The sequence below is a fragment of the Mesorhizobium sp. M6A.T.Cr.TU.016.01.1.1 genome (assembly GCF_003952585.1).
Classification (GTDB): domain Bacteria; phylum Pseudomonadota; class Alphaproteobacteria; order Rhizobiales; family Rhizobiaceae; genus Mesorhizobium; species Mesorhizobium mediterraneum.
In genome coordinates this window covers 6,133,316-6,243,550 of sequence record NZ_CP034452.1, presented here as the reverse complement: position 1 = coordinate 6,243,550, position 110,235 = coordinate 6,133,316, and the positions used below count along the sequence as shown (strand labels likewise).

Here is a 110,235-nt window from a genome sequence, read left to right as displayed (position 1 = left end):
GGCAGGACTTCCACGTCGCGCCATTCGTCGAGCGCTGGATGATGACCAATGGTGCGCGCCGTCTTCAGGGCCGTCCTGAAAACCGCCCGGTCGTGTTCGGTTTCGAGATAATGCGGGTCGATGATGGGTGCATCGGCCCGGCCCGGCCCGCTCGGTGCGATGCGCCCACGGCTGGTCGGATGGGTGACGCCGCATAGAATCGTGAAAGCCGAGCCATAGGGCGGGGCACTCAGGCCGTCTGCGGCTGATGGGGCAACGACGCAGGCGAGCACGATATCGGGGCTTCCCGTCGAACGAGTAATATCGCTGCCATGCAGGTACATCAGCGATTCCGAGTGCTGCAGGCGCGACGGCGGCAGCGGTTTTTTGGTGCTGTAGACATTTCCAAGAACCAGCAGATGGTCCTGCAAATTGCGGCCGACATCGCTTCGGTCGGCGAGGCAGCGTATCCCCGCTTGCGTCAGCGTATCCGCATCGCCAATGCCCGACCGCATGAGGATGAGCGGCGACGACACCGCGCCGGCGCAAAGAACGATCCTGTCGGCGGAGACCGTCGTGGTCTCTCCGTCACGCACGACAGCCACACCCGTGGCCCGCTGGCCCTCCAGCAGGAGGTGCTCGACCTCGTGGGCGGTGAGCAAGGCAAGGTTCGGTCGTGCCCTGACCTCCGGCGGCAGATAGGCATCGGCGACGCTCAGGCGCCGGCCGGCGCGGATGTTCAGCGAATTGGGGCTGGTGCCGGCCAGCTCGCCGCTGTTGTGATCGGTCAAGGCGGAGATTCCCATGGCCCGTCCGGCGGCCATATAGGCGCGGACGACGGGGCTGACCTCTGCATCCGGCAGGTAGACGTCCAACGGTCCGCTACGGCCGCGCGACGGCGCATCGAAGGCGGTGAAAGCTTCACTGCGGACAAAGCCCGGCAACAAGCCCGAAAAGGACCAGCGCTCGCCGCCGGCAGCCGCCCAGGGTTCGAAATCATCGGGATGACCACGCACATAGGCCATGGCATGCAGGCAGCTCGAACCGCCGACGATCTTTCCACGTGGCCATTCGTGCACGCGGTTTGCGGTAAAGGGTTGCGGCACTGTCCGATAGGCCCAGTCGTAGGCGCGGCCTTGCAGCATCGTCCATTTCAGCGGGTTGGCGATGTCGGGATCGGACGGCATCACCCCGGCCTCGATCAGGCCGACCTGGCATGATCGGTCCTCGCTCAGCCGGCTGGCCACCACCGAGCCGGCCGATCCCGCGCCGACGACCAGCACGTCGAAATGACGTTTCACTTTTGAAGTCCCCGCGCAGGCTGCCTGGCTAATAGGAAAACACGCTTATGCGGCAAAGGCGCCGGCATTCGATCGTTCGGTGATCTGTCTTTGCACGGACAGCAAATGCGCGCGCATCGCCGCCTCGGCCGCTTCCGGGTCGCGTTTCGAGATCGCTTCGGCAATCAGACGATGTTCGCCGTCGCGCTCGGCGATCCGCTTGGGGCAGGTGGGTGCCGCGGTGCGTGCGATCTTCACCCGCGCATCGACCCCGACCTGGCGCAGCATCTTGTAGAATTCAGCGGCAAGATGGTTGCGAGCGGCTGCAACGATGGCGAGATGAAACGCGAAATCGACTGCGCCCGACGAGGCATTCTCCGGCGTGGTTGCCGCATCGATGATCCGGGCCGTCTCGAATGACGAAGCGCGCAGCGATGCCAGCCGGGCGAGGCCCGGCTCCATCAGCAGGCGCAATTCCAAAACCTCGATTGGATTGGTTACCCTGACAAGCTCCTCGCCATATCGGGGCAGGGCGGTTGGCGCACGCCTGGCGCGCGCCGGTTTCAAATCGCCTGACTGACGCAGCAATTCGAGCGCCTTGCGAAGCTGGTGACGCTTCACATTCAGATGTTCGGCAAGGTCACGCTCGGAAGGCAACTTGCCGCCACCCTGTTGCAACCGGCGGACCGCTGCAATGATGTCGTCGAGATCCGATGATACGATCTGCGGCTCGAATGCGTTCAAAACCAAATCTCCTGTCTGATCGGCAGCCGCCGACTCAACGTCCTGACATCATCTTGTGACGCGGAATCGATGAACACGGCACTCAACCAACTCAACCAATCTACATCTGCGCCCAGTGGTTGACAACACCAGTTGCGCGATGGTTGAGTGCCGCAGTTGTTTCTTTGACGGCTCACATCTCGGTGGGGCCGTCCTTCTCCCGAGGACCGTGCATGCCGTTTGGGGAAACATTTGACTATGTCATTGTCGGAGCCGGGTCGGCCGGCTGCGTGCTTGCAAACCGCCTGAGCGAAGATCCGGATGTTTCCGTGCTGCTCTTGGAAGCCGGGGACTGGGATCGCGATCCGATGATCCATATCCCGCTTGGCTGGGGCAAGATTCTGACCGAGCGCCGTCACGACTGGATGTATTTCTGCGAGCCCGAGGCCAATGTCGGCGGACGCAAGGTCGAATGCGCACGCGGCAAGGTCATCGGCGGCTCCTCCTCCACCAACGCCATGGCCTATGTGCGCGGCAATCGTGGCGACTATGATCGCTGGGCGGCCAGCGGCCTGACCGATTGGTCGTTCGACAAGGTGCTGCCCTATTTCAAGAAGCAGGAGCGCTGGGAAAAGGGCGAGAGCGACTATCGCGGCGGCAGCGGTCCGCTGAACACCCAGTTCTGCCGCTACAAGGACGAGCTGATCGATGCTTTTGCCACCGCCAGCCGGGATGCCGGATATCCTCAGACCGACGACTATAATGGCGCCGTGCAGGAAGGTTTTGGTCGCCTGCAGATGACGATCGCAAACGGTCGCCGCTGCTCGACCGCGTCGGCCTATCTGCGTCCCGCCATGCGCCGCAGCAATGTCAAGGTGCTGACCGGCGCGATGGCGACGAGGATCCTGCTGAAGGATGTGCGCGCGACCGGCATCGCCTATACCAGAGGCGGCGCGAGCCACCAGGTTTTGGCACGGCGTGAGGTCCTGCTTGCCGGTGGTGTCATCAATACGCCTCAACTGCTGATGCTGTCGGGGATCGGCGATAGTGGCGAGCTCGCCGCGCATGGTATCGAGGCGAAAGTCGACCGTCCGGAGGTCGGCAAGAACCTGCAGGACCACGTTTCAGTCATTTTGATGTATCGGCGCAAGCAGCCGGGACCATTCCTCAAGATGATGCGGGCCGATCGTATCGGGCTGGATTTCGTCAAGACCTATCTCACCGGCAAGGGCTTTTCTGGCGATGTGCCTGGCGGGGTCGTGGCATTCCTGAAAAGCGATGCAAGTCGGCCATTGCCGGACGTCCAACTGCTTTTCACGGCTGCACCGCTTGCCGCATGGCCCTACATGGCACCATTCAAGGCGCCCTTCGCCGATGGTTTTGCGACGCGCATCGTCGCCGTCCAGCCGGAGAGCAGGGGGAGCGTGAAGCTGGCGTCGAGCGACCCGTTGGCCGCGCCGCTGATCCACCAGAATTTCCTGTCCTCACCGCGTGACTGGCAGTCGCTCCGCGCCGGCTTCCGCGTGGCGCGCAACCTCGCTGCGCAACCATCGATGACGCCGTTTATCGCCTCGGAATTCTTTCCGGGGCCGCAATGCCAGAGCGACGACGAGATCGATGAGCATATTCGCAAGACCTCGATCACCGTGCACCATCCCGGCGGCACCTGTCGCATGGGTGTCGACGCCGGGTCGGTGGTCGATCCCGAACTGCGGGTGCGCGGTGTTGCCGGTCTTCGCGCAGTGGATGCTTCCGTGATGCCGGACCTCATCTGCGGGAACATCAATGCGGCGGTCATCATGATCGCCGAAAAGGCCTCGGACCTGATCCGCAGCCGTGCTGAACAAGCCATGGCGGCCTGATTGGCGGCACCCGGTGTTCAACCAAAATCCTTTGGTTGAAAGAAAAATTCGAATTGGTTGGGCTGCCGAGCAGTTGCTGCGGTCGCGGTAGTTTGATCTGCATCTGCTCGATTATCCGTTTTCTCGCGCATTTCCGAGTTTTTCTGCCGCTTTTCGTGGCATTTGCCTTTCAGAAAAGCACTCAACCAAAAACTTAAAAGATTCTCAGTTTTGGGATTGTCGAGCAAAACCAATCCGAATACGGTTGAGTTGGTTAAATGCATTTTCTTCGCGAAGAGAGGTGTCAGACATGTCCATGGCGCAACCAGCAGACCTTGCCGTCACCAACAAGAAGGCCGCGCTGAAGGGCCTGTATGACGCCCTCTACGAAAAGAACATGTTTCCGTTCTGGGCGACATCGGAAGGCGTCGATCACGACGAGATTAAGCAGCTCATGGCGACGTCGAAGGCGATACCCTTCGTCTGGTCCTATGCCGACATCGAGCCGCTGCTGCAGCGCGCCGCCGAACTGGTCACCATGGACGATAGCGAGCGCCGCTCGCTGATCCTGGTCAATCCCGGTCTTGCGCCCAAGCGCGCATCGGTCAGCACGATGTACACCGCCTATCGCCTGAATGATCCAGACGAGATCATGCCGCCGCACAAGCACTCGCCGAGCGCCATACGTTTTGGCCTGACCGGCAAGGGCAACTTTACCGGCGTCGAAGGCGAGGATGTGGTTTTCGGCCCCGGCGACATGGTGCTGACACCCAATGATGCCTGGCACAATCACGGCACTGTCGGCGGCGAGCAGGCGGTCAACCTTTCGGTTCTCGACCTGCCGCTGGTCGAGACACTGCACGCCGTGCATTTCGACCACAAATACACCGAGATGGTCGACGGCAAGGAAGTCGAGAAGAAGGTGCAGACCGCCCGTTTCCCGAGCGATTATTCGCAACGCATCTATGGGGAGGGCGGCCTGATGCCGCGCTTCGTCGACCACAAACGCGGCGGCGGCCTGTCGTCGCCGATGTATGTCTATCGCTGGGAGAAGATGGAAGCGATCCTAGATGCCCACAAGGATTGGGACGGCGATCCGCACGAAGGTATCGTCATCGACTATGTCGACCCCACCACCGGCGGCCCGGTCTTCCACACGATCAACTTCTACGTCCAGATGTTGCGGCCGGGCGAAAAGACGCTGCCGCAGCGCGAGACCGCCAGCCTGCTGTTGGCGCCGTTCCGCGGCAATGGCCATTCAATCATCGACGGCAAGCGCTACGACTGGAACCAGTTCGACACGATCGCCATACCGGGTGGTTCCTGGGTCGAGCACGTCAATGGCTCCTCGTCCGAGCCGGTCATCTTCTTCGGCGCGACCGATGCGCCGACCCAGAAGGCGCTGCTCCTCTACAAGCGCTGGGGCCGCAACCAGGCCGGCGATCTACTCCGCATCGTCTAGCTTTTGCAGCGGAAACCTGTCCGCGCCGCCATAGTGGCGCGGACACCGAAAAAGACGTTTTCAGCAGCAAGGGCGTATGCATTTGGTTTCGGCGTTCAACACAAAGCTGATCGGCCATATCGACTGTCCGGGCGGTGGTCAGGTCTGGGTCGACCGCAACGTTCTCTATATCGGCCACATGCGTCCGCCGAGCGGCACGACGCTGGTCGATATTTCCGATCCGCGCAATCCGAAGAAGATCGCGACGATCGATGTTCCGCCGGGTTGGCATTCACACAAGGTGCGCGCCCAGGACGGTCTGATGATCATCAACCACGAGCGCTTCGGCGATGCGGGCCCTGCCGATTTCGGCGGTGGCCTGGCGCTTTACGACACGAGCCGGCCGGCAGAGCCGAAGCTCATCTCGAAGTGGATAACCGGCGGCCATGGCGTGCATCGCTACGACTATGACGGCCGCTACGCCTATATCTCGCCAACCGCCGACGGCTATGTCGGCAACATCGTGATGATCCTCGACCTGATCGATCCGGCGAGCCCGGTCGAGGTCGGGCGCTGGTGGATACCAGGCCAGTGGACCGGCGGCGGTGAAGAGTATCCGTGGCATGACTACGTCACGCCACGCTGCCACCATCCGCTGCGCATGGGCGACCGGCTCTATGTCAGCTACTGGCATCACGGCCTGTTCATCCTCGACATTTCCGACATTTCGAAGCCGAAGCTTGTTTCGCATATCAATTCGAGCCCGAGTTTTCCGCATCCCACGCATACATGCCTGCCGATCCCGCAGCCGCTCAAGGGCCGCAACATCATGGTGGTGGCGGACGAGGATGTCGCCAAGCTCCGGCCTTCGCCGCCGGCCTTCACCTGGATCTATGACATCACCGACGAGACGAACCCGCTGCCGATCTCGACCTTCCAGGTGCCCGGCCTCGACCCGGACGGCGCACCGCAACCGCCGATGACCGGCTGCCATCAGCCTTCCGAACGGTTCAAGGGCACCATCATTCCGTTTGCATGGTTCGCGCAGGGGCTGCGGCTGGTCGACATCGCCGACCCGTTCGCACCCAAGGAGGTCGGCCATTTCATGCCCGATGCGCCTGAAGGCGCCGAGCGCTCATCTTCCAACGACGTCACCATCGACGACCGCGGCATCGTCTACCTGATCGACCGTATCCGTGGTGTCGACATCATCGAAACCAGCGTTCTCTAGGGGGACAGGTTGAGCGACAGCACGCGAAAATCCGCCAGTCACTACGCAATCGGCAAGAAGAATCCGAACCTGCCGTTTCATCCGGCGGTGCGTGCCGGTGATTTCATTTTCGTCTCCGGCCAGGTGCCGAAGGACGAGAACAACAACATGATCAGCGGCACGATCGAGGAAGAGACGCTGGCGACGCTGAAGACTATCGCGCGCGTCATTGCCGACGAGGGTGCAACGCTTTCCGATGTCGTGCGGATAACGACGTATCTCGAGGATACGCGCGACTTCGGCCGCTACAACAAGGCGTTCCTCGAAGGGATCGGCGACGCGGTGCTGGCACGCACGACCGTCGAGGCAAAGGCCGTCATCAACACCAAGATCGAAATGGACGCCATCGTCTACAAGCCGCTGCCGGCCGGCAAGTAGGCCACGACACAATCGAGGAGACGACATGTACAAGCTTTTGGGACGCCAGACATCGGGCAACGTTCAAAAGGTGCTCTTCATGCTCGAAGAGCTTGGTACGCCATATAAGCGCGAGGATTACGGCCGCCAATTCGAAAACACCCAGACGGCCGAATACAAGGCACTCAACCCGACGTCGAAGGTCCCAACGCTGGTCGACGGCGACACCGTGATCTGGGAGTCCAACACCATCCTGCGCTATCTCGCGGCATCCGGCGGCGAGCAGCTGAATGGCGCCACCCCTGCCGAAAAGACCGAGGTCGAGCGCTGGATGGATTTTCTGCTGGCGGCGGTCAATCCCGGCTATATGGCCGCCTTCAAGGGTGTCAAGCTGACGCCCGAAGAGCAGACCGCCGAATACAAGGAACAGGTGAAGGACCTTGTGGCGCAACTCAAGATCATTGACGGGCATCTGGCCGGCAAGGATTTCCTGGCGCTGGGCAAGCTGACGATCGCCGATATCGCCTGCGCGCCGATCCTGAAACGCTGTATCGACTTCAAGATCGACCGGCCGTCGCTGCCTAATCTCGAGCGCTGGGTGGCCGCGATCGCCGCTCGTCCGGCCTTCAAGGCGGCGACCGCCGCGGCTCCCGCAAAGGCCGCATGATGATCAAGCGCGCCGCCCTCATCGGACTGGGAACGATGGGTCCGGGCATCGCCGCGCGGCTTTCGCGGGGCGGGCTCGACGTGGCGGCGTATGATGTTTCCGAAGTTGCGGTCGAACGCGCCCGCGGCATGCTCGATTTGGCCGGCGGGGTTCTGGACCGGCTCGACATCAAGGGGCCGACTGCGGGCGCGGGCACGGTGCGGTTCGTCCGCACCCTCGCCGAGGCTGTCGATGGTGCGGAGCTGGTCATCGAGAACGTGCCTGAGAATATCGACATCAAGGCCGAGACCTATCGTGCCATCGACCCGCTGATCGGTTCTTCGGTGATCGTCGCCTCGGATACCTCAGGCATTCCGATCACCAAGCTGCAGGCCCATATCTCCCATCCCCAACGGATGGTCGGCATGCACTGGTCGAACCCGCCGCACATCATTCCGATGATCGAGGTGATCGGCGGCGAGAAGACCGCGCCTGAAACCGTGGCGACCATACGCGAGCTGATCCGCTCGATCGGCCTGTTGCCGGTGGTCGTGAAGAAAGACGTTCCCGGCTTCGTCGAAAATCGCGTGCTTTACGCGCTGCTGCGCGAGGCTGTCGATCTGGTTGAGCGCGGCGTCATCGAGCCGGAGGATCTCGATACCTGCGTCTCCTGGGGCATCGGCTACAAGATCGCCGTTATCGGGCCAATGGCGCTGCTCGATATGGCCGGCCTCGATATCTACAAATCCGTCTCGTCGTTCCTCAACGCCGATCTTTCCAATCGTGATGATGTCGCGCCGATGGTTCTGGAGAAGACCGGCGCATCAAAGTTCGGCATCAAATCGGGCGAGGGCATGTTCTCCTACACGCCCGAGCAGATTAAGGCGCTGCAAGGCGAACGGGCGCGCAAGCTGGTCGCCGTGCGCCGCATCCTCGAAGGCCGGGAGTAGGCGATGGCACAAGTTGCGCGCAGCCAGGTTGGGGAGTTCTGCCGGTTGGCCGCTTGTGCGCATGGGGCCGGGAACATCGCCGTCAAGGCGGGTGTGCAAGTAATGAACGCGTATGGGGCAGCCAGCCATGCAGGTTGAAACCATTCGACCCGCCGGTGGCAGACCGACCCACATCCGCCACGACGATCTCATTTCCACCAAGGGCGTTTCGGTGGTGATGGGCACGGATCAGAACCGGCAGCTGATCCTTAGGGATATTGATCTTTCGGTTCCGAAAGGGTCGTTCGTATCCCTGATCGGCCCTTCGGGTTGCGGCAAGAGCACATTGCTCAAAGTGCTGGCTGGGCTGGTCAGTCCGAGCAGCGGCAGCGTCTCGGTTGCCGGCGTTTCACCAGGCGAGGCGGCGCGCAAACGGATGATCGGTCTCGTCTTCCAGGACGCCAATCTGCTGCCGTGGAAAAACGCCGTCGACAATGCCTCGATGCTGCTCGGCATCGCCGACAAGTCGATGTCGCGCGCGGCGCTGCGAGCGCGTGGGCAGGAGATGCTGGAACTGGTGGGACTTGGCGACGCCGCCCACAAGCGCCCAAACGAACTGTCTGGCGGCATGCGGCAGCGGGTCGCCATCGCCCGGGCTCTGGCGCTCGATCCGGCGGTCTTGCTGATGGACGAGCCGTTTGGCGCGCTTGATGCGATCACCCGCGATTCGATGGGTCAGTCGCTGCTAGAGATCTGGCAGCGGACCGGCAAGACGATCGTCCTGGTGACGCATTCCATCGATGAAGCCATTCACTTGTCCCGACAGGTCCATGTGCTGGGGATCAACCCAGGACGCATTACCCAGAGCCTGGACATTCCGCTGCCTTATCCGCGCGACACTTCCGTGACCGAAGTCCCCGAATTCGTCAGGCTGGTGCTTCAGCTTCGGACCATGCTGCGATCCAGTCATGAGCCAGGAGGCGCGACGTGAGCGAGCAACCTCTCATGAAACTCTCCCAGCCACAGCCTGTTTCCGGCTGGAACGCGGCGACAAGCAGCTGGCTTCCGGCGGTCATCCTTTTGCTGGTGACGATCGTGTTGTGGGAAGCCGCGGTGCGGATATTCTCCATTTCCTCCTTTATCGTTCCTGCCCCATCCGAGATTGCGAAATCGCTCGTTGCGCAATGGGGCACTCTCATGCAGGCGACAGTGGTCACGGCGGGCGAAATCCTGTTTGGCTTTCTTGTCTCGGTCATAGTCGGCATTGCGCTTGCTCTCGTCATCGTGCGTTTCGACTGGCTGGGCCGCGCTCTGTACCCGCTCGTCGTGTTGTTCCAGAACGTGCCGAAAGTTGCGCTGGCGCCGATCTTCATCCTCTGGTTCGGCTACGGGCTCGCCCCCAAAATCGGACTTATTCTGGTCATTGCCTTCTTCCCGGTGACGCTGTCGATGCTGGCTGGCATGCAGTCGGTCGACCGTTCGCTTCTGTCGCTGATGAATTCGGTTGGTGCCAGCCCGACCCAGATCCTGTTCAGGATCCGTGTTCCCCACTCGCTTCCGAGCCTGATGGCTGGAACCAAAATTGCAGCGACCCTGAGTGTGATCGGCGCGATCGTCGGCGAATTTGCCGGAGCCTCGGACGGGCTCGGCTACGTCATCCAGTTCGCGTCGACCCAACTCGACACGCCCTTGGTCTTTGCGGCGCTGCTGCTCGTTTCCGTGCTCGGCATCGCCTTCTACTACGCAGCCGAAATTCTCGAACGCATCGTGGTGCCGTGGGCGCCGAAATTCAGCCAGGCCTAGGCTTCTCGAACAACCAAGATCAAAGAAGGGAACAAACATGCTGAGACGCTCTCTTATCAAGGCAGCCACCTTTGCGGCGTTTGTCGGCGCGCTTGGCTTCTCGAACGCGGCGCTGGCGGCGGATAAGGTCAACGTTCAGCTCGATTGGGTCGTGCGCGGCAATCACGCCATGTTCTTTGTCGGCAAGGACAAGGGCTTTTTCGCCAAGAACGACATCGATGTGAGCGAGGTCCGCAAGGGCTCCGGCTCGCCAGACGCCATGCGCCTGGTGGGTAACGGCAACGCTGAATTCGGCTTCGGCGATCTTCCCACGCTTGCCGTGGCAAGGTCGCAGAATGTTCCCGTCGTGGCGCTGGCGGCGGTCAACCAGCAGTCGCCGCTGGGCATCATCTCGCTCGCCAAGACGCTCAAGCTGACCAAGCCTTCCGACCTCAAGGGCCTGACCATCGGCATCCACCCGGCAGGATCCACCTACATCTTCTTCAGGGGCTTCCTGGCCGCCAACGGCATGAGCGAGAAGGACATGACGCTCAACAGCGTCTCGCCGCCTTACGAAAGCTACCTACTGCTCGGGCGTGTGCAGACAGTGGTCGGCTATCTCGACGCCGAAGTGCCCGAACTCGAAGCCAAGGCCGGCGGCCCGGGGTCGCTGAGCATCATGCTCGGCGCCGATCATGGCTGGAAAGCCTATGGCTCGGGGTTGTTCACCTCTGAAGCGATGATCAAGGACAAGCCTGATGTCGTGCGCCGTTTCGTGAAGGCCTACAGGGAAGCTTTCGACTATGTCGCGGCCCATCCGGAAGAAGCCGCCGAGATCACCGCCAAGGCCGTTCCGGGCTACGCGGAAAAGAAAGATGTCCTGCTGGCCCAGCTCAAGGCCGACATCGCCTCGACGTTCAACAGCCCGGCGACGAAGGAACACGGTCTCGGCTGGATGACGAAGGCCCAGTGGGAAGAGACCTTGAAGACGCTGACGGATCAGGGCGTGCTCAAAACGGCGCTGTCGGCAGACGACGTCTTTACCGACAAATTCCTGGCGGCAGAGTGAAGGTTCCGGCGGTGTCTGAAGTGGCAAACAGTCAGCGTCTACCGGCAGGCCAGCCTGCCGTCCGCGCTGCCGCATGTCACGGCCACTTGCCCCTTTGCGGCACTGGCCCGGTCGAGCGCGATCTGCACGCGGCTGGTGTAGGCGTGGCCGGCCAGGCCGCACCACAGCCGCTCGACAGGCAGGTTTTCGCGCTTGTCGTTGAGAATCGCAAACGTCCCGGTCTTTGGATCGAACCACAGCTCGACACGTGCGCTCTTGCCAGGCGCCGCGGTGGCGATCGTGGCCGAATACCAGTGGGCGAAGTCGGCGTTGCAGGAAAGCGCCTCGCGCCCCGCATTCGAGATCGTCAGCGGCACGGGATCGAGCCCGTCGGTGCCGGTCCGCACAGTGATGTGCCGCAATTCAACCGCGTTGGCGAACGAGGTGAACGCCAGCGTTATCGAAAGGACATATCGCACAACCACCTTGCTTGAACTCCTGATATAATTGTTCAGGCAGTCTACCTCGCTTTTGCGCAATAACAATAAGAATATCTTGGGTCAACCGAACAGAGAGGGTAACATGTCTAAGTTTTTGAAGAGCAGCGTAAGCGCTGTTATATTGAGCGGCCTCTTGCTCGGCAACGCACTTGCCGCCGAGGTCAAGTCCATTGCCATCCTGACGCCGGAAGAAGGCACCGATTATGGCTGGAACCAGCAAGGTATCGACGCTGCCAAGGCGGCGGCGAAAGCTGCCGGTGTCGAGATAGTCGTGGCGCAGGGGCTCGGCTATGGCGACGTGCGGCCGACACTGCGCGAATTGGCGGCTGACGGCGCCAGCCTGCTGATCGCTCATGCCAGCGGCTACAACACCTCGGCTCCCGAAATCGCCAAGGAAACCAAGGTGCCGGTGGCGATCGTCGACACACCGACCGGTCTGGAGAAGGGCCTCGTCGCCGACTACACGCTGAGCGGTCATGAGGGTTCGTATCTTGCCGGCCGTCTCGCCGCCAAGATGTCGCGCTCCAAGTCGGTCGGCATCGTCGTGTCCGGCGAGCCTCCGTCGTGGAACTCGCAGTCGGCAGCGTTTGCGCAGGGCGTGAAGGCCGAGAGCCCGGACGTCAAGGTTACCTATGCTGTGATCGGACCTGCCGCCTACAGCGATGCGGCCGGCGGCAAGCGCGTCACCGAAAGCGTGATCGCATCGGGCGCCGACATCATCTTCGGCCAGGGCAACGGCTCGAGCTTCGGCATGCTGCAGGCGGTCGAGACGACCAAGGCCGGGGATGGCGGCAAGGTCTATTTCATCGATGTCATCGGCGACAAGACGCCCATCGACAAAGGTTTCCTGCTGTCGTCGGTGGTCTGGAACATCGAGCCGGTCTATGCGGCGATGATCGCAGACCTGAAGGCCGACACGTTCGGCACGAAGAGCTACTCGATCGGCCTCAAGGACGATTCCGTCAAGCTTCTGAAGACCGCTGCGATCCCGGACAATATTTGGGCTGAGATCCAGGCGCTGCGCGAAGACGTCATTTCCGGCAAGACCAAGGTCGATCCGGTCTATGATGCAGCCGCCGTCAGGGCGCTGATGACCAGCGTCGCCCAGTAAGGCGATTAACAGCAGGCTGCCGGAGGGGCGATCCGTTCGCCCCTCCGGACCGATTTCATATTTTCAAGGCCTTGGCTTTTATGAGCAGTGCTTCCTCATTGTCGGTCGCTAAGCGCGATATCGTCGCGCTTGAAGGCGTCACCAAACGGTTCCCCGGCGTCGTCGCCAACGACAGCGTCGATCTGGAGATCCGTCCAGGTGAAGTGCATGTGCTTCTCGGCGAAAACGGCGCCGGAAAATCCACTCTGATAGGCATGCTGTCGGGTCTGCAGCAGCCGGACGAGGGGCGCATATTGGTCGACGGCGAGCCGACCGCGATCACTTCGCCCCGCCATGCACTGGCGCTTGGCATCGGAACCGTATTCCAGCACATGATGCTGGTGCCGACGCTGACAGTCGCGGAAAACCTGTTGCTCGGCGGACCGTGGTGGCAGCGCCCCAAGACCGAAGAATTGGAAGCGCGCGTCGCCGAGATCACCAGAACGCTCGGCATCACGGTAAAGCTGCATGCCAAGGTGTCCGAGCTTTCGCTCGGTGAGCAGCAGCAGGTCGAGATCCTGCGCGCCATGGTGCGCAACAGCCGGCTTCTGATCCTCGACGAGTCGACCTCGATGCTGACGCCGAAGGGTATCGATGAGCTGGGCGCACTGATGCGCCGCTTGGTCGAGCAGGGGTTGGCGATCGTCTTCATCACCCACAAGCTCAAGGAAGCGGCGGCCTTCGGCGATCGCATCTCGGTGCTGAAACTCGGCCGCAAGGTCGGCGAGATTCCTCCCGAGCGGTTTCGCGCGCTGGGCGAGCAGGCGATCATCTCCGAGATCGTGGAATTGATGTTCGGCAAGCAGAAGGACGACCCGGAAGCGGCCGAGCGTCCTATTCGCACCGTCCGCGCCGAAGCGGCTCCGCTGCTTCAGGTCCATGATCTCGGCGTTGCGCCGACAGACGATGCACCGGGCCTGTCGTCGATTTCGTTCGATATCCGTCCAGGCGAGCTGCTGGGCATCGCCGGTATCGACGGCAATGGCCAGAAGCAATTGGCGGAGGCGTTGGCCGGCCAGCGTGCGACGGTGGGCGGTTCGGTGCGGCTGCAGGGAGAGCCCATCGAGGCGCTGAGCGTCGGCGAACGCCGCCAGAGAGGCCTGCGTTACCTGACCGACGACCGGCTCGGCGAGGGCACGGTCGGGACCTTCCCGGTCTCGATCAATTTCTTCCTGAAGCAGGTTGGCGCGGCGCCCTTCTGGCGCAGAGGCGTCGAGCAGCGCGCCGAAATCGACAAGCGCGCGGCCCAACTGGTCCGCGAATATGACGTGCGCACGCCAAGCCTGAAGACGCCGGTCGCTCGGCTCTCTGGCGGCAATATCCAGAAGGTGCTGCTGGCGCGCGAACTCGCCGAAGGCGCAAAAGTGGTGATCTTCAACAAGCCAACCTATGGGCTCGATCTCGCCAACACATTGGCTTCGCGCCAGCGAATCCGCGATACGGCGGCTCGCGGCCTTGCCGTGCTCCTCATCTCCACCGATCTCGAAGAGTTGCTCAGCATGTGCGACCGCATCGCCGTCATCTCGAACGGGTCGCTCGTCGGCACCGTCGAGAATGCCGACGACGCTCGCACCAAGGTCGGTCGCTTGATGATCGGGCTTGCCGCATGAGCATCGACACCGCACCAGCTGCCGGCGCAACCGCCCTCGATGCCACGGCCGCGGTGGCGACGCGCCGCGACATCCAGCATCGGCTGCTGATGACCCTCGGCCCGATCCTGGCCGCGTTGATCATCGCCGGCTGCATCCTGCTTGCCGTCGGCGTCGACCCGCTTGCATATTATGGCTTTGTCCTCAAGAGAGGGCTTTTATCGCCGCTCGGCATCCAACAGACGCTGACGCGCATGGCGCCGCTGCTGTTTCTTGCCGCCGGCCTGATCGTGGCTTTTCGCGCCGGCATGTGGAATCTCGGCGGTGATGGCCAGTTCCTGCTCGGCGCGGTAACGGCGGCGGCCAGCGCTCCGGTTCTCGTGGAGGTCATGCCGGCCTGGCTGGCGCTGATCTGCTCGTTCGTCATCGCCATGTTGGTTGCAATGGTCTGGTCGCTGGTGCCGGCCCTTTTGCGGGCCTATCAAGGCGTCAACGAGATCATCACCACGCTGATGATGACGTTTCTGGGCACCTCGCTTGCCAACGTGCTGGTCAAGCTGATGTTTCGCGACCCGGGCACAACCGTGCCGCAGACCCGCACCTTGCCCGTCGAGGACCGGCTGCCGCGTCTGTTCGACACGACCATCACCAGCGGATTGCTTCTGGGACTGGTGGCAATCATCACCGTGCATCTGGTGATGACGCGCACGGCCTTCGGCCTGAAGTTGAGGATCGTCGGGGCTAACCCACGTGCAGCCATCCATGCGGGACTCGGCGTGCCGAAACTCACCATTGCCGTCTTCGCCATTTCGGCCGGGCTGGCCGGCCTTGCGGGCGCTGTCGATATCCTCGGCGTCCAGGGTAACGTCCGCGCCGACTGGAACCCCGCCTACGGGCTGGCTGTCATTCCGGTCGTGTTCCTCGCTCGCATGAACGGCTTTGCCGCGATCGGTTTCGTGTTCCTGCTTTCGGTGCTGTCGATCGGCGGCGAGAGCGCGGCCCGCCGGCTCGGCGTGCCCAATCATTTCACGCTGGTGCTCGTCTCCATCGTGCTGATCGTGCTCGCGCTCGCCGAATACATTGATCGCCGCTATAACCAGTCGCGAAAGGCCTGAAGCCATGACCGGGCTGTTCAGCGAAGTCTTTCTCAGCGCGCTTTTGTTTGGCGCGGTCACCGCGGCGATCCCTCTGCTGCTGGCCGGCCTCGGCGAACAGATGTCGGAAAAGGCCGGGGTGCTCAACATCGGCATCGAGGGCATGATGCTGGCCGGCGCCTATCTCGGTTTCGTCGGCGCCTTTTATTCCGGGTCGCTGTGGCTGGGCTTTCTCACTGGCGCCGGCGGCGGTGTCGCGGTGGCGCTGGTCATGGCGCTGCTTTGCGTGCGCATCGGGCTGAACCAGATCGTCATCGGCATCGCGCTGACCCTGGGGCTTGAGGGCCTGACGGCACTGCTCCACCATTTCCAGTTCTCGCGCAGCTATCCCCGCTTGCCGGCGGTGGACGTGACGGTCATTCCGTTGCTGTCGGACATTCCGGTCATCGGGCCGGCGCTGTTCAGGCAGCATCTCATCGTCTATCTGGCGGTCGCGCTGGTTTTCGCCATGGGCTACATCTACCGGCGCACGCAGCTCGGCCTCAACCTGCAGGCTGCCGGCGACAAGCCGGCAGCCCTTGACGTTGCCGGCATCGACGTCGTGCGAACCCGCACCGTCGCCGTGCTGACGACCGGAGCGCTGGCCGGGCTTGGCGGCGCCTATCTTGCCAATGTCGGGGCCGGCCTGTTCATTCCTTTCATCACCAATGGCGCGGGCTTTCTCGGCATAGTGCTGGCCATGCTGGCGCGCGGCCGGCCGGTCTGGGTGCTGTTCGGCGCCTTGCTGTTCGGCGTCTGCCTGTCGCTGACGACGGCCATGCAGGTGGCCGGCATCAACATACCGACCGACGTCATCCAGATGCTGCCGTTCCTTGCGGTGATGGTCATGCTGGTGCTGTTTGGCCGTCGGGCCAGCCTGCCGGCGGCGCTCGGCATTCCATACGAGCGCGGCGCGCGCTGATCACAGGTTCATGCGCGGACGGGACCCGCGCCAAAAGAGGAGACAAAAAATGTCGGATATCAAGGTCTACCTGCTCGACGGCGGCTCGCTTGTTCTCGACGGCTATCACGTGTTCTGGAATCGCGGCCCTGGTGGCGAAGTGCGCTTTCCCGTCTATTCGATCCTGATCGAGCATGCCGAGGGCCGGTTTCTCATCGACACCGGCTACGACTATGATCACGTGATGAAGGTGCTGCCTTTCGAAAAGCCGATCCAGGAAAAGCACCAGACCATTCCCGGCGCCCTGGCGCTGCTCGGCCTCGAGCCGAAGGATATCGACGTCGTCGTCAACTCGCATTTCCACTTCGACCATTGCGGCGGCAACAAGTATTTTCCGCATGCCAAGAAGATCTGCCACCGGACCGAGGTGCCGCAGGCCTGCAATCCCCAGCCTTTCGAGCATCTCGGCTATTCCGATCTGAGCTTTTCGGCGGAGGCCGCCGAAGCGCGTGGCGCGACTGCGCAATTGCTGGAGGGCACGACTCGGGCCAACTCGATCTTCGAAGGCATAGAGGGCGACGTCGAGCTTGCCAGGGGCGTCAAGCTGATCTCGACGCCGGGTCATTCGATCGGCCATTACAGCCTGCTGGTCGAGTTTCCCAAGCGCAAGCCGATCATGTTCACCATCGATGCGGCCTACACGCAGAAGAGCCTTGAAACGCTGTGCCAGGCGGCCTTCCACATCGACCCGGTGGCGGGTGTCAACTCGATGCGCAAGGTGAAGGAGCTGGCCGAGGATTATGGCGCCGAGCTGATGTATTCGCACGACATGGAGAACTTCAAAACCTATCGGACCGGCACGCAATTCTACGGCTGATCGCCACCGACCGGAGACAAGATCATGCGCTATTTCGAACACGCCGAACCTGTCATCACGCTCACAGCGGGGCCGGTGAACGCCTATCCCGACGTGCTGCGCGGCCTCGGCCGCACGGTGCTCTACGATTACGACCCGGCGTTCCAGCTCTTTTACGAGCGTGTGGTCGACAAGGCGCAGAAGGCGATGCGGCTGTCGAATAAGCCGGTCATTCTTCATGGCGAGCCGGTGCTTGGCCTGGAGGCGGCCGCAGCCTCCCTGATCACGCCGGACGACGTCGTGCTCAACCTTGCTTCCGGTGTCTACGGCAAGGGGTTTGGCTATTGGGCGAAGCGCTATTCGCCGCATCTCATCGAAATCGAGGTGCCCTACAACGAGGCGATCGACCCGCAGGCGGTTGCGGCAATGCTGGAAGCGCATCCGGAAATCACCGTCGTTTCCGTCTGCCACCACGACACGCCGTCCGGCACTATCAATCCGATCGACGCGATCGGCGCGCTGGTTTCGGCGCATGGCTCCTATCTAATCGTCGACGCCGTTTCGTCCTTCGGCGGCATGAAAACGCATCCGGAGGAGTGCAAGGCCGATATCTACGTCACCGGCCCGAACAAATGCTTGGGCGCACCTCCCGGCCTCACGATGATGGGTGTCAGCGAGCGGGCGTGGGCCAAGATGAAGGCAAACCCGCTGGCGCCGAGCGCGTCGATGCTCAGCATCGTCGACTGGGAGCATGCGTGGTCGAAGGACAAGCCGTTTCCGTTCACGCCGTCCGTCGCGGAGATGAACGGGCTCGACGTCGCGCTCGACCTCTACCTCAACGAGGGAGCGGAGGCGGTGTGGGCGCGTCACGCGCTCACCGCCAAGGCCATGCGGGCGGGTGTTGCTGCCATGGGCCTGTCGATCTGGGCCGCGAGCGACAATATCGCGTCGCCGACCACGACCGCCGTCCGGACGCCAGAAGGCATCGACGAGACGGCGCTTCGCCAGGCCGCGCGCGCTCGCTACGGCGTGGTGTTTTCATCTGGCCGCGGCGAAACATTGGGCAAGCTGACACGCATCGGCCATATGGGCCCGACCGCCCAGCCGATCTATGCGGTCGCGGCGCTGACGGCACTTGGCGGCGCGATGAATTCCTTGGGCCAGAAACTCGCGGTCGGCAAAGGCATCGACGCGGCGCTGGCCGTTATCGACGCCGACACATGAACCAGAAAATCACCAGATCACAAATTGAGGGAGCGTTGTCATGACTGAACGACTGGCGGGAAAGACGGCCCTAGTTACCGGGGCCGCGCAAGGCATCGGAAAGGCTATCGCCGCGCGCTTGGCCGCCGATGGCGCGACGGTCATTGTCAGCGACATCAACGCGAAAGGCGCCGAAACGGCGGCCGCGTCGATCGGCGGAAAAGCGAAGGCGATTGCCGCCGACATCTCCGACCCTGCATCCGTCAAGGCGCTCTTCGCCGAGATCCAGGCGCTGACCGGGGGCATCGATATTCTGGTCAACAATGCCAGCATCGTGCCGTTCGTCGCCTGGGACGATGTCGATCTCGACCATTGGCGCAAGATCATCGACGTCAATCTGACCGGCACCTTCATCGTCAGCCGCGCAGGAACGGACCAGATGCGTGCAGCGGGCAAGGCCGGCCGGGTGATAAGCATCGCCTCCAACACTTTCTTTGCTGGCACGCCGAACATGGCAGCCTATGTCGCGGCCAAGGGCGGCGTCATAGGCTTCACCAGGGCGATGGCCACAGAACTCGGCAAATACAACATCACCGCCAACGCGGTGACGCCGGGCCTGATCGAGAGCGATGGCGTCAAGGCCAGCCCGCACAACGAGGCGTTCGGCTTCGTCGAGATGCTGCAGGCGATGAAAGGCAAAGGGCAGCCGGAACATATCGCCGATGTTGTGTCGTTCCTGGCCTCCGATGACGCGCGCTGGATCACCGGCCAGACGTTGAATGTCGACGCCGGGATGGTGCGCCACTAAAAGCGCGTCGCGTCTGAAAGGGTTCATGCGAAGCTCGTTAATTATATTTGTTCGCGCGAAACCGGAGATCCGATATGAAACCTCGGCCCGCAATTGGCGCACTGGCCGTTGTCGTCGCCTTGGTTGCCGGCCCGAACGAGGCAAGATCGCAGGAACGCGCATGTCGCAGTTCCGCTCCCATCGACACCATAAACGAGATGTTCTCCGCGATCTTCGCCTGTTGGGAGCCACCGCCCGGAACCGCGGGCATGACCCTGACGCTGCAGTTCTCAATTCGCCGAAACGGCACACTTATCGGCAAGCCTCGCGCCACTTACTCCCGTCTCGGGAATGATGGCGCACTCAACCGGGCCTTCGTGGCTTCGGTCCTCGAGGCTCTCGACAAGGCTCTGCCACTGCCCGTTTCGGACAGCATGGGTGGAGCGATCGCAGGGCGCACGCTGTTCCCTCGCTTCACAGCGGCGAGTGGGCGTGCATCCTAAAGCGCGTCCGGCAATGTGCATTAGTGCACGGCGCAACGGCCCTTGGTAATTTCGTTTCTTGAGCCGAGGCAAAAGGGCGGGACGCCGCAATCCCAGGAGGACTATTGTGAATAGAGAGCTTGACCAACTTCGCCGGGGCATCGTACTTTGGATCCATGGATCCAAAGTCGATCTTTAGCGAACTCAAAGACGATATTGAGTCAGGTGAATTGGCACCGGGCTCCGTTCTCAAGCAGGAATCGATCGCGGAGCGTTTCGGGGTCAGCCGCCAGCCCGTCCGGCAGGCCTTGGACCGGTTACTTGGGAGTGGCTTGGCCGTGCGGCGTCCCGATCGAAGCCTGGCGGTAGCGATCCTCTCAGTACGGGAGGCGACTGAACTTTGCGAAGTTCGGTCTATTTTGGAGGTCGCTGCCTTGGAGCAGTCGGTGCCGGGGCTTCAGCCTTCCGCTTTGCGTAAGGCTGAGAGGCTCAATGACGAGCTGTTCGCGGAGTACGATCCGTCACGGATTCTGGAGCTCGACCAACAGTTTCACCTAGCCCTGTACAGCGGTTGCACGAATTCTCGATTGCTTAAGACCATCGGAGACCTTCGACGAGAATCCCGGCGGGCAACCCTTCACCAAGAGCGTGGCGCCCAGGAGCGAATTGATTTCTTCGAGGAACACGCGGCGATCGTTGCCGCTTGTGCGAGGCGCGATTTCGACGCTGCGGCGCAGCATCTTCGCTGCCATCTGACCCAGACGACTGCAAGACTTCTTTCCGTTCCGACAAAGGATCCATCATGAAAATGACCGTCGAAGTGCACTGGGAGCGAGAAGGAGCGGTATTCACCGACAAGCGCTACAGCCGCGCGCACATCTGGCGCTTCGACGGAGGCCAGGTGGTGCTGGCATCCGCTTCGCCGCATATCGTTCCGCTTCCTTATTCAGTGGAAGCCAACGTCGATCCAGAGGAGGCTTACATCGCGGCGATTTCCAGCTGCCACATGTTGACCTTTCTCTCGATCGCGGCGCCCCGGGGGATCGTCGTGGAGAGCTATACCGACAAGGCGGTCGGCATGATGGAGAAGGTGGACGGACGATTGGTAGTCAGCCGCGTTGACCTCAATCCGACTATTGTCTACGCCGGGGAAACGCCAACCGCCGCGACAGAAGCGAAACTGCACCACTCGGCGCATGAACAGTGCTTCATTGCCAATTCCGTGAAGACGGAAATCCAGGTAGCCACCTGAGATATCCATTTACCGGCGCGATTGACAACCACAATTGGGTTTCGAACCTAGACCGGCGGGTTCTGCGGCTGGAAGAATTTGCCGCGCTCCGCGATCAGCACCATCACCAATGCGCCAAGCGACACGCTGCAGAATCCGGCGGCCAAGGGCGTCACCGTGCCGTTGAAGGCTTGGCCGATCAGCGTGCCGAGCAGGCCGCCGAGGAAGGTCTGCATGAATCCCAGAATGGACGATGCCGTGCCGGCCAGTTGGCCGAGCGGCTCCATGGCGAGCGCGTTGAAATTCGCGCCCAGCGCGCCGAACGGGAGCATGGCGCCGGCAAAGAAGGTGATGAAGAGCCAGAGCGGCATCTTCATTTCCAGTGACACCACCAGCCACGCAAAGCTGATCACCAGGAAAAGCAGCAGCGCGCTCTGCGACAGGCGCCGCATGCCAATACGGCCGACGAGGCGCGAGTTCAGATAGTTGGAGAAGGCGAGCACCGCCGCGACCCCGGCAAAGATGACGGGAAACATCTCGCCGACTTTGAACACGTCGACGTAGATCTGCTGTGCCGAGGCGATGAAGCCGAACATGGCGGCGAAGATGAAGGTGCTGGCAAAGGCGTAGCAGAGCGCGATGCGATTGGTCAGCACGATGCGGAAACCGCCAAGGACGGATGATGCCGTCAGCGGCCGGCGATATTCGGGATGCAGCGTTTCCGGCAGCCGCAGCAGCGACCAGGCCGAGACGATCAGCGCGCCTGCCGCCATGGTGATGAAGATCCAGTGCCAGGAAGCAAACAGCATGATGAACTGACCGATGCCTGGCGCTACCACCGGAATGGCCATGAACACCATGAAGATCAGCGACATCACCTCAGCCATGCGTCGGCCTTCGAAAGTGTCGCGCACGATCGAGACGGCGATGACGCGTGTGGCGGCCGCACCAATGCCTTGCACCAGCCTGCACAGAAGAAGAATAGCGAATGACGGGGCGATAGCCGCGGCAGCCGCCGCTGCGACATAGATCACCAGTCCGACGACGAGTGGAGCACGGCGTCCAAAACGGTCCGAGATCGGTCCGAAGAAAAGCTGCCCGCCGCCAAAGCCCAGAATATAGGCGGCAATCACATATTGGCGGTGGTTTTCATTCTCCACGCCCAGCGAGGCGCCGATTTGCTGCAGCGCCGGCAGCATGATGTCGATGGCCAGCGAGTTGAGCGCCATCAATGCCGCGCACAGTGCGATGAATTCCCAGCGCGGAATAGGCAAGGTGCTTGCCTGTTGCGGCGCTTGTGCATGCTGATCCACGGCAAAGTCCGATCTTCAAACGAAAAAGCGCCGGCGCGCCGGCGCATTCATTCGTCTTGTGCCCCGATAGCGGGGAGGTAGTCAGTTTACCGAGGTGGGGGCTGGCCCGGCGTTTAGCGCATGACCCCGAAAATCGGAATCGATTTTCGGAAAGGATCATGCGCAAACAGAATTCAGGCGGCGCCTTTGACGCTCACGCCCTTTTCGACGAGGAACGTCTGCAGCTCGCCCGCCTGGAACATCTCGCGGATGATGTCGCAGCCGCCAACGAACTCACCCTTGACGTAGAGCTGAGGGATGGTCGGCCAGTTGGAGTATTCCTTGATACCTTGCCGCAGCTCGGCCGAGGTCAGCACGTCCACGCCCTTGTAGTCGGCCCCGATGTAGTCGAGGATCTGCACGACTTGACCAGAAAACCCGCATTGCGGGAAACCGGGCGTGCCCTTCATGAAAAGGACGACGTCGTTGCCCTTCACTTCGCTGTCGATGTAGTCGTTGATACCGCTCATAGAGAATCCTTTCATGCCCGCGGGAGTCGGGCTCGAAACATACCCTTTCAAATAAACCCATAGGTTGCCTGAAACAAGACGTTTGCCGCCTCGTCACGCAAATGGCGCAAAGGATGGCCTGATATTGGGCCAAGAGCATCGGCCAGCTATTTCCCCGGGAAGCGATGAAAAGGCGACATAGCGCGGCGATCCTGATTGGTGTTCTGCTTGTCGCACTGGCCTTGACCTGGTGGTTCAGGCCGTCGGAGCACCCGTCTGTCACCGTCGGCGGCGAACTGCCCGGACCATGCCGGGATTTCAGCTTCGAGGCGGTTCCCTACATCGTCTGCGAGATCGATCTTCGCAGCTACGACGTCGCTGTCTTCCACGCCGGCGACGACGGCAAGGCCTTCGGCTCGCTGGAGAAATTCGACAAGGCGATGTCGGGCGAGGGCAGGCCGGTGCTGCTCGCCATGAACGCGGGCATGTACCATGAGGATCTGGCGCCCGTCGGCCTTCTCGTCGAAAATGGTCGCGAGATGACGCCGCTCAACCTCGCTGATGGCGAAGGCAATTTCTTCCTGAAGCCAAACGGCGTGTTCCTGATCCGCAAGGACGGCAAGGCGGCGATCATGGAAACGAACGCCTATGCCGCCGCAAAGCCGGACGTGGCGTTCGCCACGCAGTCCGGCCCGATGCTGGTGATCGACAGCCGGCTCCATCCCCGCTTCGAGGCGAACGGCACGTCGCGTTACATCCGCAACGGCGTCGGCGTGCATGACGAAAACACGGTGGTGCTGGCGATCTCACGCTCGCAAGTCAGTCTCGGCAGCTTTGCACGCCTGTTCCGCGACGAGCTAGATTGCCCCAACGCGCTTTTCTTCGACGGCGTAGTCTCGGCGCTGTCGAATGGCGAGAGGATGATCGTCGGCGGAAGCTATCCGGCAGGGCCGATCATTGCCGTCTCAGCGAAAAGGTGACGGCACATTTATTTGTATGCGCGTACGCATATGAATGCCGGCGCCATACTCAGTTCGGCAAAATGCCTGGGATCGACCGCTTCCATCTCCGGCACCGGAAGCGGCTCGACGAAACGGTCGAGCGTCCAGCCTGCGCCGGCAAGGCCATTGAGGATATCACTGAGCGGTCTGCGATAGGACTCGACATAGGGGTTGGGCTCACCAAAGCCGCCCCAATGCATACCCCAGCGGTTGGTTTCAAAATAGGTTTTCGCTCCGTGCGTGCGCTCGTCCTGCCAGTCGCGCATCGGGTGGCCCATCGAGAAAACCAATTTGCCTCCAGGCCTGGCAACGCGATGAAACTCGGCGAATACCGGCGTCAGCCGTTCGACATAATCGAGCGCCAGCGAGCAAATTATACGGTCGAAACTGCCGTCTGCGAGCCAGTCGAGAGGCTTTTCGAGATCGCCGAGCCGGATATCGACATCCAGTCCCGCGCAGCGCTCGCGCGCCAAGGCCAGCATTTCCGGCGTGATGTCGAAGGCACTTACCCGCGCACCTGAGCGAGCCAGTTTTTCCGAGCAGATGCCAGAGCCGCAACCCGCGTCCAATATGTCCAGTCCGGTAACCTCGCCCAGCAATTCGAACGAGGCCGGACGTTCATAAAGGGCGTTGTGCGGCTTGCTCGGTGCGAGCGCATCGTAGCGCTTCGCGAAGGAGGCATAGGCATCGACCGCAACCGGCTTGCTGTCGCTTGCTTTGACCATGAGAAAAAGGCTTCTTGCCGCGCGCTTGGTTCAGTCCGGCACGCTGGTCTGCAGGGCGAGCGCATGCAGCACGCCGCCCATATTGCCCTTCAGTGCGTCATAGACCATCTGATGCTGCTGGACGCGGCTTTTTCCGCGAAAGCTCTCGGCCACCACCTCGGCCGCATAGTGGTCGCCGTCGCCAGCCAGGTCGCGAATCGTCACCTTGGCGTCCGGAATGCCTTCCTTGATCAGCCGTTCGATGTCGTGCGCGTCCATTGCCATGCGAGGATTCCTTGTTCAGGTCGTGATCTCATAGATATGATCGAAATGGCGGATGAACCACACCGAAACGGCCCCACTCGATCATATCACGGGTCCACGACCTCATTTGCCATGAAGCGAGGAAACCAGGATTCGTGGGCAGCGGTCAATTCACCGACAGGGATCGCCCGTGCCTCGCCGAGTTTCAGGTCACTACCGCCGGTCGAGCCGATCCACGGCGCGAAGATACCGAGCTTGCTCTGCTCTTCGCGAATAGCGTCCCATTCCTTGCTCTGCGGATCGATCGACAGCGTCAAGAGGTAGCGGCCTTGATCCTCGCCGAACCAGACCGGGATCGGATCGGTCCCGACCAGGCCGGGGACGGTCGCGCCGATACCGGACGCCATCGCCATCTCAGCCAGCGCGACCGCAATGCCGCCGTCGGAGACATCGTGTGCTGCGGTAACGACGCCGGAGGCGATCAGGGCGCGTACATGGTCGCCGACGCGCTTTTCATGGTCGAGGTCGACCGGCGGCGGCGGGCCGTCGGTGCGGCCATGGATGTCGCGCATATAGGCCGATTGGGCGAGATGCGTTCCCCACATGGACGGCGCGCCGACCAGTAGGATCATCTGGCCCTCGGCGGCAAAGCCGATCCGCGTCATTTTGGACCAGTCGGCGATCAGCCCAACGCCGCCGATGGTCGGCGTCGGCAAGATGCCTTGCCCGTTGGTTTCGTTGTAGAGCGAGACATTGCCGGAGACGATCGGAAAGCCGAGCGCGCGGCAGGCGTCGCCGATGCCTTTCACGGCGCCGACCAATTGGCCCATGATCTCGGGCCGTTCCGGATTGCCGAAATTCAGGTTGTCGGTCGCGGCAAGCGGCAGGGCGCCGGTGGCGGTAAGGTTGCGCCAGCATTCGGCCACCGCCTGCTTGCCGCCCTCGTAAGGGTCGGCCTCGCAATAGCGCGGCGTCACGTCGGAGGAGAAGGCGAGCGCCTTGGTCGGATGACCGTCGACACGCACCACGCCGGCATCGCCGCCCGGAAGCTGCAGCGAATTGCCCTGGATCAGCGTGTCGTATTGTTCCCATACCCAGCGGCGCGAGGACAGGTCGGGTCCGCTGAGCAGTTTCAGCAAAGCCTCGGCGACATCCGCTTGTGGTGCATCGCTGGCTGCCAGGGGCGCCGGCTTCTTCGGCTCGGTCCAGGGACGGTCATATTCCGGCGCCTGGTCGCCAAGGTCCTTGATCGGCAGATTGGCGACCTCATCGCCCTGGTGCAGCACGCGAAAGCGCAGATCGTCGGTGGTCTTGCCGACAATGGCGAAGTCGAGGCCCCATTTGTGGAAGATCGCCTCGGCTTCCTTTTCCTTTTCGGGGCGCAGCACCATCAGCATGCGCTCCTGGCTCTCCGACAGCATCATCTCATAGGCGCTCATGCGCTCCTCGCGCACCGGCACCTTGTCGAGGTCGAGCTCGATGCCGAGGTCGCCCTTGGCGCCCATTTCGACCGCCGAGCAGGTGAGGCCGGCGGCCCCCATGTCCTGGATGGCGATGACGGCGCCGGACGCCATCAGCTCGAGGCAGGCTTCGAGCAGGCATTTTTCAGTGAAGGGGTCACCGACCTGAACGGTGGGCCGCTTCTCGTCGATCTTGTCGTCGAACTCGGCCGAGGCCATGGTCGCGCCGCCGACACCATCGCGGCCGGTCTTGGCGCCGAGATAGACGACCGGGAGGCCGACGCCCTTGGCTTCCGACAGGAAGATGGCATCGGTCTTGGCGAGCCCCGCCGCGAAGGCGTTGACCAGGATATTGCCATTGTAGCGCGCGTCGAAATTGACCTCGCCGCCGACTGTCGGCACGCCGAAGGAATTGCCGTAACCGCCGACACCGGAAACGACACCGGCAACCAGATGTTTGGTCTTGGGATGGTCCGGCGCACCGAAGCGCAGCGCGTTCATCGCTGCGATCGGCCGCGCGCCCATGGTGAAGACATCGCGCAGGATGCCGCCGACGCCGGTCGCCGCCCCCTGATAGGGTTCAATATAGGAGGGGTGGTTGTGGCTCTCCATCTTGAAGACGACGCAGTCGCCGTCGCCGATATCGACCACACCGGCATTTTCGCCCGGACCCTGGATGACCCGCGGCCCGGTGGTGGGCAGCGTGCGCAGCCACTTCTTCGAGGATTTGTAGGAGCAGTGCTCGTTCCACATCGCCGAGAAGATGCCAAGCTCGGTGAAGCTCGGTTCGCGACCGACCAGGTCGAGGATGCGCTGATATTCGTCGAGCTTCAGCCCGTGCGCGGCAATAAGTTCCGGAGTGATCGGGGCGGAATTGGAAATGGTCATGGGCGGAAATTTATATCCTTGGGATCGAGTCCCGTCTTATCGCAAGCTTTGCAGCCGATACACCCCATCAAGCGACGAAAACGATGAATAGCCACAGGGGCAGCAAGTAGCGAAAGATCGCCACTCGACCCGCCTGTTTCAAGCCGGTTCAGGAGAAACTGTCGTAGCCGGCACGGCCTTCGTCCAGAAGCCGCCTGATCACCGCGAGACCATGCGCTAAGTCCTCTCGCCGTTCGGGCTGCGACACGCCAAAGCGGACGCCATGGAAAACCTGTTCGGAGCGCCCCGCCTTGAACTCGTCCTCATCGTCGATCAGCACGCCATGCTCGAGGCAGGCTTGCTTGAAGGTGCCGGAAAGCCATGGATCGGGCAAAGTGAGCCAAACGAACGGCACGTTATCCAACGCCTTGAAGTCGAAGCCGTCGAGTGTCTCGCGAACGATCCCTATGCGCGCGCTGATTTCGGCAATGCTGCGTTTGCGCATCTCGCTGGCCTGGCCGGACAGCACCAGCCGGCTGCCCACCTCTGCCAGCAGGAAGGCGAGGCCGCCGGTCATCATCTTGTGGGCGACCCTGATGCGGTGGCGATAGGCCGGCGGGCAGGCTAGCCAGCCGCTACGAACACCCGCCGCGACCGATTTCGACAGGCCGCCGGCAACGATTGTCCGTTCCGGCGCATATTCGGCGAGCAATGGTGTTGGGTCGTCTGTCATGCCGCCATAGAGATCATCCTCAATCAGGACGACATTGTATTGACGGGCGACGCGCGCGATGGCCTCGCGGCGCGTTGCCGACAGCGTCACCAATGTCGGGTTCTTGGCCGTCGGCATCAGGAACATTATTTTCGGATGTTTTTGCGCACAGACGCGCTCGAAATCATCGGGATCGATGCCTTCGTCGTCCGCCGCCACCAGTGCGGTCCGGCGCCCGATCAGGCCGGCGCTGCGGGAAATCTGCGAGTAGGTGAGGTGCTCGAAGACAACATAGTCGCCGGGAGTGGTGAGCCCCGCAATTGCTGCCATCACCGCGGCATGGGTGCCGAGCGTCGGAACGATGGTATCCGCGGTCGGGCGAAAGGAATTGCGCGACAGCCAGCTTCTGCCTGCCTCAAACCAGCGGTCCGGGAAATCGCGCGTGTAGCTTGAAATCTCGTGCGGATAGTCCTGCGTTGTGCGCGAAAGCACATCGGCGACAATGGCGCCCTGGCCAGTGTCGGGCGCGGCCGTGCTGTCGAGGCGCAGTTTGTCGCGAGGCGCATCGAAGTAGTAGCGCGTGCCTTGCTCGACAGGTTCCAGGAAATCCGGCTTCGCGACATCCAGGCGCTGCGTCAGGACATAGGTTCCGCGCCCAACTTCGCCGCTGACCAATCCGCGCTCCCGCAGCAGCTGATAGGCCCTGCCGACGGTGCCGACGGTCGTGCCGATATCGTATGCCAGATCCCGTTGCGGCGGCAGTTTTGTCCCTGCATCGATCACGCCCCGATCAATGTCCGTTTCAATGGAATCCGCCAACCGCTGATAGAGCGGGCCGGTGCCTGTGGTGAGATCTGGAAGCCAACTTGTCATGGTAACAATTTTCTATATTGCGCCGAAATATGGGTCAATACATATGAAGCGTCTGGCAAAAAGGGTACAATCGCAGATATTGGCGGAAAAGCAATGGATACAATCGGCACAATTCGCTATGCGGAAGCTGAGTTACGGACTGCGCGGCCATCAGGTCGGAGGACCTATGTCAATCGTCTCGTCCGCGTGGTCAGGTCGCTCTTCAAGTGGATCGACACCATGGTCGATCGCCGGCGCAGCCGGCTGATATTGCTGGAGATGACCGACGATCAGCTCAAGGATATCGGCGTCTCGCGCTGCGATGCCCACCGTGAGGGTCTGCGGCCGTTCTGGGACTGAAAAGAAGGTCTCAGGAAGCCGTTTTCGTACCTTGATGGACGCCAGGGCTCCTCATCCGCGAGATGCCGTGATCGGCAAGCACGGCGACTACGCACAGCGCGAGAAAAAGCCCGGTGATGCCGAGCGCCGAGACGGCGACGCTGGCCGCGCCGTTCTTGGCGACATCGAGGAACGGGTAGGGCACTTCGCCCGATATCGGCGCCCGCGCCAGTGCATAGGCCAAATAGGCGACCGGATAGATCATCCACCAGGAGATGTCGCGCCACCGCGTCGAGCCATCGGCGCCTGCCACAAGCCACCACAGCACGAACAGCACCGGCGTCACATAGTGCAGCAGGACATCGCAGAGCAGGAACAGGCCCTGCGGCTGCCAAAGCTGCGCCAGGACCGTGGCATAGACGATGAAGACCAGCGTTATGGCAACCGCTACGCCGGCCCGTGTCCGCGGCCCGGCAAAGGCTGGGAACCAGGCGTAGCCACCGGGTGACAGCAGCGAAACATGCACGAGCACGGCGCCGATATTGGTCAGGATGGTGAAGAAGCTGAAATAGAAGACCAGCGAGCCAACAAAACTGCGGCCGGCTTCCATCGACGCCGGAACGGTTATGCAGATTTGCAGGACAAGCCCGGCCAGACCTATGACCAGACCCGCTATCTGCAGCAAGCGGGCCATGACGCTACGCCGCCGTACCGCAGGCCGGGTTGCCTGTCTGCCAGCGCGCGATGTCCGAGCCGATGCGTGCACCGAGCGGCTCGTCCATCAGCGGACCGTAGACGTCGATGCGGCGTGAATTGCCTTGCGCCTGCACGACCAGCAACGGCTTTCCGCCATAGTGTTTGACCGGGACTAGCAGGAAGCGCGGCGTGCCGGTGAACGAATTCAGCTCGTTGGCCATCTGATAGGGCTTGAAGGCAGGATCCTTGTTGGCGATCCAGCATTTGTGGGCGGCGATCGCCACCTGTTCCATGGCAAGCAGCGACGCGCTCTTGCCCGAAGGTGCCGGCGCGTTCTTCGGCTTCGATTGGCAGGAGGCGAGCACAAGGCCGGCGGTGGCGACGAGAGCGAGGCGGGCGATCGTCTGTCTCAGGCTCATGCGGCGCCCTATTTCGAGTTCGGGAAAAGGATGAATGCTGGAGATATCAAGCGGCGATGCCGAGGGCACTTTCGAATAGTGCCCGGCCGTCGCTGCCGCCATGTGCCGCTTCGATCAGGTTCTCGGGATGCGGCATCAGGCCGAGCACATTGCCCTGGCCGTTGATGATGCCGGCAATGTCGTTGATCGAGCCGTTGGGATTGGTGCCTTCGGCATAGCGAAAAACGACCTGGCCTTCGCCTTCGAGCCTGCGAAGCGTCTCGTCGTCGGCAAAATAATTGCCGTCGTGATGCGCCACCGGCGAGCGGATGATCTGGCCCGGCTGATAGCGGCGGGTGAACATGGTGTTGGCGTTGGCGATCTGCAGCTTGACTTGCCGGCAGACGAATTTCAGCGACGTGTTGCGCATCAAGGCGCCCGGCAAAAGGCCGGCCTCGACCAGGATCTGGAAGCCGTTGCAGACGCCGATGACCATGACGCCCTTGGCTGCTTTTTCAGCCACCGCCCGCATCACAGGCATGCGCGCGGCGATGGCACCGCAGCGCAGATAATCGCCGAAGGAAAAGCCGCCGGGGATGGTGATCAGGTCGACATCGGGGATTTCGGTGTCGGTCTGCCAAACCGTGACCGGTGGCGTTCCCGAAATCTTGGTCAGCGCCGCAATCATGTCGCGGTCGCGGTTGAGGCCAGGCAGGAGGACGACGGCTGATTTCATTTTGGTTCGTAAGGCCTCTGGGCTTCGGCAAGTTCGCGCAGGTCTAGGCGACGTTCAATATGTTCCAGGCGCTCGTCCTGGCGAGCCAGCACGCCATAGATGTTCTTCACGTCACCCTCGGTGGCGATGAGGTGGCCGCGGATAGAGCCGAGCTCGGACTTTACCTCCCCGAGCGTCAAATCCATCCTGTCCAGCCGCGACTGAATGGACTTGAGGACTTCAAATATCAAGCTTCCATCAATCTCGGTCATCTGCCCTCCGGCACAACCTCAGGTAATGGCCACACTATAGTTCTCAATCACCGTATTCGCCAGAAGCTTGTCGCACATCGCCTTGAGATCGGCCTCGGCCTTGGCCTTGTCGCTCTCCGAAAGCTCGACGTCGAAGACCTTGCCCTGCCGCACCTGGCCGACGCCGTCAAAGCCCATCCCGGACAGCGCATGTTCGATCGCCTTGCCTTGCGGGTCGAGCACGCCGTTCTTGAGAGTGACGGTAATGCGGGCCTTGATCACGCTGGACATGCTCCTGTTCAAAGTGTTGAGCGGCAAAAATCTCAGTGGGGCTTGCCTTTGACGCCATCGGTCGAGGCGACGAGCACTGGTCCGGCGGGACGCGGCGGCTCGTTCTCGTTCATGATGCCGAGGCGGCGGGCGACTTCCTGATAGGCTTCGACCAATCCGCCCATGTCGCGGCGGAAACGATCCTTGTCGAGCTTGTCCTGCGTCGCCACGTCCCACAGACGGCACGAGTCCGGCGAGATCTCGTCAGCAACGACGATGCGCATCATGTCGCCTTCGAACAGGCGGCCGCACTCGATCTTGAAGTCGACGAGTTGGATGCCGACGCCCATGAACAAGCCGGAGAGGAAGTCGTTGACGCGGATGGCCAGCGCCATGACGTCGTCGATCTCCTGAGGGCTCGCCCAACCGAAAGCGGTGATGTGCTCTTCAGACACCATCGGATCGTCGAGCGCGTCGGCCTTGTAATAGAATTCGATGATCGAGCGCGGCAGCACCGTGCCTTCCTCGATGCCGAGACGCTTGGCCAGCGAACCGGCGGCGACGTTGCGGACGACCACCTCGAGCGGAATGATCTCGACTTCCTTGATCAGCTGCTCGCGCATGTTGAGCCGGCGGATGAAGTGGGTCGGAATGCCCATCCGGTTGAGATGGTTGAAGATATGCTCGGAAATGCGGTTGTTGAGCACGCCCTTGCCATCGACGATTTCGTGCTTCTTCTTGTTGAAAGCGGTCGCGTCATCCTTGAAGAACTGGATCAGCGTTCCCGGCTCAGGTCCCTCATAGAGGATCTTGGCCTTGCCTTCATAAATGCGGCGGCGATTTTTCATCTGATTTTTCTCTGGATTTCCGGGCAGGCGGCAAACGACCAGTTCCTGTCCGTCTGCCTAAATTAGTGCGGCAACGGTAGGGGTTCAATGCCGGTGTCTATCCCAATCGCACTGTTTGCTCAATCGGCAAATCCTTTCAATCAACCGCTTTCCGGAATGAAATGCCGCAGCGCAGCAAGTGATGTAGCATATTGACCGGCCCGCGGCCTTTTGGTTTGTGCTTCGGCAACACATATTCAACCGCCAGCGAATCGGATTTGACCGGAGGGATGCCATGATCGATATGAAAGACCGCGAAGAGGGTTTCGAGCGCAAATTCGCATTCGACGAGGAGCTTCGGTTCAAGGCTTCGGCGCGCCGCAACAAGGCGCTCGGCCTGTGGGCCGCCGAAAAGTTGGGCAAGTCCGGACCCGATGCCGAAGCCTATGCCAAGCAGGTCGTGGTCGCCGACATCGAGGAGGCTGGCGATCACGACGTTTTCCGCAAGATCCGCAAGGATTTCGACGAAGCCGGGGTCGACCAGTCGGACCACCAGATTCGCCGCACCATGGACGATCTGATGGCGCAGGCGATTGAACAGATCAAGAACACCTGATCTCTCTCTGAGCCAAATCGACCTGCTGGACCAATCGACCGCCCGGGTGGACCGGGCGGTTTTTCTTTGCCTTTGCAGCCATTTCCGGCTGAATTGCTGCAACCAAAGAGGAAACCGCCTATGTCCCTGAAGTCACGCCTTGCGGCCGATGAAACGTTGTGCACCGCATGGTCCGGCGTGCCTGATGCCCTTACGGTCGAGATTCTTGCCCGACAGGGTTTCGATGCCGTCACGCTCGACATGCAGCATGGCGGGCATCACGAGGACAGTGTGCTGCGCGGCCTTGGGCCGGTGCTGGCCGCCAACAAACCGGCGCTGGTGCGCATTCCGGTCGGCCGCTTCGACATGGCCAGCCGCGCACTCGATTTCGGCGCTGAGGCGGTAATTGCGCCGATGGTGAATTCTGTGGCGGACGCCAAGCTGTTTGCCGCCGCTATGAAATACCCGCCGCTCGGCGAGCGCTCCTGGGGTCCAACCTATGCCTTTCCGCGTCACGGCAAGGGGGACTACGCCGACTGGCTGCGCGAAAGCAACGAGCGCACCATGGCTTTCGCGATGGTCGAGACGCGCGCCGCCCTCGATGCGCTCGACGGCATCCTCGACACGCCGGGTATCGACGGCATCTTCCTCGGCCCATCGGATTTCTCGATTGCCTGGTCGAACGGCGCCACCGTCAACTCGACGCTCGAAAGCATGATGGAGACCGTCGCCTCGATCGCCGAGCGGACACGCAAAGCCGGCAAGCATGCCGCGATCTACGTCGTCGAGCCGGCAATCGCCGGCCGTGTGGTGTCGATGGGCTATCGGTTGCTGGCCATGGGCTCCGAGCATGCGCTGATCGGTCTGGGAGCAAAAACCCTGCTGAAGAGCGTAAGGGACTCGATCGGGTCCTAAAGATCCGTCAGGAATTTCGCAAAAGTCATCGATCCTTCGGGCCACGGCCCGAAACCGGAATCCGCATTGAGATGTCCGGCATCGCCGGCGTCGATGAACAGCGAGCCCCAGGCGCCGGCAATGTCCTCGGCGACGCCGAACGCGCAGAACGGGTCGTTGCGGCTGGCGATCACCACCGAAGGGAATGCCAGCGGTTCGCGCGGGTAGGGGCCGAAGGTCATCAGGTGCCTGGGCTTTATCTTGGGATTGGCGACGTCGGGCGGCGCCACGAAGAAGGCTCCGGCGACCGGGCGCTGGAACTGCGGCATTGCCTGGATTGCGGCCGCGACCCCAAGCGAATGCGCGACGATGACGACCGGCCGCTCGGCCTCGTTAACCGCCTTCGCCACGCTCGCCGTCCAGTCCTGGCGCACTGGCTTCGACCATTCTGCCTGCTCGACGCGGCGTGCCGTCGACAATTTCGATTGCCAGCGGCTCTGCCAATGGTCGGGACCGGAATTGGTATACCCCGGCACGATGAGAATATCTGCATCTCTGACTTTCATGGCGCGCATGTAGCGAGCACCGTTGCTTCGCGCAACCGTGTCGAGCCGGCCTGGCGATCAAAATGGTGAACACCATGTTCGCTTCTTGCCATCTTGTGTGAACGATCGCGATCGACGATCTGTCGTCGAGAAAGAAACAGCCGTGTAAATGAGAAACAGGATTTTGGAACTGACACGACGTACAATGGTAGGTGGCGCCGGGCTCCTGGCTTTGGGAATCTCGTCGACGGCCGCCCAAACGGAGAGTTTGATGAGCGAACTGCCTTTTGCCGCCACGACCCCGGTCAGCGTTGCCCGCGTCGGGTTGCGGGCGCGCGATGCCGAAAATCTCGCTGCCTATTATCGCAACGTCGTCGGCCTGCAGGAGCTGAGCCGCGCAGGCGGCACGATTACGCTGGGCGCTGCCAATCGTCCCTTGCTCGACATCGAGGCGGATGCAGTGGCGAAGCCCGACGATCCGCGCAGTGCCGGCCTCTTCCACACTGCCTTCCTGCTGCCCAGCCGGGCCGATCTCGGCCGTTGGATCAACCACGCCATCGCCAACAAGATCGGCATCGAGGGCGCTTCCGACCATCTGGTCAGCGAGGCGCTTTACCTGACCGACCCTGAAGGCAATGGCATCGAGATCTATGCCGACCGCCGCCGTGAGGACTGGAAATGGAATGGCGACAAGATAGCGATGGCGACCGAACGGCTGAACATCTCCTCTGTCGTTGCCGAAGTGCCGGCCGGCGATGCCGGCTGGCAGGGTGCGCCGGACAACAGCATCATCGGACATGTCCATCTGCGCGTCGGCAGGCCGGAAGACGCCGAAGCCTGGTGGCATCAGGAATTCGGCTTCGACACAGTGGCGAAATATGGCAGCGCGGCGGTGTTCTTGTCGTCAGGCGGCTACCACCACCATATCGGCGCCAATGCGTGGCAGAGTGCCGGTGCCGGCCGACGCGATCCTTCTCGGTCCGGTCTAGCCTGGGTGGAAATGCGTTCAGACAATGTGACTGACGCAACGACCCGTGAGGACCCATGGGGAACGGTGATCAGGACCGTTCCAGGCAAGGCTTGAGCGTTTTGGAAGCCTGTTAGAGCCGGGCTTTTTCCAACAAGCGACCGAGCATGAGCAGGCCCGCCGGCCAAAGGCCGAGGCGGGTCTCGTTTCCCATATGGCCGAGATCGCCGGCATCGGCGAGGTCCGCGCCCCAGGCCGCGGCGAAGGCCGTCGCCTGGTCGAAGGTGACGCGCGGATCGGTGCGGCTGGCCACCACCAGGGTCGGGAAAGGCAAGCGTTTCAACGGCATCGGCGCAAAGGGACGAACAAGGTCGAAGGACGGATCAGGGTCCTCGACATTGGTTGCGGCAACCAGCAACGCGCCCGCAACCTTGTTGAGCTGGCTTTCGCTGGCGCCGGCTGCCCATTTCACCGCCGTCGCCACCGCCAGCGAGTGTGCAAGCAGCACCACGCGCCGAGGTGCTGCGGCAATCGCGGCGTCCACCCGGCCAATCCAGTCCTCGGGGCTCGGCCTGTCCCATTCGGCCTGCAGCACGCGGCTCGAATTGGGGAGTGCCCGGCACCAATGCGACATCCAGTGATCTGGCCCGGAATTACCGCGCCCCGGCAGGGCGAGAAAATCGAATTCTCCAGCCGCCGAAATCATCACGCTTCTCCGAACACCCGCTTGAAGATCGTGTCGACATGCTTGGTATGATAGCCAAGGTCGAATTTTTCACGGATCTCGGCTTCGGGCAAGACTGCGGTGACCTCCTTGTCGGCGAGAAGTTCTTCAAGGAAATCAGCGCCTTGCTCCCAAACCTTCATGGCGTTACGCTGCACCAGCCGGTAGGCATCCTCACGGCTGACGCCCGCCTGGGTCAGCGCCAGCAGCACGCGCTGCGAATGCACGAGGCCGCGGAACTTGTTCATGTTCTTCAGCATGTTGTCGGGATAGACGAGCAATCTGTCGATGACACTGGTCAGCCGCGACAGCGCGAAATCGAGCGTCACCGTCGCATCCGGGCCGATCATGCGCTCGACCGACGAATGCGAAATGTCGCGCTCGTGCCAGAGCGCCACGTTCTCCATCGCCGGCAGCGCGAAGGAACGCACCATGCGGGCAAGCCCGGTGAGGTTTTCGGTCAGCACGGGGTTGCGCTTGTGCGGCATCGCCGACGAGCCTTTCTGTCCGGGCGAAAAATACTCTTCCGCCTCCAGCACCTCGGTGCGCTGCAGATGGCGGATTTCTGTCGCCAGCCGTTCGATCGACGAGGCGATGACACCCAGCGTCGCGAAGAACATCGCATGACGGTCGCGCGGGATCACCTGCGTCGACACCGGCTCCGGCTTCAATCCGAGTTTCTTCGCCACATGCTCTTCGACATAGGGGTCGATATTGGCGAAGGTGCCGACAGCACCTGATATGGCGCATGTCGCAATGTCTTCACGCGCGTGCACCAGCCGCTCGCGGCAGCGCGAGAATTCAGCATAGGCCTGCGCCAGCTTGACGCCGAAGGTGGTCGGCTCGGCATGGATACCGTGGCTGCGGCCGATGGTGACGGTATCCTTGTGTTCGAAGGCGCGACGCTTGAGCGCCGCCAGCAGCGCGTCGATGTCGGCCAAAAGGATGTCGCTGGCGCGACTGAGCTGCACGGCAAAGCAGGTGTCGAGAACGTCCGAGGAGGTCATGCCCTGATGGATGAAGCGGGCATCCGGCCCGACGAATTCGCTGAGATGGGTGAGGAAGGCGATGACGTCGTGCTTGGTGACGCGCTCGATCTCATCGATGGCCTCGACGTCGAACTTCGCCGCCCCGCCCTTTTCCCAGATGGTCTTGGCGGCCTCCTTCGGGATCACGCCGAGCTCGGCCAATGCGTCGCAAGCGTGGGCCTCGATCTCGAACCAGATGCGGAACCGGGTTTCGGGCGACCAGATGGCCACCATTTCCGGCCGGGAGTAGCGAGGGATCATCGGTCAGTCCTGACTTGCGAGGGCGTTCGACCGCGTCCTAACAGAGGCTGACAAAATGCTCAACGCTGCTGCCGCGCAAACCAGATGCTGGCGAGAGCGAGCGCTATGAAACCGAGCGGAAAATAAAGCCGGATGCCCAGAACGATGAATTGATAGAACGCCGTCGCCACAGTGTGCACGAACTGGATGGACCAGGCGATGGTCAGTGCCGGTTCATGCCACTGGGCATAGTAGGAACGGTAGTGCAGCGCAAAGAGCCCGCCGGTGAAGCTGATCGTAGTGGCAAGAAGACAGACAAACGCGGCCGCCAAGGCGACTTGCCAATGCCGTCCGAGCGAGACGAGCCGCGCCAGGAACAGGCCAACCGGAAAGGCGAGCGCACCGCCTGCCGCATAGAGCAACGAGACGAAGCGGATCTTTGCCGGGGTCTCCCAGTCGTCCAGCAGCAGATTGACAAGCGCGCTGGCGCCCATCGCTGCGGCCCACAGCAGGGCGCCACAGGCCGCGGCGCCCGGCGATGGCAAGGTCTTGCGGATGCGATCCCGGACGCGGTTGGGTATGACGGGGAGCGGCGTCACAGCCGGCCGGTCACCGCGATCCAGCGATAGTCCGGCCCTTCGAAGCCATATTGGCGCACCGCAATCAGCACGGCGTAGGCGCTGAGGCCTTGCAACGAAAATGTCTGCACCGCACCAATGCGGTAGCCGTTCGGGCAGCCTCTGCTTTTGGGGATCGACTTGTCCTCGTGCAGAAGCTCGGTCTTGCCGCCGTTTTTCGCCTCGATGCGCAGCAGGCGAAAGCCGTTGATCTCGCCCAGGCTCTGGCAGGTTTCGGTGTCGTTCATGCCGATCTCGTCGAGCCGGAACTCGAGCGGATCGTCGACCGGCGAGAAGATCGGCCGCGGGTTGACCACCATGCGGAACGGATCGGCCGAAAGTTCGGTCACCGGGTTGAAGCCGGCGGTGATGCCGCGGTTCGCGGTCAATTCCGACTGCTTGATGATGGCTTCGCCTTTCTGCCTGGCGGCAAGGCGCGCTGCCTCAAGCGTTGCGTTCTCGTCGTCAAGCCGCACCCTGATCGGCGTGCCCTTCAGAAAACTGTCGTCCGCGGTGTTGATGTAATAGCGATTGGCATAGGGGAATCCTGATCCGTCCTGGACGCCATATTCCTCGAAGGCGAAGACGCCGCCATCCCCGGTGAAGCCGAGGATTTCAAGCTCGGCGACGTCGCCGGCATGCGCGGCGAGCGAAGTCGTAAACTGGGCAAGGAGGGAAACGGCAAACAGAACAAGAATTCGCATGGTGTTACTCCCGGCAGCCAAGGTCGATTCATCACTATCACGACGCGGTCAAGACGTCGTGCGGTCTGAAACGCAACGCCGATGCATCCAATCGTGCCGTCATTTGTTATTGTCGGCAGCTTCAAATGGAGACCCCACCATGACCGATGCAGCCAAGATTCGCCAACACATGGAAGTGATCGGCGCCGACGGCGTCCATGTCGGCACCGTCGACAAAGTTGAGGGACAAAGAATCAAGCTGACCAAGCGTGACAGCGGCGAGGGCGCTCATAGGGGCCATCATCACTTCATTCCGCTCAGTCTCGTTGCCGAGATTGAGGGTCAGAAAGTGCGGCTGTCGGCAAATTCGGATGTCGCGGTCACCTTCGAGGAAGAAAAATCCGACCCCACCTGATCACGGGCCATTTGATTACGGCCCATTTGATTACGGCAGCGCGCATTCAGCGCGACGACCAGACCGGAAACAGGTCGCCTTTGGCAGGCGTCGCGGCAAAGACGCCGCGGCTGATGGCACGCGCCATGGTGGCGCCGGCCGCTGCGTAGAGGTCGATGGCGTCGTTGGGCGCCAGCTCGATGCCGCTCTTGCCGGTCGCCAGCGCGAAAACCAGATCCCCGTCGGCCGGCGTGTGTGTCGGCCAAATGGCGTGGACGAAGCCGTCATGCGCTGATATCGCCAGGCGTTTGGCGGCAGCCTTGGTGAGAACGGCATCCGTGGCGATGACGGCGATGGTCGTGTTGCCGCCGACCGCCGTCCGTGTCCCAACATGCTTGTCGCGAAACTTCAGCAGGATCCGTTTCGCGTCCTCCGGCATCGGCGAGGGATAGCCAAGCCCGCCGAACTCGTCGCCGATCTCGAAGGGTGCGGCCCAGAAATGCCTGCCACGGGCGATTGTCACCGAGCCGGTCGGGTTGACGGCGGCGAGCGCGCCGATGGTGACGCCGCTGTCGAGCACCGTCGAGGCCGATCCGAGGCCGCCCTTGAGGCCGGAACTCAATGCACCGGTGCCCGCGCCGACCGTGCCGAGCGGAAAGTCGCTGCCGACCGCCTGTGCCGCCTCATAGCCGAGATCGCGATAGGGCGGATACCGGCCCCAATCCTTGTCGCCGCCATTGCGCAGGTCGAACAGGATCGCCGCCGGGACGATCGGCACGCGAAAGCCGCCGACCTCCACCCCGACGCCGTTTTCGCGCAGCGCCGCCTGCACGCCGGAGGCGGCATCGAGACCGAAGGCCGAGCCGCCCGAAAGCACCACGGCATGGATCGCCTCGATCGAATTGTGCGGCTCGAGCAGGTCGGTCTCGCGGGTGCCCGGCGCACCGCCCAGGATCTGCACACCGGCCACCGCCGGTTCGTCGCAGACGACGGTGGTCACCCCGGACTTCAGCCTCACATCGGAAGCATTGCCGACGCGCAGGCCAGCGACATCGGTGATGAGATTGCGCGGCCCTGTACGAAACATCATTGGTCCTCGATCGGCACGAACCGGACGCCGTTGAAACGGAAGACCCGATAGAGGTTCTCGGTCAAGTCGCCCTTGCCGTCAAAGCGGACGGGCCCGATCGCGGTGCTGAAGTCATGCGCGGTAAGCGCATCGGCCAATGGCTTGCTGGAGGTTTCCGCCAGCGCCGAGGCCGCCTTGGCGATCTCGACCGCCGCATAGGCCGGCAGCGTGTAGCCGTCCGACACGATCTCTCGGGCGGCAAACGCCTCCAGCACCTTGGGGTCGGCGACATCGGCCCATTCGGGCGGCGCGATCATCAGCGTGCCCGTCGCATAGGGTGCGTCGCCGGGCAGCGTGCGCAGTGTTTCGCCGCCGGCAAAAATGATGCCGGCATCGAGCTGGCCGGCGTCGCGGCCCATGATGGCGACGTCGCTGCCGTCGCCGCCGGCGAAGACATGGGTTGCGCCGGCTTTCCTCAGCCGCCCGATCAGTCCGATCTGGTTATCGAGCTGCGGCCGGAACGTGTCGACGAACACTGGCTTCAGCGCCGCCTGTTCGGCTGCCGCCCGAAGCGTCTCGGCGATCTCGCGGCCGTAGATCGTGCCGTCGTCGACGACGGCGAACAGCTCGCTCTGCCACAGCCGTGTGAGGATGGTGGCGACGGCGTTGCGCTCGTCGTCGCCGCGCGGCCCGAGACGAAAGACCGGCCAGCCGGTCTTGGCGCGCCGGTCGGTCAGGCTTTCGGTGCGCACCCCGACGGTGATGACGGGTATGCTGGCCTCCTTCAGGATGGGCAGCGCCGCCTCGATCGCCTCGGTGCAGAGGAAACCAACGACCACGCCGACTTTCGCCGCGGCGAATTCCCTGGCTGCGGCAGCCCCTCCATTGGCCGTGCATCCGTCGTCGACCAACTTGAGCTCGACGCCGTTCGCCTCTGCCGCCAAGCTGGCGCCCGCCTCGATCTGCTTGCCGAGGATCGCCGACGGCCCGGATAGCGGTGCTGCAACGCCGACCAGCAGCGTCTCAGCGTTCGCATTGCCGGCGAGAGACAGCCAGGCCAGCACCGCTATTGTCGTTGTCCTGGGTCGCATGCGAGCGAAGAATTCCTCCGCGCCGGTCGCGTGTTTGCCGGCGCCACTTCCTGCCAAGACCTAAAGGCTGGCTAGCTTCCACGCAACACGCGAAATTCAGGATGCATGTCAACCACTTCGCTTGTGGCATGCAATATGCCGCCATATATAACGGTTGGGTTCACCTCGCTTCAAACCAATGGAAATCGCCGGTGCTGAAGAAGAACGACATAGGGCCGCAGGCCTATCGCGACGCGATGAGCCATTTTGCCGGCCACGTCCATGTGGTCACCACCGATGGCCCCAGTGGCAGGCGCGGTGCGACGGTCATTGCGGCCTGTTCGGTCTCGGACACGCCGCCGACCATCCTGGTTTGTCTCAATAGCGAAAATCCCAAGAACGAGCCGTTCGTCAGGAACGGCAAGTTCGCCTTGAACACGCTGGCTTCGCACCAGGAGGCGTTGGCGGTCGGCTTTTCCGGTCTCACAGGCCTGCCGGTCGAAGAACGTTTCGCGCTTGGCGAGTGGGACGTGATCTCGACCGGTGCGCCGACGTTGAAGGGCGCGCTTGCCGTGTTCGACTGCGAACTGATCGACATCAAGGATCTGGCCACCCACCGTGTGCTTTTTGGCAAGGTGACAGGCCTGCGCATCGGCGATAATTTGCGGCCGCTGATCTATCACGACCGCGACTACCACGTTCTGTGACGGGTATGGTTGCACTCACGGAGAGAGCATGACCGAGTTGAAACCGCGTCCCGCGCCGCGGACGATCGACGAGACGCTCGATCTCCTGACCGGCGCGGACTATGTGGCGGATCGGTCGTTGGCGACCGTGCTGTTTTTATCGCTGCGCATGAAACGGCCGCTGTTCCTCGAAGGCGAGGCCGGTGTCGGCAAGACCGAGATCGCCAAGGTGCTGGCGCAAGCGCTCGGCCGCCGGTTGATCCGCCTGCAGTGCTATGAAGGCCTCGATGTCTCGTCGGCCGTCTACGAGTGGAACTACGCCGCGCAGATGATCGAGATCCGCATGGAGGAGGCGGCCGGCAAGGTCGATCGCTCCGACATGGAGCGCAACGTCTTTTCCGAAAAATACCTGATCCGCCGCCCGGTGCTCGACGCGCTGACCGGCAAGGCGGGCGCCGCTCCGGTCTTCCTGATCGACGAGCTAGACCGCACCGACGAGGCCTTCGAGGCATTCCTGCTCGAGATCCTCTCCGACTTTCAGGTGACAGTGCCCGAACTCGGCACGATCAAGGCGGAGGAGTCGCCGATCGTCATCATCACCACCAACCGCACCCGCGAGATCCACGACGCGCTGAAGCGGCGTTGCCTCTATCACTGGGTCGATTATCCCAATGCCGAGCGCGAATTGGAGATCGTGCGCAGAAAAGTGCCGCAGGCCAACAGCCGGCTGTCGGCGGAGGTGGTTTCGTTCATCCAGAAGCTGCGCCAGATTGAGCTGTTCAAGGTGCCGGGTGTCGCCGAGACCATCGACTGGGCCGGCGCGCTGACCGAACTCGACAAGGTGGCGCTCGATCCGGAAACCGTTTCGGACACGATCGGCGTGCTGCTGAAATACCAGGACGACATTGCCCGTATCGAGCAGGGCGAAGGCCGGCGCATCCTCAACGAGGTGAAGGCCGAGCTTTCGGCGGCGGAGTAGGGCGATGGCAACGTCGCGTCCCGAACCGAAAGAGGCCACGCCGGACGGGCGGATCGCCGACAACATCGTCTATTTCGCCCGCACCTTGCGCAAGGCCGGCATGCGGGTCGGCCCGGCCTCGGTCAAAGACGCGATCGAGGCGGTGCTGGCCGCCGGCATCGGTTCCCGCGACGATTTCTACTGGACGCTGCATGCCGTTCTGGTCTCGCGGCATGAGGATCACCCCACCTTCGACGAGACGTTCCGGCTGTTCTGGAAATCGCACGAGCTGATCGAAAAGATACTGGCGATGTTTTCGCCGGTGGCGCCCGACATTAGAGAGAAGCAGAAGCCGCGCGCCGCGGAAAACCGCGTCAGCCAGGCGATGTTCGAGGGTCATCAGAAGAACCAGCCGGTGCAGGAAATCCCCGAGATCGAGGTCGACGCCCGCTTCACCTTTTCCGGCAACGAGGTGTTGAGGGGCAAGGATTTTGCCCAGATGAACGCCGCCGAGATGACTGACGCCAAGAAGGCGATCGCCGAGTTGCGGCTGCCCTTCGACATGGTCAGGACACGGCGCTTCAAATCCAATGCGCATGGCCGCCGCATCGATCCGCGCGCCATGATGCGCTCGGCCGCGCGCACTGGCGGCGAACTGATCCTGCCGAAATTCCGGTCACCGCGCGAGGTTCACCCGCCGCTGGTCGTGCTTGCCGATATTTCCGGTTCGATGAGCCAGTACACGCGCATATTCCTGCATTTCCTGCATGCGCTGACCGAAAAGCGCCGGCGCGTGCACGCTTTCGTTTTCGGCACCAGGCTGACAAATCTGACGCGGCAGATGCGCCATCGCGATCCCGACGCGGCACTCGCCGATTGTTCGGCGGCGGTGAAGGACTGGTCGGGTGGCACCCGCATCGGCGATACGCTGGCCGAATTCAACCGGCTGTGGTCGCGGCGCGTGCTGGGGCAGGGCGCTGTCGTTCTCCTGATCACCGATGGGCTGGAGCGCGACGACGTTGCCGGCCTGTCGGAGGAAATGGAGCGTCTGCACAAATCCTGCCGGCGGCTGATCTGGTTGAACCCGCTGCTGCGCTTCGACGGTTTCGAGGCCCGCGCCCGTGGCGTCAAGGCGATGCTGCCGCATGTCGACGAGTTCCGCTCGGTGCACAATCTCGATGCGCTCGCCGACCTCTGCGCGTCGCTGGACAAGAATTCGGCGCGCTCCGTCGACCCACGCCGATGGATTGAGGGTGGCGCGAGAAGCGCCGCATAGCCATATGTTTTCTCCGGGAGAAACGGTGATGGAAAGCAGTATTTATCTCGACGAGGCACGCGATCCGCTGATCATCGCGGAAGGCTGGATGAAGGACGGCAAGCATGTCGCCATTGCCACTGTGGTCGAGACCTGGGGCTCGGCGCCGCGTCCGGTCGGCAGCCATCTTGTCATCGACGCGGACGGCAATTTCCACGGCTCCGTCTCTGGCGGCTGCGTCGAAGGCGCGGTGGTGACCGAGGCGGTCGACGTCATCGACAGCGGCCAGGCTAAGATGCTGGAGTTCGGCGTCGCCGACGAAACCGCTTGGCAGGTCGGCCTGTCCTGTGGTGGGCGCATCAAGGTCTATGTCGAGCGGTTGGGTTAGAAGCATGATCCCGAACCGAAGGTCCGCGTCAGCGAAATGTGGGAACCGGTTTTCGGACAAGATCATGCTCAAACAAGAGATCTTTTGATGGATCCATTCGCCTTAAAGACGCTGAACGCCGAACGCCGCGCCCGCCGCGCGGCGATTCTGGTCACCGATCTCGGCGACGGCCGCGATCGCATCGTGCGCGAAGGCGATCAGGTTGCCGGCGAATTGGGCGCTGCGATCGCCAAGGCGTTTCGATCAGGCAATTCCGGGTCGGTCGAGGCGGAAGGACGAACCTTCTTCCTCAATGCCTATCTGCCGCAGCCGCGCCTGTTGGTGATCGGCGCCGTTCATATCAGCCAGGCACTGGCGCCGATGGCCAAGATCGCCGGCTATCCCGTCGAGATCGTCGATCCGCGCACGGCCTTTGCCACAGCAGACCGCTTTCCCGATGTGGCGCTGCATGCCGAATGGCCGGAGGACATCCTGAAACGCCAGCCGCTCGACAGCTATACGGCGCTGGCCGCCATCACCCATGATCCGAAGATCGACGACTTCGCGCTGAAGGCCGCGCTCGACGCCAACTGCTTCTATGTCGGGGCGCTCGGCAGCCGCAAGACCCATGCTAAGCGCGTCGAGCGCCTGCTCGCATTGGGCGCGACCGCCGACCAGATCGCCCGTATCCACGCGCCGATCGGCTTGGACATCGGCGCAGCGAGCCCGGCCGAGATCGCGGTAGCGGTGCTGGCACAGGCGATCCACGCCTTTCGCTCGCGCGGCCTCGAAGCCAAGGACGCGGTGGCGTGAAATTTGGTCCAATCCCCGTAGATACGGCCGAAGGCGCGGTGCTGGCGCACGCCACTACCGCCGGAGAACGGCGTTTCCGCAAGGCACATCGGTTAAGTGCCGATGACCTGTCACTGCTGAAAGCGGCCGGGGTCAACGAGGTTGTAGCCGCTGTCCTTGCGCCCGATGATCTTAGCGAGGACGCTGCTGCCGAAAAAATCGCCGAAAGCATGATCCACCGCAACATCGAGGCTAAGCCCGCCGCAACCGGCCGGGTCAACCTCCATGCTCAAGCGGCCGGCATCTTCACCGTCGATGCGGCGATGATCGACGCCATCAACGCCGTCGATCCGACCATCACCATCGCCACCTTGGCGCAGCACGCGCCGGTCGAAAAGGGCCAGATGGTCGCGACGGTGAAGATCATTCCCTTTGCCGTTGCCTCGGTCTTGGTCGATGCCGTGACAAAAATCTGCGCCGGCAGCGAGATCTTTGCCGTCAATGCCTATCAGCCGGTGCGCGTAGGCGTCATCCAGACGGTGTTGCCCGGCATCAAGCCGAGCGTGCTCGACAAAACGTTGCGTGTCACCGAAGCCCGCCTGGCGCGCTCGGGCGGCCGGCTGACGGCGGAGCGCCGCACGCCGCACGAAATTGGCCCCGTTGCGGAAGCTGCGGCCTCGCTGGCGCGCGACAACGACATGGTGGTGATCTTCGGCGCCTCGGCGATGAGCGATTTTGGCGACGTCGTCCCGGCGGCGATCGAGAGGGCCGGCGGGACCGTCATCCGCGCCGGCATGCCGGTCGATCCCGGCAATCTGCTGGTGCTCGGCACACTTGGCGGCAAGCGCATTATCGGTGCGCCTGGCTGCGCCCGCAGTCCCAAGGAGAACGGCTTCGACTGGGTTCTCGACCGGTTGATTGCCGGCATCGACGTGACGGCCAACGATATTGCCGGCATGGGTGTCGGCGGTTTGTTGATGGAGATCCCGACGCGGCCGCAGCCGCGCGAGCCGCTGCCGGCCAGGGCCGAGTTGAAGGTCGATGTCGTGCTGCTGGCCGCTGGCCGCTCCAGCCGAATGGGCGGCCCGAACAAGCTGCTGGCGCTGTTCGACGGCAAGCCGCTGGTGCGCCGCACCGCCGAGCGCGCGCTCGACTCGAAAGCCTCTGATACAATCGTCGTTACCGGCCATCAGCGCGAGCGGGTGCGGACGGTATTGTCGGGCCTCGACGTGACCTTCGCCGACAATCCGGATTTCGCTGACGGCCTGTCTTCATCGCTGAAGGTCGGCATCGCGCGGGTCAGCGGCGACGCCGCCGGCGCCATGATCGTTCTCGGCGACATGCCGGGCGTTTCGTCGGCCGACCTCGACAGGCTGATCGACGCATTCCGCAAGTCCGAGGGCCGATCGGTCGTGCGCGCCTCGCATGAGGGAAAGCGCGGCAATCCGGTGCTGTTGCCGCGCTCGCTGTTTGCGGCGATCGCTCATCTCGAAGGCGATACCGGCGCACGCCATCTGGTCGAGGCCGAGGGGCTTGATGTCGTCGATGTCGAGATCGGCAAGGGGGCGTCCATCGATGTCGACACCCGCGAGGCTCTGGAAGGTGCCGGCGGCGTGCTGCAGGATTGACAAACCGAAGCCGAAAAACGCATGCCTGGGGGCATGGCTATTCGTACCGTCCTACCCCCCTCTGGCCTGCCGGCCATCTCCCCCTCAAGGGGGGAGATTGGCAGCGTCGATGCCGGCCCTCACTTTATAAGGCCGACGATTGGCGAAAGCTGGCGCGATATTCAATCTCCCCCCTTGAGGGGGAGATGGCCGGCAGGCCAGAGGGGGGCCTGCGCCCTGCTGATTTCGATGTTTTTCTTGTTTTCCTTCGCCGCTTACGCCGATGCCGTCGAATTGAAGCCCTTCAAGGACAATCTGTTCGCTTATCCGGCCATCCTCTCGTCCGCAAACAACGGCGCCTATACGGTCATCGACTATCGTGAACTGCGCGATATCAACGCCCGCGACGAAATACCGGAGCGCCGCGCGCAGGCGCAGTATGTCGACACCAGTGTGCGCAAGATGCAGCAGGATCTGTCGCTGAAGACCGATGCCGGCAGTATCCGCCACGTCGCCGTCGGCCGCACGCAAGGCGCCTCGATCATCGTGCTCTACCTGCACGGGCAGGGCGGCAGCCGCAAGCAGGGCGTCGACGACTTCACCTTCGGTGGCAATTTCAACCGCATCAAGAACCTGATGGCCAGCAATGGCGGCCTCTATCTCTCCCCGGACTTTTCCGATTTCGGCGACACGGGTGCTGCCCAAATCGCCGCGCTGATCGGCCACTATGCCGAACGGTCGCCAGGTGCGAAGATCTTCGTCGCCTGCGGCTCGATGGGCGGCGCATTGTGCTGGAAGCTTGCTGCCCGCAAGGATATGGGCGGCCGCATCGACGGGTTGCTGCTGCTCGGCTCGCTGTGGGATGAAACTTTCTTCTCCAGCCCCGCCTTCAAGCGCCGCGTTCCGGTTTTCTTTGGCCAGGGCAGCAAGGACCCGGTGTTTCCAGTCGAGAAACAGGAAGCCTTCTTCCGTTCGATACTGGCCAAATCGAAAACTTATCCGGCCCGCTTTGTCCGCTTCGAGACCGGCACGCACGGCACGCCGATCCGCATGACCGACTGGCGCGGCACGCTCAACTGGATGCTGTCGAAGGCCCCTTAAGGCGCGGTGTTGTAGTCCACCACCGTCTGCGGGTTGATCTCGCCGTCATAGGAGGCGTCGACATCGTACTGCACCAGCGAGAAATTGCCGTTGCGAAACAGATAGGTCCCGGCTGACGAGGCGTCACCGACGCCGCGCCACTTGTTGAGGGACGAGATCGTCTTGGTGCCGTCGTCATATTCGGAATTGACCAGCTGGTCGTCGGTCTCGAAGCCGATGACGTTGATCGCCTCGACCTTACCCTCGCTATCGTTGTTCTCATAGTGGATATCGAGCTCCGGCGAGGCGAACTGCAACTGCCGGACACCGGATACATCATCCGCGATGTAGTAGACGGCACTCTCATTGTAGGCAGCCATCGAGCAGAAGAAGCGGAATAGCCGCGTCTCGCGTTCGGGCTCGTCGGCCTCGGCGCCGGCATCCTTGTAGCGGAGGGAGTAGGCATCCGGCTCTCCCAAAGGCTCGCCGCCAGGCATTTCCTTGTCGCATTGTTCGCCATAGGTCGCTGCAAACGCCTTCTTGGCCTGCTCCAGCGCCGCATCCTTCTTCGGCGGCGGTGGTCCGTCGCCGCAGCTTTCTGGCATAGCGTTCTCGAAATCGGCCTTGGACGGCTTCAGTGCGCCCTTGTCGATGAAGATCGGGCGGAACGGCGGTTCCTGGATCGAGGCATTGACCTGGCGCAGCGTGTAGCAGCCGGCAAAGACATTTTCGCTGCCATCCTTGGCTGTCGCCCGGATGGCGACCGGAACATTGTAATAGATGCTGCCGGCCGCCCCGTCTTCCGACACGCCGCCGGTTTTGACATCGACGCTTTCGGTGCCGTCATAGCCTTTGACGAAGGCACCGAAATCCTTGGCCGGCTTGGTGTCGCCGAAATAGTCCCAGGCGCGCGCGAATTCTTGCCGGTTGATGGCACTGTAGAGCGAGCGGATGACCGCTTCGGCGTCCGACCTGTCATCGACATAGGGCGCTGCGGCGGCGAGCACTGGTTGGCCTGTCACGGCCAGGGAGAAAAAAGCGGTCGCTGCGAAAAGGGCGCTTCTCATCGGGAATCTCCACCAGATGGGAAATCCTATCATGCCGATTGCGGCGACGTGGTGACGCTTGAAGAATCGGCTGCGAAGGCGCTACGTCCCGCCGTCGGCGTTCCCGCCGGATAGGAGATTCACGTGACCATATCGATGTACGAAGCGTCTGTGCCGGTGTTTTCGGCCAGGTTGAAGGCGCTATCCAACGTGCTGAGCATCGCCGAGCAGAATGCGCTCGACCGGAAGATCGATCCGCAGGTGTTTTTGACGTCGAGGCTGGCGCCGGACATGTACGCGCTGACGAGACAGGTGCAGATCGCCACCGACCACGCCAAGGGCGCCCCATCGCGGCTTGCCGGCCGCGAGGTGCCCAAATACGAAGACAACGAGGCGAGCTTTGCCGATCTCCAGGCGCGTATCGCCAAGACCGTCGACCATCTGGCGACATTCTCGGCTGCCGATATGGACGGCTCCGATGACAGAATGATCGAGCTGAAGCTTGGCCAGCGCGAATTCTCGATGGCCGGCATGCAGTATCTGCTGCATCTCGCCATGCCCAATTTCTATTTCCACCTGACCACCGCCTACGACATTCTGCGTCACAATGGCGTGCCGCTGAGCAAGGCGATTTTCATGGGATCGCGTTGAAGAATGGCGAGGAGATATCCCGGTCGGAGCCGGGATATCCGACTAGCGTGAGGACATTTCGCGGGCGACGCGCGGGAAGTCGGCTGGTTTGATGCCGATATCCGCACGGTCGGCATTGCTCATCGAATGAAGCAGCGCCAGAGCCGCGCGATAGCGCAGACGTTCCTGCGGACGAGGACGGGCGAACATTTCAGTGAGGAAACCCATGATTCAAGCCCCTGGTTGGTCCTCCCCGAGTCGCAATATAGGCAAATCATGACAATTGTGCAGTGCAGCATTTGCATGGCAGCCATGCTGCGCAGGCTTTTTTGATCACAATCGACCAACCGGTGAAACTTCCGGCGCGGGCCGACCGTATAGCTGAACGCCGGCACTGAGCCGGTTTTTCCTCGCCGTTCCTGGCGAAATTCCGGACTGCATGAAAATGCAGTCCGGCTTTTTGTTGACTGCCGCGCGGCCGTTGGCTGGATTCTACGGAAAAGTCGCTGGCGATTGGCGGCGGGCTTGGAGACAGCCCGGGCCCTCCTGTATGCTGCGGCTTCCTGCCCGCGCAGCCGCACAAAAATTTCCCGCCGGAGAAAGTTCCATGCACAAACGCCGCCTCGGTCGGACCGATCTTCTTGTTTCCCAGATCTGCTTGGGATCGATGACTTGGGGCCAGCAGAACACCGAAGCGGACGGCCACGCCCAGATGGATCTGGCCTTTTCGCGCGGCGTCAACTTCATCGACACTGCCGAGCTTTACCCGATCCCGCCCAAGGCGGAGACGCAAGGCTGGACCGAGAAGATCATCGGCAGCTGGATGAAAGCTCGGGGCAACCGCGATCAAGTGATCCTCGCCTCGAAAGTGGTTGGCCGCACCGCCAATGCATGGTTCCGCGGCGGGCGCCCGTCGAAGCTGGTGCGCGCCGACATTTTCGATGCCGTCGAAAAATCGCTGACCAGGCTCAACACCGACTATCTCGATCTCTTTCAGATCCATTGGCCGGAACGAGACGTGCCGTGGGGTGCCAACCCGAACCGTATCGGCGCCGTGGCGCCACGGGCCGATTCCGTTGGCGCGCCGGCCGGCGAGACACCGATCGCGGAGACGCTCGCCGTCTTCGACGAGTTGGTGAAGGCAGGAAAAATCCGCCATTTCGGCCTGTCGAACGAAAGTTCCTGGGGCGTCATGCGGTTCGTCGCCGAAGCCGACAAGGGCGCCGGTCCGCGCCTGGTGTCGCTGCAGAACGCCTATAATTTCGTCAACCGCAGCTTCGAGGTGAATCTCGCCGAAGTCTGCGAGCGCGAACAGGTTTCCCTGCTCGCCTATTCGCCGCTGGGACAAGGCTACCTGACCGGCAAATACGATCATGGCGCACGGCCGCTGGGCTCGCGCTCGCAGCTTTTCAATCGCGGCCAGCGCTACGAGGCCCCGAACGCCGCGGAAGCGCAACTTGAGTACAACGAGCTGGCGCGCTCTTTCGGCATGGAGCCGGCTTTGTTTGCCAACGCCTATGTCACGAGCCGGCCTTTCGTCGCCTCGAGCATCATCGGCGCGACGACCCTTTCCCAGCTCGAAATGGCGCTGTCTTCCGCCGATGTCGTCTGGACCGAGGACATGCAGAAGGCGGTCGATGCAATCCACCAGCGTGTCGGTAACCCGTGTCCGTGAGCAGACTTCCGGCTCTGTAAAGTGTGATTACCCAATAATTACAATAGGGGGAGAAAAAAGTGAATTTTCCAATCGAGGTCGTGCGCGAGAAATTTCCAGCACTTTCGCTGACTGACAAGGGCCGTCGTCGCATCTATCTCGACAACCCTGCCGGCACGCAGGTGCCGCAAGCGGTTGCCGACGCGGTGTCGCACTGCCTGCTGACCACCAACGCCAATCTCGGCGGCTTCTTCGAAACCACGATCGCGGCGCAACAGGTTGTCGACGACGCCCATGTGGCGATGGCCGATTTCCTCGGTGCTGCGAGCCCGCAGGAAATCATCATCGGCGCCAATATGACGACGCTGACCTATCACATGTCGCGCACGCTCGGCCGCACGATGAAACCGGGCGACGAGATCATCCTCACCCGCATGGATCACGAGGGCAACGTATCGCCGTGGCTGCAGCTGGCTGAAGACGTTGGTCTTGTCGTACGCTGGCTGGCTTTCGACGAGCAGAGCTGGCAGATCGAGGAGGCGGCGCTTGCCGCGTTGCTCACCAACAGGACGCGGCTGGTCGCCCTGAACTACGCCAGCAATCTGACCGGATCGATCAACCGGGCGAAGGCGCTGACCGGCATTGCCAAGCAGGCCGGCGCGCTGGTCTATGTCGACGCCGTGCAGTTCGCGCCGCACGGACTGATCGACGTGCAGGACCTCGGCTGCGATTTCCTGATCTGCTCGGCCTATAAATTCTTCGGCCCGCATATGGGCATATTGTGGGGCAGGCTGGATGTCATCGATGCGCTGAAACCGTACAAATGCCGCTGTTCGTCCGACACTCTGCCGGAGCGGTTCGAACTCGGCACGCCGCAGATCGAGCTGATGGCCGGACTGACGGCCGCGGTCGATTATTTTGCGGAGCTGGGAATTGCGGCAGGCGAGGGTGGCTCGCGCCGCGTCAGGATCGCCAAGGCGTTCGAAAGATCAATCGCTTACGAAAACCCGCTGACGCAAAGACTGATCGACGGGCTGTCGGACATTTCCGGCCTGACGATCCGCGGCATCACCGATCCGGCCCGTGTCGGGGAGCGCGTGCCGACGGTTTCTTTCACCGTCGACGGCATCGTGCCGGAGACGATCGTGCGGCAGATGAATGCTGAAAACATCTTCCTGTGGTCGGGCCACAACTATGCTTGGGAGATCGTCCACCAGCTCGGCATCCCCGCCGAGCAGGGCGTCGTGCGCATCGGCATCGCTCACTACAATACGGCGGCCGAGATCGAAGAGACGCTGGAGAGCGTGCACCGTGTCATCGCCATGCTGCGACAGGAGCGATGCTGACGCGACATCCGGCTGATATCAACGCTTCCTGCCGCCGCCGAAGCCGGTGAGGAACGCAGTAAGGTTGTCGCCGAGTTCGTCGCAGAGATAGCCGCCTTCCTGCACGATGACCGTCGGCAGGCCGAGCCCGGCGATGGCCTCGCCGATGCGCGAGAAGCCCGGCGTCGTCACCGACAGCCCGCCGAACGGATCGCCCTCGAAGGCGTCGAGGCCGAGCGCCACCACAAGTGCTTCGGGCGCAAAGGCGCGAATGCGCTGGAAAGCCACGTCCAGCGCTTCGAGAAACGCCGCATCGCCGGATTTGCGTGGCAGCGGCAGGTTGAGATTGTAGCCGAGGCCTAGCCCTTCGCCGCGCTCGTCGGCATGGCCCCAGAAGAATGGATAGAAACGCGCCGGATCGGCATGCAGCGAGACGGTGAGCACGTCCGGCCGCACATAGAAAACGCCTTGCGTGCCGTTGCCGTGATGCAGGTCGACGTCGAGGATCGCCACCCGCGCCGCACTCTTGCGCAGCGTCTGTGCCGCGACCGCCGAATTGTTGATGAAGCAGAAGCCGCCGGCGACATCGGCAAAGGCGTGATGGCCGGGCGGACGGCACAGCGCATAGGCGGCCGGCGCGCCCGCCATCACCGCCTCGGCGGCCTCGACCGCGCTCCAGGCGCTCCACAGCGCGCTCTGCCATGTCTCGCCGGAGATCGGGCAAGCGGTGTCGGCCATGTGGTAGCCGGCCTGGCCGACCGCCGAGGCCGGATAGGAGCCGTTCCGCGCGATCGGGTGGATGTTGGGGATCACTTCCGCCGAAGCGCCCTCGATGTGCTGCCAGCGCGCGAAGATGTGCTCGAGAAAATCGAGATATTCCGGCGTATGCACCGCCGCGACCGGTCCGAGCCCATGATCCCTCGGCCGTTCGATCGTGCAGCCGGCAGCCCTTGCGCCAGCGAGCAGCCGTTCGACGCGTTCCGGTTTTTCCGGATTGGGCTTTTGGGCGCCGCTGGAGAGGAACGCCTTGGGATCGTGGCGCTTCTGTTCTTCGGCATAGAAGGCTTTCATCTTGGATCCTCATCGTCCGGCGCATCGGCGAAGGCAAAGAACGCGTCGCCGACGATTTTCTGCACCTGCTCGTAGCTCGACCAGGCAATGCCTAGCCTTTCGTAGAAGGCCTTGGCGGTTTCATTGTCGGTGTCGACGGACAGTCTGAGGTAGGCGCCGCCGTCCTTCCGGCATTGCGCCGCGGCACGCCGCAGAAGACGTTCACCGATCTTGCGGCCGCGAAACCGGTCTTCGACATAGAGGTCCTGCACATAGACGCCGGGCCGCCCCATCCAGGTCGAGAAGATCGGGAAATGCAGGCACAGGCCGGCGAACTCGCCGCCGACCTCCGCAATCAGCGTCGAGAAGGCAGGTTTTTCGCCAAACCCATAGGTGCGGAGGTCTTCGGCCGTAGAAGTGATTTCCTCGGGCGCGCCGATATGGGCGCCAAGCCGCAGGATCGCGGCATGGATGGTTTCAACGTCCTCGACGGTGCCGGGCCGGATGATGATGTTTTTGGAGGCTGGATTGGCAATTGTCACGACAAGCGAGGCGGCAAGAGGGGAGTGAAAGCAACCATCTCAGAACGCTACCTATCGCCACCCTTGAGCGCCAGCATCTCGCGCGCCTCAGTGGGGGTAGCGATGTCCAGCGACAGCCCGTCGAGCACGCTGCGGATACGGCGCACCTGGTCGGCATTGGACTTCGCCAGCTGGCGGCCATCGTAAAGGCTGTCCTCCAGCCCGACGCGGACATTGCCGCCCATCGCCGCCGCAATCGAGATCATCGGCATCTGGTGGCGTCCGGCAGCCAGCACCGAAAACTGGTAGCTGTCGCCGAACAGTTTGTCGGCGATGCGCTTCATATGCACCAGATTGTCGGGGTCGGCGCCGATGCCTCCCAGTATGCCGAACACGAACTGGATGAACAGAGGTCCCGACACCAGCCCTCGGTCGCGAAAATGCGCCAGCGAATAGAGGTGCCCGACATCGTAGCATTCGAATTCGAAGCGTGTGCCGCAGCCGTCTCCAAGTCTTTCGAGCACGGTCTCCATGTCGGCAAAAGTGTTCTTGAAGATCGTGTCGCGGGTTGCCTCCAGCAGCTTGGGCTCCCACTCGTGCTGCCACTCTCTTGGCCGGTCGAGCATCGGGAACAGCGCGAAATTCATCGAGCCCATGTTGAGCGAGCACATTTCGGGCTCTGCCCTGAGCGGTGCGGCCAGACGCTGGTCGAGCGTCATCAGCGAGGAGCCGCCGGTGGTGATGTTGATCACCGCTGATGTCGCCTGCTTGATGCGCGGCAGGAACTGCATGAACACATCGGGATCGGCCGTTGGCCGCCCGTCCTTGGGGTCGCGGGCGTGAAGATGCAGGATCGAGGCGCCGGCTTCGGCGGCTGCGATTGCGTCTGCGGCGATCTGGTCCGGCGTCACCGGCAGATGCGGCGACATTGACGGCGTGTGCACCGACCCGGTGATGGCGCAGGTGATGATGACTTTTCGCGGCGCCATTTTCAGCCTTCGACCGGCAGGTCGAGCTCGCCGGCCAATACTTGCAGCGAGTCGCCGATGATGGCGACGATCTCGCCGATCTGCTCTCGGGTGACGATCATCGGCGGCGCCACCATGAAATTGTCGCCGTCGACGCCACCCTTGACCTTTCGCCCATAGATGATCAGGCCGCGCTCATAGGCGAGGTCGAGCAGGCGCTGGGTGGCTTTCTTCTCCGGCGCGATCAGTCTCAGCGTATCGGGGTCGGCGACCATCTCGGCACCTAGGAGCAGGCCCTTGCCACGCACATCGGCGATGAACGGAAAGCGCTTGGCCAACCCCTTCAACTCGCCCATCAAAAGGTCGCCCATGTCAGCCGCATTGGCGATCATGCCGAGACGATCCATCTCGCCAAGCACAGCGAGCCCGGCGGCGCAGGCGAGCGGATTGCCGGCATAGGTATGGCCATGCTGGAAGCCGCCTGATGCGAGCACCGGCTGTACCAGCCGCATCGGTGCCGCCAGCGCGCCGAGCGGCGCGTAGCCAGAGCCCAGCCCCTTCGACAGCGCGACAATGTCGGGCTTGCAATTCCAGTGGTCACCGCCGAGGAATTTTCCAGTGCGGCCCGCACCGCTCATCACTTCGTCATGGATGAGCAGGATGCCGTAGCGGTCGCAGATTTCGCGGATGCGCGGATAATAGCTGTCCGGCGCCACCAGCGCCGCGGTGGCAGCGCCGCCGACCGGCTCCATGATGAAGGCGAGGACGCTTTCCGGTCCCTCGGCCAGGATTTTCTCCTCCAGCATGTCTGCGTAGCGGATGCCGCGCTGTTCCAGCGAGAGATTGTCACGATCGCGCCATGCGGCCGGTGCCGGCACGGTTGGCATGACCTGCATCATCGGGGCGAAAGTTTCGGCCAGCGCATCGTCGCCGGTGACGGACAGCGAACCAAGCGTGCCGCCATGATAGGAGGGAAAGCGCGTGATCACTTTCCAGCGCTTGGGCTGGCCGGTGGCGACAGCCCATTGCCGGGCAAGCTTGATACAAGATTCCGTCGCTTCCGAGCCGCCCGAGACGAAAAAGATGCGGTCCATCCCTTCGGGGAGTTTGGTAGCCAATAGCCGCGCGAGCTCCTCGGCCGGCTCGTTTTCGAAATGCAGCCGGTAGGCGAAGGTGGCGCGGTCCATCTGCCGCTTCATCGCGTCGAGCACGTTGCGGTTGGAATGACCGATATTGGCGACCATCGGTCCGCTCGATCCGTCGATGAAGCGGCGGCCGTCCTGCGTCCAGATGTAAATGCCTTCGGCGCGATCAACCAGCGGCCGGCGCAGGCTGGACAGATAGAACAGATGCGACGGCGGGCGCGTCTCGGTGTCCGGAGCAGGGGTCTGGGATTTCAACATGTCATGGCTTTCCAAGATAACGGTCGAGAACATTTTTGGTGACGCGCTCGACCATCGGGTCCTGCTTTAGCAGGCCGGCGACCCATTCGCAGCTTCCGGCGTGGAACACCTCGCCCTTGCCGCGCCGGAAATTGACTATCATGCCGTTGCTGTGTTTGACCTTGTCGAGATTGGCGTCACTCGCCTCGCCGAACAGCGTCTCGGCGGAAAAGCGGCCGTCGGCATCGCCGAGAAACTGGTCCTCGAACGCAATGTCGGCGCTCTCCTCGACCTGGCTAGCCATGCCGACGGCGAGAATTTGCAGCCCATCGGGTGCGCCGCTGTCGGGCGTGGGGTAGGGCAGGCCGCCGCGGATTTCGTGATCGAGCCCGTCGACCTCATAGCCATAGACATGGCTGTCGGCGCCGAGCAGGTCGCCATAGTAGATGCCTGTGCCGGCGAACGCCCAGTGCTCCGGCCGGTAGATCGGAAAGCCGCGCACGCCGCGCGGCGCGCAACCGCCCCAGCCGGCATAGAGGCCCCTCGTCGCATTGAGCCCGAAGGTCGCGGCACCCGGCCGGCCAATCTCAGGTGCTTCCCAGGAATTGGTGGCGCGGGTCACGTCGCCGCCCCGAAAGGCCGGATCCTCGGCGCGGGCGCGGTATTTGTAGCAGACCTGCCGGCGGCCCTCGTCCTCCAGCCGCGTCTGCCACATGAAATTGCCGGCGAAGCGCGCCGCATGGCCGCCGCGCTCGACGTAGGCGTCGACCGCGTCGCGCATCTCCCAGGTCCAGTATTCGTCATGTCCGACGAAGACAACGCAGTCATAGCCGTCGAGGATTTCGGGCGAGAAATGCAGTTCGTGCTGGCTGGCAAGGTCGGCGGCATAGCCGGCGCGCTCGGCAAATCGAAAGAAGTGGCTGTCATAGCTTGCCCAGCCGGACGAGGCATATTTCTTCGAATGGCCGGTGGCGAAGGCCCATTCCATATGCGGATAGCGCGGCACGGTCTTGGGCGGCACGGCGACCTCGAGCGGCACACGCGGCGCCTCCTTCGGCAGAACCACAAAGCCGCGGCACCATGGCCGCTGCGTCGACACCATTGAGGCATACTGGTCGCGGTTCGGACCGGTGATGCCTTCGTAATGATTGGAGCCGCCCCACGTGTTGTAGGCAAGCCAGGTGCCGGTGGCTGCAACCTGCAGCACACGACCGCGTTTCTTGCCGGGCTGCGGGCCGACGATGAAAAGATGGTGGCAGCGGATCGGCTTGCCGTCGCGGCCGTCCGCCGTCAGCGTGACGCGGTAGGCTCCGGACGGCCAGTCGTCGCCGACGCGGAATTCAAACGACGCATCCCAGCCGCAGCCCACGACCGAACATTGGTCGGGTGTATCCTGCCAGCGCGCCGCGATCCCAGCCTTGTCGAACATTTTAGTTTCGGTGCCGCCGTCGCGGACGATCGACATGCTGCAGCTGGACGCCGTCGAGCTGACATGCAGCACCACCATCTCGCTCCGGCGGTATGAAAAACGATCGCTGTAGCACCAGATCTCGCCGTGTTCGCCATCCATCCCCGGCCACTCGTAATAGTGGCCGCGCACGGCTTGCCGGCGCTGGTGGGGCGTCAGTCCGAAATCGGGGAATTCGGTAGGAAGCTTGGTCATGAACGCCTGTGAAGGGTCGAACGCGTCATTTCGACCATCTGGCGGCCAACCGTCAATTGGAAACGATCGGGCCAGCGATAGCTCACAGCCGGCCTTGGCCTTGCCTGCCAAACAGATTATCTCACAAAGGGCGGCCTTTTCCGCCACAGGAGCCGACATGCTGAGAGTGCAAAAGGTCAGGGTGGACGACATCTACGTGCCGACCGCGCGCAAGAAGACACTGCATCCCGAAACCGTCCGGCATCTGGCCGAGGACATTCTGGAAAACGGCATGAAGACCCCGATCCAGGTGCGCCATGACGGCAAGCGCCATATCCTGGTCGAAGGCCTGCACCGGCTGGAAGCGGCGAAGTGGCTCGGCGAGACCGACATCGACGCCTATCTGGTGCAAGCCAAGCGCCACTAAGCTCTCATTCGGCGTTCGCCGGAGTCGGCCTGGCGAAGTTTTTCGCGAGACCCGTGTCGGGCTGCGCGTTGCCCGCTCGTCCTTGAGACGGAAACCGGCATTCAAGCCGACTCTTTTGCAAGCCAGTGAGGAGACCATCATGACCACCAAGCTCGATATCGCCCCCAGCTCGGACCGTGAACTGGTTCTTGCCCGCATCATCGATGCGCCGCGCGAGAACGTTTACCGCTGCTGGACCGAGCCGAAGCTCGTGACGCAATGGTTCGCGCCAAAGCCGTGGACGACGCCGCGCGCCGAAATGGATGTGCGCACCGGCGGCTCCAGCCTGGTTGTCATGGCGGGTCCCGACGGCAATGAATTCCCGAATCCCGGCATCTTCCTCGAAGTCGTGCCGGGCAAGAAGATCGTTCTCACCGACGCCTATACGAAGGCGTGGGAGCCGTCCGAAAAACCGTTCATGACGGTCGTGCTGACCTTCGAGGATGAGGGCGAGGGCAAGACCCGCTACATCGCCCGGGTTGCGCATTGGTCCGTCACTGACCGCGAAGAGCACGAGAAGATGGGCTTTCACGAGGGCTGGGGGCAGTGCGCCGACCAGCTCGAAGAACTGGCCAAGCGGCTTTGATGTCAGCAGGACGGGAGGAGACCGACATGTCCAGATCGATGTTTTTCGCCATTTTCGCCTCGGCTGCGGCGCTGTTCGCCGCGCCGGGCTCCACCAAAGCCGAGGAGGCAAAGCCCGCCATGATCACCGAAACGAAAGCAATGCCGAAGCCGGCGAAATCCGGCCTGCTGCCGATCAACGGCCTGAACTACTACTATGCCGTCTATGGCCAAGGCGAGCCGCTGCTTCTGCTGCATGGCGGTCTCGGCACGACCGATATGTTCGCGCCGATCCTGCCGAAGCTTGCCGAAAACCGCACCGTCATCGGCGTCGACCTGCATGGCCACGGCCGCACCGCGCTCGGCGACCGGCCATTGAGCTTGGAGGCGATGGGCGACGACATGGCGGCGATCGTCAAGGCGCTCGGCTATGAGCAGGTCGATGTCATGGGTTATTCGCTGGGCGGCGGCGTCGCCTTCCGCATGGCCGTCCAGCATCCCGAGGCAGTGCGCCGGCTGGTCCTGGTCTCGACCGGCTATGCCGCCGACGGTTTCTATCCCGAGATGCGCGGCCAGCAGGCGCAGGTTGGCGCGGCGATGGCCGACATGATGAAGGAGACGCCGATGTACAAATCCTACGTGGCGGTCGCGCCGCATCCGCAGGATTTCCCGAAGCTGCTCGATCAGCTCGGCGCCTATATGCGCAAGGACTACGATTATTCCACCGACGTCCCGAAGCTGAAGATGCCCGTCATGCTGGCTTTCGGCGACAGCGACATGTACCGGCCAGAGCACGAGATCAAGTTCTATCAGATGCTCGGCGGCGGACTGAAGGACGCCGGCTGGATGCGCGAGAACCTGTCGCAGAACCGCCTGGCCATCCTGCCGAACCGCACCCACTACGACGTCTTCTTCGCGCCGGAACTTGTGGCCGCCGCGCTGCCCTTCCTCAATGGCGAGACCAAGGTGAAGACCTGGGACGAGATCGTCAGCGAAAGGAACTGACCGCCTGACACATGCCTGCCGGCCGTCTCCCTCGAGATGGCCGGCGACGTTTGTTGCGCGTCGCGCCTGACCACACCGCAAGTTCCGCCTGCCGCATCACGCCAAGAGATGGCGCCATCAAAGCTTTTCAATTGACGCTGCTATGCCGGCAGCTACCCTGCCGCCAATCCTAGGAAGAGGGGCGAAGGTAATGGCGAAATATCAAGGCGGCTGCCTGTGCGGCGCGGTGCGCTACCGCACTGATGCCGCGCCAATCAACGAGCGTGTCTGCCATTGCCGGCTTTGCCAGAAGGCGTTGGGCGCGGCCTTCAACGCCCGCGTGCTGTTCCGCATCGACGACGTGACGACAGAAGGACCGGTGGCATTGGTGAATTCCTCGCCCGATCTCAAGCGCGGCTTTTGCCCGGGCTGCGGCACGACGCTGTTTTCCCGCCGCGATTCCGCCGGCATCATCGGCGTCACGTCAGGCTCGCTCGACGATCCCTCGATATTCAAGCCGCAGATGCATATGTGGACCGCCTCGAAGCAGCCCTGGGTGCAGCTCGACGACGGCCTGCCGCAATATGAAGGCGCGCCGCCGCCCGCTTAACCTTCTCCCCATGTGGGAGAAGGTGGATTGGCGCGCAGCGCCAAGACGGTTGAGGGGTGCTGGCCGGAGCGCTGTCGGTGCCAAGCTGGAGCACCCCTCATCCGACCTCGCTTCGCTCGGCCACCTTCTCCCACAGGGGGAGAAGGAAAGGGCAGGGGCGTGCCCAATTTTTTTCATCCGGGACACGAGATAGCCGGCAAAGCGTCATTGGCGAGCCATCATTGCCACCTATCTATTACGTGCGGGTCGGCGGTCGAGGAGGCGACGGATGAACGACAGAATCAACACCCTGGATGAGCTTTTGAGCGATCCGATGATCAAGCTCGTTATGGAACGCGATCGCGTGCAGCCAGCGGCGCTTCGCACGCTGCTTGAAGAAAAGGTTCGCCGGGCGGAGGATAATGCGCCGGTCAACCCCGATCGCTTTGTACCGCCAGCCCACATGGTAGCCGAGACCTGCCACAAGCTATGGCTGTGCAGCTAGGCAACAGTGCCTGACAGGGTCAGCGGTCTTTCGCGCTGTCCCGCGGACGCTTCGACGAAGAAGCCCCTAACAATTTGATTCAAACTTTGTTGGTAATTTCTCGTTAGTAATCTGGACTGGTTTGTCCGGCGGCGCTGTCTTGCCATCGGTCTGTTGTGTTTTGCGTACAGGTCCAGATGCGGTTATCAGGCGTCGTTATCTTCTCGATCGCAGCGCTGTGCCTTGCCGGCTGCACATCGACGTCCGGCGTCGACGCGCTGCAAGTGCCGTCCAGCGAGACGACCAACTCGGTTGTGCGGCCGCCCGCGCCGGTCGCGTCGGTCGGTGCCGCCGATGCCGCACCCGCCTTCGCTCAGGAAGAGGCGATGGACCAAGCCGTGGCGATGGCTCCTCCAGAGCCTGTGGAAAGCATTGAACCACCCGCCGAGCCTATTGCCCTGGTGGCGCCGAAGCGGCTGGCGCGGGCAGCACCGATCCTCGCCGAGCCGGTCCAGCGCTATCGTTTTCGTGACGCCAAGCCGATCAATTTCGGCAGGGCCTCGCCCAGGCACCTCGCCGTTCACGGCGTCGACGTTTCACGCTGGCAGGGCAACGTGAACTGGGACAAGCTGCGCGCGCAGGGCGCGAACTTCGCCTATATCAAGGCGACCGACGGCGGCGATCATCTCGACCCGATGTTCAGGAAGAACTGGCGCAATGCCGACGCTGCCGGCCTCAAGCGCGGCGCCTATCACTTCTTCTATTGGTGCCGCACGGCCGGCGAGCAGGCCGACTGGTTCATCCGCAACGTGCCGAGGGTCGAGGGCGCCTTGCCGCCGGTGATCGACGTTGAGTGGAACGGCGAATCCAGCTGCAAGCGGCGCCCGTCGCGGCAGAAGGTGCTGGAGAAGATGCAGGTGTTCATGGACAAGCTGGAACGCCACTACGGCCAGCGACCCATCATCTACACCGCGCCCGATTTCTACCGCGACAATCTCAGAGGCGCATTCTTGGATTATCCGTTCTGGCTGCGGGCGGTGGCACAGCATCCGTCAAAGGTCTATCCCGGCCGCAAATGGGTGTTCTGGCAGTATTCCGGCTCCGGCCTGTCGCACGGCGTGAGGGGCCGCATCGACCTCAACGTCTTCCACGGCGACGAGAGAGCCTGGCGGAACTGGGTTGGCGGGCGGCAGATGGTGGCCGAGGCGGAGTAGGCGGTCGCAGAGACCGCATTTGCAGGCCAGCGCGACGTGAATATCGACGGACCCTGACCGCCTGTCGCGGAATTGTCATGAATCCGTCATCGCATTGAAATGTCGCTCCTCCAAAGCAGGTGGCTTCCATCCGAACAGGAGACGCCATCCGTGCCCCGCCATTCCGCGCTTTTCGTCCTGACGGCAGCGCTTGCTGCCTCCGTTTCGCTGCCGGCCCATGCCGACATGATGTTCAACCGGGTCGCGAGCTTCGCGATCGCCGGAAACCTCCCGGCGGACGTCGAGAAGGCCACGCCGACTTCGTCCGAGATCATCGCGGCCTCCGAAGACGGCATGACGCTGGTCTATTCCGACAGCCCGCTCGGTGCGGTCGGTTTCATCGACATCACTGACCCCAAGGCGCCCAAGGCCGGCGGCATCGTCAAGATCGACGGCGAGCCGACCTCGGTCGTTGTCCTCGGCGGCAAGGTGCTGGCCGGCGTCAACACGTCGGAGAGCAAGGCCAAGCCTTCGGGCAACCTCACCGTCATCGACCTCGCCTCCAAGGCGATCGAAAGCACCTGCGACCTCGGCGGCCAGCCGGACTCGCTGGCGCTGAGCAAGGACGGCAAGTTCCTCGCCATCGCCATCGAGAACGAGCGCGACGAGGAGGTGAACGACGGAGAAATACCGCAGATGCCGGCGGGCGACCTCAAGATTTTCACGCTTGCCGAAGGCCAGCCTGATTGCGCGACGATGAAGAGCGTGAACCTGGCGGGCATTGCCGAAGTCGCGGCGGAAGATCCGGAGCCGGAATTCGTCGCCTTCAACGAGGCCGGCGAGATAGCGGTCACGCTGCAGGAAAACAATCACATCGCCGTCGTCAACGCCGAAACCGGCGCGATCGTCACGCATTTCTCCGCAGGCTCGGTCACGCTGGACAAGATCGACACCAAGAAGAACGGCGCCTTGTCCTTCGATGGCAAAATGGAAAACGTCGCCCGCGAACCCGACGCCGTGAAATGGCTCGACAATGACCGTCTCGTCGTCGCCAACGAAGGCGACTACAAGGGCGGCTCGCGCGGTTTCACGATCTTCAGCAAGAAGGGTGAGGTTCTCTACGAATCCGGCCCGTCCTTCGAGTATGAGGTTGCCAATGCCGGTCATTATCCCGACGCCCGCAACAAGAAGGGCATCGAGCCGGAAGGTCTCGAGACCGGCACCTTCGGCGAAGACAGGCTGATTTTCGTCGCTTCGGAGCGTGGCTCTGTTGTCGGCGTCTACAAGGACACCGGTGCTGAGCCTCAGTTTGCCCAGATCCTGCCCTCCGGCATCGCCCCGGAAGGCCTGGTCGCGATCCCATCGCGCAATCTGCTGGTCACCGCCAACGAGGCCGACCTGGTCGAGGACGGGCTCGCCCGCTCGCATGTCATGGTCTACGAGCGCTCCGAGGGTCCCGCCACTTACCCGAGGATCACGGCAAAGCTCACGGCAGACGGCACGCCGCTCGGCTGGGGAGCGCTTTCGGCGCTCGCGGCAGGCGACACTGCCGGCAAGCTCTTCGCTGCCTCGGACTCGTTCTACGCCAACGCGCCCTCGATCTTCGAGATCGATGCCACGCAGACCCCGGCGCTGATCACCGGCAAGACCATCGTCACGCGTGGCGGCCATCCTGCACAGAAGCTCGACATTGAAGGACTTGTCGCCGACGGTGAAGGCGGCTTTTGGCTGGCCAATGAAGGCGATCCGGCAAAGCTCGTCCCGCACGCCATCCTGCGTGTCACCGACAAGGGCGAGATCAAGCAGGAAATCGGCTTCCCGATGGAATTGCTCGCCCACCAGACCCGCTTCGGTCTCGAAGGCATCACCACCATCGGCGAAGGCGACGACCTGACGCTGGTGATGGCCGTGCAACGCGAATGGGCTGACGATCCGAAGGGCCAGGTCAAGCTTTTGGCCTACAAGCCGAAGGCCAAGGAATGGTCGGCGGTGCGCTACCCGCTCGAAGCGACCGAAGCTGGCTGGATGGGCCTGTCGGAGATCACCGCGCATGACGGCAAGCTCTATATCCTCGAACGCGACAACCAGATCGGCGACCTGGCCAAGGTGAAGCGCGTCTATTCGGTGGCGCTCGACGCCTTCAAACCGGCCAAGCTCGGTGGCGAACTGCCGTTGGTCGAAAAGACCCTGGTGCGCGACATCATCGGCGACCTGAAATCAGCCACCAACGGCTATGTCGTCGACAAGGTCGAAGGTTTCACCATCGACAAGAACGGCGATATCTTCGTCGCCACCGACAATGACGGCGTCGATGATTCTTCCGGCGAAACGCTGTTTTTACGCTTGGGCAATATCAGCGCCGTGAACTGAGGTGTTTGCTTCCGCTTTGGGAGAGGGGACAGTTCTTCCCTTCTCCCCCTGTGGGAGAAGTTATCGCCGAAGGCGACGGATGAGGGGTGTTCCAGCCTGGCAAGGATGGCGTCGTAGAAAAGCCATTTCTAAAGAAAGAAGCGTCTAACAAAGCCTATCTAGAAAGCGATTTGTAATATAGCTCCGAAGCGATTTTCTCCATCGTAGCCTTCACAACCCTGTCTATAGGTGACGATTCTTGGTAGTCCGCCGGCGCAATGAAATTAACGCGCCCGTCATTTAGCATCTTTTGAGACTTCGTCTTCGCACCTTTGGTATGCGGTCTGAACACCGCGATTGAGGTGCCGCCAAGATTTTTAACTAAGCGAAAGCAGGGAACGTCCGTGAGCCCATCACCAATGTATAGGATATTTGAGAAAGGAACTGGGCGATTCTCTGGAGGGATGTACTCATTTATCAATGAGTTATCGTATACGTTGTGACTTCCTTTGTTTATTCGAAAAAGGTACTGAGTCTTGGTCGTGTAATTCAGTGCCAGCGCAGGCCAAACGGCGATTCCATGGTGGTCATAGCAAAAGGATGAGGCGTATATATTTTCAAAGTGCTTCGATATTTTGCTTCCGGATATCATTTCACGGATTCCAGACGAAATCACGTGGTGGGACACTTTAATTCCGCCGTCCTTTCCGTAATTATTTATACGGCTAAACCATTCTTCGACGCCATCAAAAAGTTCTAGTCCTTTCCCATAGCTTTCAAAGTCTTCTTTGCGTACTTTAACTTCTTTGGTGGATGCTTTTGCAAGCATCAACTTCATGTATATAAGAATTTCATCTGCGTCATGCTTGACGCAGTCCGCTTTGACCTCGTTCCAAAATGCCTTCTTGGTCATTCCAATCGCTGGAATGAAATCTCGCTCCTGCATATTTCCCGGGGCGAGAGTACCATCAAAGTCGTAACATATTGCAAGAGGAATTAGCTTCCGAACCAATCTCTCAACTATCCTTTCGGCGGGTTGGGGTCACTCCCATATGAATTCCGTGATCTAATTTTACCGTCCGCTCCCTGCAATAATGCTTCACTTTGAGCACCACGCGCAAGTCTTCTAGTTTCAGACCAAGCTTCAGCCTGCGTGGAGTGTACAGAAGACGCTCGACTTGCACCTTCTTTTTTTACGGCCCAGCCGTCGCCACGCTTCGTGGTCCAGTAATTTTTCGCCATCGTCCTTCTCCCTTTCGAACAAAACGCGAACAAATTTAGGTCAACATAAGTCTCTTGGCAATCCTATTTTCTCAACTGCACCCACTCGTCACACCACATCTGTCGCACCTCTCATGCGCCCCGTTCCGCACCATGGTGAAATTCTGACATTCGGAGCAGGAATTGCCGGTTTAGCCCTGCAGCAGCGATTTGCTCGGCGGTCGGCGGCGAGTTTCTTCGCCTCGGCTGCCTCAAGCGCTGTGCCCGAATATGTCTTCACCATATGCTGCTGCTGGTGGTCGCCTAAAATTCTGCGCAGTTCTAATGTTCCCAAAAAAAAGCAACAGTTGTGACCTGAGCTTCGATGTTGAATTCTGCTTATTATTTCGTGGCAATGATCCGGTCATTGTCTTTAGCCAAATTTTATCCGTCACCGTGTCAGTACTGTTCTGGCGAATTTTAAGTCTATTAATATGCTTTAATACGCGGTTTGCTTGCTTTTGACTTATCCTATAAAGCTTGGAGACCTCGGAGGCCGTCTGAACTTTTTTTAGGGCTGAGAAAGGGTATAGGAAGCAAAGGGCGAACATTGTTGCTTGCCATTCGGCGCTGTGGGCCAAGCCTGAGTCCTTGACCCTTACCTCATAAGGTCCAGAGGCACTATTCAGGCCAAGAGCTGCATACTTGTGATGCAAAAAAAGATGCCCCACCTCGTGCAGAATTATTTCGGCGGAAAACATACACCTGTTCGAAGCTCCTTCATAAATGCTCTCCGAAACAACCAAGCCTAGTGGCTCGGTGGAAATAAATGCGCGGACTGGTCCCATCTTTTCGTCCGCCTCGATGTAGGTATGGAGGCCTGGGAAAATCTTAGGCAAGTCAAGCTCTATAAAGCGTATTACGTCAAAATCCTGGTTCTCGTGGAGTGAAAATTCCGTGCGGACCCATTCGGCCAATATTCGAATTTTATTTGCCGAGGCAGCTTTGCTTACAAAAACGTCGTTCATGATTGAGCACCGTATCGAGATTGGCTAACTCGTGTCAGCTTGTACGTTGGATCCTGCATTGACAGCGCTATTTCAACTTCAGTCCTATCAAGCCCAAGTATGTCCATGACTAAAATCACGTAGTGCGCAGATGGAGTTTTTTCGCCGCGTTCGATGCGGGAAATATCAAGAGGACTCGTTCCCACCAATTTAGCCAGTTCAGGTCTAGTCATTGTCATCGCAGTCCGCCCTTCGGAACAAAGTTGTCCGAAGGGAGTCGTGCGATACACATTGTTGGAGGGCGGGGACTTTGAGTTCATAACAACAGTTCAGCTACACCCGCTCGTCGAGCCACACGTGTCGCACTTCTCACATGTCCCGTTCCGCACCATCGTGAAGTTGTGGCATTCCGAGCATTCGTTGCCGGTGTAGCCCTGCATCAATGATTGCTGACGCCGGGTAGCGGCAAGCGCCTTTGCCTCGGCGGCTTCCTGCGCGGCGGCGTCGGTGAACAGCACCGAAGTCCCCGAAGCCTCGTCCGCCGTTTCCTCGTAAACGATATCCTCGACCAGTTCCTTAGCGCGCTCCTCGTAGTCGCGCTTGTAGGCGATGGCTTCGTCGCTTGTCGGCTTCAGCGTCAGCACGTTCGAGCCGGAGAAAGCGGTCGGGGCAGTACGGGCTGGGGTTCCGGAGCCCGAACCCGCAAAGCCCTTGGGTTCGCCACCTATGCCCGACACCAGCTTGACCGGTGAGGCGCCGCGGGTAAGGCCCTTCGAGAACGGCGTCGCCTTGCCTTCATTGATGCCGCGTCCGAGCGCCGTCTTGTCGAAGTCCGACTGGTCGACATGGGCGAGGTCATGGCGGCCGAGGTAGGACACGGCGAGCTCGCGGAACACGTAGTCGAGGATCGACGTGGCGTTCTTGATGGCGTCGTTGCCCTGCACCATGCCGGCCGGCTCGAACTTGGTGAAGGTGAAGGCCTCGACAAATTCCTCGAGCGGCACGCCATATTGCAGGCCGAGCGAGATGGCGATGGCGAAGTTGTTCATCATCGCCCGGAAGGCAGCACCTTCCTTGTGCATATCGATGAAGATCTCGCCGATTCGACCGTCGTCGAACTCGCCGGTGCGCAAGTAGACCTTGTGGCCGCCGACGACAGCCTTCTGAGTGTAGCCCTTGCGGCGGTTCGGGAGTTTTTCGCGGTCGCGGTATAGGCGTTCGATAACGCGCTCGACGATCTTCTCCGTGACTTGGACGGCGCGTGCCGCCGCCGGTGCCGCGATCAGCTGCTCGACCGCATCGTCCTCGTCGTCTTCGACGTTGGCAAGCAGCGAAGCGTTGAGCGGCTGCGAGAGCTTGGAGCCGTCGCGATAGAGCGCATTGGCCTTCAGCGCCAGCTTCCACGACAGCATGTAGGCGCCCTTGGCGTCTTCCACCGTCGCGTCGTTCGGCATGTTGATGGTCTTGGAAATGGCGCCGGAGATGAAGGGCTGGGCCGCCGCCATCATCTGGATGTGGCTGTTGATCGACAGCGAGCGCTTGCCGATCTTGCCGCACGGGCTGGCGCAGTCGAACACGGGCAAATGCTCGGCCTTCAGGAAAGGCGCGCCTTCCAGCGTCATCGCACCGCAGACATGGATGTTGGCGGCCTCGATGTCCTTCTTCGAGAAGCCAAGCGCCGGCAGCATCTCGAACGAGAAATCGTTGAGCTGCTCGTCGGTGAAGCCAAACGTCTCCTTCACCCAGTCCGCACCCAGAGTCCACTGGTTGAAGACGAACTTGATGTCGAAGGCCGATTTCAATGCCGCGTTAAGTGCCGCGATCTTGTCGTCGGTAAAACCCTTTGCCTTGAGTGAGCCGGGATTGACGGCGGGCGCCTGGTTGAGATTGCCGTGGCCGACCGCATAAGCTTCGATCTCGGCGATCTGGCTTTCCGAATAGCCAAGCGTGCGCAACGCTTCAGGGACGGCACGGTTGATGATCTTGAAATAGCCGCCGCCGGCCAGCTTCTTGAACTTCACCAGCGCGAAGTCGGGCTCGATGCCGGTGGTGTCGCAATCCATCACCAGGCCGATCGTGCCGGTCGGCGCGATCACGGTCGCTTGCGCATTGCGGTAGCCATGCTCTTCGCCGAGTTCGATGGCGCGGTCCCAGGCAGCCTTGGCATGGGCGGCAAGCTCCGGCTGCTTCAGGTCGGAGGCGACCAGCGGCACCGGGTTGACGGCGAGCTTCTCGTAGCCGTCTTTGTCGCCATAGGCGGCGCGGCGGTGATTGCGCATGACGCGCAGCATGTTCTGCGCATTGCGGTCGTAATCGGGGAAGGCGCCGAGCTCAGCGGCCATTTCGGCCGAGGTGGCATAGGCCGTGCCGGTCATGATCGCGGTGAGTGCTGCGCAGATGGCGCGGCCCTCGTCGGAATCATAGGGAATGCCCGAGGTCATCAGCAGGCCGCCGATATTGGCGTAGCCGAGGCCGAGCGTGCGGTATTCGTAGGAGAGCTTGGCGATCTCCTTCGACGGGAACTGCGCCATCATCACCGAGATTTCCAGCACCATGGTCCACAGCCGAACCGTGTGCTCGTAGGCTGATATGTCGATGGTGCCGTCGGCGTTGCGGTAGGGCAGCAGGTTGATCGAGGCCAGGTTGCAGGCGGTGTCGTCGAGGAACATGTATTCCGAGCACGGGTTGGACGCCCGGATCGCACCGGCCGAGGCGCAGGTGTGCCAGTCATTCATCGTCGTGTTGAAGTGGAGGCCCGGATCGGCCGATGCCCAGGCGGCATAGCCGATCTTTTCCCACAGATCCCTGGCCTTCAGCGTCTTCAGCACCTTGCCGTCCTTGCGTGCGGTGAGGTGCCAGTCGGCGTCCTCTTCGACGGCGCGCAGGAAATCGTCCTTCAGCGAGACCGAATTGTTGGAGTTCTGGCCCGAAACGGTGAGGTAGGCATCCGAATCCCAGTCGGTGTCGTAGGTCTTGAACGACATCGAGGTGTAGCCCTGCTTGGCGAATTGGATGACGCGATAGATGTAGTTCTCCGGCACCCCGTCCTTCTTGGCCAGCTTGATCTCGCGCTTCAGCGCGGTGTTGATCGCCGGGTCGAAGCAATCGTCGTCCTGGCCTTCACAATTGATGCAGGCCTTCATGATCGCTTCGAGGTGCTTCTTCACGATCTTGGAGCCGGTGACCAGCGAGGCGACCTTCTGCTCCTCATTGACCTTCCAGTCGATGAATTCCTCGATATCGGGATGGTCTGCGTCGACGATGACCATCTTTGCGGCGCGGCGCGTCGTGCCGCCCGACTTGATGGCGCCCGCCGCGCGGTCGCCGATCTTGAGGAAGCTCATCAGGCCGGACGAGCGGCCGCCGCCGGACAGCTTTTCGCCTTCGCCGCGCAGGAACGAGAAGTTGGAGCCGGTGCCGGAGCCATATTTGAACAGTCGCGCTTCACGCACCCACAGGTCCATGATGCCGCCTTCGTTGACGAGATCGTCCTGCACGCCCTGGATGAAGCAGGCATGCGGCTGCGGATGCTCGTAGGAAGATTTCGACTTGGTCAGCTTGCCGGTGAACGGGTCGACATAGAAGTGGCCCTGGCTCGGGCCGTCGATGCCATAGGCCCAGTGCAGGCCGGTGTTGAACCATTGCGGCGAGTTCGGCGCGACGCGCTGGGTGGCCAGCATATAGGCGAGCTCGTCGCGGAAGGCGCGCGCGTCTTCCTCCGATTTGAAGTAGCCGCCCTTCCAGCCCCAATAAGTCCAGGTGCCGGCGAGGCGGTCGAAGACCTGGCGGGCGTCGATCTCGGAGCCGTAGCGCTCGGCCTCCGGCAGTTTTGCCAGTTCGGCTTCGTCGGCGACGGAGCGCCAGAGGAAGGAGGGGACGTCATTCTCCTCGACCTTCTTCAGCCGAGCCGGCACGCCGGCCTTGCGGAAATACTTCTGCGCCAGGATGTCGGCGGCAACCTGGCTGAACTGCGCCGGCACGTCGATATTGTCCAAGCGGAACACCACCGAGCCATCCGGATTCTTGATCTCCGAAAGCGCCTTGCGGAATTCGATCTCCGCATAAGCCGACTGCCCCTGCTTGGTGAAACGACGCTCGATGCGCATTGGTCCTATCCTTTGTGTCTACATATAGCGCTTTTCCCAGGGGATTTCTGCCCCTTTCTGAAACGCGCATGTCCGCCGTCTGCCGGCGTTCGAAAACGGCCGGCTCCTTTTCACAGCCTCCGTCCGCCCTGTTGGTCGAACTCCTTGCGAAGTAGCGGTCCAACGCGCCGACGAACCCTGCGGATCCCTCAAGACTGAAACTTTTTTGCGACTCCCTCAATCGAGGGAACTTCACACTATCTAGCGTCGAACCTACCTGCAAACACTAAATATAGTGTTAACAGACAATTTATTCCAGTCCGACATTTTTCCCTTTCGCCCCCAAAGACCCCACAATCGCAACGCTTCCGCCAGCCTCGTAACCAGGCGGAAATGCGGCCAAAACGCACATAATCCGGGAAAAAGACCGGGCTCAGAACTTTCCGGTCGCGCTCTCAACAGGAGCGCATGGCCTATAAAAGGCGACTCGTTTTGCGCCGTCAAGGATTCGTTTGCGTAGCTTTTATGACCCCAACATCTTGTGTGTCACACATGTGGATAACGGGGATAGAAAGTGGCGCGGAGGGTTTCGATTTTTACCCGCGCAATGCGCGGGTGGCGCGACCAGGTCTCGTTCAGGAGAATTGGTGCGGGTCGGCACAGAAATAGGCGATGATCTGGCAAAGGTCCGGCTCGTTGACCATGCGCACTGCCTCGGCGGGGCTGACCCATTTGCGGGTGCGCGAGCGCTTTTCCTTCCACCGGTCGGCGATCTTGTCGACCTGCAGCGGAAATACCAGGACTTCGCAAGGCACTTCCTCGCCTGAAGACAATGCCTTGGCATAGAAGTAGCGGCCGGCTTCGTGGTGGGAGATCGTGCCGCGCAGTCCGGCTTCCTCGCCGGCCTCGCGTGCCGCCGCTTCGCAAAGCAGTTCCTTCGCCTCAGGCCAGCCCTTGGGAAGCACCCAGCGGCCGGTATCGCGGCTGGTGATCAGCATGATCTCGATGCCATGCTTGGTATCGCGCCAGGGCAGTGCTGCAACCTGCAGGCGGCACGGCGCTGTGCCGAAGAGCCGCTGGACCCTTTCGGCCAAATGGTTGTGCGTTGCTGGCGTCGTCAACATCGGAGAAGCTTGCCCCAGCCTCCAGAATCATCTGCCGTCTCGTGAATCTTACGGCTAATCATGGGCAATAAAAGTAAAAAACCTCATACGCACTGGTTAACCACGCCAAGAGGCGTCGATTCAGGAAATATCGTGCGCCGCGGCATGCTTTCAAGAAGTGGTCGCCGGCAAGAAGTGCTCGCCTGGCTGTTCCAGGAGAAAAGGCAGTTGCCGCGAATCAGCCGACGTGGTCGTCGGCGATCGGCTTCTGGTAGGTGAAGCCCATGTCCCACGGAAAATAGATCCAGGTGTCCTGGCTGACCTCGGTGACGAAGGTGTCGACCAGCGGCCTGCCTTTCGGCTTGGCATAGACGGTGGCGAAATGCGCCTTGGGCATCATGGCGCGCACGATGCCTGCGGTCTTGCCGGTGTCTGTGAGGTCGTCGATGATCAGCACGCCGGCGCCGTCATCGGCGAGCAGCGCCGGCGTGACCTCCTTCAGCACCTGCAGCTGCCCCTGGCTGGCGTAGTCGTGATAGGAGGCGACGCAAACCGTCTCGATGACCCGGATGCCGAGTTCACGCGAGATGATGGCGGCCGGAACCAGGCCGCCGCGTGTGATGCAGACGATCGCTTTCCATTGGCCTTTGTTGGCGCCGGCAAGCCGCCAGGCGAGCGCACGCGCGTCGCGGTGGAACTGATCCCAGGAGACTGGAAAGGCCTTTTCGGGAAGGGACATTTTTCTGCGCACTCCGCAGCGCGCGAGATCGCGCGCAGACACTTGAGGGAATGCGCGCGGAATTAACTGGAAAGCCTAAGTGTTGGCAAGTGGCGCAACCTCCAGTCCGATCGGCACAGCCACTTCCGGCGTCAGCACAGAAGTCGCGGCCGCGATCGCCCGCTTCACATCCTGCTCGCTGGTGCGCCAATTAACCACGCTGACGCGCATGGCGCGGAGGTTGCGCCAGGTCGTGCCGGAGAAGAAGGCTTCGCCAGTGGCATTGATTTTTTGAATTGTTTCGTCGGTAAAAGCATCGTTTTCCGCAGGTGAAGCGCCAGGCCGAGCGAACCTGAGCAGCCCTTGATTGAGCGTTGGCCTTGCAAGGATCTCGGCGCCCGGCAGTTCGCCGATCCCTTCGACGATGTTGGCGCAATGCGCGCAGCAGCGATCAACCAAAGCCTCCATGCCGCTGCGGCCGAGTTGCTTGAGGGCAGCATAGGCGGGAACGCCACGCGCGCGGCGAGAGTATTCCGGGTTCCAGTCTGACTGGTCCCGCGCGATTGTGGTCGGCGCGACATAGGATGCGCTCGATGTCATGGCAGTGCGATGTGCTTCCCGGTCCGCGATGATGGCGATACCGCAATCGAAAGGGACGTTCAGCCATTTGTGGCCGTCGGTCGCCCAGCTATCCGCCAGTTCCACGCCGTCCAGCAGGTGGCGGTACGTTCGGCTGGCGCGTGCGAACAGGCCGAAGGCACCGTCGATGTGAACCCAGGCGCCGGCTGAATGCGCCATCGATATCAACTCCCTGAACGCGTCACAGGCGCCTATGTTCAAGTCGGCAGCATTCAGCACCAGCATGGTCGGTTTGGAACTGTCGGAAAGCGCGCCGTCGAGAACCGCAGGAGAGACGCGTCCATCCCCGTCCGTTTTCAACTGATCAATAGCCTGGCGGCCGATCCCCAGAAAGCGCACCGCGCGGTCTACGGTGACGTGTCGCTGGTCGCTCGTCAGCACCCTGATCCCCGGCGCGCCAATCAGCCCGTCCTCTTCCATGTTCCAGCCGACGCGCCCCAGCAGCGCCGCGCGTGCAGCCGCAAGGCTGGTCATATGCGCCATTTGGCAACCGCTGGTGAACGCAAAAGAGGCGTCTCGCGGCAGGTCGAGCAACTCCTTGATCCATTCGCCGGCTGTTTCCTCGATCACGGCGGAGGCCGGACTGGAGGCATAGACGGTCGCGTTCTGATCCCAGGTGGTTACCAGCCAGTCGGCCGCCAGTGCGGATTCCAAGCCGCCGCCAATCACCCAGGCAAAGAAGCGTCCGCCTGCGCTGCCATGCATCCCGGGGCCGGCATCCCTGGCAAGTGCTTGAACCACTTCCTCTGCACTGCTGCCTTCGTATGGCAGTGGGCCGGCAAAAGACCGCTTGAGATCCATAAGACTGGCCGTTGCAGCCACTGAACGTTCATCCAATCCGTCGATCCAGGCTCGTGCTGCACGGTAGGCGAGATCTAGCGCCGTGTTCATTGAGTGGGTTCCTCAAGCGGTGTATTTGCCCATGCCCAGACGCAGCTAGCCGGCCACCATGCCGGCTGTGCAATTGGTTTTACTCAGTTTGGCCAAGGCTGATTGCTCCGACAAACGAAAAGGACTTACACTCGAGATCAATGAAATTGGCGAATTGGGGCTTGCCACTCATGCCGAACCACGCACGCTTTGGGCCGGATTCGGGCGTTCTGTTGGGGCTGGACAACTCTCTCCTGCGTACTCTGATGGCGGTTGTCGACACAGGCAGCTTCGTCGGTGCTGCCCGAACAGTGCACCGGACGCCATCTGCCATCAGCATGCAAATGAAACGGCTTGAAACGCAGATCAGACAGTCGATCTTTGTGCATCAAGGGCGCTCGATAATGTTGACGCCAGCAGGTGAAGCGCTTCTGACCTACGCGCGGCGCGCTCTTGGAATCGCCGAAGAGGCGATAGTGCGATTCAATCGCCTGTCGCACGGACGCGCCGTACGGCTGGGAATGACGGATGAATATGCCGTTGCGTTCCTTCCCTCGGTTCTCGCCAGCTATACAGCGGCCTATCCGTTGGTGGAGATCAGCGTGACGTGTCGCACAAGCAGCACGATGTTGCGGATGCTGGATGAGGGCGAACTGGATGTCGCACTGGTGACAGCTGGCGCGACGGGTCGAACTGGATCGCCCGACACGGCCATCCATAGAGATCGGCTTGTGTGGGCAGGCCTTGCGCATGGAACCGCCCATCTCCGTCGTCCGCTGGCGGTCGCCGCAGGTCCAACGAGTTGCATTTGGCGGAAGTCAGCCATCGACGCGCTCGACGCAGCCGGCATCTCTTATCAGATCGCTTGTACAAGTGAGAATCTCGCGGGCCAGCTTGCGCTGGTGGTGGCGGGGCTGGCAGTCGCGCCGTTGCCGATTGCAACCTTATCGGGAGAACTGGTGCCGTTTGGGCCTGAGCAAGGCCTTCCGTCGATTGGTTACTATGACGTGGCTTTGCGGCGCAGCCCTCATGCGCCCGATGACCTGACTTCCACCGTCGTTGACCATGTCGGGGCGTATTTCGCCGCGCGCCAGAGTTCTTGATCTAGGCTTCCTACCGCGACAGGAAAGCTGCCACCGGCACCGTACGCAGCACCGTGCGCGTGACCCCGCCGAACAGAAGCTGGCGCAGCCAGGAATGGCTGTAGGCGCCAAGCACGAGCAGGTCGGCGCCGGTTTCGGCAATCCTGGTCTGGATCACGTCGTCGACCGAATGGCCGCCCGATTGCAGCACCGAGACGCTGACCGTGGCGCCATGTCTGGACAGGGCGGCGGCGATTTCGGCGCCGGCCGCCTCGGGAGCCGCGTCAAGCGTATCCGGCGGGTCGATGACGACAATATCCGTCTTCTCGGCCTCGATGATGAAGGGCAGGGCGTCGAAGGCGGCGCGCGCGGCTTCCTTGCTGCCGTTCCAGGCGAGCAGCACATGCTTGAAGCTGGTGACGAGCGGTCCCGAATGGGGCACGACCAGCACCGGCCGGCCGGCGTCGTAGACCAGCGTGTCGACGTCGGCGCTCGGATCGCCGCCGGACTCGCGCTGCGCGGCGATGATCAGATCCGCGGTGCGAACGGTTGGGATGCCGGTCAGCGCGCTATCTCCGGAAAAGCTCTCGAGGCTGCGCCACTCGAAAGACAGGCCGGAATCCTCGATATGCCTGAGGAAAACCGCCCGCAATTTTTCAGCACGCTCCTTGTTCATGTCGGCTGAAACCTGCAGGAACTCGGTGTCGGGAAAGCCGGTGGCCGAGGTGTAGGGGACGGGAAGCGCTTCGGCATGAATGCCGATGAGATGGCTCTGGAACTTATCGGCAAGCGGAATGGCGCATTCGAGCACGCGCTCCGCATCCTGTTCGTTCTGCAGTATGGCGACGATGGTCTTGAATCGCATGGTAATCCCTCATTTTACGGCGATCGAAACTCGCCCGCGAGAAACGTTACAGTACCATGCTTGGTTCCGGCCTGATGCGTGTCGCCCAAAGTCCGCAGCGGTTTGGGACAGCGACATGCATGAAGCAAGAACCTAAAAGCGCGTCGCATGGATTCCTTTCAGACCACGCGCTTTAGCTCAACTGGCCGCGCTGGCGAGGCCTGCGACCATCGCCTCGACATCGGCGCGGGCGGCGTCCAGCGCTTCCTGGCTGCGGGCACGCACGACCAGCTCCGTCCAGAACTTGCCGTCGCCATATTTCGGATAGGACCCGATGATTGTATCCGGATGCGCCTTCTGAATGTCGCCCAGCGGTCCGCCGACCAGCCCTTCGCCGAACGGACAGTGCACCGTGGCCGACAGCATAATTGTGCCGGCCTTCAGCGTCGGCACCACATTGTCGAGCATCGCCTGGAAAATCGACGGCACGCCGGCCATGACATGGACGTTGCCAATACGAAAGCCCGGCGCGATGGACACAGGATTGTCGATATGGTCGGCACCGCGCGGCATCCGCGCCATGCGCTTGCGCGCCTCGGTGTATTCGATGCCGCGCGCGGCGTAGCTCGCTTCCAGCATGGCATAGGCTTTGGCGTCGTATTCGCAGGGCACGCCGAAGGCCTTGGCGATCGAATCCGCGGTGATGTCGTCATGCGTGGGGCCGATGCCGCCGGTCGTGAAGACATAGGTGTAACGGGCACGCATGGCATTCACCGCGGCGATGATCTCGTCTTCCTCGTCGGGAACGATGCGCACCTCCTTCAGGTCGATGCCGATCGCCGTCATGATATCGGCGAGGTGGCCGATATTCTTGTCCTTGGTGCGGCCGGACAGAATCTCGTCGCCGATGACGAGCATGGCGGCGGTGACGATTTCGGGCATGGGAGGCTCCGGCAAAAGGTCACCTGAGGCAGACAAGATCGCCTCAGGTAGAGAGGGTCGCCTGAGATAGCGCGGCGGATGGCCGGCGGCAATGCCGTCCGAACGACGGATCCACCTGTGCCATCTCCCTTGAGCGCGCGTTCGCAGGCTGATCTCGACAGGCGGGCACTTCGCCGATCTCGCGTTGCTCAAAACTGCCGAAGCATCCCAAACCTCTTCACGCACTGGTCACAAAAAGGTGTCGAAGCTTGCGCGCCTTAACGACCTTTTCATCGGAACTTCGAGCCGGCTGATGGATTCTTTGGCGGTCGCACGAAGTCGACATCTGCAACCACATGGAATGGAGTAGTCTCCTTATGCTTACCAAAATTCTCGCAGCCTCGGTCTTCACGATTGGCCTCGCCACGTCCGCAATGGCGCAATCGTCGGATGTTTTATCCAATAGCCCAGCTCCCACGAACCCAGTTCCCACCAACGAAGAGCGGATGACCGCTGATCCCAGCGCCACCGGCAGCATCAACGGCGACGCCTCGGGTCTGAACATCCAGGGCAACCCGGGCCCGGTTGGACCTTGCGCCTCGAACTCGCCAGGACCCGACGCCAACGCCCGAATGAACGTCAACGATCAGTACTGCGGCAAGTAATCAGCCCACGACCGGACCGGCCGGCAGGATGCTCTTCAACGGGCATCCGCGGCCGCCGGGACCGAGGCAGCGCGCTATTCCTTCACCGCGCCAGTCATCGACGAAACGTAGTGCTCGACAAAGAACGAATAGAGCACGACCACCGGCAGGGAGCCGATCAGCGCTCCGGCCATCAGCGCTCCCCACTCATAGACGTCGGAGCGGACAAGCTCCGTGAGCACCCCGACCGGCACAGTCTTGTTTTCGGACGACTGGATGAACGTCAGGGCGTAGATGAATTCGTTCCATGACAGGGTGAATGCGAATATCCCGGCCGAAATCAGTCCGGGCACCGACAGCGGCAGCACGATCTTGATGAGGATCTGCCACCGGCTCGCCCCGTCAATGAGCGCGCATTCTTCCAGTTCGAACGGGATGGAGCGGAAGTAGCCCATCAGCAGCCACGTGCAGAAGGGCACCAAGAAGGTCGGGTAGGTGAGGATGAGCGCGAAGGGCGTGTCGTAAAGCCCAAGGTTGAACACCATCACCGACAGCGGGATGAACAGGATCGAGGGCGGCACGAGATAGGCGAGGAAGACCGCGAGGCCGACCTGCCGCGCCCCTGAAAACCGCAGCCGCTCGATCGCATAGGCCGCGAACACCGCAGCCAGGAGCGACAGGAAGGTGGCGGCGGTGGAGATGATGATCGTGTTGAGCAGCCAGCCCGGATAGGACGTGTCGAACAAGAGATAGCGGATGTGCTCCAAGGTCGGGTGCACGACCCAGAACGGGTTGAAATTGGCGTAGTCGGTCATCTCGAGATTGGGCTTAACCGCCGTGATCGTCATCCAGTAGAACGGGAACAGCAGCACGATCACGAACACCAGCAACGGCAGATAGACCGTCACCACGCGCCGCGGCAGGCTCTGAAGGTAGCCCATGCCGCCTTCGTCGAGTTCCGGACGTTTCGTCTTCTTGGTCGTGGCCATGTCAGTCTCCGCCGCCCTGCTGCCATTTGCGGCGTTGCAAGCCGAAATAGCTGAACAGGATCGCCGCCAGCAGGAACGGGATCATGGCGACCGCAATCGCGGCGCCCTCGCCAAGCTGGCCCCCCGAAATGCCGCGTTGAAAGGACAGTGTCGCCATCAGATGGGTGGCATTCACCGGTCCGCCACGGGTCAGCACATAGATCAGCTGGAAATCGGTGAAGGTGAACAGCACCGAAAACGTCATGGTGATGGCGATGATCGGCGTCAGCAGCGGCAGCGTCACAAAGCGGAACAATTGCCAGCGGCTGGCGCCATCGAGCGTGGCGGCCTCGTAAAGCGACTGGGGAATCGTCTGCAGGCCGGCAAGCAGCGTGATGGCGACGAACGGAATGCCGCGCCAGACATTGGCCGCGATAACCGAAGCGCGCGCGTTCTCCGGGTCGCCGAGGAAATTGATGCGATGGTCGATCAGGCCCATTTCCATAAGCGCCCAGGACAGGATGGAGAACTGCGAATCGTAGATCCACCAGAAGGCGATGGCCGACAGCACCGTCGGCACCACCCACGGCAACAGCACGATGGCGCGGAAGAACGATTTGAAGGGAAGATTTTGATTGAGGATAAGCGCCAGCCAGAGGCCGAGCACGAACTTCAGGATCGAGGCGCTTATCGTGTAGAGCAAGGTGTTGAAGACGGAGAGCCAGAAGACGGCGTCATCCCACAGATATTGATAGTTTTCGGTGCCTATGAAGATACCGGGGCGGCCGATGCGGGCATCGGTGAAGCCGAGCCAGACGCCGAGCCCGAGCGGATAGGTCAGGAAGACCAGCAGCAGCGCTGCCGCCGGCAGCATGAAGCCGAAGCCAAGCGCGTTCCGGCTGTCGGCCAAGAGCGACAGGCTCCGCGACAGGATCGACGGACGCGGCTGAACGGCAGCGGACGACACGGCCATGGGACGGCTCCTCATAAGGTCTGGTGGCATGGTGGCCTGAGTGGCCGCCACGCGATTTCAGGAACCAGACCGGGCAGCGCGGTTGCGGCTGCCCGGCTCGGCTGTGATCAAACGCGATAGTACCGGTTTGCGCGCTTCTCCGCCTCTTCCATCGCCTCCTGGGCCGTCGCCTGGCCCGTCACGGCCTTGGCGAACATGTCCACCAGGACATAGTCGGCCATGGTCGCCGCCGAGGCATAGCCGAGCGGCCCGGCATAGCCATTGGGACGCAGCGTCGCCGAGGCCTTGGCGTAAGCGGCATTGTTCGGGTCGGCCGTCCACACCGGATTGTTGTCGAAGGCTTTGAGCGTCTGGCAGCAATAGCCGGCCGAGGAGGTGATCCACTCCGCCATCTGCTGCTCCTCGAACATGAACTGCAGATAGGCTTTGGCCGCGTTGGGGTAGGGTGTGTAGTCGAAGATCACGGCCGTGGTCACCTGGAACAACTCGACCGATTTTCCGACCGGACCGATCGGCAGGCTGGTCGTGCGCATGTCCTTGGCGATTTCAGCCAGTTTCGGATCATTGTCCTTGTTGGTCTTGGCCGTGTTATACACGGAAATGCCATTGGCGATGACGCCCAGTTCGCCGGCCAGGAAGGCGCGGTTGTTGTTCACGTCGAGCCAGCTTTCGGTGCCGGGGATGAATGTCTTGTAGAGTTCCTGCGCGTATTCGATCGCCTTGAGGGTCTCGGGGCTGTTGATCGCCACCTTTCCGCTCTCGTCGACCATCTGGCCGCCGTGGCTCCACAGCAGCCAGTGAGCGTAGTTGTTGCCGTCGCCAACGCCATGGCCGTGCGTGAAGCCGGCCGGATGTCCCTTCGCCTGCAAGGCCTTGCAAAGCTCGAGGAAGCCTGCGGTGTCCTTCGGAAACTCCGAGAAGCCAGCCTCCTTCACCCAGCTTTCCCGGTAGACGATGGCATTGCCGATGGTTGCCAGAGGCAGGCCGAGGAATTTTCCCTCCCGCGTCGCATATTGCTTTGGCCCGTCGTGCCAGCCGCCGTATTTCGAGCCCAGATACTCACCCAGTTCCGTGACGTCGTGCAGCTTGTCGGGGTACTGGTGCGGGTCGTCGAACCAGACCAACATGAGATCTGGACCGGAGCCGACATTGGCGGCGACCGCCGCCTTGGGGCGAATGTCCTCCCAGCTTTCCTTGTCGACGCGAACCTCGACGCCTGTCGCCTCGGTGAACCGCTTGGTGTTGGCCAGCCATTGATCCTCATCGCCCTGCACGAAGGGCGACCAACGCAGCATCCGCAGCTTCGCGCCGTCTTCGGGCTTGTACGTCAACCCCTCCTGGGCAAAGGCGGAAGAGCCGACGAACCGGCTTCCCAAGGCTCCCGCCGCCACGCCGGCGGTCGTGCGGATCACGTCACGTCTGGTGAATTTCATGCTCGTTTCCTCCTGTTATTCGTTGCCGTGGTTCTTACTGTTCGCTGCGCGTCTTGAATCGCTTTCCGGTCTCGCCGTGGAAGAGATGGATTAGGCCGGGCTCGGCCGTGAGGCGTATGGTCTCGCCCGGCGCGAAGGAGTGGCGCTCCCGGAAATTCGCGACGATCTCTTCGCCGCCAGCCGTCCGGCCGATGAGTTGCAATTCGGACCCTGTCGGCTCGACCACCGCGACCGTCACCGGAATGCCCCTGTCGTCGGACAGCCGCAAATGCTCGGGCCGTATTCCCAGCACCACCGGCTCGCCACTGCCGATGGACAGTGCTGTGGCCAATGGGACTGAAATCCCGCCGGAGCCGCGAAACGACGGTGAGCCGCCATCGGTTGTGATTTCGCCCCGCAGCATGTTCATGGCGGGCGAGCCGATAAAACTGGCGACAAAGATATTATCCGGCCGGTCGTAGAGTTCCAACGGCGGCCCGATCTGCTCGACGATGCCGTCATGCATGACCACGATCTTGTCGGCCATGGTCATGGCCTCGATCTGGTCATGGGTGACATAGACGGTCGTGGTCTTCAGGCGCTGGTGCAATTCCTTGATCTCGGCGCGCATCTGCACCCTGAGCTTGGCGTCGAGATTGGACAGCGGCTCGTCGAACAGGAAGACCGCCGGATCGCGCACGATCGCCCGGCCCATGGCGACGCGCTGGCGCTGGCCGCCGGAAAGCTGCCGGGGATAGCGTGCCAGCAACGGCACCAGTCCCAGGATTTCGGCGGCGCGCTGGACGCTAGCACTACTCTCGGCTTTCGCGACGCCCTTGAGCATGAGCGAGAACGCCATGTTCTCTGCGACGGTCATGTGCGGGTAGAGCGCGTAGTTCTGGAAGACCATGGCGACGTCGCGTTCTTTTGGCGCAACGTTGTTGACGACACGCTCGCCAATCGCGATCTGGCCGCGCGAAATCTTTTCCAGGCCGGCAATCATCCTGAGAAGCGTTGATTTTCCGCAGCCCGACGGTCCGACCAGCGTGACGAACTCGCCATCGTCTATATCCACGCTGACGCCGTGGAGAATCTCGACGGTTCCAAATGATTTGTAGACATCGCCAATCGCGACAGACGCCATCGATTTCCTCCCGAATGCTTCCTGCGACGTCTTCGAAGGAAACCGCTTTCCTAACTGGCCCGCGGCAGCTCCCAAGCTCCTCCCTGGTCACGCGCGATGATGAAACGGTAGCGCTACCAGACCGCCCTGTAAAGCGGCTGCGTGGCAAGCGCTCTTCTTCGTCGCACCTGATCGTGAGCGTTCCCAACGGGACTGAGATTCGTCATGTCCGGGATCGGAGCAAGAGAATAACTTGCCAAGCCCCAGCTCCCAAAACCGGAGGTGCGAGAAGCCATCAGCAACGACGCCAGCCTAATCGGAAACTTCGGTTTGCGGCCGGTCCCGGCCATCGGCGAGCTCGTCGTGCCATTTGCCGTCGGCGTCCTCGTACTGGATGCCGTCCGTGGTGCCGGCGACCTGCTGTTCGGCCGAAGCGATCTCGGCGGCGCGCAGCGCGTCCTCGTGAGTAGGAAACGTTTCCGAGAATGTCGCGCCGACCTTGTAGGCCCAGCCCCCGTCATGTTCGACGATCTTGTAGGTCAGCTTCGCCATGAAATCCTCCGGTGGAAAAAGCTCCGTCTGCTCAATGCAGTTTGTCTTCGGGCAGTTTGCGTTCGGGCAGCTTGCCGTCGGACAATCTCTCGTCGGGAACCAGCACGTCCGATTCCTTCGCGGCCTCGACCAATGCCCGGCGCGCATCCGCTGTCGAACGATAACCCTCCAGCACTTTTAGGCAAGTGTCGAGAGCATCGCGATGCCGAGGACCACGATTGAGTGGCCAGACCGTCATCAGGCACTCCGCTGCTTCCTGGGTGCTACGGATCTCACGGTATTTGCCGACATGGCCAAGCTCGACCACGACCGGCTTTTCAAAAGGCTTGTTGTCCATCATCGCCGGCAACGCGGAGCGACCGATTTGGTTGCAACGCCTCGGCGCAAAGGTCTCAAGTGCCGCGATTAATGGGGCCGCGGTCATTGGGGCCGCAGCCAGTGGAAACGGGACGGTCAGCCCGCCGCCTTCATCCAGTGCCGCATCGTCGTCACCGAGCGGGCAAGCTGCGGCGCCGGGTGGATCTTCTCGCCGAATGTGGCCGCGGCGCGCCACGCCCAGCGCGGGTCGGCCAGGAAGGCGCGGGCCAGAGCCACCATGTCGGCACGGCCTTCGGCGACGATCGCCTCGGCCTGCTTCGGATCGTCGATCAGGCCGACGGCCCGCGTCGGGATGCCAGCGCCCTTGCGCACGGCTTCCGCCAGGTGCACCTGGTAGCCCGGGCCTGTCGGCAGCTTCTGCAGCGGCGAATTGCCGCCGCTCGAGCAGCAGAGATAAGCGACGCCCTCCGCCTTCAGCGCCTTGACCACTTCGATCGCGTCCTCGACATCGAAGCCGCCATCGACCCACTCCTTGACCGACAGACGCGCCCCAAGCATCAGCTTGGGGACGGCTTTTCTCACCGCCTTTGCGATCTCGACGACAAAACGCATGCGGTTTTCCAGCGAGCCGCCCCAGCGGTCGGTGCGCTGGTTGGAAAGCGGCGACAGGAACTGGAAGATCAGATAGCCATGGGCTGCGTGCAATTCGATGAAGTCGAAACCGGCACGTTCGGCCCGCCTTGCCGCATCAGTGAAGCGTTCGATGATGTGCAGGATCTCCTCATCCTCCAGCGCCCGCGGCACCTGCCAGCCCGTGTCGTAAGCTATTGCCGAGGCAGACACGATCGGCCACGGGTCCTGATCGGCCTTCAGCGGTCCGCCGCCTTCCCACGGTTTCTGGTTGGAAGCCTTGCGGCCTGCATGGGCAAGCTGCGTGCCGAACCTGGTGCCGGGGGCGGCGACGCGCTTGGCGGCATCCAGCGCGCGCCGGGCGGCTGCCTCGTTGTCGTCGGAATAAAGGCCGAGGCAGCCATGCGAGATGCGGCCGCGCCGCTCGACGTCGGTCATCTCGACGGTGACCATGCCGGCGCCGGACATCGCCAGGTTCATCCAGTGGTACAGGTGCCAGTCGCTGGCGGACCCGTCATCGGCGGAATACTGGCACATCGGCGCCACCGCGATGCGGTTGGGAAAGGTGAGGCCGTCAAGCGTGATCGGCTGGAAAAGGGATGTGGTCATCAAAAAACTCCGGGGAGGGGCTGCCGCTATTTAGGCAGTGGATTGCGCCTGCGCCATACACGAGGCGGTGAAGCGCACCTCTGGACCAATGGCTGCCGGGATTGCGCAAAGGCCGGTTCGCGGTTAGCGCATGACCCCGAAAATCAATTCCGATTTTCGGAAAGGATCATGCGCAGATCGAAAGTGCTACAGCGTCCTTTGCGCGTCCAAGAGGACGCGCGGCGCTGTAGTCCTCGCCACCGACAGCACGGAGTCCGTCATGGAAGATCGCATTCGCATCCGTTCGGAGGAAATCCTTTCCGACGACTGGGCCGTCCTGAAAAAGACCGTCCTCGATTATCGCCGGCGTGACGGGCAATGGGAGACGCAGATCCGCCAGACCTACGATCGCGGCGACGGGGCGGTGATCCTGCCTTACGATCCCGAGCGCTCGACGGTTCTGCTCGTGCGGCAGTTCCGCTACCCGGCCTACGTCACCGGCCACCGCGAGCCGCTGATCGAGGCCTGCGCCGGCCTGCTCGATGAACACGATCCGGAAACCTGCATCCGCAAGGAGGCGGAAGAGGAACTGGGCTACCGGCTGAAGGACGTTGAACGGCTGTTTGCGCCCTATATGAGCCCTGGCAGCGTGACCGAGCGGCTTTGGTTCTTCATCGCGCGCTACTCGCCCGCCGACCGCATCTCGGACGGCGGCGGCGCGCCGGAAGAAGGCGAGGACATCGAGGTTCTGGAAATGCCGCTCGATGAGGCTTTGGCCGGCATTTACGACGGCCGCATTATCGATGCCAAGACGATCATCCTGATCCAGCATCTGAAGCTGAACCTGATCCGGGCCTGACCCGTGCCGGAATCTGGGTGCAGCGAAGGGGCGCGGCAAACATGAGCGCCGGAAAGCTGGGTTCGCTGAAGCGGGTTGGCGCGATGGCGCTGCTGCTGGTCCTGAATGTCGCGCTGCTGGTCAGCTACCGGCGCCTGACCCAGCGTTTCTCCGAAAGGATGCGGCATCTGCCCAGTTTTGCTGCCCCGGCGACCTTCACGGAAAAGATCCATTGGCGCAAGATTTTCGACGACGATCCGCGGTTTGCGATTGTGCTCGACAAGCTGAAAGCCAAGGAATTCGTCCGGGATCGGCTTCCCTGGCTGCTTGTCCCGGCGGTGCTGTGGCGCGGCGACGACCCGCGCGAAATCCCCTTCGACGAATTGACGATTCCATACATCGTCAAATGCAATCACGGCTGCAACATGAATGCCGTCGTTCCGGACCCCGCAACCGCCGATCGGGACGCGATCATTGCCGAGATGTCCAGGCACCTCGCCGAGACCTATGGCAGCCGCAAGCTGGAGCGCGGCTATGCCCACATCAAGCCGCAGGTTTTCGTCGAGACGCTGATCGGCAAGGATCATGACTATCAGCCCATCGACTACAAGTTCAACGTGATTGCCGGCCGTGTCGCCTTTGTCGTGGTCACGTCTTTCCGCTCGACGGTGCGGAAGACGGCACTTTTCGATCGCGACTGGCGCCGGCTGGCAGTCGTCCAGGGCGGCATCGACGCGTCGCTGGAAATTGCCCGGCCGCAAAGCTTTTCGCGCATGGTCGAGGCTGCCGAGATACTGGGCGGCGAATTCGACATGATGCGAGTCGATTTCTACGAAGACGGCGGAGAGCCGGTGTTCGGCGAATTCACGATCTATCCCCGCAGCGGCCTGCAGCAATTCGAGCCGCCGGCTTTCGATCGTGAACTGGGCGCGTGCTGGGATATTGCGGCGTCCGGCTATCTGAGCCGCCCGTCGAGCAGGTTTGCGCGCCGCTACAGGGCCGTGCTTGTCGCTGCCGGCCGCATCTGAAACAGAGCGACGGTCTCTTCGCGGTCCAAATCCACGGCACGAGGCGGCGGGCGAATTTATCGGCGAGAGAAATCCGTGTAGGAGAGAAACCCGCATCGCATCGCCGGCTTCGGTCGGCCGGGACCCCTCGGTCATTCCGAATTCAGGGTTCGCTTTGGCCGACGTAGCGATGCACGAGCTCTTTCCAATCGGGATGATGGGGTCACCGTCAGCACGGCGCGGTTGATGTCCTCCATGAGCGGGCTGCCGCTTGGAATGGCGATCGCGTAGTCGCGGACCGCCAGGGTTTGCGGCAGGATAAGCAAGTCGTTCCACTGGTATTCCTGGATCATGTGTCCAAGGATGGCGCGCTCCACCACCAGCGCCTCCACTTCACCGCGCTTGAGCGCCTTGCTGGCCTGGATCAGGAAAGGGTAGGTCTGCACCTTCAGGCCCTGCGCCTTAGTCCACAACTCGCCGGCTGTACCCGCCACTGTTCCCACACGGGCTCGCGGCAAGTCTTCGGGACCGTCAACGCTGCTCTTAAGCCGGCCAACGACCAAAGACGAGGCGAGCGTCGCCGAAAAGGTGGCGATGCAGAAAATGCTGGTGAACATCCAGACAAGAGCGATGGCGCGGCCGCGCCAAGTGATCGGCGTCTTGTCGCCATAGCCGGTCGTCGTCATCGTCACGGCGGCCCACCAGATGCCATCGCCAATGCCCTGCATCATGCGGGGATCGAAATGGCCGGGATTGCGGCGTCGCTCGATCAGCCACAACGACGTGCCGACAAGCAGCAGTAGACCCACGAGGCCGCCGATTGGAACAAGCAACTGCCAGGTAAACAGCCTGCGCAGGGTCGCCAGGATACCGGCGGTTGGCTCGCTGCGCACCGCGACACCAACGCCCGCGGCGAAGTAGGCATGCGAGAAATCGAAGCGCGCCTCACCGTCCGTCGTGACCGGCATGGCGGCGACCACCAGATCGATTTGGCGGGTCTGCAAGGCCTGGACCATGGCATCGGGATCATAGTCGAACTCGCGGAATTCATAGCCAAGGTTCAATTGCGAGGCCACTTTTTGCCAGAGCTCGATGCTCAGGCCGCTCCATACGCCATCATCGCCGCGCGATGCAAAGGGTGGCACCCGCATCATGCCGACGACGAGCTTGCGTACGCGGAAATCCTCGACCCGCGGCTCGGCGAGCGCCGGCATGGAGAATGCCCAGGCGAGCACGCCGACCGCCAAACCGACGACCCGGCGCGCGCTCATGGCTCGCCCGCCGCGATCTCGACATAGCCGGCGCGCTTCACCAAGGCCTGTCCGGCGGGGCCGGTGCAGTACGCGATGAACGAGGCGGCAAGTCCCGACGGCGTCCCCGGATTGATCAAAAGCAAGGCGCGTGTCAGCGGGTAGCTGCCTGACCACACCGTATCGGCGCTCGGCAAGACCGAGGAAGATTGGCTGCGTATGGCCAGGACATGGACGAGGTCCGAGGCATTGCGGAGCGCTCCGAGGCCGGTGTATCCGATAGCATTCGGCTGCGCGGAGACCTCGGCGACAATGGCCTCGTTTGTTGGCAATTCCTTTGCCACACCCTCCCTTTGTCCTTTCAATACCCGCTCGGCGAACACCTCCTCGGTTCCAGACCCTTTGGCGCGGGCAAGTGGTTGGATCTCGCCGGGGCCGCCGCTGAGCTCCCGCCATTGCGATAAATCTCCGGACCAGATGGCGCGGAGCTGATCGACATCGATTTCGCGCAGCGGGTTGGTTCGGTGCACGACGATAGCAACGCCGTCCAGCGCCAGCTCGAACTGCGTCAGATCGATACCTTTCGCGGTTGCGAACCCAATCTCCTTCGGCGACAGTGGCCGTGAGATCATGCCGATATCGATCATGCCGTGGAGCAGCGCTGCCATACCGTCGCCGGAGCCGCCGCCGCGCACGATGATGTCGGCCTCGGGATTGTCGGCCATGAATGCCTCGGCGCAGACCGTGACGACCGGCCGCATCGTTTCGGAACCCATTATTTGCAGTGAACCGCCAGTAACCGGCCCGGAGACCAGTACAGAAGCCGGCCCAGAGCCCGGCATTGCCCGGCTGCCGTAGAAACACCAGGCGGCCAACGCAACGATGATGGCTGTCGCAATGGACGATGCCGCGACCCACGCGACACTCGGTCTCGTGTTGATTGGCGGTTCCAGTCTTTGCCCCCGATCAGCGAAATGTGGTCGCGTATTCGGAAACTGCACCGGGACAGGTGTCAGTTTGGTGACATAGAGCCAGGCTGGCTCTTGTTTGCCTCCGACCAGCCCAGTTGGGGTCGCCAGCCGCGGGCCGTTCAATGAGAAATTCGCTGGTCGGCGCGCGATGTCGCTCACAACAGGCCGGCCGCCATCACATTCCAAACGGTCCGGGCACTGCCGGCTCGCGAAGCCATAAATACAATCTGGTGCGGACGCCGGGAATCGAACCCGGATAGCCGTAGCTGAGGGATTTTAAGTCCCTTGCGTCTACCAATTCCGCCACGTCCGCAGGCCAGTCCTTTTCAGACGCCAGCCAAAGGCCGTCAAGCCATCTTCTGCCATCGCTGAAACCTGGTACAAAAAACCCGCCTTGACGGCGGGCCGTTGGCGCAATCAGCACCGCGCCCACATAGCTGCCGTCACCGAGCCAGCTCCAACCACCCACAGAGATTCAAACAAGATCGCTGGAACTATTTCGCAGCGGCTGAGTTTCGGACTAAAGTTACTGGAACCCCGAACATGGCAGAGTTTGACACAGGACGAGGGAAGTCTGTTGCCAAGGCCGTACGGCAATTGATCCGTTCCGAAGATAATCGCCGGCATTTACACGACGTGCTAAATCTGGCTGTCGACCTCCGGCTGCCCAGCACTCTTGCCCCATTACTTGAGGCGCTTGATCAGACTGGACGGGAATCATTTCCGCAATGCCGTAGGCCAAACGAGCGGTGACCGGGTAAAACGCGCTAAATCTTCTCCTCTATCCATGCTCCACCCCCATGGCTCAACGCTACGACATTGAGAAGACACCTGAAGGCACCTGGGACATCATTGATGTGTTCACTGGCCTGCCGGTTGTCGAGGTGGGCGTCCCCTTGATCGACATGCCCATCGAAGAGGCCGACGATCTGGTCGACCTTCTCAACTGCCGCGACAGGGAACAGCGGGAGGATACTTAGCGGCCGGCGCCGAAACAAAAAACCCGCCTCGGCGGCGGGTCGTTGGCGCAAATCAGCACCATGCCGATAGCATAACTGCCGTCACAAAGCAACGAATCGCGACCTCGCAACGAAACGCGAGAATCACGATCGATGTGAAGGCCGAGGAGCGCTCAAGCAATCCGCTGATCTCGCTGGTCAAAATCCGCGCGGCTTGGCACAGTCGGGAAAACAGGAGTCCCTTCATGGCGAAGACCGCGCGTGCGACGAAACCAAAACCCTGGGCCGAGGTGTCGACGCATCTGGTCGACGTGGCGATGGGCAGGCGGCCCGCCGATCTCGTCATCCGCAATGGGCGCTGGGTCAACGTTCACTCCGGCGAGATCATCGCCGGCACCGACATTGCCATTGCCGGCGGCCGCTTCGCCTATTGCGGGCCGAATGCCGGTCACGCTATCGGGCAGGGCACCAAGGTGGTCGACGCCGGCGGGCGCTATCTGGTGCCGGGCCTTTGCGACGCGCACATGCATGTCGAGAGCGGCATGGTGACGGTGACGGAGTTCTGCCGCGCGGTTATCCCGCATGGCACCACCTCGATGTTCATCGACCCGCATGAAATCGCCAACGTGCTCGGCCTGCCGGGCGTGCGGCTGATGCATGACGAGGCCGTCGCCATGCCGATCAACGTGCATGTGCAGATGCCGTCCTGCGTGCCCTCCGCACCGGGGCTGGAGCATGCCGGCGCCGAGTTGACGGTCGCCGATGTCACCGAGGCGATGACCTGGGAAAACGTCATCGGGCTTGGCGAGGTGATGAATTTTCCCGGTGTCGCGGCCAACGATCCGGTGATGTCGGGCGAGATCGCCGCGACGGTGAGGGCGGGCAAGACCGTCGGCGGCCATTACGCCTCGCGCGATCTCGGCCTGCCGTTCCACGGCTATGTCGCCGGCGGACCCGAGGACGACCATGAAGGCACGCGCGCCGAGGACGCGATCGCCCGCGTCCGCCAGGGCATGAAGGCGATGCTGAGGCTGGGCTCCGCCTGGTACGACGTCGCCTCGCAGATCAAGGCGGTGACGGAGAGCGGGCTCGACCCGCGCAACTTCATCCTGTGCACCGACGACAGCCATTCCGGCACGCTTGTCCATGAAGGCCATATGGACCGGGTGGTCCGGCACGCCATCAGCCAGGGGTTGAAGCCGGTGACGGCGATCCAGATGGCGACGCTCAACACCGCCCAGCATTTCAAGCTGGAGCGCGAGTTGGGCTCGATCGCGCCGGGGCGGCTCGCCGATCTGCTGATCGTCTCCGATCTGGCCGCGATGACCATCGACGAGGTCTATGGCCGCGGCGTCAGGCTGGCCAAGGGCGGCAAGCTCGAAATCGACATTCCGGCCTATGACTATCCGAAGACGGCGAAGAACACCGTCAAGCTCGGCAAGAAGCTCAAACCGGGGGATTTCGACATCGTGGCGCCCATGGGCGCCAACGAGGTGCGGGTGCGGGTCATCGGCGTGATCGAGAACCAGGCGCCGACGCGGGCTCTCGAGGCCGATCTTCCGGTGGAGGACGGGCTGGTCGCCATGGACCGTCGCAACGACGTTTGCCAGATCGCGGTGGTCGAGCGTCACCGGGGCACCGGCGGCGTCACCAATGCCTTCGTCTCCGGCTTCGGCTATATGGCCGACTGCGCCATGGCCTCCAGCGTGGCGCATGATGCGCACCACATCATCGTCGTCGGCACCTCCAAGCAGGACATGGCACTGGCGGTCAACCGGCTGGGCGAGGTCGGCGGTGGAGTCGTGCTGTTCTCCAAGGGCAAGGAACTGGCACTGGTCGAAATGCCGATCGCCGGGCTGATGTCGGACGAGCGCGCCGAAATCGTGGCAGTCAAGGCCGACATGCTCACCGAGGCGATGCGCAAGATGGGCTGTTCGCTGAACAACGCCTACATGCAGCACTCGCTGCTGGCGCTGGTCGTCATCCCGGAACTGAGGATTTCCGATGTCGGCCTGATCGACGTGACGACGTTCCAGAAGGTTGATCTGTTCGTTTAGGGTTGCTGCGGTGTAGAACCTTTGATGCCGGCGGGAAAGCGCCCCCCTCTGTCCTGCCGGACATCTCCCCCACGAGGGGGGAGATTGGACGTCACCTCGGCTTTCGCCAATCTTCACCGTCGTAGGAATGAGCGGAGCGCCGAAGCTGCCAATCTCCCCCCAAGTGGGGGAGATGTCCGGCAGGACAGAGGGGGGCGCGAAGGATCGCTACTTATATTCCGAACTAGCTCAGCCGCCGCTCATCCGCCGGTGGCGATGGTCAGCACCCTGAACGGGGTGGTGATGACGATCTCGGCGACGGAGCCGACGGCCTTGCCGATGCCTTGGCCGAGATTGTCGATCGGCTGCGCCGGATTGGCTTCTTCCGATGCCAGGCCGGCCGGCGCGCGCAGCCGGTCGCCGAGCAACTGCACCAAAAACGGGTTGTCGGCGAATTTGGCGTGGTTCAGGCGGTCGCCGCCTTTGGTCTTGGTGAGGTCGACCACCGAAACGCCATAGCTGGCGAGGTCGGCCGCATCGCCATAGTCGCCGACGCGCGGCTTATCGCCGGAGATCAGCGAGGAGAGTCTGAGGGCGCGATCGTCGCCCGAAAGCAGGATGGCGAACGGCTTGTCGGGCTTGCCGTAGCGGATCATCTGCTTCTTGAACACATCGACATCGATATCGGGTGAGGCAAGGATGACATAGCCAAGCTTGTCGCTGAGATCGCGGTCGCCGGTGATGGCAAGCTGGCGCAGCGCCTCCATCGTCACCCAGGTGCCCATCGAATGGGCGATGATGTCGATGCTCTTGACCTTCGTCTTGGCCAGCATGCGCAGCGTCTCTTCGAGATCGTCGCGCGCGGCGTTGGCGCTTTCCTTGTCGTAGATATAGCCCGTGGTCTTGCCGCTCGACGCCCATGAGAACAGCACCGGCGTGCCGGGATATTTCGTATCGTGCGCAATCTGCGTCAACCGGTAGACGCCGTCGTCGAAACCGTTGTTGAAGCCATGCACGAAAACCAGCGCGCGGTCGCCGCGCATGGCGATGTCGGCGCCGACCGCCTTGGCGAATTGCGGGGCGCCTTCATAGAAGGCGACATTCGTTGCGGTGAAATCCTTCGCTGGATTGCTGTTTGCGGAGCCTTTGACGCGCTCGATTGCGCCAAGCTGATGGACCTTCGGAACCGTTACCTCGACCCGGGCAAAGCTGGTGGTCAGCGAGCGATTGCCATCGAACACCTGCCGCGGATCTTTCGTGGCTTTCTCGCGGGTGGTGGCGACGAAGATCTCATGCGTGGCCGCGATGTCGGAGGCAGGCACCGTCACAGCCGTCGTGTTGAGAAGGTCGTGTGTCTTCCGGCCGGCGCAGCCGGTAACAGCGAGCGCCAGCGCAACGACGAGAAAAATCTTCGAACGCACGGTCACGCAGGCTCCCGAAGGGACGTCAACCGTATGACGTCTTTGGTTTCGATAGAGCCAGAGGCCGGCCTGGTCCAGTTGAAAGCGATCCGATGGTGGCGCAATCGTGTATCACGAAAGCCTGCGGAACAGGGCGTGGAACGCACCTCACTGTCCGAGCAGATGGATGCGGTCGGTCACCTCGCGGTCGCTGGCAAATCCGTCGTCCTCGCGCAGCCGCTGGCCGATCATCTTCACCAGTTCGGGGTTGTCGGCGAATTTGGTGTGGTTAAAGCGATCCGATCCCTTGACGCTGGAGAGATCGACGACGCTGACGCCATAGTCGGCGAGGTCGGCCGCGTCCTTGTAGTCGCCGACGCGTGGCCGCGAGCCGGCGATAAGGCCGGAGAGCCGCAGCGCCCGGTCGTCGTCGGACAGGAGCAGGATGAAAGGTTTGTTCGGCTTGCCATAGCGGCGCATCTGGCTCTTGAACACGTCGACATCGATGTCGGGCGATGCCAGTACCACATCGCCGAGCTTGCCGCCGAGATCGCGGTCGCCATTGATGGCGAGCTGGCGCAGCGCTTCCATGGTGACCCAGGTTCCCAGCGAATGGGCGACGATGTCGATGCGCCGCGCGCCGGTCTGCGCGAGCATCCTCAGCGTCACTTCCAACTGATCGCGGGCAGCACTGGCGCTTTCGCGGTCGTAGACATAGTCCCTCGTCTTGGCGCCCGACGCCCAGGAAAACAGCACCGGTGTGCCCGGATAACCGGAATCATGGGCGATCTGGGTGACGCGGTAGACTGCGGCGTCGAAGCCGGTGTTGTAGCCATGGACGAAGACCATGACGCGGCCGCCGCGTGCGGCGATGTCGGCGCTGAGCGCGCTGGAGAATTTCGGCGCGGTGTCGTAGCCGACGACCTCGGAGGCCATGAAGTATTTGGCCGGGTCGTTCGACTTGCCGCGCGAGCGCCGCTCGATTTGGCCGGTTTCGTGGCTTCCCGGCACGGTGACGTTGAGGCGGGCATAGTTCAGCGTGGCCGAGCGCTCGCGGTCGAAGACCTTGCTGGGGTCGTCGGAGCGCTTGCGCGTCGTGGCGATGAAGATCGAGTGGTTGCCGGCAATTTCCGTCACCGGCGCGGACACAATGGCGCTGCCGAGCAGTTCCTCGGTTTGCCGGCCGCCGCAGCCGGCAACAAGCAAGGCAAGCGCAATGATACAAATCTTCTTCAACTCTGAAATTCCACTCCGGCCGAAAGGCCTATCCAACCTCCGCGAACCCTCCCGGACAGTCGAAGTGCGGCAGAAGTAAGTCATGTCCGGCCGAAATGCGCTCAGCGGCTGGCGACGGCCATCGCACTGTTGCGCGAAAGCCAGAACGGCGGCAGGAAGGCCGGGATGTTGGAGAAGGGCAGCACCTCCGGCCTGAGACGGATGCCGAGCACGTCCGTCATGAAGGCGCGCCGCGCCTCGATGCGGCGCCAGGCTTCGGGGTGACGCGCGGCGATTTCCTCGCGCAGGGCCTGGTCGGCCAGCGCGATGCCGTCCTCGATATTGGTGGTGAAATAATCCGTCCCGGTTGCCGGAATGATGTCGACCTGCAGCGCCATGCCCGACTTCAGCGTGATGTCGGAGCCGGCGAAGATCGGCGAATGCATCCATTCGTCGATGTGGACGAGGTGGCCGGGATTGAGCGAGACGCCGAAGAACGGATCGCCGATGCGGTCATGCACGGCTTTCCACAGGGCGCCGCCGCTGACGCCGATGCCGACGGTCTCGTACCAGTCGACGACGGCAGCGAAATAGGGCGCGACCAGTCTTTCGACGTAGTCGCTTATGTCGGGCGGAAGCTCGGTTGCGTCCTCGACCAGGAAACCGGCGCGGGCATTGAGCGAACCGTGGAGGCCATAGGCCATGGTGACCGGATCGCCGCGCTTGATGACGTCGAGGCGGGGGCTTGGCAGGCCATAGGGCGCGCGCTTGCCGGCCGACAGCATGAGGTGGCAGCATTGCGGCAGGCCGTTGATGCCCATCAGCCGCGCCGCCTGCAACTCGGTCATGCCGGGTTCGATGCCTTGCAGAACGTTGCGCAGGCCTTGCGACGAATAGGTCGCGGCGAATTCGAAGGACGCGAGCTGGTCGGCCTCATTGATCGCGCGCAGGCCGTCTGCCGGGTTCATCAAAAGGTTCGCCGCATTCACCACTGTGTGCTTGTCGCCGGCAAGCGTGCGCAGCGTGTCGGCGATGAAGGAGGGCAGATCGAGAGTTGTTTCACCAAAACCGGCGTCGCCGGGACCGAACGGTTTCCAGCCAATGGCGCCGATGCGCTGGCCGGCTTTCAGGCCGCAGTCGGCAAAGATGTCGAGGAGCGCCGGCGAGCGGTCGCGGGGCTGCGCCGGCAGCGAGAACGTCTGGTAGAGGACACGTTCGTAAGGTCCATCGCAGATCTCGGCATAGCCCCAGCCCTCGTTGCCGACGAGGAGTTTCGGCTGTTTGTCGGGAACGATGACCAGCAGCGTTTCCTCGAAACGCGGATCGTAGCCCGTGAGATAGGCGACATTGGCCGCGTGCTCGCGGTCGCCATACACGACGAAAGCGTCGAAGCCGGCCTTGCTGCCGCGCGCCACCAGTGCCCCGATGCGTGCCTCGTAGGTGGTGCGCGCAACGAGCGGCATCACCGTCGGCTCGCCGAATTCCGGCAGCGACATGGTTTTCAGGGCAACCGATGCGACGGGCATGAACAAACGCCTCCAAGTGCTTGCAAGGATTCTGGGAATACCCCGTGACGGGGCGCATGAACCGGCCGGACAATGGCTTCGCGGGATTGGATATGCAATAGGCTGGGATCAAACGCACGCGCTGTGTGCTAGGTTTGCGACCACCGCGTGGCGGCAAACCAAATGCACGCTACCGATAGCCGACATGCGACCCGGGGTGATCTTGCCATGACCAGTTTTTCCTCCCGCGTCGCTGCTGCCGCTGCCGCGATCCGCCAGATTTTCCCGGAGACGCCGCTGCAGGAAAACGACTATCTGTCGAAGAAGACCGGAGCGCGCGTGCTGCTGAAGCGCGAGGACCTGTCGCCGGTGCGCTCCTACAAGATCAGGGGCGCCTTCAATTTCTTCCGCAAGGCGCTCGACGCCGGCAACGATGCCGAGCTGTTCGTTTGCGCTTCCGCCGGCAACCATGCGCAGGGCTTTGCCTTCGTCTGCCGCCATTTCGGCAAAAAGGGTGTGGTGTTCATGCCGGTGACGACGCCGCAGCAGAAGATCGACAAGACGCGGCTGTTCGGTGGCGAATTCGTCGAGATCAGGCTGGTCGGTGACTTTTTCGATGACTGCTACCGCGCCGCGTTGGAGTTCACCGAAAACTCAGGCGCGCACATGGTGCCGCCGTTCGATCATAAGGACATCATCGAGGGGCAGGCGACCGTCGCCTACGAGATATCAGGCCAGATGCCGGGCGCCCGCATGCCGGACATTGTCATGCTGCCGGTCGGCGGCGGCGGTCTGGCCGCGGGCGTCACGCATTATTTCGCCGATCAGCGCCGCGACACGCGCTTCGTCTTCTGCGAGCCGGCCGGCGCGCCGAGCCTGCGCGAGAGCCTCACCGCCGGAAAGCGCATCAAGCTCGCCAAGGTCGACAATTTCGTCGATGGCGCGGCGGTGGCCGAGATCGGCCGTGAACCGTTGCGGCATCTCAGGGAATTTGCCACTGAGGCCGTGCGGCTGATCCCGGAAAACCGGCTCTGCGCGACCATGATCGAGATGCTGAACGTCGAAGGCGTGGTGCTGGAGCCAGCCGGCGCACTGGCGATCGACGCGCTCAAGGATTTCTCGAAAAAGGAGATCAGGGGCAAGACTATCGTGGCGGTGGTTTCGGGCGGGAATTTCGACTTCGAGCGGCTGCCGGATGTGAAGGAAAGGGCGCTGCGTTTCGAGGGGCTGAAGAAGTACTTCATCATCCGCTTTCCGCAGCGCCCGGGCGCGCTGCGCGATTTCCTCGAATTGCTCGGACCTGACGACGACATCGCCCGCTTCGAATATCTGAAAAAATCGGCGCGCAATTTCGGTTCGGTGCTGATCGGCATCGAAACCAAGGACCGCCGCAATTTCGAGCTGCTCAACGCGAATTTCGAGGCCGAGGGCGTCCAGTATCAGGACATCACCGACAACGAGACGCTGGCTGGCTTCATCATATGAGCGCCCGAATATGAGTGCCCCGAATATGAGTGCCCAAGCGAAAATCTTCGTAGTGTTGTTTTCCGGCATCAATGTCGGCGGCAACCGCATCGTCAGGATGGCCGAACTCCGGTCGTTCTTCGAGGAGCTCGGCTTTCGCGACGTCGCCACCTATGTGCAGAGCGGCAACGTCGTGTTTCGCTCGGCAAAGGGTGATGCCGCCACTCTGAGCAGACAGCTTGAAGCGGCCTTCGAGAAGAAATGGGGATTTTATTCGCGCATTATGGTGCGCGATCTCGGTTGGTTCGAGCGGCTGGCGGCGGAAAATCCCTACCCGGAGGTCGCCGGGGAGCCGACGAAACTTCACGCCTATGCGCTGGAGCGCGCGCCGACACCTGAGGAGACGGCCCGTCTTTCGGAGAAATGCACGGGTCCCGAACGGTTCGAGATCAGGGGCGACGTGCTTTATCTGCATGCACCGGAAGGTCTCGGCAAATCGGTGTTTGCCAATCTCATCCCGCGCACGCTGAAAGTGCCCGCCACCGCGCGCAACTGGCGCACGGTGCTGGCGCTGCTGGAGTTGGCTGGGAGAAGTGGCTGAACGTGGTCGCCTACGCTGCCGAAGCCCTCTTCCAATCGAACGCCAGCTCTTCGCGGAAAGCGAAGCGTTTGATGTGATCGGCGACGACCGTTTCCAGGCGCTCCAGCGAGCCGGCCTCGTCAGCAGCTACCGTGATGTGGAGCGCTGCCGCATCGGCGTCCAGAACCGTGTGGCCTAGCGTGAGATCGATTGTCCCGTGGTTCGGATCGAACTCGACGGGAAACTTGTGCGCCCAGTGCTTGCAGAGCTGCTGCAGATAGCGGCTCGCATGTCCGGTAGCGACATCGACATGGCTGGTCGGCATGAATGGATTTCTCCTGAAGCAAGCGCGCATCTTTTGGATGCGCCAATTTCGGAAGCAGGCGCGATGGCCGGACAGATAGGCGCGATCTTGAGAAACGCCATAAAATCTCAGCTAGGTCGTACCCGCTCTCGATCTTGTGATTGGCTACCAGCTTCCTGTGTTCGCCATCGACGCCCAGGGCTCGGCCTTGGCCTTTGCGGGGCCTTTCTGCAAAAGCTCGATCGAGATGCCGTCCGGCGATTTGATGAAGGCCATGTTGCCGTCGCGCGGCGGCCGGTTGATGGTGACGCCGTTGTCCATCAGTTGCTGGCAGGTGGCGTAGATGTCGTCGACCTCGTAGGCGAGGTGGCCGAAATTGCGACCGCCCTTGTAGTCTTCAGGATCCCAATTGTAGGTGAGCTCGATCAGCGGCGCCTTTTCGGCGATGCCGCTTTGCTCGTCTTCGGAAGCGGCGAGGAAGATCAGCGTGAAGCGCCCCTGTTCGTTTTCGTGGCGGCGCACTTCCTTGAGGCCAAGCTTGTTGCAGTAGAAATCGAGCGATGCATCGATGTCGGCGACACGGACCATGGTGTGCAGGTAGCGCATGTGATTTTCCTCGAAATGTTGCGTTGCGGCGGAACATAGGGGCCACCCGGCCAAAGGGCAATTGCCGATAGCCGGCCGCGCCGGCAAACAACAAATCCGGTATTCCTGCAAATCAACCGTGAAAAAAGGCACGTCAGGTCTTGCACAGACCGGAAGCGGCAGTGTTAATCTAACATCAAGAATCAGTTGCGGTATTCTTGGAAAAAGGGGGGCGTTCTTATGGGGGAAAAGGCCTCTTTCATGGGGCGGGACGGAACCGGTAACGACGCCTTGCGAAGGGACGAAAGCGGCGATGCCGCTGATCTTGTCGAGGTTGCGGGCGCCATCAAATGGTTCGATGTGGCCAAGGGTTACGGTTTCATTCTTCCCGATGACGGCTCTTCCGGCGATATTCTCCTCCATGTGACATGTCTTCGAAAGGACGGTTTCCAGACCGCCTTGGAAGGCGCGCGCGTCGTCTGCCTCGTCAAGCATGGTGAGCGCGGATTGCAGGCGTTCCGTGTGCTCTCCATGGATGTCACCACGGCGGTCCATCCCGCGGAAATGCAGGATCAGCGCACCCACGTCTCGGTGACGCCGGAAAGCGGCCTCGAGCGGGCGCTGGTGAAATGGTTCAACCGCACCAAGGGGTTCGGTTTCCTGACCCGGGGCGAAGGCACCGAGGACATTTTCGTCCATATGGAGACGCTGCGCCGCTACGGCATTACCGAGCTCAGGCCGGGGCAGGTCGTGCTGGTCCGCTTCGGGCGCGGCGACAAAGGCCTTATGGCTGCCGAAATTCACCCGGATATGGGTACCTTGCCGGTCTCGCACTAAGGTCCCGTCCCGATCGAATCGGGATGCGACCTGGTGCTTTTTGCTTGACCATGATCTTTTCCGAACTGCAGGTCAGCGCAGCAAAAACCGGGTTCCACTTTTTGGGATCATGGTCTAGGACGATGTCCGGCCGAGGATTTCGAATGACCCACAGGAACTGGCTGACAACGGGCGTCGTTTGCGCAGCGATCGCCTTTGTCGTCGCCACAGGCGCTTTCTTCCATTCGCAGCAACCGGCTTTGGCGGACAGTCGGGCGATGATCCTTGCCGTCGACCCGCAGCCGCTGGTCGCGGTGACGAAAGGCGGCGAACGCTCTTTCTCGATCGAAATCGCCGACACCTCCGCCGAGCGCGAGGCCGGCCTGATGTTTCGCGAGGAGATGGCCGACGACCATGGCATGCTGTTCGTGTTCGAGGAGCCTCGGGATGTCAGCTTCTGGATGAAGAACACGCCGATGCCACTCGACCTGATCTTCGTCGGTCAGGACGGCAAGGTCCGGGCGATCAAGCAAGGCGAGCCGCAATCCGAAGCGATGATCTCGCCCGGCGAGCCGGTTCGCTTCGTGCTCGAGCTCAAGGCGGGCACCGCCGCGAGGGGCGGCATCGAGGACGGCGATTTGTTGCGCCACCCGGCAATCGGCACTGCGCACAACTGAACGCGCAGGATCCGTCGCAGATGCAGTTTTTCTCCCATGACGGTTTTGACCTCGCCTTCCTCGATCGCCAGCCGGCATCGGGGCAGGGCGATCCGGTGCTCATGATCCATGGCTTTGCCTCGACCCACTACGTCAATTGGGTGTCGCCCGGTTGGTTCAAGGCGCTGAACGATGCCGGCTACCGCGCCATCGCCTTCGACAATCGCGGCCATGGTGCCTCGTCGAAGAGCTATGAAGAGGCCGATTACACGCCCGCAAAAATGGCTTCCGATGGGGCAGCGTTGCTGAATCATCTCGGCGTCGAACGCGCCCATGTCATGGGTTATTCGATGGGTGCGCGGGTGTCGGCGTTCCTGGCGCTTTCCGACCCTGACAAGGTGGCGACGCTGGTCTTCGGCGGTCTCGGCATCGGCATGATTGACGGCGTCGGCGATTGGGATCCGATCGCCGCCGCCCTTCTGGCCGAAGATCCCGATACCACCAGCCATCCGCGCGGCCGTTCGTTTCGCGCCTTCGCCGACCAGACCCGCAGCGACCGCCGCGCGCTGGCCGCCTGCATTGCCACCTCGCGGGAATTGCTGGCCGAGGCCGACATTGCGCGCATTGCCCAGCCGACATTGATTGCCGTCGGCACCAAGGACGACATCGGCGGTTCGCCCGACGAACTGGCCGCCTTGATGCCGAACGCCAAGGCTTTTCACATCGAGGGCCGCGACCACATGCTGGCCGTCGGCGACAAGACTTTCAAGCAGCGGGTGCTGGAGTTCTATGCCGAAAATCCGCTGTGAGCACAAAGCCGATCTGTAGTGATCCTTCGCGCCCCCCTCTGTCCTGCCGGACATCTCCCCCACAAGGGGGGAGATCGGCAGCTTAGGCGCTCCGCTCACTCCTGCGGCGGTAGCGATTAGCGACAGCGGTGGTGACAGCGAATCTCCCCCCTCGTGGGGGAGATGTCCGGCAGGACAGAGGGGGGCGCTGTCCCGCCAGAATCAACGGTTCCGCACCGCGGCAGCGCTCACGCCCCAAGCGCCTTGAGCGAGCGCGCCATGTTTTGCCGAGCCTGAGCCTCGAACCGCTGCCGGAATTCCTCGGTGTGAAAAATATGCGGACGGGCGAGGAAACTCTTCAGCACAGCACTGCGGCCGGCACGCCACATCGGCTCTTCCACCCAGCCATATTCGCGGCGAACCGCCTGTTCATAGGCGTCGAAGGCATCAGGCGTCGCACCCAGGATCGCCAGGTCCATGTCGAGGAACAGCGCTGCGTCGCGGGCGGCATTCTCGTCGCTAAAGCGCGGCAATTCATGCGTGGCGGTGGCGATGATCATCGCCGTGATGCGGCCGAGGCGCTGCGCATCCGTGCGGCCGGAGAGCTTTTTCTCGGCAAGGGCGGCACTTTTGGCTTCGTTGTCCTTGGCTCGGCTGTCATAGATGGCATCGTGGAACCAGATCGCCGCCTCGACCGCCTCGGGGTCGTGCAGGGATGCCCGATAGTGCCCGGCCAGCGCCAGCATCGCCTCGATATGGGCAAGGCTGTGATAGTGGCGGCCTTCGGCCCGGTAGAGCGCGGAAAGCTCGCGCTTCAGCGGCGCGTCGATCAAGGGTTCGTTTTCCATGGCCGCTTGAATTTCCGTGAACCAAATCCATTTGACAAAGCACTAAGGAAAATTGAGTTCAACCGTGCTATGATCTGGCTTATATGTGCGACCGGAGAATAGGCAAGCTGCCAAGCCTGAGCCAGTAGATGGCCGGAGATCATTGATGAACAGCGTTACGATTGCCCGCCCCACCATGGTGAAGCCGATCGACCCGATCTGGCGCTCGATCCGCGACGAGGCGATGGAGGCGGTCAACCGCGATCCGCTGCTGGCGGCGTTCCTCTATTCGACCATCCTCAACCAGGAAAGCCTGGAGGAAGCGGTCATCCATCGGCTGGCCGAGCGGCTCGCCCATCAGGATATCGGTTCCGATCTCATCCGCCAGACATTCAAGGCGATGGCAGCCGACGACAAGGACTGGGCATCGACGGTGCGTGTCGACATCCAGGCCTATTACGACCGCGATCCGGCCTGCGACCGCTTCATCATGCCGGTGCTCTATTTCAAGGGTTTTCACGCCATCCAGACCCACCGGCTGGCGCATTGGCTGTGGAATCAAGGCCGTCAGGACTTCGCGCTCTACCTGCAGAGCCGGTCGTCCTCGGTGTTCCAGACCGACATCAACCCGGCCGCCCGCATCGGCAAAGGCATCTTCCTCGACCACGCCACCGGCCTCGTCGTCGGCCAGACGGCGGTGATCGAGGACGACGTGTCGATCTTGCACGGCGTGACGCTGGGCGGCACCGGCAAGGCCGGCGGCGACCGCCATCCCAAGATCCGCTACGGCGTGCTGATCGGCGCCGGCGCCAAGATCCTCGGCAACATCGAAGTCGGCCATTGCTCGAAAATCGCGGCGGGCTCGGTGGTGCTGTCGCCGGTGCCGCACAACAAGACGGTTGCCGGCGTGCCGGCCCGCGTCGTCGGCGAGACCGGCTGCGACCAGCCTTCGCGGCAGATGGATCAGCTTTTGCCGTCGCAGACGATGGACCACGTCGTCAGCTTCGATATCTGATTTTCAAGGCGTTCGGGCGTACTCGTCAGGGCAATTGCTTCAGACTGATTTTTGATGTCGGCGCCGCCCCTCATCTGCCTGCCGGCATCTTCTCCCCGTATAGTGACGGGGAGAAGGGGCTGACCGCGACTTCGGCACCCTTTCTGCAACGCTGGGATTGGCGAAATCCTTTGCGAAGGCGTCTTTCTCCCCGTCACTATACGGGGAGAAATGCCCAGCAGGGCAATGAGGGGCAGCGCGAACCTGAAGCGATTGCCCTGGTTCTCTCGTCGGCTCGCCTTTACATCGCCATTGTCGACGTGCCAGAAGCGCGCTCAAACGAGCAAGACCGACGATCGGAGAAGACTGTTGAAGCCGGACGAAATCAGAAAGCTGGACGCCTATTTCAAGCGCGTCTTCCAGAACCCCAAGCTCGAAGTGAAGGCACGGCCGCGCAAGGACGATTCGGCCGAGGTCTATGTCGGCGACGAATTCCTCGGCATCGTCTTCAAGGACGAGGACGACGGCGACTATAATTTCTCGATGGCGATCCTCGACATCGACCTGGCCTGAGCCGGGAGTTTGCGGCTGGCGGCAGGCACCCCGGGTTCGTCATCCCTGGGCGGAGAGGCGTTTTCGCCAATCTCCGCCGTTTGCGATTGGCCCCTAAGCGAGTCGAATAATCCCTTCAGACACAACGTGTTAGCGCCCGGTCTTCAGCATACGCGCAGCCTCGGCGGCGATGGCTGCGTCGAGCACCTGCCAGTCCGCCAGAAAGTCCTTGGGAAAACGGTAGGTGAGGCTGAGCTTGTCGCCGACCAGGATGTCGCGTTCGCAGGGCGCCAGCGATTGCGCAGCACTTGGGCCGCTCAGGCAGCGGGCCACGAACGGGTCCTTGCCCCGACGATTGCCGACCGCCAGCACCTCGTTGAGATAGCCTGATTTCTCGGTGAAGCCGTAGAGTGTGGTGCCGCCCGGGCCGGGCGTGCCGGATTGGGCGATCAGGGCGCTGTAGATCGGCGTGAAGCGGCCGCTCATGTCGCGCGACATTATCTGCCGTTCGAGCGAGAGGAAGATGATGTTCTTGCTTGATCCGGTGTTGTTGAAATCGTCGCCGGCAGCCTCGCTGTAGCCGTCCATCTCGGGATAGCGCAGATAGAGGTCGAGGCGGGAGGCGATACCGTCGCGCCGGGCCTGGTCGAAGCGGACGACATTGGCCGGCACGGCGATGACGTTGTTGCCGATCACGACCTCGTAGATTGTCGTGTCGTCGGTGTACCCGGCCATGGCGATCGAGCGGCCGAACCATTTGCCGCCAAGGCTGATCGCCACCGAAAGCACTGCCAGCGCCGCGAACACGTAGAACACCCGCCTCATCAGCTTGGAATCGACGACGGTGAGTTGCGGGCCGTTGGCGGTGGCTGCCTGCTTCATCGCGATCCCCTGTATCGGCCGCCTGTCCCAAGATGTCCCCTTGGGTGTTCCCCTTTGGGTGTCCTCAAGCGGCACATGTGGCGCGGCACGGCTCTTGCAACGCGCCTGTCGACACGACTGTGCGATTTCATGGTAAATGGAAGGTAAAGATGGGTCCGGTCGAACACACTCTCTTCGGTTTTATGGTTGGGCTGACGGCGTGCGGCCTGGCCGGATCGGTGATGGAACTGGTATCAGGCCGCCGGCTTGCCTTCGTCGAGCCCTATGTGTCGCCGAAGCATATGCTGCGCTCGTTGGTCGCGACGGCATGCGCCGGGCCCCTGATGTTTACCAACGACGCCCTGGACGCCTGGCGGGAAGGCCGCATTTCGGCACTGGCGCTGATCTCCTGCGGCTGCACTGCGACGATCTGGGCGTTGGCCTTGGGCATAGCGCTGATCGACATTGCATCCCGGGCCGGTACGCTTCTAGTCTCTGCGAACGATTAGTGCATGTCGCGCAAAAGCATGCCCTTGGGCTTGACCCGAGGGTGTGCAGCGGTTTTGCGATGACGACATGCAAAGCTTAGTGTGAGACGGACTCGGAGGCGAAAAATGCCGCTCTATGCGATCGACGGTAAGGCCCCCGGCTTCGAGGACGCGGACAGCAATTGGATCGCGCCCGACGCCACCCTGATCGGCGATATCAGGGTCGGCCGCAACGCCGGCTTCTGGTTCGGCGTCGTCATCCGCGGCGACAACGAGCCTGTTGTCATCGGCGCCGACACCAATGTGCAGGAACACACGGTCATGCATACCGATGTCGGTTTTCCCCTGACCATCGGGCAAGGCTGCACGATCGGTCATCGTGCCTTGCTGCATGGCTGCACGATCGGCGACAACAGCCTGATCGGTATGGGCGCCATCGTGCTGAACGGCGCGAAAATCGGCAAGAATTCGCTGGTCGGCGCCGGCGCCCTGGTCACCGAAGGCAAGGAATTCCCCGACAATTCGCTGATTATCGGCTCGCCCGCTCGTTTGGTGCGAGCGCTGGACGATGCTGCGGTTGCCGGGCTGCGCGCTTCGGCCGCGCATTATGTGGCCAACGGCAAATGCTTCAAGGCGGGACTGAAGAAGGCCTGAGGCCAGCCTTCGGCTATATGGTTCACCGGCATCGTCGCCCAACTCACCGTCCATTGGGCCGCGCCTGATCATCGCATTGCGCAAAAACGAAGCGCCGGCTTCAAAGTCGGCATTGTCGGCGTCCTCGAGGGCTGTCGTATAGTCGTCGATGCGGGTTTCGAGCGATGGGTTGGCGCCCGCCGCCAACAGCAGGCGGATGGCATCGACGCTACGGATGGCGACCGCATAGTGAAGCGGCGTCCAGTCGTTTACGCCCCGCATGTTGAGGTCTGCGCCACCATCGATCAGGATTCGGACGATTTCCAGTCTGTCAGCCCGGTCGGTGGACAGTGCCGCAATGATTGCCGGAAAACCGCCATGGTGGTGATAGTTCGGGTCCGAGCCCGCATCCAGTAAGGTCGAGATGAACGCAGTGGGGCTCCAATAGATCGCATATTCCAGTGGATGCCCAAGGCCGAGTTCAAAGGCATCTGCTCGTCGAACCAGCAGGGTGAGCCGCCGAGGGCCACACCGAGGGCCTCGAAGTCGCCCGCCTTGAACGCGTCGTCGATGGCCTTGAACAGGCGGTGGCGCTCGCATCGATCTTCCGGGATTTCCAACATCGCAGCGATCCGGAGGTTGAATTGATGGTTCATACTGCATCGGTCAATTGCCCTTGGAAAGCTGGCTCTAGCCAAGAGTTTCTGGCTCTGTTCCGACGTCCGTAGCGGCCGTGGCCTTCCGATGGATCGTCTGACGCTGCATCATTTCAACAAGTGGTGACACGCGAGCGGATGCCATTTCCAGGCCGTTATTCGCTTTCGGACGTGCCGCTGGTACGTGGCCGGCGATTGCACTTTACCCATTCGATGCCGGGTTTGATTGCAAAACTTGCACGCCGCAACAAGGTTCTCTGGTCTGTCCTCGCCGCCGTCCATCCGGGGTTTCAGATGTTCCGCGGTGCAGCGGAAGCGGTTGAGCGATCTTACAGGGAGATGATAACGCTCTGAAAACAGCGTCGGGTCTCCATCCCACATCTGAAAACCGCAGTAGAAGCATCGCCAATTTTGTTTCTTGGCCTGCACGGTTCGGAGTTTTGTTAGTTTGTTTGAATTGTTCATTTGACACATCCTTTTGCTTCATCAACATGAAGCGGATGTGCAGCAACCTGTAAGCGATTGCCCCTTATTCAGGAGGGATAGCCCTCGCACTAGACGGCACCCGTAAGAGTGCCACTCCGCAGTATTACAGCGGTAGATGCCGAATTTGAGATCGGCATCCATACAGTCACCAATGACGGCTCCCAGACGAACTAGAGAACGTCTCCACAATTCTTTCAATACGTCAAAATTTGGCGACGCTCAAGTCGAGTTCTCCTATCGGGGCTTCCTCCGGTCTCCCCCGAAAGGTGGAGCCGGCCCGGGGACGGGGCCGGCTCCTAAAACCCGGTCGTTGGGGACGGGGAGGGTGGGGACTCGACCGGGTTTTCTCCTTAAGCGCGTCGCATTCATGCGACGCGCTTAACCTCTGTTTTATGCATGTCGTTATCCCAAAACCGCTGTGCACTTTGGGCGACATGCATTGGCGTCCTTAGCGGACGCTGGCGACCGCGTCGGAGCGGCCGTCGTTGATCATTACCCAAGCGCCCGAATTCTGGCTCGATTGGCGCTTCAGGTAGGTGTAGTCGGTGTTGGTCCAGGACAGCACCCTGGACTCCAGATTGTCGAGGATGAACTCTCCGAGGCTGGTGCGCACGGTCAGCACCGCATGGCCGTCTCCATTCGGCTGGCGCGCAACCGTCATCAGCAGGTCGCCGGCCGGAATGCCGATGTTCATCAACGCGCGGCGCTTCGCCAGCGCATAGTCCTCGCAGTCGCCGAAGCCGCTGGTGGGATAGGACCAGACTTCTTCCTTGCCCCAAAGTTCCATGTCGGTGCGCGGCGCGATCTTGCTGTTGACCGAATTGTTGATGCTCACGATCTTCGCCCACAGCTTGCGGGTCAGCTCGACCGGCGCCTGCTTCGGCGTGCGCTCATTGCATTCCTGCGGAATCTTCTGGCAGAACTCGTAATGGCCGACCGGCTGTGTGGTGCGGCTGCCGGTGTGCATGAAGGCTGGTCCCGCTGCGTACGCCGTTCCCCAGGCGGTAAGCTGCATCGCCATTGCCAAGAGCAATAGCTTGCCCCTCGTCTTCTTCATCGTCCAGTCTCCCCGTTTGAGGAGACAATGACACGATTGGATTTATTCGACGCAAAGGCTCGAAGTAGATATTAAGTAAAACGCCTGTAGAATAAACATAAAATTTGAATCATTTCAGTATAAAATTGTTGAGGCATTTTCGCGGAGCTGCATCGGCACGGCGCGACGCCTTGGCGCGGCATCGGTTGGCAAGCCGCGTCGGTCGGTGCGGGACAACAAAAAACCGGCCGAAATGGGGCCGGTCTGATTGCGATAATATGTTGTTGTTTGTCAGGTGCCGGATGCGTTGAATTCGGAATCGAGCGTCTCGGGCCGCTGGATGACGGCGAACTCGATGGCGACGCCGTCCTCGAAATGACGCACCACCTGGCCGCGCATGGTGCCCAGCATGACCTGGATGCCGATTGCCGGCTTGACGTTGATCTCGACCGCGGCGCCCGAAAGCGACAGGTCGATGATACGGCACTGGTACTGGCGCCCGTCGGCGAGTTGGAGCACGCTGGTCGGATTGCGCGGCGCCACGCGTTCGTGACGGCGGTCTTCCGGCAGATCGAGCTCATGCTTGTTGGCAAGCCAGGTCAATTGCGCCGCAAGCTTGTCCTTCTTGCGTTCCGACGCGATGACCGTCATTGCGAAACCATCCTGCAAGATACGGGTGACGACACCTTCGATGCGGCCGATGTGATCGATATAGGCGATGACCTTCTCGCCCGGCATGCCGATGCGCTCGGTGCGAAGCGCAACATTGCCCGGCGACATGTCGACCACCTGGCACGGATGTTCGGTGCGATCCTCCAGCATGAAGCGCCCATAGATCTTCACGCGGACGCGCTGAAAGTTACGCCTTTCAGCTTGGGACGGCGCGGTGTCGACCGCCGCTGACCTCATGACTGCCTACACCCCGTCTGGCATTCCGCGCGTTGATGCGAGGAACTTCAGCGGAAAACTACAGCAAAGCAGGTTAACAAAGGGGAAAGCCTGGCACCGTTACTTTAGCGTTCGCGATTATTCCTCGCGCCCGCCGTCGAACACGACCAGATGGCGGATGCGGCGCGCCTGGCCGAGCGCCGAAATCGTCTGGGGCGGATCGAGATCCGACGGGACAAGCGAGGGGACGTCGATGGCCGGCCGGTTCTTGGGGAATATCGGTTCCTTCTCCGGATCGACGACGCGGATAGAATCGATCAGGGCGTCGGTGATCGGATCCGCGCCCAGCCAGAAGGGTTTTTCAGCGGCGCTTATCACGCCGAGGCAGCGCGGATTTTCGACGCCGCCATCGAGCGGCAGAGCGAGCAGCTCGAACTTGTTGGAACGGTCGCCGCGGCTGAACCCTTCATAGGTAATCAGCACCACGGATTTCTGATCGAAGACGCCATGGATCAGTTTTGAGATAAGCCGCTGGTCCTTCCCCCGCCACAGCGACGGAAAGGAAAACCCCTTGAGCTCACGGCCATAGACCGCGCAAAGCCTGGTGCCGGCGAGCCGGAACACCGCCTCGCCGCGCGTATCCTTCTCCAGGATGAATGTGTCGGCCAGCAGCGACTTGATGTCGGCTGGCTCGACTTCCGAACGCTTCGGGGCAGGGCGCCCGTCACGCAACCGGTTCCAATAATGGAACAGCGTGATCGATCCGTTCTGGTTCATGCTATGCTGCTCCGCGCAATCTGTCGTCTGATGTCCCATCGGTGAACAGAAGGGCGCCCTCCGAGGACCTACATGCGTTGCGGAGCAGGATGCGTGCCAGCATCGTTAACACTTGTTCACGGGTCGGGGTCGTTAAGGTTAACAAGTGGTTTACGTTGCGCCCCGCCCAAGCCCGTGGCACGCTAAAACCACTCCAGAAGCGGTCGTTTCGCAGCGATCGGCAGCACTTCAGTCAAGAGTTTTGGGGAGCGTGGGGGCTCGACCAGCCGTTCAAGGGCAACCTTGGACGGCTTCTTTTTGATTCGCGGCAATTTTGATTCGCGGCGATTCGCCCTTTGTGAATCGGGTGACCGTGATCTACATGCTCGCGAAGGCGAGCGACTGAGTGCAAGGCATATGAGCGAACCAGCAAGCCCATCGGAAATCGAACAGGGCGAGGGCGGACCTGTCGGCCGCGAGCCGGAGCCGCGCCGCGAGCCGGTATTCAACATGCCGCCCGTTGTGCTGGCGGTGATCGGCATCTGCGTCGCCGTTCACCTGATCCGGCTCTATTGGCTCACCGACGACCAGGATTTCTCGCTGCTGATCCGGACTGCCTTCATTCCGATCCGCTATTCCGGTCGCTTCGACCTCGATTTCTACGCGTTTTCGAGCCCCTTCACCTATGCGTTCCTGCATGGCGGCTTTGCTCATCTAGCCATCAACATGGTGTGGCTGGCGGCTTTCGGCTCGCCACTGGCGAATCGCTTCGGCGCGCTTCGTTTCAGCGTGTTCTTCGCGGCGACGGGGCTGGCGGCGGTGGTGCTGTTCTGGGCCATGCATCCGCTCGGCCAGGCGCCGCTGGTCGGCGCATCGGGAGCGATTTCCGGCATGATGGGGGCGGCCGCCCGCTTTGGCTTCCGCATCGACCGCTCGTCCGGCAAAGCCGCCTTCGCCGGCGCGCCGCTGCCGATGGCGGCGGTGTTCCGCTCGCGCGGCGTTATGACTTTTCTCGCCATCTGGATGGTGATCAATCTCATCACCGGCCTCGTTGCCTTCGCGCCCGGCATCGACAGCCAGATCGCCTGGGAGGCCCATATTGGCGGTTTTGTCGCCGGCTTCTTCGGCCTGCGCGCTTTCGATCGGCGGCAGCAGGCGGATGAGTCCATGGCCTGAAGCATGTCGCCCAAAAGCATGCCCTCGGTCTTGAACCGAGGGTGCGCAGCGGTTTTGGGACAACGACATGCGATGCGCATTAAGACGCCGCACTTGAAATGCAATCGATCGCGGCGCACGATGTTTAC

At 62.0% G+C, this 110,235-nt stretch carries 116 protein-coding genes, 1 tRNA gene and 1 pseudogene (1 of these 118 running past the window's edge); 58 read left to right on the top strand and 60 right to left on the bottom strand.

Annotated elements, in window-relative coordinates; translation table 11 throughout:
- Positions 1-1,280 carry the 5' portion of a GMC family oxidoreductase N-terminal domain-containing protein gene (locus tag EJ075_RS30290; protein WP_164547225.1) on the bottom strand. It extends 256 nt beyond the left edge of the window, so only the first 1,280 of its 1,536 coding nucleotides appear in the window; it begins with the start codon at positions 1,278-1,280; its stop codon lies beyond the left edge, outside the window.
- Positions 1,281-1,325: 45 nt separating this feature from the next.
- Positions 1,326-2,003 (bottom strand): FCD domain-containing protein, encoded by a 678-nt coding sequence (locus tag EJ075_RS30285; protein WP_126106823.1) that lies wholly within the window; start codon positions 2,001-2,003, stop codon positions 1,326-1,328.
- A 212-nt stretch (positions 2,004-2,215) separates the two neighbouring features.
- On the opposite strand from EJ075_RS30285, the gene EJ075_RS30280 reads away from it, so the two are divergent.
- The gene (locus EJ075_RS30280; protein ID WP_126106822.1) at positions 2,216-3,844 is read left to right on the top strand and encodes a choline dehydrogenase; all 1,629 of its coding nucleotides are present in this window, start codon (positions 2,216-2,218) and stop codon (positions 3,842-3,844) included.
- A gap of 17 nt (positions 3,845-3,861) precedes the next feature.
- Here the strand turns inward: EJ075_RS30280 and EJ075_RS30275 are convergent, their stop codons facing one another.
- Positions 3,862-4,107: a hypothetical protein gene (locus EJ075_RS30275; RefSeq protein ID WP_126106821.1), complete on the bottom strand. Its 246-nt coding sequence runs from the start codon at positions 4,105-4,107 to the stop codon at positions 3,862-3,864.
- Positions 4,108-4,139: 32 nt separating this feature from the next.
- On the opposite strand from EJ075_RS30275, the gene EJ075_RS30270 reads away from it, so the two are divergent.
- The 8 genes from EJ075_RS30270 (at position 4,140) to EJ075_RS30235 (ending at position 11,317) form a co-directional block, all read left to right on the top strand.
- On the top strand, positions 4,140-5,285 hold the full coding sequence (locus EJ075_RS30270; RefSeq protein ID WP_245458048.1) for a cupin domain-containing protein: 1,146 nt from the start codon (positions 4,140-4,142) through the stop codon (positions 5,283-5,285).
- Positions 5,286-5,361: 76 nt separating this feature from the next.
- Positions 5,362-6,495, top strand: coding sequence for a hypothetical protein (locus EJ075_RS30265; protein ID WP_126106819.1), 1,134 nt, complete (start codon positions 5,362-5,364; stop codon positions 6,493-6,495).
- A 9-nt stretch (positions 6,496-6,504) separates the two neighbouring features.
- Positions 6,505-6,912: a RidA family protein gene (locus EJ075_RS30260; RefSeq protein ID WP_029353627.1), complete on the top strand. Its 408-nt coding sequence runs from the start codon at positions 6,505-6,507 to the stop codon at positions 6,910-6,912.
- A 25-nt stretch (positions 6,913-6,937) separates the two neighbouring features.
- On the top strand, positions 6,938-7,558 hold the full coding sequence (locus tag EJ075_RS30255) for a glutathione S-transferase family protein (protein ID WP_126106818.1): 621 nt from the start codon (positions 6,938-6,940) through the stop codon (positions 7,556-7,558).
- On the top strand, positions 7,558-8,487 hold the full coding sequence (gene fhmpcd1 / locus EJ075_RS30250; protein ID WP_126107514.1) for a 5-formyl-3-hydroxy-2-methylpyridine 4-carboxylate 5-dehydrogenase: 930 nt from the start codon (positions 7,558-7,560) through the stop codon (positions 8,485-8,487). Before EJ075_RS30255 ends, fhmpcd1 begins: the two co-directional genes overlap by 1 nt.
- 127 nt (positions 8,488-8,614) lie before the next feature.
- Complete coding sequence (locus EJ075_RS30245) at positions 8,615-9,457, top strand: ABC transporter ATP-binding protein (RefSeq protein WP_126106817.1); 843 nt, start codon at positions 8,615-8,617, stop codon at positions 9,455-9,457.
- On the top strand, positions 9,454-10,269 hold the full coding sequence (locus EJ075_RS30240) for an ABC transporter permease (RefSeq protein ID WP_126106816.1): 816 nt from the start codon (positions 9,454-9,456) through the stop codon (positions 10,267-10,269). Before EJ075_RS30245 ends, EJ075_RS30240 begins: the two co-directional genes overlap by 4 nt.
- Before the next feature lie 37 nt (positions 10,270-10,306).
- Positions 10,307-11,317: an ABC transporter substrate-binding protein gene (locus EJ075_RS30235; RefSeq protein ID WP_126106815.1), complete on the top strand. Its 1,011-nt coding sequence runs from the start codon at positions 10,307-10,309 to the stop codon at positions 11,315-11,317.
- Positions 11,318-11,355: 38 nt separating this feature from the next.
- Here the strand turns inward: EJ075_RS30235 and EJ075_RS30230 are convergent, their stop codons facing one another.
- On the bottom strand, positions 11,356-11,781 hold the full coding sequence (locus tag EJ075_RS30230; protein ID WP_126106814.1) for a hypothetical protein: 426 nt from the start codon (positions 11,779-11,781) through the stop codon (positions 11,356-11,358).
- A 97-nt stretch (positions 11,782-11,878) separates the two neighbouring features.
- Between EJ075_RS30230 and EJ075_RS30225 the strand changes: the two genes are divergently transcribed.
- The 10 genes from EJ075_RS30225 (at position 11,879) to EJ075_RS30180 (ending at position 21,149) form a co-directional block, all read left to right on the top strand.
- Positions 11,879-12,907, top strand: a complete 1,029-nt coding sequence (locus tag EJ075_RS30225) for a BMP family protein (RefSeq protein ID WP_126106813.1) — start codon at positions 11,879-11,881, stop codon at positions 12,905-12,907.
- Between the two features lie 80 nt (positions 12,908-12,987).
- Positions 12,988-14,556 (top strand): ABC transporter ATP-binding protein, encoded by a 1,569-nt coding sequence (locus EJ075_RS30220; protein ID WP_126106812.1) that lies wholly within the window; start codon positions 12,988-12,990, stop codon positions 14,554-14,556.
- Positions 14,553-15,650 carry an ABC transporter permease gene (locus EJ075_RS30215; protein ID WP_126106811.1) on the top strand — a complete coding sequence of 366 codons (1,098 nt, stop codon included), beginning with the start codon at positions 14,553-14,555 and terminating at the stop codon, positions 15,648-15,650. The genes EJ075_RS30220 and EJ075_RS30215 overlap by 4 nt, the downstream gene beginning before the upstream one ends.
- A 4-nt stretch (positions 15,651-15,654) precedes the next feature.
- Positions 15,655-16,590 (top strand): ABC transporter permease, encoded by a 936-nt coding sequence (locus EJ075_RS30210; RefSeq protein ID WP_126106810.1) that lies wholly within the window; start codon positions 15,655-15,657, stop codon positions 16,588-16,590.
- A 49-nt stretch (positions 16,591-16,639) separates the two neighbouring features.
- The gene (locus EJ075_RS30205; RefSeq protein ID WP_126106809.1) at positions 16,640-17,446 is read left to right on the top strand and encodes a 4-pyridoxolactonase; all 807 of its coding nucleotides are present in this window, start codon (positions 16,640-16,642) and stop codon (positions 17,444-17,446) included.
- 24 nt (positions 17,447-17,470) lie between these two features.
- Positions 17,471-18,649, top strand: coding sequence for an alanine--glyoxylate aminotransferase family protein (locus tag EJ075_RS30200; protein WP_126106808.1), 1,179 nt, complete (start codon positions 17,471-17,473; stop codon positions 18,647-18,649).
- Positions 18,650-18,689: 40 nt separating this feature from the next.
- Positions 18,690-19,436, top strand: coding sequence for an SDR family NAD(P)-dependent oxidoreductase (locus tag EJ075_RS30195; protein ID WP_095489574.1), 747 nt, complete (start codon positions 18,690-18,692; stop codon positions 19,434-19,436).
- A 74-nt stretch (positions 19,437-19,510) separates the two neighbouring features.
- Complete coding sequence (locus tag EJ075_RS30190) at positions 19,511-19,918, top strand: hypothetical protein (protein ID WP_126106807.1); 408 nt, start codon at positions 19,511-19,513, stop codon at positions 19,916-19,918.
- Positions 19,919-20,037: 119 nt separating this feature from the next.
- Positions 20,038-20,703: a GntR family transcriptional regulator gene (locus EJ075_RS30185; RefSeq protein ID WP_245458046.1), complete on the top strand. Its 666-nt coding sequence runs from the start codon at positions 20,038-20,040 to the stop codon at positions 20,701-20,703.
- Positions 20,700-21,149, top strand: a complete 450-nt coding sequence (locus EJ075_RS30180) for an OsmC family protein (RefSeq protein ID WP_185928224.1) — start codon at positions 20,700-20,702, stop codon at positions 21,147-21,149. Before EJ075_RS30185 ends, EJ075_RS30180 begins: the two co-directional genes overlap by 4 nt.
- A gap of 47 nt (positions 21,150-21,196) precedes the next feature.
- Here EJ075_RS30180 and EJ075_RS30175 read toward each other — a convergent pair whose 3' ends face one another.
- A complete protein-coding gene (locus EJ075_RS30175) occupies positions 21,197-22,441 on the bottom strand; it encodes a multidrug effflux MFS transporter (RefSeq protein ID WP_095489572.1) in 1,245 nt (414 codons plus the stop codon).
- A 173-nt stretch (positions 22,442-22,614) separates the two neighbouring features.
- A complete protein-coding gene (gene grxD / locus EJ075_RS30170; protein WP_029353656.1) occupies positions 22,615-22,950 on the bottom strand; it encodes a Grx4 family monothiol glutaredoxin in 336 nt (111 codons plus the stop codon).
- 164 nt (positions 22,951-23,114) lie between these two features.
- On the opposite strand from grxD, the gene EJ075_RS30165 reads away from it, so the two are divergent.
- Entirely contained in the window at positions 23,115-23,909 is a 795-nt protein-coding gene (locus EJ075_RS30165; protein WP_126106806.1) for a phosphodiester glycosidase family protein, read from the top strand.
- Between the two features lie 8 nt (positions 23,910-23,917).
- Here the strand turns inward: EJ075_RS30165 and EJ075_RS30160 are convergent, their stop codons facing one another.
- The 4 genes from EJ075_RS30160 to EJ075_RS30145 all read right to left on the bottom strand — a co-directional run bounded on the left by EJ075_RS30160 (position 23,918) and on the right by EJ075_RS30145 (position 28,810).
- The gene (locus EJ075_RS30160; RefSeq protein WP_126106805.1) at positions 23,918-24,655 is read right to left on the bottom strand and encodes a class I SAM-dependent methyltransferase; all 738 of its coding nucleotides are present in this window, start codon (positions 24,653-24,655) and stop codon (positions 23,918-23,920) included.
- Positions 24,656-24,685: 30 nt separating this feature from the next.
- A complete protein-coding gene (locus EJ075_RS30155; protein WP_023674714.1) occupies positions 24,686-24,919 on the bottom strand; it encodes a BolA family transcriptional regulator in 234 nt (77 codons plus the stop codon).
- Positions 24,920-25,005: 86 nt separating this feature from the next.
- The gene (gene purL / locus EJ075_RS30150; RefSeq protein WP_126106804.1) at positions 25,006-27,246 is read right to left on the bottom strand and encodes a phosphoribosylformylglycinamidine synthase subunit PurL; all 2,241 of its coding nucleotides are present in this window, start codon (positions 27,244-27,246) and stop codon (positions 25,006-25,008) included.
- Positions 27,247-27,394: 148 nt separating this feature from the next.
- Positions 27,395-28,810 (bottom strand): PLP-dependent aminotransferase family protein, encoded by a 1,416-nt coding sequence (locus EJ075_RS30145; protein ID WP_126106803.1) that lies wholly within the window; start codon positions 28,808-28,810, stop codon positions 27,395-27,397.
- A 93-nt stretch (positions 28,811-28,903) separates the two neighbouring features.
- On the opposite strand from EJ075_RS30145, the gene EJ075_RS30140 reads away from it, so the two are divergent.
- Entirely contained in the window at positions 28,904-29,149 is a 246-nt protein-coding gene (locus tag EJ075_RS30140) for a DUF1127 domain-containing protein (protein ID WP_095489567.1), read from the top strand.
- 10 nt (positions 29,150-29,159) lie between these two features.
- On the opposite strand, the gene EJ075_RS30135 is transcribed toward EJ075_RS30140, so the two are convergent.
- The 6 genes from EJ075_RS30135 to purC are packed head-to-tail and all read right to left on the bottom strand — an operon-like array spanning position 29,160 to position 32,306.
- Positions 29,160-29,822 (bottom strand): Pr6Pr family membrane protein, encoded by a 663-nt coding sequence (locus tag EJ075_RS30135; RefSeq protein WP_126106802.1) that lies wholly within the window; start codon positions 29,820-29,822, stop codon positions 29,160-29,162.
- Between the two features lie 4 nt (positions 29,823-29,826).
- Entirely contained in the window at positions 29,827-30,243 is a 417-nt protein-coding gene (locus EJ075_RS30130) for a hypothetical protein (RefSeq protein WP_095489565.1), read from the bottom strand.
- A 46-nt stretch (positions 30,244-30,289) separates the two neighbouring features.
- Positions 30,290-30,958, bottom strand: coding sequence for a phosphoribosylformylglycinamidine synthase subunit PurQ (gene purQ / locus EJ075_RS30125; RefSeq protein WP_126106801.1), 669 nt, complete (start codon positions 30,956-30,958; stop codon positions 30,290-30,292).
- A complete protein-coding gene (locus EJ075_RS30120) occupies positions 30,955-31,209 on the bottom strand; it encodes a hypothetical protein (RefSeq protein ID WP_126106800.1) in 255 nt (84 codons plus the stop codon). Before EJ075_RS30120 ends, purQ begins: the two co-directional genes overlap by 4 nt.
- 18 nt (positions 31,210-31,227) lie before the next feature.
- Positions 31,228-31,470, bottom strand: a complete 243-nt coding sequence (gene purS / locus EJ075_RS30115) for a phosphoribosylformylglycinamidine synthase subunit PurS (RefSeq protein WP_126107512.1) — start codon at positions 31,468-31,470, stop codon at positions 31,228-31,230.
- 41 nt (positions 31,471-31,511) lie between these two features.
- Complete coding sequence (gene purC / locus EJ075_RS30110) at positions 31,512-32,306, bottom strand: phosphoribosylaminoimidazolesuccinocarboxamide synthase (protein WP_023674725.1); 795 nt, start codon at positions 32,304-32,306, stop codon at positions 31,512-31,514.
- A gap of 274 nt (positions 32,307-32,580) precedes the next feature.
- On the opposite strand from purC, the gene EJ075_RS30105 reads away from it, so the two are divergent.
- Both EJ075_RS30105 and EJ075_RS30100 read left to right on the top strand, forming a co-directional pair.
- Entirely contained in the window at positions 32,581-32,901 is a 321-nt protein-coding gene (locus EJ075_RS30105) for a DUF1476 domain-containing protein (protein WP_095489563.1), read from the top strand.
- Between the two features lie 120 nt (positions 32,902-33,021).
- Complete coding sequence (locus tag EJ075_RS30100) at positions 33,022-33,795, top strand: HpcH/HpaI aldolase/citrate lyase family protein (protein ID WP_126106799.1); 774 nt, start codon at positions 33,022-33,024, stop codon at positions 33,793-33,795.
- Here the strand turns inward: EJ075_RS30100 and EJ075_RS30095 are convergent.
- Positions 33,792-34,340, bottom strand: a complete 549-nt coding sequence (locus tag EJ075_RS30095) for an alpha/beta hydrolase (RefSeq protein ID WP_095489682.1) — start codon at positions 34,338-34,340, stop codon at positions 33,792-33,794. The genes EJ075_RS30100 and EJ075_RS30095 overlap by 4 nt on opposite strands.
- A gap of 250 nt (positions 34,341-34,590) precedes the next feature.
- On the opposite strand from EJ075_RS30095, the gene EJ075_RS30090 reads away from it, so the two are divergent.
- Positions 34,591-35,403, top strand: a complete 813-nt coding sequence (locus EJ075_RS30090; protein WP_126106798.1) for a VOC family protein — start codon at positions 34,591-34,593, stop codon at positions 35,401-35,403.
- Positions 35,404-35,419: 16 nt separating this feature from the next.
- Here EJ075_RS30090 and EJ075_RS30085 read toward each other — a convergent pair whose 3' ends face one another.
- The 4 genes from EJ075_RS30085 to EJ075_RS30070 are packed head-to-tail and all read right to left on the bottom strand — an operon-like array spanning position 35,420 to position 38,599.
- Positions 35,420-35,992, bottom strand: a complete 573-nt coding sequence (locus EJ075_RS30085; protein ID WP_095489560.1) for an alpha/beta hydrolase — start codon at positions 35,990-35,992, stop codon at positions 35,420-35,422.
- Positions 35,992-37,299 carry an adenylosuccinate lyase gene (gene purB / locus EJ075_RS30080; RefSeq protein ID WP_126106797.1) on the bottom strand — a complete coding sequence of 436 codons (1,308 nt, stop codon included), beginning with the start codon at positions 37,297-37,299 and terminating at the stop codon, positions 35,992-35,994. Before purB ends, EJ075_RS30085 begins: the two co-directional genes overlap by 1 nt.
- Before the next feature lie 59 nt (positions 37,300-37,358).
- Positions 37,359-37,877 carry a hypothetical protein gene (locus EJ075_RS30075; RefSeq protein ID WP_126106796.1) on the bottom strand — a complete coding sequence of 173 codons (519 nt, stop codon included), beginning with the start codon at positions 37,875-37,877 and terminating at the stop codon, positions 37,359-37,361.
- The gene (locus EJ075_RS30070) at positions 37,874-38,599 is read right to left on the bottom strand and encodes a DUF2259 domain-containing protein (protein ID WP_095489557.1); all 726 of its coding nucleotides are present in this window, start codon (positions 38,597-38,599) and stop codon (positions 37,874-37,876) included. The genes EJ075_RS30075 and EJ075_RS30070 overlap by 4 nt, the downstream gene beginning before the upstream one ends.
- 139 nt (positions 38,600-38,738) lie before the next feature.
- On the opposite strand from EJ075_RS30070, the gene EJ075_RS30065 reads away from it, so the two are divergent.
- Positions 38,739-38,993, top strand: a complete 255-nt coding sequence (locus EJ075_RS30065) for a DUF2171 domain-containing protein (protein ID WP_095489556.1) — start codon at positions 38,739-38,741, stop codon at positions 38,991-38,993.
- A 46-nt stretch (positions 38,994-39,039) separates the two neighbouring features.
- Here EJ075_RS30065 and EJ075_RS30060 read toward each other — a convergent pair whose 3' ends face one another.
- Both EJ075_RS30060 and EJ075_RS30055 read right to left on the bottom strand, forming a co-directional pair.
- Positions 39,040-40,059 (bottom strand): P1 family peptidase, encoded by a 1,020-nt coding sequence (locus tag EJ075_RS30060; protein WP_095489681.1) that lies wholly within the window; start codon positions 40,057-40,059, stop codon positions 39,040-39,042.
- Entirely contained in the window at positions 40,059-41,132 is a 1,074-nt protein-coding gene (locus tag EJ075_RS30055; protein WP_126106795.1) for a branched-chain amino acid ABC transporter substrate-binding protein, read from the bottom strand. The genes EJ075_RS30060 and EJ075_RS30055 overlap by 1 nt, the downstream gene beginning before the upstream one ends.
- A gap of 191 nt (positions 41,133-41,323) precedes the next feature.
- On the opposite strand from EJ075_RS30055, the gene EJ075_RS30050 reads away from it, so the two are divergent.
- The 7 genes from EJ075_RS30050 to EJ075_RS30015 all read left to right on the top strand — a co-directional run bounded on the left by EJ075_RS30050 (position 41,324) and on the right by EJ075_RS30015 (position 47,877).
- Positions 41,324-41,818, top strand: coding sequence for a flavin reductase (locus tag EJ075_RS30050; protein WP_095489679.1), 495 nt, complete (start codon positions 41,324-41,326; stop codon positions 41,816-41,818).
- A 28-nt stretch (positions 41,819-41,846) separates the two neighbouring features.
- Positions 41,847-42,776 (top strand): MoxR family ATPase, encoded by a 930-nt coding sequence (locus tag EJ075_RS30045; protein ID WP_126106794.1) that lies wholly within the window; start codon positions 41,847-41,849, stop codon positions 42,774-42,776.
- A 4-nt stretch (positions 42,777-42,780) separates the two neighbouring features.
- Positions 42,781-44,031 carry a VWA domain-containing protein gene (locus EJ075_RS30040; RefSeq protein WP_126106793.1) on the top strand — a complete coding sequence of 417 codons (1,251 nt, stop codon included), beginning with the start codon at positions 42,781-42,783 and terminating at the stop codon, positions 44,029-44,031.
- Positions 44,032-44,059: 28 nt separating this feature from the next.
- Positions 44,060-44,398 carry an XdhC family protein gene (locus EJ075_RS30035; RefSeq protein ID WP_095489553.1) on the top strand — a complete coding sequence of 113 codons (339 nt, stop codon included), beginning with the start codon at positions 44,060-44,062 and terminating at the stop codon, positions 44,396-44,398.
- Positions 44,399-44,485: 87 nt separating this feature from the next.
- Positions 44,486-45,190, top strand: coding sequence for an XdhC family protein (locus EJ075_RS30030; RefSeq protein ID WP_095489552.1), 705 nt, complete (start codon positions 44,486-44,488; stop codon positions 45,188-45,190).
- A complete protein-coding gene (locus EJ075_RS30025) occupies positions 45,187-46,797 on the top strand; it encodes a molybdopterin-binding/glycosyltransferase family 2 protein (RefSeq protein ID WP_126106792.1) in 1,611 nt (536 codons plus the stop codon). Before EJ075_RS30030 ends, EJ075_RS30025 begins: the two co-directional genes overlap by 4 nt.
- 228 nt (positions 46,798-47,025) lie before the next feature.
- On the top strand, positions 47,026-47,877 hold the full coding sequence (locus EJ075_RS30015; protein WP_095489550.1) for a phospholipase: 852 nt from the start codon (positions 47,026-47,028) through the stop codon (positions 47,875-47,877).
- Here EJ075_RS30015 and EJ075_RS30010 read toward each other — a convergent pair.
- A complete protein-coding gene (locus EJ075_RS30010) occupies positions 47,874-48,923 on the bottom strand; it encodes a DUF1176 domain-containing protein (protein ID WP_095489549.1) in 1,050 nt (349 codons plus the stop codon). The two genes, EJ075_RS30015 and EJ075_RS30010, sit on opposite strands and share 4 nt — an antisense overlap.
- A gap of 123 nt (positions 48,924-49,046) precedes the next feature.
- Here EJ075_RS30010 and EJ075_RS30005 point away from each other — a divergent pair, with 123 nt between their 5' ends.
- Positions 49,047-49,553 (top strand): DUF1993 family protein, encoded by a 507-nt coding sequence (locus EJ075_RS30005; RefSeq protein WP_095489548.1) that lies wholly within the window; start codon positions 49,047-49,049, stop codon positions 49,551-49,553.
- A 42-nt stretch (positions 49,554-49,595) separates the two neighbouring features.
- Here EJ075_RS30005 and EJ075_RS30000 read toward each other — a convergent pair whose 3' ends face one another.
- On the bottom strand, positions 49,596-49,760 hold the full coding sequence (locus EJ075_RS30000; RefSeq protein WP_095489547.1) for a hypothetical protein: 165 nt from the start codon (positions 49,758-49,760) through the stop codon (positions 49,596-49,598).
- A gap of 379 nt (positions 49,761-50,139) precedes the next feature.
- Here EJ075_RS30000 and EJ075_RS29995 point away from each other — a divergent pair, with 379 nt between their 5' ends.
- Complete coding sequence (locus EJ075_RS29995; protein WP_126106791.1) at positions 50,140-51,207, top strand: aldo/keto reductase; 1,068 nt, start codon at positions 50,140-50,142, stop codon at positions 51,205-51,207.
- 59 nt (positions 51,208-51,266) lie between these two features.
- The gene (locus EJ075_RS29990) at positions 51,267-52,532 is read left to right on the top strand and encodes a cysteine desulfurase-like protein (protein WP_095489545.1); all 1,266 of its coding nucleotides are present in this window, start codon (positions 51,267-51,269) and stop codon (positions 52,530-52,532) included.
- Positions 52,533-52,550: 18 nt separating this feature from the next.
- On the opposite strand, the gene EJ075_RS29985 is transcribed toward EJ075_RS29990, so the two are convergent.
- From EJ075_RS29985 to EJ075_RS29965, 5 genes are read right to left on the bottom strand one after another with little or no spacing between them, the layout of a single operon-like run.
- Positions 52,551-53,582, bottom strand: coding sequence for a histone deacetylase family protein (locus EJ075_RS29985; protein ID WP_126106790.1), 1,032 nt, complete (start codon positions 53,580-53,582; stop codon positions 52,551-52,553).
- Positions 53,579-54,097, bottom strand: a complete 519-nt coding sequence (locus tag EJ075_RS29980) for a GNAT family N-acetyltransferase (RefSeq protein ID WP_164547330.1) — start codon at positions 54,095-54,097, stop codon at positions 53,579-53,581. The genes EJ075_RS29985 and EJ075_RS29980 overlap by 4 nt, the downstream gene beginning before the upstream one ends.
- A gap of 53 nt (positions 54,098-54,150) precedes the next feature.
- On the bottom strand, positions 54,151-55,071 hold the full coding sequence (locus EJ075_RS29975; RefSeq protein WP_095489543.1) for a 3-keto-5-aminohexanoate cleavage protein: 921 nt from the start codon (positions 55,069-55,071) through the stop codon (positions 54,151-54,153).
- A gap of 2 nt (positions 55,072-55,073) precedes the next feature.
- Positions 55,074-56,453 carry an aspartate aminotransferase family protein gene (locus EJ075_RS29970; protein ID WP_095489542.1) on the bottom strand — a complete coding sequence of 460 codons (1,380 nt, stop codon included), beginning with the start codon at positions 56,451-56,453 and terminating at the stop codon, positions 55,074-55,076.
- Between the two features lies 1 nt (position 56,454).
- Complete coding sequence (locus EJ075_RS29965) at positions 56,455-58,095, bottom strand: N,N-dimethylformamidase beta subunit family domain-containing protein (protein ID WP_126106789.1); 1,641 nt, start codon at positions 58,093-58,095, stop codon at positions 56,455-56,457.
- 157 nt (positions 58,096-58,252) lie between these two features.
- Between EJ075_RS29965 and EJ075_RS29960 the strand changes: the two genes are divergently transcribed.
- The 7 genes from EJ075_RS29960 (at position 58,253) to EJ075_RS29930 (ending at position 64,724) form a co-directional block, all read left to right on the top strand.
- Positions 58,253-58,501 carry a ParB N-terminal domain-containing protein gene (locus EJ075_RS29960; protein ID WP_095489540.1) on the top strand — a complete coding sequence of 83 codons (249 nt, stop codon included), beginning with the start codon at positions 58,253-58,255 and terminating at the stop codon, positions 58,499-58,501.
- A 139-nt stretch (positions 58,502-58,640) separates the two neighbouring features.
- Complete coding sequence (locus EJ075_RS29955; protein WP_126106788.1) at positions 58,641-59,126, top strand: SRPBCC family protein; 486 nt, start codon at positions 58,641-58,643, stop codon at positions 59,124-59,126.
- 26 nt (positions 59,127-59,152) lie between these two features.
- Entirely contained in the window at positions 59,153-60,109 is a 957-nt protein-coding gene (locus tag EJ075_RS29950; RefSeq protein ID WP_126106787.1) for an alpha/beta hydrolase, read from the top strand.
- A 190-nt stretch (positions 60,110-60,299) separates the two neighbouring features.
- Positions 60,300-60,698, top strand: coding sequence for a GFA family protein (locus EJ075_RS29945; RefSeq protein ID WP_126106786.1), 399 nt, complete (start codon positions 60,300-60,302; stop codon positions 60,696-60,698).
- A 268-nt stretch (positions 60,699-60,966) separates the two neighbouring features.
- Entirely contained in the window at positions 60,967-61,182 is a 216-nt protein-coding gene (locus tag EJ075_RS29940) for a hypothetical protein (RefSeq protein WP_095489537.1), read from the top strand.
- Positions 61,183-61,358: 176 nt separating this feature from the next.
- Complete coding sequence (locus tag EJ075_RS29935; protein WP_126106785.1) at positions 61,359-62,375, top strand: GH25 family lysozyme; 1,017 nt, start codon at positions 61,359-61,361, stop codon at positions 62,373-62,375.
- 150 nt (positions 62,376-62,525) lie between these two features.
- A complete protein-coding gene (locus tag EJ075_RS29930) occupies positions 62,526-64,724 on the top strand; it encodes an esterase-like activity of phytase family protein (RefSeq protein WP_126106784.1) in 2,199 nt (732 codons plus the stop codon).
- A 154-nt stretch (positions 64,725-64,878) separates the two neighbouring features.
- Here the strand turns inward: EJ075_RS29930 and EJ075_RS29925 are convergent, their stop codons facing one another.
- The 7 genes from EJ075_RS29925 to EJ075_RS29890 form a co-directional block, all read right to left on the bottom strand.
- The gene (locus EJ075_RS29925) at positions 64,879-65,715 is read right to left on the bottom strand and encodes an HAD family hydrolase (protein WP_126106783.1); all 837 of its coding nucleotides are present in this window, start codon (positions 65,713-65,715) and stop codon (positions 64,879-64,881) included.
- An 8-nt stretch (positions 65,716-65,723) separates the two neighbouring features.
- Positions 65,724-65,945 (bottom strand): DUF2188 domain-containing protein, encoded by a 222-nt coding sequence (locus EJ075_RS29920; RefSeq protein WP_126106782.1) that lies wholly within the window; start codon positions 65,943-65,945, stop codon positions 65,724-65,726.
- A 230-nt stretch (positions 65,946-66,175) separates the two neighbouring features.
- Positions 66,176-66,931 carry a hypothetical protein gene (locus EJ075_RS29915; RefSeq protein ID WP_126106781.1) on the bottom strand — a complete coding sequence of 252 codons (756 nt, stop codon included), beginning with the start codon at positions 66,929-66,931 and terminating at the stop codon, positions 66,176-66,178.
- 308 nt (positions 66,932-67,239) lie between these two features.
- A complete protein-coding gene (locus EJ075_RS29905; protein WP_126106779.1) occupies positions 67,240-71,016 on the bottom strand; it encodes a vitamin B12-dependent ribonucleotide reductase in 3,777 nt (1,258 codons plus the stop codon).
- 614 nt (positions 71,017-71,630) lie between these two features.
- Positions 71,631-72,119 (bottom strand): NUDIX hydrolase, encoded by a 489-nt coding sequence (locus tag EJ075_RS29900; protein ID WP_126106778.1) that lies wholly within the window; start codon positions 72,117-72,119, stop codon positions 71,631-71,633.
- A 217-nt stretch (positions 72,120-72,336) separates the two neighbouring features.
- Positions 72,337-72,837: a xanthine phosphoribosyltransferase gene (gpt, locus tag EJ075_RS29895; protein WP_029353723.1), complete on the bottom strand. Its 501-nt coding sequence runs from the start codon at positions 72,835-72,837 to the stop codon at positions 72,337-72,339.
- Between the two features lie 75 nt (positions 72,838-72,912).
- A complete protein-coding gene (locus EJ075_RS29890) occupies positions 72,913-74,277 on the bottom strand; it encodes a pyridoxal-dependent decarboxylase (RefSeq protein ID WP_245458045.1) in 1,365 nt (454 codons plus the stop codon).
- Positions 74,278-74,486: 209 nt separating this feature from the next.
- Here EJ075_RS29890 and EJ075_RS29885 point away from each other — a divergent pair, with 209 nt between their 5' ends.
- Positions 74,487-75,428, top strand: a complete 942-nt coding sequence (locus tag EJ075_RS29885) for a LysR substrate-binding domain-containing protein (RefSeq protein ID WP_126106776.1) — start codon at positions 74,487-74,489, stop codon at positions 75,426-75,428.
- 10 nt (positions 75,429-75,438) lie between these two features.
- Here the strand turns inward: EJ075_RS29885 and EJ075_RS29880 are convergent, their stop codons facing one another.
- Both EJ075_RS29880 and EJ075_RS29875 read right to left on the bottom strand, forming a co-directional pair.
- Positions 75,439-76,272 (bottom strand): universal stress protein, encoded by an 834-nt coding sequence (locus EJ075_RS29880; RefSeq protein WP_095489530.1) that lies wholly within the window; start codon positions 76,270-76,272, stop codon positions 75,439-75,441.
- A gap of 177 nt (positions 76,273-76,449) precedes the next feature.
- Positions 76,450-77,193: a competence/damage-inducible protein A gene (locus tag EJ075_RS29875; protein ID WP_126106775.1), complete on the bottom strand. Its 744-nt coding sequence runs from the start codon at positions 77,191-77,193 to the stop codon at positions 76,450-76,452.
- Positions 77,194-77,549: 356 nt separating this feature from the next.
- Here EJ075_RS29875 and EJ075_RS29870 point away from each other — a divergent pair, with 356 nt between their 5' ends.
- The gene (locus EJ075_RS29870; RefSeq protein WP_126106774.1) at positions 77,550-77,837 is read left to right on the top strand and encodes a hypothetical protein; all 288 of its coding nucleotides are present in this window, start codon (positions 77,550-77,552) and stop codon (positions 77,835-77,837) included.
- Between the two features lie 74 nt (positions 77,838-77,911).
- Here the strand turns inward: EJ075_RS29870 and EJ075_RS29865 are convergent, their stop codons facing one another.
- From EJ075_RS29865 to EJ075_RS29835, 7 genes are all read right to left on the bottom strand, one after another.
- Entirely contained in the window at positions 77,912-78,805 is an 894-nt protein-coding gene (locus EJ075_RS29865; protein ID WP_126106773.1) for a carbohydrate ABC transporter permease, read from the bottom strand.
- A 1-nt stretch (position 78,806) separates the two neighbouring features.
- On the bottom strand, positions 78,807-79,757 hold the full coding sequence (locus tag EJ075_RS29860) for a sugar ABC transporter permease (RefSeq protein WP_126106772.1): 951 nt from the start codon (positions 79,755-79,757) through the stop codon (positions 78,807-78,809).
- 107 nt (positions 79,758-79,864) lie between these two features.
- The gene (locus tag EJ075_RS29855; RefSeq protein ID WP_126106771.1) at positions 79,865-81,190 is read right to left on the bottom strand and encodes an ABC transporter substrate-binding protein; all 1,326 of its coding nucleotides are present in this window, start codon (positions 81,188-81,190) and stop codon (positions 79,865-79,867) included.
- A 34-nt stretch (positions 81,191-81,224) separates the two neighbouring features.
- The gene (gene ugpC, locus EJ075_RS29850; RefSeq protein ID WP_126106770.1) at positions 81,225-82,313 is read right to left on the bottom strand and encodes a sn-glycerol-3-phosphate ABC transporter ATP-binding protein UgpC; all 1,089 of its coding nucleotides are present in this window, start codon (positions 82,311-82,313) and stop codon (positions 81,225-81,227) included.
- A gap of 291 nt (positions 82,314-82,604) precedes the next feature.
- Positions 82,605-82,844, bottom strand: a complete 240-nt coding sequence (locus tag EJ075_RS29845; RefSeq protein ID WP_095489524.1) for a DUF2188 domain-containing protein — start codon at positions 82,842-82,844, stop codon at positions 82,605-82,607.
- 31 nt (positions 82,845-82,875) lie between these two features.
- On the bottom strand, positions 82,876-83,184 hold the full coding sequence (locus tag EJ075_RS29840) for a DUF982 domain-containing protein (RefSeq protein WP_095489523.1): 309 nt from the start codon (positions 83,182-83,184) through the stop codon (positions 82,876-82,878).
- Positions 83,185-83,297: 113 nt separating this feature from the next.
- Positions 83,298-84,401 (bottom strand): NADH:flavin oxidoreductase/NADH oxidase, encoded by a 1,104-nt coding sequence (locus tag EJ075_RS29835; RefSeq protein WP_126106769.1) that lies wholly within the window; start codon positions 84,399-84,401, stop codon positions 83,298-83,300.
- Positions 84,402-84,660: 259 nt separating this feature from the next.
- On the opposite strand from EJ075_RS29835, the gene EJ075_RS29830 reads away from it, so the two are divergent.
- On the top strand, positions 84,661-85,239 hold the full coding sequence (locus EJ075_RS29830) for an NUDIX domain-containing protein (RefSeq protein ID WP_095489674.1): 579 nt from the start codon (positions 84,661-84,663) through the stop codon (positions 85,237-85,239).
- Positions 85,240-85,280: 41 nt separating this feature from the next.
- On the top strand, positions 85,281-86,246 hold the full coding sequence (locus EJ075_RS29825) for an ATP-grasp fold amidoligase family protein (RefSeq protein WP_095489521.1): 966 nt from the start codon (positions 85,281-85,283) through the stop codon (positions 86,244-86,246).
- Between the two features lie 131 nt (positions 86,247-86,377).
- On the opposite strand, the gene EJ075_RS29820 is transcribed toward EJ075_RS29825, so the two are convergent.
- The 3 genes from EJ075_RS29820 to EJ075_RS29810 all read right to left on the bottom strand — a co-directional run bounded on the left by EJ075_RS29820 (position 86,378) and on the right by EJ075_RS29810 (position 88,759).
- Complete coding sequence (locus EJ075_RS29820) at positions 86,378-87,496, bottom strand: transporter substrate-binding domain-containing protein (RefSeq protein WP_126106768.1); 1,119 nt, start codon at positions 87,494-87,496, stop codon at positions 86,378-86,380.
- Positions 87,493-88,317: a phosphate ABC transporter substrate-binding protein gene (locus EJ075_RS29815; RefSeq protein WP_126106767.1), complete on the bottom strand. Its 825-nt coding sequence runs from the start codon at positions 88,315-88,317 to the stop codon at positions 87,493-87,495. Before EJ075_RS29815 ends, EJ075_RS29820 begins: the two co-directional genes overlap by 4 nt.
- A 357-nt stretch (positions 88,318-88,674) precedes the next feature.
- Positions 88,675-88,759, bottom strand: a tRNA-Leu gene (locus tag EJ075_RS29810).
- A gap of 487 nt (positions 88,760-89,246) precedes the next feature.
- Here EJ075_RS29810 and EJ075_RS29805 point away from each other — a divergent pair.
- Both EJ075_RS29805 and ade read left to right on the top strand, forming a co-directional pair.
- On the top strand, positions 89,247-89,426 hold the full coding sequence (locus tag EJ075_RS29805; protein WP_095489518.1) for a hypothetical protein: 180 nt from the start codon (positions 89,247-89,249) through the stop codon (positions 89,424-89,426).
- Between the two features lie 224 nt (positions 89,427-89,650).
- On the top strand, positions 89,651-91,462 hold the full coding sequence (ade, locus tag EJ075_RS29800) for an adenine deaminase (RefSeq protein WP_095489673.1): 1,812 nt from the start codon (positions 89,651-89,653) through the stop codon (positions 91,460-91,462).
- Between the two features lie 239 nt (positions 91,463-91,701).
- Here ade and EJ075_RS29790 read toward each other — a convergent pair whose 3' ends face one another.
- From EJ075_RS29790 to EJ075_RS29780, 3 genes are all read right to left on the bottom strand, one after another.
- Positions 91,702-92,868: an alpha/beta hydrolase gene (locus EJ075_RS29790; RefSeq protein WP_095489517.1), complete on the bottom strand. Its 1,167-nt coding sequence runs from the start codon at positions 92,866-92,868 to the stop codon at positions 91,702-91,704.
- A gap of 141 nt (positions 92,869-93,009) precedes the next feature.
- The gene (locus EJ075_RS29785; RefSeq protein WP_095489516.1) at positions 93,010-94,077 is read right to left on the bottom strand and encodes an alpha/beta hydrolase; all 1,068 of its coding nucleotides are present in this window, start codon (positions 94,075-94,077) and stop codon (positions 93,010-93,012) included.
- A gap of 101 nt (positions 94,078-94,178) precedes the next feature.
- Positions 94,179-95,582, bottom strand: coding sequence for an aminopeptidase P family N-terminal domain-containing protein (locus tag EJ075_RS29780; RefSeq protein ID WP_126106766.1), 1,404 nt, complete (start codon positions 95,580-95,582; stop codon positions 94,179-94,181).
- A gap of 207 nt (positions 95,583-95,789) precedes the next feature.
- Here EJ075_RS29780 and ilvA point away from each other — a divergent pair, with 207 nt between their 5' ends.
- Together ilvA and EJ075_RS29770 are read left to right on the top strand one after the other, a co-directional pair.
- Entirely contained in the window at positions 95,790-97,046 is a 1,257-nt protein-coding gene (gene ilvA, locus EJ075_RS29775) for a threonine ammonia-lyase IlvA (RefSeq protein ID WP_126106765.1), read from the top strand.
- A 25-nt stretch (positions 97,047-97,071) separates the two neighbouring features.
- On the top strand, positions 97,072-97,626 hold the full coding sequence (locus tag EJ075_RS29770; RefSeq protein ID WP_095489514.1) for a DUF1697 domain-containing protein: 555 nt from the start codon (positions 97,072-97,074) through the stop codon (positions 97,624-97,626).
- Between the two features lie 10 nt (positions 97,627-97,636).
- Here EJ075_RS29770 and EJ075_RS29765 read toward each other — a convergent pair whose 3' ends face one another.
- Positions 97,637-97,930, bottom strand: a complete 294-nt coding sequence (locus EJ075_RS29765; protein WP_095489513.1) for a DUF2218 domain-containing protein — start codon at positions 97,928-97,930, stop codon at positions 97,637-97,639.
- 144 nt (positions 97,931-98,074) lie between these two features.
- Complete coding sequence (gene gloA / locus EJ075_RS29760; protein ID WP_095489512.1) at positions 98,075-98,515, bottom strand: lactoylglutathione lyase; 441 nt, start codon at positions 98,513-98,515, stop codon at positions 98,075-98,077.
- A gap of 240 nt (positions 98,516-98,755) precedes the next feature.
- Between gloA and EJ075_RS29755 the strand changes: the two genes are divergently transcribed.
- The 3 genes from EJ075_RS29755 to EJ075_RS29745 all read left to right on the top strand — a co-directional run bounded on the left by EJ075_RS29755 (position 98,756) and on the right by EJ075_RS29745 (position 100,775).
- The gene (locus tag EJ075_RS29755) at positions 98,756-99,331 is read left to right on the top strand and encodes a cold-shock protein (RefSeq protein ID WP_185928364.1); all 576 of its coding nucleotides are present in this window, start codon (positions 98,756-98,758) and stop codon (positions 99,329-99,331) included.
- A gap of 143 nt (positions 99,332-99,474) precedes the next feature.
- Entirely contained in the window at positions 99,475-99,987 is a 513-nt protein-coding gene (locus EJ075_RS29750) for a DUF192 domain-containing protein (RefSeq protein ID WP_126106764.1), read from the top strand.
- A gap of 20 nt (positions 99,988-100,007) precedes the next feature.
- Positions 100,008-100,775, top strand: coding sequence for an alpha/beta hydrolase (locus EJ075_RS29745; RefSeq protein ID WP_164547221.1), 768 nt, complete (start codon positions 100,008-100,010; stop codon positions 100,773-100,775).
- Between the two features lie 227 nt (positions 100,776-101,002).
- On the opposite strand, the gene EJ075_RS29735 is transcribed toward EJ075_RS29745, so the two are convergent.
- Positions 101,003-101,602 (bottom strand): hypothetical protein, encoded by a 600-nt coding sequence (locus tag EJ075_RS29735; RefSeq protein ID WP_126106763.1) that lies wholly within the window; start codon positions 101,600-101,602, stop codon positions 101,003-101,005.
- Positions 101,603-101,747: 145 nt separating this feature from the next.
- Here EJ075_RS29735 and cysE point away from each other — a divergent pair, with 145 nt between their 5' ends.
- Together cysE and EJ075_RS29720 are read left to right on the top strand one after the other, a co-directional pair.
- The gene (gene cysE, locus EJ075_RS29730) at positions 101,748-102,596 is read left to right on the top strand and encodes a serine O-acetyltransferase (RefSeq protein WP_095489508.1); all 849 of its coding nucleotides are present in this window, start codon (positions 101,748-101,750) and stop codon (positions 102,594-102,596) included.
- Positions 102,597-102,944: 348 nt separating this feature from the next.
- A complete protein-coding gene (locus tag EJ075_RS29720; RefSeq protein ID WP_013531334.1) occupies positions 102,945-103,148 on the top strand; it encodes a DUF3126 family protein in 204 nt (67 codons plus the stop codon).
- Positions 103,149-103,277: 129 nt separating this feature from the next.
- Here the strand turns inward: EJ075_RS29720 and EJ075_RS29715 are convergent, their stop codons facing one another.
- Positions 103,278-104,009: a hypothetical protein gene (locus EJ075_RS29715; RefSeq protein ID WP_126106762.1), complete on the bottom strand. Its 732-nt coding sequence runs from the start codon at positions 104,007-104,009 to the stop codon at positions 103,278-103,280.
- Positions 104,010-104,158: 149 nt separating this feature from the next.
- On the opposite strand from EJ075_RS29715, the gene EJ075_RS29710 reads away from it, so the two are divergent.
- Both EJ075_RS29710 and EJ075_RS29705 read left to right on the top strand, forming a co-directional pair.
- Positions 104,159-104,497, top strand: coding sequence for a hypothetical protein (locus tag EJ075_RS29710; RefSeq protein WP_126106761.1), 339 nt, complete (start codon positions 104,159-104,161; stop codon positions 104,495-104,497).
- Between the two features lie 105 nt (positions 104,498-104,602).
- Entirely contained in the window at positions 104,603-105,130 is a 528-nt protein-coding gene (locus EJ075_RS29705; protein WP_126107511.1) for a gamma carbonic anhydrase family protein, read from the top strand.
- 199 nt (positions 105,131-105,329) lie between these two features.
- On the opposite strand, the pseudogene EJ075_RS29700 reads toward EJ075_RS29705, so the two are convergent.
- The 4 genes and pseudogenes from EJ075_RS29700 to EJ075_RS29680 form a co-directional block, all read right to left on the bottom strand.
- Positions 105,330-105,709: pseudogene (locus tag EJ075_RS29700) on the bottom strand (ankyrin repeat domain-containing protein); the annotation flags it as partial.
- A 990-nt stretch (positions 105,710-106,699) separates the two neighbouring features.
- A complete protein-coding gene (locus EJ075_RS29690) occupies positions 106,700-107,272 on the bottom strand; it encodes a transglutaminase-like cysteine peptidase (protein WP_245458239.1) in 573 nt (190 codons plus the stop codon).
- Positions 107,273-107,578: 306 nt separating this feature from the next.
- Positions 107,579-108,196 carry a PilZ domain-containing protein gene (locus EJ075_RS29685; protein WP_126106758.1) on the bottom strand — a complete coding sequence of 206 codons (618 nt, stop codon included), beginning with the start codon at positions 108,194-108,196 and terminating at the stop codon, positions 107,579-107,581.
- 117 nt (positions 108,197-108,313) lie between these two features.
- A complete protein-coding gene (locus EJ075_RS29680) occupies positions 108,314-108,952 on the bottom strand; it encodes a PAS domain-containing protein (protein ID WP_126106757.1) in 639 nt (212 codons plus the stop codon).
- 396 nt (positions 108,953-109,348) lie between these two features.
- Between EJ075_RS29680 and EJ075_RS29675 the strand changes: the two genes are divergently transcribed.
- Positions 109,349-110,107, top strand: coding sequence for a rhomboid family intramembrane serine protease (locus EJ075_RS29675; protein ID WP_126106756.1), 759 nt, complete (start codon positions 109,349-109,351; stop codon positions 110,105-110,107).
- Positions 110,108-110,235: the final 128 nt, after the last annotated feature.

Excerpts from the sequence above, each read along its gene's own strand:
- EJ075_RS30040 (WP_126106793.1), top strand. The coding sequence starts at position 42,781 with ATGGCAACGTCGCGTCCCGAACCGAAAGAGGCCACGCCGGACGGGCGG.
- EJ075_RS29935 (WP_126106785.1), top strand. The coding sequence starts at position 61,359 with ATGCGGTTATCAGGCGTCGTTATCTTCTCGATCGCAGCGCTGTGCCTT.
- EJ075_RS29675 (WP_126106756.1), top strand. The coding sequence starts at position 109,349 with ATGAGCGAACCAGCAAGCCCATCGGAAATCGAACAGGGCGAGGGCGGA.
- EJ075_RS30165 (WP_126106806.1), top strand. The coding sequence starts at position 23,115 with ATGAAAAGGCGACATAGCGCGGCGATCCTGATTGGTGTTCTGCTTGTC.
- EJ075_RS30070 (WP_095489557.1), bottom strand. The coding sequence starts at position 38,599 with ATGCGAATTCTTGTTCTGTTTGCCGTTTCCCTCCTTGCCCAGTTTACG.
- EJ075_RS29865 (WP_126106773.1), bottom strand. The coding sequence starts at position 78,805 with ATGGCCACGACCAAGAAGACGAAACGTCCGGAACTCGACGAAGGCGGC.
- EJ075_RS29820 (WP_126106768.1), bottom strand. The coding sequence starts at position 87,496 with ATGAGCGCGCGCCGGGTCGTCGGTTTGGCGGTCGGCGTGCTCGCCTGG.
- EJ075_RS29975 (WP_095489543.1), bottom strand. The coding sequence starts at position 55,071 with ATGGCGCCGCGAAAAGTCATCATCACCTGCGCCATCACCGGGTCGGTG.
- EJ075_RS29755 (WP_185928364.1), top strand. The coding sequence starts at position 98,756 with ATGGGGCGGGACGGAACCGGTAACGACGCCTTGCGAAGGGACGAAAGC.
- EJ075_RS30045 (WP_126106794.1), top strand. The coding sequence starts at position 41,847 with ATGACCGAGTTGAAACCGCGTCCCGCGCCGCGGACGATCGACGAGACG.
- EJ075_RS29955 (WP_126106788.1), top strand. The coding sequence starts at position 58,641 with ATGACCACCAAGCTCGATATCGCCCCCAGCTCGGACCGTGAACTGGTT.
- EJ075_RS30225 (WP_126106813.1), top strand. The coding sequence starts at position 11,879 with ATGTCTAAGTTTTTGAAGAGCAGCGTAAGCGCTGTTATATTGAGCGGC.
- EJ075_RS30130 (WP_095489565.1), bottom strand. The coding sequence starts at position 30,243 with ATGAGCCTGAGACAGACGATCGCCCGCCTCGCTCTCGTCGCCACCGCC.
- EJ075_RS30085 (WP_095489560.1), bottom strand. The coding sequence starts at position 35,992 with ATGATTTCGGCGGCTGGAGAATTCGATTTTCTCGCCCTGCCGGGGCGC.
- EJ075_RS29875 (WP_126106775.1), bottom strand. The coding sequence starts at position 77,193 with ATGCCCGAAATCGTCACCGCCGCCATGCTCGTCATCGGCGACGAGATT.
- EJ075_RS29815 (WP_126106767.1), bottom strand. The coding sequence starts at position 88,317 with ATGCCGGGCTCTGGGCCGGCTTCTGTACTGGTCTCCGGGCCGGTTACT.
- EJ075_RS30060 (WP_095489681.1), bottom strand. The coding sequence starts at position 40,059 with ATGTTTCGTACAGGGCCGCGCAATCTCATCACCGATGTCGCTGGCCTG.
- EJ075_RS30280 (WP_126106822.1), top strand. The coding sequence starts at position 2,216 with ATGCCGTTTGGGGAAACATTTGACTATGTCATTGTCGGAGCCGGGTCG.
- EJ075_RS29745 (WP_164547221.1), top strand. The coding sequence starts at position 100,008 with ATGCAGTTTTTCTCCCATGACGGTTTTGACCTCGCCTTCCTCGATCGC.
- EJ075_RS29970 (WP_095489542.1), bottom strand. The coding sequence starts at position 56,453 with ATGTTGAAATCCCAGACCCCTGCTCCGGACACCGAGACGCGCCCGCCG.
- EJ075_RS30120 (WP_126106800.1), bottom strand. The coding sequence starts at position 31,209 with ATGACCGAGATTGATGGAAGCTTGATATTTGAAGTCCTCAAGTCCATT.
- EJ075_RS29845 (WP_095489524.1), bottom strand. The coding sequence starts at position 82,844 with ATGGCGAAGCTGACCTACAAGATCGTCGAACATGACGGGGGCTGGGCC.
- EJ075_RS30190 (WP_126106807.1), top strand. The coding sequence starts at position 19,511 with ATGAAACCTCGGCCCGCAATTGGCGCACTGGCCGTTGTCGTCGCCTTG.
- EJ075_RS30000 (WP_095489547.1), bottom strand. The coding sequence starts at position 49,760 with ATGGGTTTCCTCACTGAAATGTTCGCCCGTCCTCGTCCGCAGGAACGT.
- purC (WP_023674725.1), bottom strand. The coding sequence starts at position 32,306 with ATGAAAAATCGCCGCCGCATTTATGAAGGCAAGGCCAAGATCCTCTAT.
- EJ075_RS30270 (WP_245458048.1), top strand. The coding sequence starts at position 4,140 with ATGGCGCAACCAGCAGACCTTGCCGTCACCAACAAGAAGGCCGCGCTG.
- EJ075_RS30095 (WP_095489682.1), bottom strand. The coding sequence starts at position 34,340 with ATGAAAGTCAGAGATGCAGATATTCTCATCGTGCCGGGGTATACCAAT.
- EJ075_RS29885 (WP_126106776.1), top strand. The coding sequence starts at position 74,487 with ATGAAATTGGCGAATTGGGGCTTGCCACTCATGCCGAACCACGCACGC.
- EJ075_RS29765 (WP_095489513.1), bottom strand. The coding sequence starts at position 97,930 with ATGCCGACCAGCCATGTCGATGTCGCTACCGGACATGCGAGCCGCTAT.
- EJ075_RS29860 (WP_126106772.1), bottom strand. The coding sequence starts at position 79,757 with ATGGCCGTGTCGTCCGCTGCCGTTCAGCCGCGTCCGTCGATCCTGTCG.
- EJ075_RS29995 (WP_126106791.1), top strand. The coding sequence starts at position 50,140 with ATGCACAAACGCCGCCTCGGTCGGACCGATCTTCTTGTTTCCCAGATC.
- EJ075_RS30135 (WP_126106802.1), bottom strand. The coding sequence starts at position 29,822 with ATGGCCCGCTTGCTGCAGATAGCGGGTCTGGTCATAGGTCTGGCCGGG.
- EJ075_RS29685 (WP_126106758.1), bottom strand. The coding sequence starts at position 108,196 with ATGAGGTCAGCGGCGGTCGACACCGCGCCGTCCCAAGCTGAAAGGCGT.
- EJ075_RS29780 (WP_126106766.1), bottom strand. The coding sequence starts at position 95,582 with ATGCCCGTCGCATCGGTTGCCCTGAAAACCATGTCGCTGCCGGAATTC.
- EJ075_RS30015 (WP_095489550.1), top strand. The coding sequence starts at position 47,026 with ATGTTTTTCTTGTTTTCCTTCGCCGCTTACGCCGATGCCGTCGAATTG.
- EJ075_RS30035 (WP_095489553.1), top strand. The coding sequence starts at position 44,060 with ATGGAAAGCAGTATTTATCTCGACGAGGCACGCGATCCGCTGATCATC.
- EJ075_RS30010 (WP_095489549.1), bottom strand. The coding sequence starts at position 48,923 with ATGAGAAGCGCCCTTTTCGCAGCGACCGCTTTTTTCTCCCTGGCCGTG.
- EJ075_RS30200 (WP_126106808.1), top strand. The coding sequence starts at position 17,471 with ATGCGCTATTTCGAACACGCCGAACCTGTCATCACGCTCACAGCGGGG.
- EJ075_RS29880 (WP_095489530.1), bottom strand. The coding sequence starts at position 76,272 with ATGCGATTCAAGACCATCGTCGCCATACTGCAGAACGAACAGGATGCG.
- EJ075_RS29870 (WP_126106774.1), top strand. The coding sequence starts at position 77,550 with ATGCTTACCAAAATTCTCGCAGCCTCGGTCTTCACGATTGGCCTCGCC.
- EJ075_RS29750 (WP_126106764.1), top strand. The coding sequence starts at position 99,475 with ATGACCCACAGGAACTGGCTGACAACGGGCGTCGTTTGCGCAGCGATC.
- EJ075_RS29940 (WP_095489537.1), top strand. The coding sequence starts at position 60,967 with ATGAACGACAGAATCAACACCCTGGATGAGCTTTTGAGCGATCCGATG.
- EJ075_RS30055 (WP_126106795.1), bottom strand. The coding sequence starts at position 41,132 with ATGCGACCCAGGACAACGACAATAGCGGTGCTGGCCTGGCTGTCTCTC.
- EJ075_RS29735 (WP_126106763.1), bottom strand. The coding sequence starts at position 101,602 with ATGGAAAACGAACCCTTGATCGACGCGCCGCTGAAGCGCGAGCTTTCC.
- EJ075_RS30205 (WP_126106809.1), top strand. The coding sequence starts at position 16,640 with ATGTCGGATATCAAGGTCTACCTGCTCGACGGCGGCTCGCTTGTTCTC.
- ugpC (WP_126106770.1), bottom strand. The coding sequence starts at position 82,313 with ATGGCGTCTGTCGCGATTGGCGATGTCTACAAATCATTTGGAACCGTC.
- EJ075_RS29960 (WP_095489540.1), top strand. The coding sequence starts at position 58,253 with ATGCTGAGAGTGCAAAAGGTCAGGGTGGACGACATCTACGTGCCGACC.
- EJ075_RS30210 (WP_126106810.1), top strand. The coding sequence starts at position 15,655 with ATGACCGGGCTGTTCAGCGAAGTCTTTCTCAGCGCGCTTTTGTTTGGC.
- EJ075_RS29705 (WP_126107511.1), top strand. The coding sequence starts at position 104,603 with ATGCCGCTCTATGCGATCGACGGTAAGGCCCCCGGCTTCGAGGACGCG.
- EJ075_RS30065 (WP_095489556.1), top strand. The coding sequence starts at position 38,739 with ATGACCGATGCAGCCAAGATTCGCCAACACATGGAAGTGATCGGCGCC.
- EJ075_RS30215 (WP_126106811.1), top strand. The coding sequence starts at position 14,553 with ATGAGCATCGACACCGCACCAGCTGCCGGCGCAACCGCCCTCGATGCC.
- purL (WP_126106804.1), bottom strand. The coding sequence starts at position 27,246 with ATGACCATTTCCAATTCCGCCCCGATCACTCCGGAACTTATTGCCGCG.
- EJ075_RS29840 (WP_095489523.1), bottom strand. The coding sequence starts at position 83,184 with ATGATGGACAACAAGCCTTTTGAAAAGCCGGTCGTGGTCGAGCTTGGC.
- EJ075_RS29945 (WP_126106786.1), top strand. The coding sequence starts at position 60,300 with ATGGCGAAATATCAAGGCGGCTGCCTGTGCGGCGCGGTGCGCTACCGC.
- EJ075_RS30265 (WP_126106819.1), top strand. The coding sequence starts at position 5,362 with ATGCATTTGGTTTCGGCGTTCAACACAAAGCTGATCGGCCATATCGAC.
- EJ075_RS29770 (WP_095489514.1), top strand. The coding sequence starts at position 97,072 with ATGAGTGCCCAAGCGAAAATCTTCGTAGTGTTGTTTTCCGGCATCAAT.
- gpt (WP_029353723.1), bottom strand. The coding sequence starts at position 72,837 with ATGTCCCTTCCCGAAAAGGCCTTTCCAGTCTCCTGGGATCAGTTCCAC.
- EJ075_RS30145 (WP_126106803.1), bottom strand. The coding sequence starts at position 28,810 with ATGACAAGTTGGCTTCCAGATCTCACCACAGGCACCGGCCCGCTCTAT.
- EJ075_RS30030 (WP_095489552.1), top strand. The coding sequence starts at position 44,486 with ATGGATCCATTCGCCTTAAAGACGCTGAACGCCGAACGCCGCGCCCGC.
- EJ075_RS29830 (WP_095489674.1), top strand. The coding sequence starts at position 84,661 with ATGGAAGATCGCATTCGCATCCGTTCGGAGGAAATCCTTTCCGACGAC.
- EJ075_RS30235 (WP_126106815.1), top strand. The coding sequence starts at position 10,307 with ATGCTGAGACGCTCTCTTATCAAGGCAGCCACCTTTGCGGCGTTTGTC.
- EJ075_RS30090 (WP_126106798.1), top strand. The coding sequence starts at position 34,591 with ATGAGCGAACTGCCTTTTGCCGCCACGACCCCGGTCAGCGTTGCCCGC.
- EJ075_RS29905 (WP_126106779.1), bottom strand. The coding sequence starts at position 71,016 with ATGCGCATCGAGCGTCGTTTCACCAAGCAGGGGCAGTCGGCTTATGCG.
- EJ075_RS29835 (WP_126106769.1), bottom strand. The coding sequence starts at position 84,401 with ATGACCACATCCCTTTTCCAGCCGATCACGCTTGACGGCCTCACCTTT.
- EJ075_RS29680 (WP_126106757.1), bottom strand. The coding sequence starts at position 108,952 with ATGAACCAGAACGGATCGATCACGCTGTTCCATTATTGGAACCGGTTG.
- EJ075_RS30220 (WP_126106812.1), top strand. The coding sequence starts at position 12,988 with ATGAGCAGTGCTTCCTCATTGTCGGTCGCTAAGCGCGATATCGTCGCG.
- EJ075_RS30180 (WP_185928224.1), top strand. The coding sequence starts at position 20,700 with ATGAAAATGACCGTCGAAGTGCACTGGGAGCGAGAAGGAGCGGTATTC.
- EJ075_RS30105 (WP_095489563.1), top strand. The coding sequence starts at position 32,581 with ATGATCGATATGAAAGACCGCGAAGAGGGTTTCGAGCGCAAATTCGCA.
- EJ075_RS30155 (WP_023674714.1), bottom strand. The coding sequence starts at position 24,919 with ATGGCAATGGACGCGCACGACATCGAACGGCTGATCAAGGAAGGCATT.
- EJ075_RS29690 (WP_245458239.1), bottom strand. The coding sequence starts at position 107,272 with ATGGCGATGCAGCTTACCGCCTGGGGAACGGCGTACGCAGCGGGACCA.
- EJ075_RS30100 (WP_126106799.1), top strand. The coding sequence starts at position 33,022 with ATGTCCCTGAAGTCACGCCTTGCGGCCGATGAAACGTTGTGCACCGCA.
- EJ075_RS29985 (WP_126106790.1), bottom strand. The coding sequence starts at position 53,582 with ATGAAAGCCTTCTATGCCGAAGAACAGAAGCGCCACGATCCCAAGGCG.
- grxD (WP_029353656.1), bottom strand. The coding sequence starts at position 22,950 with ATGAGCGGTATCAACGACTACATCGACAGCGAAGTGAAGGGCAACGAC.
- EJ075_RS30160 (WP_126106805.1), bottom strand. The coding sequence starts at position 24,655 with ATGGTCAAAGCAAGCGACAGCAAGCCGGTTGCGGTCGATGCCTATGCC.
- gloA (WP_095489512.1), bottom strand. The coding sequence starts at position 98,515 with ATGCGCTACCTGCACACCATGGTCCGTGTCGCCGACATCGATGCATCG.
- EJ075_RS29805 (WP_095489518.1), top strand. The coding sequence starts at position 89,247 with ATGGCTCAACGCTACGACATTGAGAAGACACCTGAAGGCACCTGGGAC.
- EJ075_RS30195 (WP_095489574.1), top strand. The coding sequence starts at position 18,690 with ATGACTGAACGACTGGCGGGAAAGACGGCCCTAGTTACCGGGGCCGCG.
- EJ075_RS29825 (WP_095489521.1), top strand. The coding sequence starts at position 85,281 with ATGAGCGCCGGAAAGCTGGGTTCGCTGAAGCGGGTTGGCGCGATGGCG.
- EJ075_RS30140 (WP_095489567.1), top strand. The coding sequence starts at position 28,904 with ATGGATACAATCGGCACAATTCGCTATGCGGAAGCTGAGTTACGGACT.
- EJ075_RS29965 (WP_126106789.1), bottom strand. The coding sequence starts at position 58,095 with ATGACCAAGCTTCCTACCGAATTCCCCGATTTCGGACTGACGCCCCAC.
- ilvA (WP_126106765.1), top strand. The coding sequence starts at position 95,790 with ATGACCAGTTTTTCCTCCCGCGTCGCTGCTGCCGCTGCCGCGATCCGC.
- EJ075_RS30245 (WP_126106817.1), top strand. The coding sequence starts at position 8,615 with ATGCAGGTTGAAACCATTCGACCCGCCGGTGGCAGACCGACCCACATC.
- EJ075_RS30255 (WP_126106818.1), top strand. The coding sequence starts at position 6,938 with ATGTACAAGCTTTTGGGACGCCAGACATCGGGCAACGTTCAAAAGGTG.
- cysE (WP_095489508.1), top strand. The coding sequence starts at position 101,748 with ATGAACAGCGTTACGATTGCCCGCCCCACCATGGTGAAGCCGATCGAC.
- EJ075_RS29900 (WP_126106778.1), bottom strand. The coding sequence starts at position 72,119 with ATGTTGACGACGCCAGCAACGCACAACCATTTGGCCGAAAGGGTCCAG.
- ade (WP_095489673.1), top strand. The coding sequence starts at position 89,651 with ATGGCGAAGACCGCGCGTGCGACGAAACCAAAACCCTGGGCCGAGGTG.
- EJ075_RS30275 (WP_126106821.1), bottom strand. The coding sequence starts at position 4,107 with ATGCATTTAACCAACTCAACCGTATTCGGATTGGTTTTGCTCGACAAT.
- EJ075_RS29855 (WP_126106771.1), bottom strand. The coding sequence starts at position 81,190 with ATGAAATTCACCAGACGTGACGTGATCCGCACGACCGCCGGCGTGGCG.
- EJ075_RS29915 (WP_126106781.1), bottom strand. The coding sequence starts at position 66,931 with ATGAACGACGTTTTTGTAAGCAAAGCTGCCTCGGCAAATAAAATTCGA.
- fhmpcd1 (WP_126107514.1), top strand. The coding sequence starts at position 7,558 with ATGATCAAGCGCGCCGCCCTCATCGGACTGGGAACGATGGGTCCGGGC.
- purB (WP_126106797.1), bottom strand. The coding sequence starts at position 37,299 with ATGATCCCTCGCTACTCCCGGCCGGAAATGGTGGCCATCTGGTCGCCC.
- EJ075_RS29715 (WP_126106762.1), bottom strand. The coding sequence starts at position 104,009 with ATGAAGCAGGCAGCCACCGCCAACGGCCCGCAACTCACCGTCGTCGAT.
- EJ075_RS29710 (WP_126106761.1), top strand. The coding sequence starts at position 104,159 with ATGGGTCCGGTCGAACACACTCTCTTCGGTTTTATGGTTGGGCTGACG.
- EJ075_RS29920 (WP_126106782.1), bottom strand. The coding sequence starts at position 65,945 with ATGGCGAAAAATTACTGGACCACGAAGCGTGGCGACGGCTGGGCCGTA.
- EJ075_RS29950 (WP_126106787.1), top strand. The coding sequence starts at position 59,153 with ATGTCCAGATCGATGTTTTTCGCCATTTTCGCCTCGGCTGCGGCGCTG.
- purQ (WP_126106801.1), bottom strand. The coding sequence starts at position 30,958 with ATGAAATCAGCCGTCGTCCTCCTGCCTGGCCTCAACCGCGACCGCGAC.